This is a genomic window from Pelatocladus sp. BLCC-F211 (genome assembly GCF_041928655.1).
GTDB lineage: Bacteria > Cyanobacteriota > Cyanobacteriia > Cyanobacteriales > Nostocaceae > Pelatocladus.
The window spans coordinates 1-115,343 of record NZ_JBHFLM010000028.1 but is presented as its reverse complement, the minus strand read 5'-3'; the positions used below and the strand labels follow the sequence as shown (position 1 = coordinate 115,343).

The 115,343-nt window shown below is 40.1% G+C and carries 77 protein-coding genes and 2 tRNA genes (1 of these 79 running past the window's edge); 47 read left to right on the top strand and 32 right to left on the bottom strand.

Features of this window, described 5'->3' with window-relative positions:
• The 3 genes from ACE1AT_RS02615 to ACE1AT_RS02605 form a co-directional block, all read right to left on the bottom strand.
• Window positions 1–604, bottom strand: partial view of an N-6 DNA methylase gene (locus ACE1AT_RS02615; protein WP_374865757.1) — the 5' portion only. 590 nt of this gene lie to the left of the window's left edge; 604 of the gene's 1,194 nt are visible here — the first part of the coding sequence; it begins with the start codon at window positions 602–604; its stop codon lies off the left edge, out of view.
• Between the two features lie 10 nt (window positions 605–614).
• Entirely contained in the window at window positions 615–2,996 is a 2,382-nt protein-coding gene (gene hsdR, locus ACE1AT_RS02610) for an EcoAI/FtnUII family type I restriction enzme subunit R (protein ID WP_374865756.1), read from the bottom strand.
• A 195-nt stretch (window positions 2,997–3,191) separates the two neighbouring features.
• Window positions 3,192–3,265, bottom strand: a tRNA-Pro gene (locus ACE1AT_RS02605).
• A gap of 189 nt (window positions 3,266–3,454) precedes the next feature.
• Here ACE1AT_RS02605 and lipA point away from each other — a divergent pair.
• The 4 genes from lipA (at window position 3,455) to ACE1AT_RS02585 (ending at window position 7,977) form a co-directional block, all read left to right on the top strand.
• Window positions 3,455–4,327 carry a lipoyl synthase gene (gene lipA / locus ACE1AT_RS02600; protein ID WP_374865755.1) on the top strand — a complete coding sequence of 291 codons (873 nt, stop codon included), beginning with the start codon at window positions 3,455–3,457 and terminating at the stop codon, window positions 4,325–4,327.
• A gap of 217 nt (window positions 4,328–4,544) precedes the next feature.
• Window positions 4,545–5,468, top strand: coding sequence for an NAD(P)H-dependent glycerol-3-phosphate dehydrogenase (locus ACE1AT_RS02595; protein WP_374865754.1), 924 nt, complete (start codon window positions 4,545–4,547; stop codon window positions 5,466–5,468).
• A 482-nt stretch (window positions 5,469–5,950) separates the two neighbouring features.
• A complete protein-coding gene (sigC, locus tag ACE1AT_RS02590; protein WP_374865753.1) occupies window positions 5,951–7,201 on the top strand; it encodes an RNA polymerase sigma factor SigC in 1,251 nt (416 codons plus the stop codon).
• 320 nt (window positions 7,202–7,521) lie between these two features.
• Window positions 7,522–7,977: a Fur family transcriptional regulator gene (locus tag ACE1AT_RS02585; protein ID WP_026722649.1), complete on the top strand. Its 456-nt coding sequence runs from the start codon at window positions 7,522–7,524 to the stop codon at window positions 7,975–7,977.
• 124 nt (window positions 7,978–8,101) lie between these two features.
• Here the strand turns inward: ACE1AT_RS02585 and ACE1AT_RS02580 are convergent, their stop codons facing one another.
• Both ACE1AT_RS02580 and cobN read right to left on the bottom strand, forming a co-directional pair.
• Entirely contained in the window at window positions 8,102–9,277 is a 1,176-nt protein-coding gene (locus ACE1AT_RS02580) for a peptidoglycan-binding protein (RefSeq protein ID WP_374865752.1), read from the bottom strand.
• Between the two features lie 25 nt (window positions 9,278–9,302).
• Window positions 9,303–13,289: a cobaltochelatase subunit CobN gene (gene cobN / locus ACE1AT_RS02575; RefSeq protein WP_374865751.1), complete on the bottom strand. Its 3,987-nt coding sequence runs from the start codon at window positions 13,287–13,289 to the stop codon at window positions 9,303–9,305.
• Window positions 13,290–13,382: 93 nt separating this feature from the next.
• Between cobN and ACE1AT_RS02570 the strand changes: the two genes are divergently transcribed.
• On the top strand, window positions 13,383–15,443 hold the full coding sequence (locus tag ACE1AT_RS02570; protein ID WP_374865750.1) for an ATP-binding protein: 2,061 nt from the start codon (window positions 13,383–13,385) through the stop codon (window positions 15,441–15,443).
• A 153-nt stretch (window positions 15,444–15,596) separates the two neighbouring features.
• Complete coding sequence (locus ACE1AT_RS02565) at window positions 15,597–15,728, top strand: hypothetical protein (protein ID WP_374865749.1); 132 nt, start codon at window positions 15,597–15,599, stop codon at window positions 15,726–15,728.
• 42 nt (window positions 15,729–15,770) lie between these two features.
• Here ACE1AT_RS02565 and ACE1AT_RS02560 read toward each other — a convergent pair whose 3' ends face one another.
• Together ACE1AT_RS02560 and ACE1AT_RS02555 are read right to left on the bottom strand one after the other, a co-directional pair.
• Window positions 15,771–16,010 carry a hypothetical protein gene (locus tag ACE1AT_RS02560; RefSeq protein ID WP_077166363.1) on the bottom strand — a complete coding sequence of 80 codons (240 nt, stop codon included), beginning with the start codon at window positions 16,008–16,010 and terminating at the stop codon, window positions 15,771–15,773.
• 488 nt (window positions 16,011–16,498) lie between these two features.
• Window positions 16,499–17,092 (bottom strand): DUF1802 family protein, encoded by a 594-nt coding sequence (locus ACE1AT_RS02555; protein ID WP_374865748.1) that lies wholly within the window; start codon window positions 17,090–17,092, stop codon window positions 16,499–16,501.
• A gap of 527 nt (window positions 17,093–17,619) precedes the next feature.
• Between ACE1AT_RS02555 and ACE1AT_RS02550 the strand changes: the two genes are divergently transcribed.
• From ACE1AT_RS02550 to leuD, 3 genes are all read left to right on the top strand, one after another.
• The gene (locus tag ACE1AT_RS02550; protein WP_374865747.1) at window positions 17,620–18,168 is read left to right on the top strand and encodes a L,D-transpeptidase; all 549 of its coding nucleotides are present in this window, start codon (window positions 17,620–17,622) and stop codon (window positions 18,166–18,168) included.
• Between the two features lie 515 nt (window positions 18,169–18,683).
• The gene (gene leuC / locus ACE1AT_RS02545) at window positions 18,684–20,090 is read left to right on the top strand and encodes a 3-isopropylmalate dehydratase large subunit (protein WP_374865759.1); all 1,407 of its coding nucleotides are present in this window, start codon (window positions 18,684–18,686) and stop codon (window positions 20,088–20,090) included.
• 183 nt (window positions 20,091–20,273) lie between these two features.
• Window positions 20,274–20,882 (top strand): 3-isopropylmalate dehydratase small subunit, encoded by a 609-nt coding sequence (gene leuD, locus ACE1AT_RS02540; protein WP_374865746.1) that lies wholly within the window; start codon window positions 20,274–20,276, stop codon window positions 20,880–20,882.
• Between the two features lie 109 nt (window positions 20,883–20,991).
• Here leuD and ACE1AT_RS02535 read toward each other — a convergent pair whose 3' ends face one another.
• Together ACE1AT_RS02535 and ACE1AT_RS02530 are read right to left on the bottom strand one after the other, a co-directional pair.
• Window positions 20,992–21,870 carry a rhodanese-related sulfurtransferase gene (locus ACE1AT_RS02535; protein WP_374865745.1) on the bottom strand — a complete coding sequence of 293 codons (879 nt, stop codon included), beginning with the start codon at window positions 21,868–21,870 and terminating at the stop codon, window positions 20,992–20,994.
• 246 nt (window positions 21,871–22,116) lie between these two features.
• Window positions 22,117–22,614 carry a hypothetical protein gene (locus ACE1AT_RS02530; RefSeq protein ID WP_374865744.1) on the bottom strand — a complete coding sequence of 166 codons (498 nt, stop codon included), beginning with the start codon at window positions 22,612–22,614 and terminating at the stop codon, window positions 22,117–22,119.
• A 466-nt stretch (window positions 22,615–23,080) separates the two neighbouring features.
• On the opposite strand from ACE1AT_RS02530, the gene ACE1AT_RS02525 reads away from it, so the two are divergent.
• Entirely contained in the window at window positions 23,081–23,896 is an 816-nt protein-coding gene (locus ACE1AT_RS02525; protein WP_374865743.1) for a DUF1838 domain-containing protein, read from the top strand.
• A gap of 63 nt (window positions 23,897–23,959) precedes the next feature.
• Here ACE1AT_RS02525 and ACE1AT_RS02520 read toward each other — a convergent pair whose 3' ends face one another.
• The 4 genes from ACE1AT_RS02520 to ACE1AT_RS02505 all read right to left on the bottom strand — a co-directional run bounded on the left by ACE1AT_RS02520 (window position 23,960) and on the right by ACE1AT_RS02505 (window position 28,928).
• Window positions 23,960–24,376, bottom strand: a complete 417-nt coding sequence (locus ACE1AT_RS02520; protein WP_374865742.1) for a hypothetical protein — start codon at window positions 24,374–24,376, stop codon at window positions 23,960–23,962.
• Between the two features lie 207 nt (window positions 24,377–24,583).
• Entirely contained in the window at window positions 24,584–24,853 is a 270-nt protein-coding gene (locus ACE1AT_RS02515; protein WP_374865741.1) for a YciI family protein, read from the bottom strand.
• A 69-nt stretch (window positions 24,854–24,922) separates the two neighbouring features.
• Window positions 24,923–27,358, bottom strand: a complete 2,436-nt coding sequence (gene pheT / locus ACE1AT_RS02510) for a phenylalanine--tRNA ligase subunit beta (protein WP_374865740.1) — start codon at window positions 27,356–27,358, stop codon at window positions 24,923–24,925.
• 178 nt (window positions 27,359–27,536) lie between these two features.
• Window positions 27,537–28,928, bottom strand: coding sequence for a response regulator (locus tag ACE1AT_RS02505; RefSeq protein WP_374865739.1), 1,392 nt, complete (start codon window positions 28,926–28,928; stop codon window positions 27,537–27,539).
• Window positions 28,929–29,530: 602 nt separating this feature from the next.
• Between ACE1AT_RS02505 and ACE1AT_RS02500 the strand changes: the two genes are divergently transcribed.
• The 21 genes from ACE1AT_RS02500 to ACE1AT_RS02400 all read left to right on the top strand — a co-directional run bounded on the left by ACE1AT_RS02500 (window position 29,531) and on the right by ACE1AT_RS02400 (window position 58,185).
• Window positions 29,531–30,205, top strand: a complete 675-nt coding sequence (locus tag ACE1AT_RS02500) for a VWA domain-containing protein (protein ID WP_017312264.1) — start codon at window positions 29,531–29,533, stop codon at window positions 30,203–30,205.
• 51 nt (window positions 30,206–30,256) lie between these two features.
• Entirely contained in the window at window positions 30,257–31,039 is a 783-nt protein-coding gene (locus ACE1AT_RS02495; protein WP_374865738.1) for a PP2C family serine/threonine-protein phosphatase, read from the top strand.
• A gap of 62 nt (window positions 31,040–31,101) precedes the next feature.
• Entirely contained in the window at window positions 31,102–33,282 is a 2,181-nt protein-coding gene (locus ACE1AT_RS02490) for a tetratricopeptide repeat protein (RefSeq protein WP_374865737.1), read from the top strand.
• A gap of 500 nt (window positions 33,283–33,782) precedes the next feature.
• The gene (gene rfbF, locus ACE1AT_RS02485) at window positions 33,783–34,556 is read left to right on the top strand and encodes a glucose-1-phosphate cytidylyltransferase (RefSeq protein ID WP_374865736.1); all 774 of its coding nucleotides are present in this window, start codon (window positions 33,783–33,785) and stop codon (window positions 34,554–34,556) included.
• Window positions 34,557–34,626: 70 nt separating this feature from the next.
• Window positions 34,627–35,838: an L-2-hydroxyglutarate oxidase gene (gene lhgO / locus ACE1AT_RS02480; protein WP_374865734.1), complete on the top strand. Its 1,212-nt coding sequence runs from the start codon at window positions 34,627–34,629 to the stop codon at window positions 35,836–35,838.
• Window positions 35,839–36,100: 262 nt separating this feature from the next.
• Window positions 36,101–37,129, top strand: coding sequence for an NAD-dependent epimerase/dehydratase family protein (locus ACE1AT_RS02475; protein ID WP_374865733.1), 1,029 nt, complete (start codon window positions 36,101–36,103; stop codon window positions 37,127–37,129).
• A gap of 162 nt (window positions 37,130–37,291) precedes the next feature.
• Entirely contained in the window at window positions 37,292–38,266 is a 975-nt protein-coding gene (locus ACE1AT_RS02470; RefSeq protein WP_374865732.1) for a glycosyltransferase family 2 protein, read from the top strand.
• A gap of 286 nt (window positions 38,267–38,552) precedes the next feature.
• On the top strand, window positions 38,553–39,104 hold the full coding sequence (rfbC, locus tag ACE1AT_RS02465) for a dTDP-4-dehydrorhamnose 3,5-epimerase (RefSeq protein ID WP_374865731.1): 552 nt from the start codon (window positions 38,553–38,555) through the stop codon (window positions 39,102–39,104).
• 125 nt (window positions 39,105–39,229) lie between these two features.
• A complete protein-coding gene (locus tag ACE1AT_RS02460; RefSeq protein WP_374865729.1) occupies window positions 39,230–40,543 on the top strand; it encodes an NAD(P)H-dependent oxidoreductase in 1,314 nt (437 codons plus the stop codon).
• Between the two features lie 1,084 nt (window positions 40,544–41,627).
• Window positions 41,628–42,728: a glycosyltransferase gene (locus ACE1AT_RS02455; protein ID WP_374865728.1), complete on the top strand. Its 1,101-nt coding sequence runs from the start codon at window positions 41,628–41,630 to the stop codon at window positions 42,726–42,728.
• 24 nt (window positions 42,729–42,752) lie between these two features.
• Window positions 42,753–44,981: a GumC family protein gene (locus ACE1AT_RS02450; RefSeq protein WP_374865727.1), complete on the top strand. Its 2,229-nt coding sequence runs from the start codon at window positions 42,753–42,755 to the stop codon at window positions 44,979–44,981.
• A 1,005-nt stretch (window positions 44,982–45,986) separates the two neighbouring features.
• On the top strand, window positions 45,987–46,736 hold the full coding sequence (hepC, locus tag ACE1AT_RS02445; protein WP_374865726.1) for a heterocyst development glycosyltransferase HepC: 750 nt from the start codon (window positions 45,987–45,989) through the stop codon (window positions 46,734–46,736).
• Between the two features lie 219 nt (window positions 46,737–46,955).
• Window positions 46,956–48,803, top strand: a complete 1,848-nt coding sequence (gene hepA / locus ACE1AT_RS02440) for a heterocyst formation ABC transporter subunit HepA (RefSeq protein WP_374865725.1) — start codon at window positions 46,956–46,958, stop codon at window positions 48,801–48,803.
• A gap of 148 nt (window positions 48,804–48,951) precedes the next feature.
• Window positions 48,952–49,926, top strand: a complete 975-nt coding sequence (locus ACE1AT_RS02435) for a glycosyltransferase family 2 protein (protein WP_374865724.1) — start codon at window positions 48,952–48,954, stop codon at window positions 49,924–49,926.
• A gap of 145 nt (window positions 49,927–50,071) precedes the next feature.
• Window positions 50,072–51,082: a glycosyltransferase gene (locus ACE1AT_RS02430; RefSeq protein WP_374865723.1), complete on the top strand. Its 1,011-nt coding sequence runs from the start codon at window positions 50,072–50,074 to the stop codon at window positions 51,080–51,082.
• Between the two features lie 22 nt (window positions 51,083–51,104).
• Window positions 51,105–52,079 carry a glycosyltransferase family 2 protein gene (locus tag ACE1AT_RS02425; protein WP_374865722.1) on the top strand — a complete coding sequence of 325 codons (975 nt, stop codon included), beginning with the start codon at window positions 51,105–51,107 and terminating at the stop codon, window positions 52,077–52,079.
• A 152-nt stretch (window positions 52,080–52,231) separates the two neighbouring features.
• Window positions 52,232–53,116 carry a glycosyltransferase family 2 protein gene (locus tag ACE1AT_RS02420; RefSeq protein WP_374865721.1) on the top strand — a complete coding sequence of 295 codons (885 nt, stop codon included), beginning with the start codon at window positions 52,232–52,234 and terminating at the stop codon, window positions 53,114–53,116.
• 37 nt (window positions 53,117–53,153) lie between these two features.
• Window positions 53,154–54,308, top strand: a complete 1,155-nt coding sequence (locus ACE1AT_RS02415; protein ID WP_374865720.1) for a glycosyltransferase family 4 protein — start codon at window positions 53,154–53,156, stop codon at window positions 54,306–54,308.
• Window positions 54,309–54,520: 212 nt separating this feature from the next.
• Window positions 54,521–55,555, top strand: coding sequence for a glycosyltransferase family 2 protein (locus ACE1AT_RS02410; RefSeq protein WP_374865719.1), 1,035 nt, complete (start codon window positions 54,521–54,523; stop codon window positions 55,553–55,555).
• Entirely contained in the window at window positions 55,552–56,520 is a 969-nt protein-coding gene (locus ACE1AT_RS02405; RefSeq protein ID WP_374865718.1) for a glycosyltransferase family 2 protein, read from the top strand. The genes ACE1AT_RS02410 and ACE1AT_RS02405 overlap by 4 nt, the downstream gene beginning before the upstream one ends.
• Before the next feature lie 234 nt (window positions 56,521–56,754).
• Window positions 56,755–58,185 (top strand): O-antigen ligase domain-containing protein, encoded by a 1,431-nt coding sequence (locus tag ACE1AT_RS02400; protein ID WP_374865717.1) that lies wholly within the window; start codon window positions 56,755–56,757, stop codon window positions 58,183–58,185.
• Between the two features lie 346 nt (window positions 58,186–58,531).
• Here ACE1AT_RS02400 and ACE1AT_RS02395 read toward each other — a convergent pair whose 3' ends face one another.
• Window positions 58,532–59,914 (bottom strand): cytochrome P450, encoded by a 1,383-nt coding sequence (locus tag ACE1AT_RS02395; RefSeq protein WP_374865716.1) that lies wholly within the window; start codon window positions 59,912–59,914, stop codon window positions 58,532–58,534.
• Between the two features lie 191 nt (window positions 59,915–60,105).
• The gene (locus ACE1AT_RS02390; protein WP_374865715.1) at window positions 60,106–63,000 is read right to left on the bottom strand and encodes a methyl-accepting chemotaxis protein; all 2,895 of its coding nucleotides are present in this window, start codon (window positions 62,998–63,000) and stop codon (window positions 60,106–60,108) included.
• Window positions 63,001–64,442: 1,442 nt separating this feature from the next.
• On the opposite strand from ACE1AT_RS02390, the gene ACE1AT_RS02385 reads away from it, so the two are divergent.
• Window positions 64,443–67,025 carry a tetratricopeptide repeat protein gene (locus ACE1AT_RS02385; RefSeq protein WP_374865714.1) on the top strand — a complete coding sequence of 861 codons (2,583 nt, stop codon included), beginning with the start codon at window positions 64,443–64,445 and terminating at the stop codon, window positions 67,023–67,025.
• Window positions 67,026–67,032: 7 nt separating this feature from the next.
• Here the strand turns inward: ACE1AT_RS02385 and ACE1AT_RS02380 are convergent, their stop codons facing one another.
• A complete protein-coding gene (locus ACE1AT_RS02380) occupies window positions 67,033–67,560 on the bottom strand; it encodes a COP23 domain-containing protein (RefSeq protein WP_374865713.1) in 528 nt (175 codons plus the stop codon).
• Between the two features lie 137 nt (window positions 67,561–67,697).
• Between ACE1AT_RS02380 and ACE1AT_RS02375 the strand changes: the two genes are divergently transcribed.
• From ACE1AT_RS02375 to ACE1AT_RS02360, 4 genes are all read left to right on the top strand, one after another.
• Complete coding sequence (locus tag ACE1AT_RS02375; protein ID WP_374865712.1) at window positions 67,698–71,846, top strand: filamentous hemagglutinin N-terminal domain-containing protein; 4,149 nt, start codon at window positions 67,698–67,700, stop codon at window positions 71,844–71,846.
• Window positions 71,836–73,635: a ShlB/FhaC/HecB family hemolysin secretion/activation protein gene (locus ACE1AT_RS02370; protein ID WP_374865711.1), complete on the top strand. Its 1,800-nt coding sequence runs from the start codon at window positions 71,836–71,838 to the stop codon at window positions 73,633–73,635. The genes ACE1AT_RS02375 and ACE1AT_RS02370 overlap by 11 nt, the downstream gene beginning before the upstream one ends.
• Before the next feature lie 198 nt (window positions 73,636–73,833).
• On the top strand, window positions 73,834–76,518 hold the full coding sequence (locus tag ACE1AT_RS02365) for a CHAT domain-containing protein (RefSeq protein ID WP_374865710.1): 2,685 nt from the start codon (window positions 73,834–73,836) through the stop codon (window positions 76,516–76,518).
• Window positions 76,519–76,677: 159 nt separating this feature from the next.
• On the top strand, window positions 76,678–78,231 hold the full coding sequence (locus ACE1AT_RS02360; RefSeq protein ID WP_374865709.1) for a glycine betaine ABC transporter substrate-binding protein: 1,554 nt from the start codon (window positions 76,678–76,680) through the stop codon (window positions 78,229–78,231).
• 116 nt (window positions 78,232–78,347) lie between these two features.
• Here the strand turns inward: ACE1AT_RS02360 and ACE1AT_RS02355 are convergent, their stop codons facing one another.
• From ACE1AT_RS02355 to ACE1AT_RS02305, 11 genes are all read right to left on the bottom strand, one after another.
• A complete protein-coding gene (locus tag ACE1AT_RS02355; RefSeq protein WP_374865708.1) occupies window positions 78,348–80,618 on the bottom strand; it encodes a pyridoxal phosphate-dependent decarboxylase family protein in 2,271 nt (756 codons plus the stop codon).
• Between the two features lie 287 nt (window positions 80,619–80,905).
• The gene (locus tag ACE1AT_RS02350; RefSeq protein WP_374865707.1) at window positions 80,906–83,872 is read right to left on the bottom strand and encodes a methyl-accepting chemotaxis protein; all 2,967 of its coding nucleotides are present in this window, start codon (window positions 83,870–83,872) and stop codon (window positions 80,906–80,908) included.
• Between the two features lie 995 nt (window positions 83,873–84,867).
• Complete coding sequence (locus ACE1AT_RS02345; protein WP_374865706.1) at window positions 84,868–87,927, bottom strand: response regulator; 3,060 nt, start codon at window positions 87,925–87,927, stop codon at window positions 84,868–84,870.
• 120 nt (window positions 87,928–88,047) lie between these two features.
• Entirely contained in the window at window positions 88,048–90,897 is a 2,850-nt protein-coding gene (locus tag ACE1AT_RS02340; protein ID WP_374865705.1) for a methyl-accepting chemotaxis protein, read from the bottom strand.
• A 63-nt stretch (window positions 90,898–90,960) separates the two neighbouring features.
• On the bottom strand, window positions 90,961–91,458 hold the full coding sequence (locus tag ACE1AT_RS02335; protein ID WP_374865704.1) for a chemotaxis protein CheW: 498 nt from the start codon (window positions 91,456–91,458) through the stop codon (window positions 90,961–90,963).
• A 6-nt stretch (window positions 91,459–91,464) separates the two neighbouring features.
• Window positions 91,465–91,842: a PleD family two-component system response regulator gene (locus tag ACE1AT_RS02330; protein WP_096677284.1), complete on the bottom strand. Its 378-nt coding sequence runs from the start codon at window positions 91,840–91,842 to the stop codon at window positions 91,465–91,467.
• Window positions 91,843–91,910: 68 nt separating this feature from the next.
• Window positions 91,911–92,987 (bottom strand): response regulator, encoded by a 1,077-nt coding sequence (locus ACE1AT_RS02325; RefSeq protein WP_374865703.1) that lies wholly within the window; start codon window positions 92,985–92,987, stop codon window positions 91,911–91,913.
• A gap of 872 nt (window positions 92,988–93,859) precedes the next feature.
• Window positions 93,860–95,302: an amino acid permease gene (locus tag ACE1AT_RS02320; RefSeq protein WP_374865702.1), complete on the bottom strand. Its 1,443-nt coding sequence runs from the start codon at window positions 95,300–95,302 to the stop codon at window positions 93,860–93,862.
• Window positions 95,303–95,780: 478 nt separating this feature from the next.
• Entirely contained in the window at window positions 95,781–98,879 is a 3,099-nt protein-coding gene (locus ACE1AT_RS02315) for an amino acid adenylation domain-containing protein (protein ID WP_374865701.1), read from the bottom strand.
• 826 nt (window positions 98,880–99,705) lie between these two features.
• Window positions 99,706–100,044 carry an ArsR/SmtB family transcription factor gene (locus ACE1AT_RS02310; protein WP_374865700.1) on the bottom strand — a complete coding sequence of 113 codons (339 nt, stop codon included), beginning with the start codon at window positions 100,042–100,044 and terminating at the stop codon, window positions 99,706–99,708.
• 22 nt (window positions 100,045–100,066) lie between these two features.
• A complete protein-coding gene (locus ACE1AT_RS02305) occupies window positions 100,067–100,237 on the bottom strand; it encodes a hypothetical protein (protein ID WP_374865760.1) in 171 nt (56 codons plus the stop codon).
• On the opposite strand from ACE1AT_RS02305, the gene ACE1AT_RS02300 reads away from it, so the two are divergent.
• Window positions 100,179–100,352 carry a metallothionein gene (locus ACE1AT_RS02300; RefSeq protein WP_071524799.1) on the top strand — a complete coding sequence of 58 codons (174 nt, stop codon included), beginning with the start codon at window positions 100,179–100,181 and terminating at the stop codon, window positions 100,350–100,352. The two genes, ACE1AT_RS02305 and ACE1AT_RS02300, sit on opposite strands and share 59 nt — an antisense overlap.
• A gap of 232 nt (window positions 100,353–100,584) precedes the next feature.
• Here the strand turns inward: ACE1AT_RS02300 and ACE1AT_RS02295 are convergent, their stop codons facing one another.
• Entirely contained in the window at window positions 100,585–101,997 is a 1,413-nt protein-coding gene (locus tag ACE1AT_RS02295; RefSeq protein WP_374865699.1) for a HEAT repeat domain-containing protein, read from the bottom strand.
• A 311-nt stretch (window positions 101,998–102,308) separates the two neighbouring features.
• Window positions 102,309–103,601 carry a chloride channel protein gene (locus ACE1AT_RS02290; protein ID WP_374865698.1) on the bottom strand — a complete coding sequence of 431 codons (1,293 nt, stop codon included), beginning with the start codon at window positions 103,599–103,601 and terminating at the stop codon, window positions 102,309–102,311.
• Window positions 103,602–103,866: 265 nt separating this feature from the next.
• Between ACE1AT_RS02290 and ACE1AT_RS02285 the strand changes: the two genes are divergently transcribed.
• Window positions 103,867–104,802: a histone deacetylase gene (locus tag ACE1AT_RS02285; protein WP_374865697.1), complete on the top strand. Its 936-nt coding sequence runs from the start codon at window positions 103,867–103,869 to the stop codon at window positions 104,800–104,802.
• Between the two features lie 87 nt (window positions 104,803–104,889).
• Here ACE1AT_RS02285 and pyrE read toward each other — a convergent pair whose 3' ends face one another.
• Window positions 104,890–105,519, bottom strand: coding sequence for an orotate phosphoribosyltransferase (gene pyrE / locus ACE1AT_RS02280; RefSeq protein WP_374865696.1), 630 nt, complete (start codon window positions 105,517–105,519; stop codon window positions 104,890–104,892).
• Between the two features lie 226 nt (window positions 105,520–105,745).
• Here pyrE and ACE1AT_RS02275 point away from each other — a divergent pair, with 226 nt between their 5' ends.
• Window positions 105,746–106,201 (top strand): hypothetical protein, encoded by a 456-nt coding sequence (locus ACE1AT_RS02275; RefSeq protein ID WP_374865695.1) that lies wholly within the window; start codon window positions 105,746–105,748, stop codon window positions 106,199–106,201.
• A 79-nt stretch (window positions 106,202–106,280) separates the two neighbouring features.
• Here ACE1AT_RS02275 and ACE1AT_RS02270 read toward each other — a convergent pair.
• Window positions 106,281–106,353, bottom strand: a tRNA-Ile gene (locus ACE1AT_RS02270).
• Window positions 106,354–106,526: 173 nt separating this feature from the next.
• Between ACE1AT_RS02270 and ACE1AT_RS02265 the strand changes: the two genes are divergently transcribed.
• Together ACE1AT_RS02265 and ACE1AT_RS02260 are read left to right on the top strand one after the other, a co-directional pair.
• Window positions 106,527–107,219, top strand: a complete 693-nt coding sequence (locus ACE1AT_RS02265) for a hypothetical protein (protein ID WP_374865694.1) — start codon at window positions 106,527–106,529, stop codon at window positions 107,217–107,219.
• A gap of 131 nt (window positions 107,220–107,350) precedes the next feature.
• Window positions 107,351–108,724: a hemolysin family protein gene (locus ACE1AT_RS02260; RefSeq protein WP_374865693.1), complete on the top strand. Its 1,374-nt coding sequence runs from the start codon at window positions 107,351–107,353 to the stop codon at window positions 108,722–108,724.
• 96 nt (window positions 108,725–108,820) lie between these two features.
• Here ACE1AT_RS02260 and queC read toward each other — a convergent pair whose 3' ends face one another.
• Window positions 108,821–109,504, bottom strand: coding sequence for a 7-cyano-7-deazaguanine synthase QueC (gene queC / locus ACE1AT_RS02255; RefSeq protein WP_374865692.1), 684 nt, complete (start codon window positions 109,502–109,504; stop codon window positions 108,821–108,823).
• A 624-nt stretch (window positions 109,505–110,128) separates the two neighbouring features.
• Here queC and ACE1AT_RS02250 point away from each other — a divergent pair.
• The 6 genes from ACE1AT_RS02250 (at window position 110,129) to ACE1AT_RS02225 (ending at window position 115,240) form a co-directional block, all read left to right on the top strand.
• The gene (locus ACE1AT_RS02250; RefSeq protein WP_374865691.1) at window positions 110,129–111,220 is read left to right on the top strand and encodes a Gfo/Idh/MocA family oxidoreductase; all 1,092 of its coding nucleotides are present in this window, start codon (window positions 110,129–110,131) and stop codon (window positions 111,218–111,220) included.
• Between the two features lie 159 nt (window positions 111,221–111,379).
• The gene (locus tag ACE1AT_RS02245; protein WP_374865690.1) at window positions 111,380–111,994 is read left to right on the top strand and encodes a DedA family protein; all 615 of its coding nucleotides are present in this window, start codon (window positions 111,380–111,382) and stop codon (window positions 111,992–111,994) included.
• A gap of 261 nt (window positions 111,995–112,255) precedes the next feature.
• Complete coding sequence (locus ACE1AT_RS02240) at window positions 112,256–113,404, top strand: ParM/StbA family protein (protein WP_374865689.1); 1,149 nt, start codon at window positions 112,256–112,258, stop codon at window positions 113,402–113,404.
• Window positions 113,405–113,409: 5 nt separating this feature from the next.
• Window positions 113,410–113,919: a plasmid segregation centromere-binding protein ParR gene (locus ACE1AT_RS02235; protein ID WP_374865688.1), complete on the top strand. Its 510-nt coding sequence runs from the start codon at window positions 113,410–113,412 to the stop codon at window positions 113,917–113,919.
• A 298-nt stretch (window positions 113,920–114,217) separates the two neighbouring features.
• Window positions 114,218–114,649, top strand: a complete 432-nt coding sequence (locus tag ACE1AT_RS02230) for a hypothetical protein (RefSeq protein WP_374865758.1) — start codon at window positions 114,218–114,220, stop codon at window positions 114,647–114,649.
• Between the two features lie 411 nt (window positions 114,650–115,060).
• On the top strand, window positions 115,061–115,240 hold the full coding sequence (locus ACE1AT_RS02225; RefSeq protein WP_374865687.1) for a hypothetical protein: 180 nt from the start codon (window positions 115,061–115,063) through the stop codon (window positions 115,238–115,240).
• Window positions 115,241–115,343: the final 103 nt, after the last annotated feature.

Genomic DNA, 115,343 nt, shown 5'->3' with positions numbered 1-115,343 from the left:
CAACGGGACGAGGTGTATAAAATTCTCCCGAATCCCCCGCAGCGTCGCGCATTTCCTTCAGCATGGACTCGTAGAGAGTACTGAGGATATTTATTTCTTCCGATTTATCAAAGTGAATATCGTTAACCTTGTTTAAAACATCCCACAATAGCGTCCCGCTAGTCATGCGGTTATTAACATCCTTGAAAACCTTAGCAATCACATCAGCGCGTTGATTACCCGTTTTGCTTTTCAGGTTTCGCAAATAAGCCAGCAAACCCTCACCCCGTTCCCCATCTGGTAAAATTGCCTCATCATTGTTGATGAAATTTTTCAGGCGATCGCCAGTAAAATTTTCATTAGCAGCCCAATCACGCCAGCGATAAGGGGGTTGAATCGTGGGTTTATAGGAAATTCCCTCTAATTGCGCTTCTACTTCGTGCAGTTTATCAGAATCATCCAACAACTTTAAAAACAAAATCCAAGTCAACTGCGGGAGACGATCTAATTCTCCATTTAACCCCTTATCCGTTCGCATGATGTCACGCGCTGACTTAATCACGCTACCCAGTTTTTGAGCAGTAGTGACGGGTTTATTGGTTTTCTTGGTAGTGCGTTTTGCCATCTATAAATAATTACGCCGAATATAGTAAATTTTGCAGTTGATTTACCGCATCCCTTAATTGCTGAACCCCACCAAATCGTTGAGCAATTTCAGCCACATTCCCATATTTATCAAACTCGCGGTTAGCCTTAAAAGTCGTGGGAATATTAAACTCATCTACCCCCTTTTGTGCATACTTATCCAAAATCATCTCTAAAATCGCCCTTGCATCTTCCCCATACTGCTCAAAGAAATCAGGATTGCGGCTTCGCAACCGTTCAGCCCTTTGCTTGCAAGTCAGCACCGGAGAATCAAAGGCAATATGACATAATAAATCAAAAGGGTCAGCTTCGGGTTGATTGCTAAGTTTTTTCAAATCCTCAAAATCAATCCCCTTATCCGCTAACAAACCAATTATTTCCGAACGCCCTTGCGGGTCAGCCCAACGTTGCTGTACTTCTAGGGTAGAACGATAGAGAACCCGTACTTCCTCTCTGGTGCGTTCGATGATTTGAGATAACCGTAGCTGATTGTCAGCATCCAAATCGTAAATTTGCTCTTCAATTATTTGTTCCGTTCCCCCATCCACATAAAACTTCCGAGGTGGTGTATCTTCATCCTCTGGTAATCCCCAAAAACCTGCTTTTTCATCTTCTTGTTCTTCTGCTTCTGTTTCCTCAACCTCCAAATCTTCCTCGTGTTGCTCAAGAATACGTCCCCCATCATCCATTTCTGACTCGTTAATTAAAGCGGGTTCCCCATCAAAATCTTTGTCTTCAAATAACACCGTACTCTTGGTGTAATCAATGATATTAAAAGACAACTTACCCTTCTCTTCCCGTACACGAGTTCCCCGTCCAATAATCTGTTTAAAATCGGTCATCGAGCGAATAACCCGCGCTAACACGACATTTTTACAAGTAGGAACATCCACTCCAGTTGTCAGCAACTTAGAAGTTACCGCAATAATATGTGTTTCATCCAACACATCTTTAAACTTATATAAATGTCCCTTACCCACATCCCCAGCATCGGAAGTGATGCGAGAAATATAGTCAGGATTATCCTTGGTAATATCTGTGTTGAGGTTACGTAACTCCTTAATCATCGTCTTGACGTGTTCCTCATCCACACAAAAGACAATGGTTTTGGCATAGCGGTCAGTACTTTTGAGAAAATCGGTAATATGTTGGGCGATCGCTTTTGTTCTTGCTTTTCGTACTAACTTTCTTTCAAAATCAGGAGTTTGGTAAACTTCGTCAGGTATTTCCCGTCCGTAGCGATCGACTTCTCCAGTACTTGCTCGCCATCCTTCTTTATCAGAACGGGTTGTAACGCGATAAACTCGATAGGGAGCTAAGAAACCATCCTCAATTCCTTGTTTCAGGGAATAGGTATAAAGCGGATTACCAAAATAGCGATAGGTATCAACATTATCGTCCCGTAGCGGTGTCGCAGTTAACCCTAACTGATAAGCAGGTTCAAAATATTCGAGAATCTGTCGCCAGTTACTTTCATCCCTAGCACTACCTCGGTGACACTCATCTACAATAATCAAGTCAAAATAGTTACGGCTATATTCTTTGTAAAGTCCGGGACGCTTTTTATCTTGTGCGATCGCCTGATAAATTGCAAAATAAATATCTCTTCCCTTCTTCGCTTCCCCTTGAATTTTATAGATTTTCTCCTCATCAAAAGCAGAAAAATCCTTATTCATGGGGTCGTCAACCAACACATTTCGGTCAGCCAAAAACAAAATCCTCGGTGGACGCACTTCCCCAGAAACATTCCACTCCAAACTGGAAAGTTTCCAGCAAATTTGGAAAGCAGTAGTTGTTTTCCCCGTACCCGTCGCCATCGTTAACAATAGGCGATTTTGACCTTTGAGAATCGCGGAAATTGCAGCATTAATTGCATTACGCTGATAGTACCGCAGTTCCTTACCCTGAGTTAGATCAAACGGAGTCAGTAATTTCTCGGCAATATCTGGTCTAATTTGGTTCTCCCCTTCTCCAGTTAACCGTCGCCAAAGTTCGTCAGGACTGGGAAAAGAGTCCATCTCATCAGACTGTTTACCCGTGATCAAGTCGTACTCCACAACACCCGCGCCATTTGTCGAGTAAGCAAACTTTACCTTTAAAATTAGGGCATATTCTATAGCTTGTTCCAACCCCTCATCAGCAGTTTTATACTTCCGCTTCGCCTCAACTACTGCTATGGGAAAATCTCCATTGTAAAGTAGCAAGTAATCCGCAAACTTTCTTTTACCACGGGGTTGACGCTGATTTTTCGGGCGAATTTTCCCATCCGTGAAGTAATACTGCTCGGTATAATCATGGGGTTCATCTTCCCACCCTGCATTCTTTAGTTTTGGTTCAACATACTTCCGGCAAGTATTAACTTCATTACTCATAGGAGAATTGATTAGTTGCCATTTCTCATAGTTTAACTAGCTGCCAGGTATAAATCACGTCTAGACACTAAAAAAATACGGAACTGCCAAATATGGTAAATCGGCAACATTAATTTGTTAAGACGACATTTAAATCGTTAATAACGACACTAAGTGTTCACTACGACAAATAATTAGTTATTCGACAACAATCAATCGGGATGACTGGATTCGAACCAGCGGCCCCTTCGTCCCGAACGAAGTGCGCTACCAAGCTGCGCTACATCCCGGCACTATAATGCCAATATAGATAGAATATTATCACAACCTTGGTTAAATGACAATTAAAGAAAAAAGCCAAGACATCCGTTCACACTAACCTACTCTATCTTGAAGCCGCTCAAAGGACATCTACATCATTCAGCAGAAGCTTGCTAACATTAACTTTGATAACTATATTTAAGTGGTAAAAGTGGATTGTGACTGTAAAACCAGACTGGTTGCGGGTGAAAGCGCCTCAATGGGAGCGTGTCGGTAATGTTAAAGAGATTTTACGGGATTTAGCCCTGAATACGGTTTGTGAGGAAGCGTCCTGTCCGAATATTGGTGAGTGTTTTAATGCTGGAACGGCGACGTTTTTAATCATGGGGCCTGCTTGTACACGTGCTTGTCCTTACTGTGATATTGATTTTGAGAAAAAACCCAAACCTCTCGACCCCACAGAACCCGCACGACTAGCAGAAGCAGTCCGGCGGATGAAACTGAACCATGTAGTCATTACTTCTGTCAATCGAGATGACTTGCCAGATGGAGGTGCATCACAATTTGTCCGTTGTATTGAAGCAATTCGTGCGATTTCATCTCACACTACTATTGAAGTATTAATTCCTGATTTGTGCGGTAATTGGGAAGCACTAGATTTAATTCTCCAAGGTAAACCAGAAGTTCTCAACCATAATACAGAAACAGTTCCGCGTTTATATCGCCGTGTCCGTCCCCAAGGTAATTACGATCGCACTCTAGAATTATTGAAGCGATCGCGTCAACTTGCTCCTGCAATTTACACCAAATCTGGAATTATGGTCGGACTCGGTGAAACAGATACAGAAATTCGCCAAGTCATGGAAGACTTACGTGCAGTCGATTGTGATATCTTGACAATCGGGCAATACCTCCAACCCAGTCAAAAACACTTGCAAGTAAATACATTTATTCATCCAGATCAATTTGCTGCTTGGCAAGCATTTGGAGAAGAAATAGGGTTTTTACAAGTAGTTTCATCACCCTTGACAAGAAGCTCTTATCATGCTGAACAAGTAAGAGAATTGATGGAAAGATATCCACGTGGGTGACGAAGGGACATGGGGGACAAGGAGGACAAGGGAGACAAGGGGGACAAGGGGGACAAAACAATTCAAAAGTCATAGACGCGCAAGCGGCTTCCCGTTCGACAAAGTCGTTCCCGCAGGGTAGGGTAAGTCAAAAGTCAAAAGCCAAAAATTTCTTAATTTTGAATTTTGACTTGTTTCGCCCGTTCCCCAATGACCAATGACTAATGACAATTGACCAATGACAAAATCAGTAGTAATTCTCGGTGGGGGTGCTTGGGGAAGTGCTTTGGCTGTTTTGGTTAAAGCCAATGACCACAAAGTACATGTTTGGTCGCGTCGTAGTTCGCAAACTTTGGCGAAACTCGTAGAGAATGCGGATATCATTGTTTCTGCTGTTTCCATGAAAGGTGTCAGAGATGTGATTTCTCAACTTCAGTCTTTACCCCTTTCTCCAGAGATGATTTTTGTCACAGCTACCAAAGGCTTAGACCTGCAAACTACTTGTACACCGTCGCAAATTTGGCAAGAAGCTTTCCCAAAAAATCCTGTAGTTGTTCTTTCTGGACCAAATTTATCTCAGGAAATTCAACAGGAATTACCAGCTGCAACGGTAGTTGCTAGCAGTGTTATCGATGCTGCTAAGGTTGTACAGTTGGTATTTTCTTCAAACCGTTTCCGAGTTTATACAAATGCTGACCCCTTGGGAGTGGAACTAGGAGGAACACTAAAAAACGTCATGGCGATCGCTGCTGGTGTGTGTGACGGTTTGCAATTGGGAACTAATGCTAAAGCTGCTTTACTCACCCGTGGTTTAACAGAAATGGTTCGCATCGGTGTTCACTGGGGTGCAAAGCAGGAAACATTTTATGGGTTATCTGGTTTAGGTGACTTGCTGGCGACTGGTAACAGTCCCTTGAGTCGCAATTACCAAGTCGGTTATCAACTAGCTTGTGGCAAAACTCTCACAGAAATCCTCACCCACTTACAAGGTACTGCTGAAGGGATTAATACCACCAAAGTTTTGATGCTGCGATCGCACCAGCAAAATATTTCCATACCTATTACCGAACAAGTGTATCGCCTACTCCAAGCCGAAGTGACTCCCCGACAGGCGCTTGAAGAACTAATGTTACGGAATATCAAGCCGGAATATAACGATTGATTTGTTGATAGTTGGTAGAGACACGAGGAACATCGCGTCTGTGCTGGGAATCCCAACAACAAACACCAAACATGAATTACCAAAATTCCCTGACGAAAAAATATCAAATCTTCAGGAAAGTATCTGCATAGCTATGTAGATATGACTATGCCTGTAAAAGAATAAATTTTTCACTGATAGATGTTTATACCTCGTCATAACAGTCACCGTCAAGCTCGACTACAGTTGAAATTGTAACTAGAAGATTGGTGATTTATAGTCTGGCTTTACCTTTGGATAGCTATTGGTTCATAGGTAAAGCCAGGCGAACAGCTGAATTACGGAGATGTAAGAATAAAAACCAGTATGGTTTTTTGGGAAAAAAACCCAAATATTACTCAAAACCGTGTTAGTTCTTCGTAAATCACGGGAACAATAGCAACAGTTGATTAGATTTAGCTGACCGCAATCTATTGTTACCTGGAGCCATTGAGACGACCCTTATGCCAGCAACATCCTTTTACGCAGATGCCGCCTACGAAACCCAACAACCTCCTCAGATGTTTGATCCAGATCTAACTATTGATGAAACTGAATTAGAGGTAGACGATCTCGAAGAGTTGGAGATGGCTTCTCAAGATCCCGCCAGTTATGCTGTTAGTCCTAACCGTCGCAGCACAGACTTAGTACGTCTGTATCTTCAGGAAATTGGTAGAGTTAGACTTTTAGGGCGGGATGAAGAGGTTGCAGAAGCTCAGAAAGTGCAACGCTACTTGCGGATGCGGATAGTTTTGTCTAATGCTGCCAAGCAAGGAGATGAAATACTTGTACCTTATCTTCGGGTGATCGAAGTTCAGGAGCGTTTAGCATCAGAATTAGGACATCGTCCTTCTATAGAAAGGTGGGCGCGTGCTGCTGGTGTAGATGTTTTTGAACTCAAACAAATATTAGGACAGGGGAAACGGCGCTGGGCTGAAATTGCCAAGTTGACTGTGGAAGAATTAGAGAAGATCCAAAGTGATGGACTCCAATCTAAAGAACATATGATCAAGGCAAACCTCCGCCTAGTTGTATCTGTTGCTAAAAAGTATCAAAATCGTGGTCTGGAATTGTTAGATTTAGTCCAAGAAGGAACTTTGGGTTTAGAGCGAGCTGTTGAAAAATTTGACCCCACCAAAGGTTATCGTTTCAGCACGTATGCTTACTGGTGGATTCGTCAGGGGATTACACGGGCGATCGCTACTTCTAGTCGAACAATTCGTCTCCCAGTTCACATCACAGAAAAGCTGAACAAAATCAAAAAAGCTCAACGTAAAATTGCTCAGGAAAAAGGTCGTACTCCAACCTTAGAAGACTTAGCTCAAGAGTTAGAAATGACACCAGTCCAAGTCCGGGAAGTGTTGTTAAGAGTGCCTCGCTCCGTCTCTCTAGAAACGAAAGTTGGTAAAGATAAAGACACAGAATTGGGTGAATTACTAGAAACCGACAGCGTGACGCCAGAGGATATGTTAATGCGAGAATCTTTACAAAGAGACTTGCACCATCTTTTGGCAGATTTAACCACCCGCGAACGAGACGTTATTTTAATGCGGTTTGGGCTAGCAGACGGTCATCCTTACTCGCTAGCAGAAATTGGACGCGCTCTTGACCTATCACGGGAACGAGTACGTCAAATTGAATCTAAAGCACTACAAAAGCTACGCCAACCCAAGCGACGCAACCTGATTCGCGACTATATGGAGTCTCTGAGTTAGTCATGGATCATTGGGCATTGGGCATTGGGCATTGCTTACTCTCCCTGCTCCCTTGTCCCCCTTGTCTCCCTTGTCTCCCCGTTCCCAGAAACTCTCACTAAGTTATGGGAATTTGTTTGCAGTAATGGAACCGCAGCTAAAAGGCTTATTTCGTCAAGAGATTTTCAAGACGGGGATCACGACAGAGTGTGTTACCTATTAATTTCTTATTGTCAACTGCATAACATTTAGTAAATGTTCTCAATAAGATATCATTGTTGCAAATTGCCCTCAAGTTTTGCTATATTCTCAGCTGAAAGGGTTTGTTGAGAAAAATTAGTATGACGGTCTATACAGCTTCTTCACTCAAGGCAGAACTAAATGATCGCGGCTGGCGTTTAACACCCCAGCGAGAAACAATTCTACACATTTTTCAGGATCTTCCGCAAGGTGAACATCTCAGTGCTGAGGATTTGTATCACAGGCTAGAAACCGATGGCGAAGGAATCAGCCTGTCAACAATTTACCGGACGCTCAAGTTGATGGCACGGATGGGAATTTTACGGGAATTGGAGTTAGGAGAGGGTCATAAACATTATGAATTGAACCAGCCCTATCCTCACCATCACCATCACCTCATCTGTATCAGATGCAACACAACGATAGAGTTCAAAAATGACTCTATTTTAAAAATAGGTGCGAAAACTGCTCAAAAAGAAGGTTATCAGCTACTTGATTGCCAGCTGACAATCCATGCTGTTTGTCCTAAGTGTCAACGAGCATTAATGCCTCTGTAATACTTTGAGTAAATTATTGGGTAAGGTGCTGACATCAAAAACGAGAAATCATTTGAACAGTTTTCGATTGACTGTGAGTGGGGATAGGCAGACTGTAAGTATCAATACTGACAACTGAGCGGAGCTAATAGGTTCCGCTTCTCACGTCACTGAGACTAATGCCATAAAACTCTTGAGCTTGTTTGATAGCTCGTTTTGTTTCATCCCCCATCACACCATTCAGGGGTCCCTTGTAGAAACCACGCTCTTGAAGTCGTCTTTGTATTTCCAAAACGTTAAATTCACTCTTAGATTTAGAAGTAGGATTTAGTACAGCGTACAACTTGGCTCGAGTTGTTGGGCCTGCGACTCCGCTTGCTTTTAGGTAATTATCAGCCTGGAAGCGCCGCACAGCATCAGCCGTATAAGGGCCATAGTAGCCATTTGGTTCTCCCTGTAAATATCCAGCTTTGATTAGTTGTGCTTGTAGGACTCTGACAACTTCACCGCGATCGCCTTGGGTAAGGTTATCTGTATTTTTGGCTGTTTTGGGTGTTTCATTGCCATAACCAACACCAACTGGCGGTAATTTCCGCGTTGTTGCTGATCCCACGATGCCATCAACTTTTAAGTTGTAAGCTTTTTGGAACCGCTTCACAGATTCTTCGGTAATTGGGCCAAATATACCCGTAGATTTCCCGTAATAATAGCCTGCTATTCGTAAGCGCTCTTGCAAGATTTTGACTTCTTTTCCTTCGTCACCTTTCTGTAATAGATTGGGATTATGGCGCTTGTTGGTTGTAGTGACATTCACTGTACTAACTTGTTGAGTTTGATAACTCACAGTACTGAGTTTGGGAGTTTGATAATTCAAATTCCGGAGTTTTGATATTTGGCTACTATTTCTAGTAGCTTTTTTAGTAGCTTTTGGCCATTTTTGTAATGTTTGTAAGGTTGTTGGCCCCGCAACACCGTTAACTTGAATACCAGCAGCTTTTTGAAAACGCCGAACGGCGGCTTCTGTATCAAAGTCGTATACCTGTGTAATGGGCGCTTGATAAAGACCTATATTGCTTAACCTTTGTTGCAAGGAACGAACTGAAGGTCCTTGATCACCTCTTTCTAATGCCAAGGCACTGCCAACAGTACTGAGAACAGACAAGGTGAGAACAAGGGGCAGCATATGTTTCCAAGCCTTGCCAGAAAGACATTTCCAATCTGGTGCTGCTGCGTTCTCAAACCAAGAACTCAAGGCAATTAGCTCATCAGTTGGCGATTCCTCGTAGGCAAAAGCTACGTGCAAATACGCAAGATTGTCCATAGATTTCCCTACACTACTTTCTAATTCAAACTAAATTTTGTTCTATCACTGCTTCTGCTTGATGAATTAAGTTTCTCAAATTTTCGAGTATCTGTAAATTTGCATCCTGCCATAAACCACGTTTGTGTGCTTCCAAAAGTCTCTCAGCCATATCACGCAAGGCATACGGGTTTTTACTCTGGATAAATTCACTGACAGTAGGCTCGAATAGATACGCCTGTGCAATTCCCTCATACATATGATCTTCTACGCATTGGGCTGTAGCATCATAGGCAAATAAATAATCTACCGTCGCTGCCATTTCAAATGCACCTTTGTAACCGTGGCGCATGACTCCTGCGATCCATTTCGGATTGACTACGCGAGAACGATATACTCTAGCAATCTCTTCTTTGAGAGTACGGATTCGTGGTTTGGCAGCAATCGAATTATCTCCAAAATACGTTTCGGGATTTGTGCCTTGCATGGAACGTACTGCTGCGGTTAAGCCTCCTTGAAATTGGTAATAATCATCAGAATCAAGTATGTCGTGTTCGCGATTGTCTTGATTTTGTAAGACAATCTGCATTTGTGAGAGACGTTGTTCAAATGCTTCGGGTGCCGAAACGCCACCTAAACCCCCTAATCCTTCTTGAGAACGGGGTGAACTAGTATAGGCGTAGCAACTCCAATTAATGTATGCACGCGCTAAATCTTGATCATCTGTCCAATTTTGTGATTCTATTAACCCTTGCAGTCCAGCACCATAAGCACCTGGTTTAGAACCAAAAACCCGATAACGCGATCGCACCTGCGCTTCTTCTGAACTCAAGCCTGCTTGCATCCAAAAATCTGTTTCTTGGCGAACTTGTGCGGCGAGGGGGTTTAATGATGGAGGTTCATCCAACATTGCTATTGCTGTGACTGCTTGGTCGAATAAGTCTATCAGATTGGGAAAAGCATCCCGGAAAAATCCAGAAATTCTTAATGTTACATCCACACGCGGATGTCCCAACACTGACAACGGCAAAATTTCAAAATCTACAACTCGTCTTGCTGCACCATCCCAAACAGGCTGTACACCCAACAAAGCCAAAGCCTCAGCAATATCATCACCGCCAGTCCGCATGGTCGCTGTTCCCCACAGAGACAAGCCTAGTGTTTTAGGATACTCACCATGCTCTTGGGTGTAGCATTCAATCAAAGTCTCAGCTGCCCTCCTACCTATATCCCAGGCTATTTCTGTAGGTAAAGCCCGAATATCAAAAGTATAAAAATTATTACCTGTTGGCAGAACCTCCGGACGCCCCCGCGTCGGTGCGCCAGCAGGAGCGCTAGGGACATATCTACCATCAAGTCCCCGCAGCAAGTGAGTAATTTCTTGGTGAGTTTTTTGTAAAGCAGGAAAAAGACGCGACTGTATCCAGGTGAGGGCGCTGAAGTGGGGAGATGGGGAAGTGGGGGAAGAGATTAAGTTTTCTACAAGGGTAGCGGCGTAGGTTTCTAAAACTTCGACTGCATCGCCAACGGTGCGACAGGAATGCTGAAATTTCTCTAGAAGAATTTGACGGCTGTGAGGTGAGAGTTGAGTAGCGAAATCTGCTGTCAACGGATCGAAATCTAAGCCTAAATCTTCGGCTATGGCGCGAGTAAAACCGTTATGATGACGATTGGGATGACGAGTGATCGCTACAATTAAATCTCTTAGTTGTCTTCCGGTTGGACACTGCCCAAAAATGTGTAACCCATCGCGAATTTGGGCTTCTTTCAATTCACACAGATAACCATCGATTTTGCCAATTGGTAATTGGTAATTGGTAATTGATAATTGTTTTTCGTTATTACCTATTCCCAAATCAAGGTGAAGATTTTCTTTGAGAATTAATTCTTGGATGCGATCGCAAACTATACTTAAACGCCCTGGATCTAAACTCTCCGCCTCGTAATACTCATCAATTAAATTTTCCAGTTGCTGCAAACCACCATATAATTCTGCACGAGTCAAAGGCGGGGTCAAGTGATCCACAATTACCGCTTGGGCGCGACGTTTTGCCTGGGAACCTTCACCAGGATCATTAACAATAAACGGATACAAATGGGGAAGCGCCCCCAAAGCCACCTCTGGGTAACAACTATTGGATAAAGCCACACTCTTACCCGGTAGCCATTCCAAATTCCCATGTTTACCCACATGCACCACAGCATCCGCACCAAAACATTCCCTCACCCAGTAATAAAAAGCCAAATAAGCATGAGTTGGTTCCAAATCTGGCGCATGATAATTCAAACTAGGGTCAAGATCATAGCCCCGCGCTGGCTGAATACCTATAAAAATATTACCAAGTTGAATACCGGGGATTGGGCATTGGGCATTGGGCATTGGGCATTGGGCATTGGGCATTGGGAAGAGACTTGTTAAATAATTCCCCCCACACTCCCCACACACCCCGCTCCCCGCTCCCTGCTCCCTGCTCCCTTGTCCCCCTTGTCCCCACCGTTCGCCAATACCCTGCTGCACTTCTTGTGGCAAACTAGCAAAATACTCTTGATACTCTTGTTCAGAGACACTTTGCTGCACCGGACGCAACTCCCTACCTTCTGGATCGTTCGTTACCCCAGCAGTAAGAAGTTGGATTAACTCATCACCAGTAGCAGGAATATTTTCTACCTCGTATCTTGCCAACTGTAAAGCCTGAAGGATTTCCACACAACTAGCTGGTGTATCTAATCCTACGCCATTGGCAATACGACCATCACGGGCGGGATAATTTGCCAAAATCAGAGCAATACGCCGTTCTTGGGGTGGTTTAGAACGTAGACGCACCCAGTTAGCTGCTAATTCAGCGACAAATTCTATGCGATCGCTCACTGGTTCGTATACCATCACATCAGTTTCTAACTGGGGATGGCGGGTTTGTACTGTTTTAAAAGATACAGCCCGACTAATGATGCGTCCATCGACTTCTGGTAGTGCCACATTCATCGCAACATCACGGGGGGAAAGTCCTTGAAACTGCGATCGCCACTGTTCCACACCACCACCGCTTAAAATTACTTGTAATACAGGCACATCCAATTTTTGCCACAGTTCTAGTTGGGGTGCTTCTGTATCCAACCGCGCCAAAGAAAAGCTTGTAGTATTTAGTAATACAGATATGGGCTGTGAATCTTTGGGTTGAAAAAATTCGCTCAATTCTTCTTGTACATCAAGTTCACGTAGCGAAGAAACAAACACTGGTACAGGTTCTAAATTCCGTTTTGCCAAAGCTTCGCACAAAGCATCGATGACTTTGGTATTACCAGCCAGATAATGAGCGCGGTAGAAGAGGATGCCGATTTTGGGGATCGGGGAAGGTGGGGCCCCCTCTGGGGATAAGGGGCAACAGGGATCAGGGATCGGGGACAGGGGGGACAGGGGGGACAAGGGGGAATTATTTAACAGGTCTCTTCCCAATGCCCGATGCCCCATGCCCAATGCCCGATGCCATTCATACAACCCGACACGTGGCACAATTTGGGGTGGTGGTGGGTTAAAGGAAGTGGAAAGGCAATGATCGGCGATATATTCTAGGGCATTAGCAATATTCTCTATACCACCTTCATTAAAATAACGCCAAATTTGATTCACATTCTCCAAAGGCAAGGTAGAGTGAGACATAAGATCAGGATCAAGAGCATCATCGCCTGGCATTACAATTAGGGTTATACCATTGCTTTGTGCTATTTCCTGGACTACCTCTAACCCGTAAGCCCAATAGGAACGTCCTCCTAGTAAGCGCAGAATTATTACCTGGGCTGGTTGTAAAACTTGCTCGGCATAAGTATCAATGCTAATTTGATGCTGCAAGTTCAATAGGTTAGCAACTCTAAATTCAGGAAATGTTGTAGGTAACTTGGGGATTGCAGCTGCCAAAGTTTGAATGTCGGTGTCAGCAGCCGTCAGCAATATAAGTGGGGCTGGAGTTTGTTCTAGGAAGCTTACACCTTCTGATTGGGGGTTCCAACCTCCGGGAGTGGCATTAATTCGATGCATATTCCTGTCTGAGGATCTTAAACTGTTTATTAGAACGCGATCAAAAAATCATTAAACAACTGCACCTAGCTTCATTTTCACGAATTTTGGAACATGCTGATTTCCCCTGATTTGAGCTTTTCTCGCACCTTGCCTTTAGATGTATTTAATCAGCTTGGCGAATTGTTAGAGCAAATGGCTCAAGCAGTAGAAGGTGAGTTTGTGGTTCTGACAGAAGCTGTGCTGAAGCGAATTAGTATACCTGAAGAATGGCAGACGCAAAGATTTACAGTTGTCATTTCTAAGGGTTTTAGTGCTTTGATGGTAGGTTTTCCAGAGCAAAGGGGAGATTTTTGGGAACAGTTGGATGTCAAGTTAACATTTAGTTGTGAAGCTATCGCCTCTTTCCTGACAAATATCAGAGATTTATTTGCACACAATTCTCCCCAACACCAGAAAATTGATTCTTTTTGTCAACTGCTTACTCCTAATGATGTCAAACTCCAAAGTCAGTTTACGCTGTTATTGTTAGATTTTTTCCTGCCACAGTCAAATCAGGAAGTAATACAACCACAAGCTTCAACAACTCCTGTTGCTTCTGTGTGTCAGCCAGTGGAGGATGCCCTTAACAAACAACTTGCTCAAGAGCGGCTATTGAATCAGATTACAACTCGGACTCGTCAAAGTCTAGACTTGTCGGTAATTATGGTAACAGCAATTGAGCAGGTGCGAAAGTTTTTAGAATTAGATCGGTTAGTAATTTGCAAGTTAGTTTATCCACAAGTCACACAGCTTTTCAACAGTCGTGAGAATTTGAATACTAATAATAATTTGCCTTCTGGGCTATTTTCCTCAGAGAATTTCTTCAGTGATGTGAGCGACTCAAAGCCGAGACAAGCAAATTATCCATCATTAAACGGTGGAAATTTTTGTTTCGGGATTCCAAATTTTGGTGAAGAAAAAAAACACGCCTCAAATTTTTCCTCTTCACTGAATTTAGGACAATCTTCGAGTTGTGTAATTTATGAATCCCGGATTGACGATACTATTCCTTCTGTATTGAATTATAGAGAAGAATACTGCTTTGTACCTAACTCTCCGTGGTGGGAAAAGTATCGCCAGGGATTTACTGTCGCTGTCGATGATGTCGAAAAAACTTATGCTTTAGAAGAGTGTTTATTGAATGCTTTAAGAACTATTAAAGTCCGCTCAAAGTTTATCGCCCCAATTGTCTTTGAAGATCAACTTTGGGGGCTATTAATTGCTCATCAGTGCAATACACCACATAATTGGAATGAAAGTGAAAAAAGTCTTTTAACTTCTGTTGCGGAACAATTAGCGATCGCAATTCATCAAGCCGAGTTAATGCGATCGCTTACTCAAGAAAAACACACTCTAGAACAAAGAGTAGTTGAACGCACTGTAGCCCTACATGACGCTTTAGTCGCGGCTGAAGCTGCTAGCCGCCTCCGCAGTGAATTTCTTGCTACCATCAGCCATGAACTACTGACTCCTTTGACCTACGTAATTGGTATGTCTGCAACTTTACTACGTTGGTCTTTTGGAGATTTAAATCAACGCCAACGAGAATACCTGCAAACCATTCACGATAGCGGTGAACGTTTGTTAGAAATGATTAATGATATTCTGGATTTATCCCAGATTGAAGCAGGTAAGGCTGTTTTAAATATTACAGAATTTTCTTTGGTAAAAATAGCTGAAAATATAGTTGCATCGTTATTGGAAAAAGCTACCAGCCAGCAAGTAACTTTGAGACTAGAGTTACTTGTCGATCAAAAAGGTGATCGTTTTACTGCTGATGTCAGAAGAGTAGAACAAATTTTGTGGAATCTTTTAAGTAATGCGATCAAATTTACGCCTGAAGCTGGAAATGTGACTTTACGCCTGTGGATGGAAGATGATACGGCTGTATTTCAAGTCGAAGATACTGGTATTGGGATTCCTCAAGAACAGTTACCACTGCTATTTGAAAAGTTTCATCAACTAGATACCCCTTACCGCCGCCGTTACGAAGGTACGGGACTCGGTTTGGCATTAACTAAACAACTTGTAGAACTACATCGGGGGCGAATTGAAGTAGAATCTACTGTTGGTGTTGGTTCAATTTTTACAGTTTGGATACCAGTTCAACCAGAGCCAGTCATTCAATTTTAGATTTTGGATTTTAGATTTGAGATTTGAGATTTTGGATTGGGAGCATCCCAAAAGTTTAAAATCTGCTTTTGGTGCAGACATGCTAGGAATCTGTTTCGCTACACTCCTAGTACTAACCATCTTTCTCTCCCCAATTGGGAACTCCTCACGCAGATGGTAGAAAATTTAATTATTCCCGTGATTTGTGAAGGTGGTATCTTTTATCCTGAGATGGCGTGTCAGCCCATTAATTTCGGAGCATACGCTGTAGTCGTTGGCACTGAATCACGGGGATTGATTATTTAGTCAAAGGGTATAGGAAAAAATTATAAATGTATAAACTACAAATTAAAGCTCTACGGGAGCCTTAGATACAGAAAACTCGTTGGCTAATGCAGTAGGAACTAAAGTCCAACCTGCTTTTAAAAGTTTCTGATAAGTTGCCCAACCTCTAGAACCCCCAGGGATTTTATAATCTGGTACTGCATATTGAGGGAAAGCTGTGTAAGGACGCCATGGTTGATGAGGTGCAGTTTGCAAATGCAAAATCTTAGTCTCATTTTCACCAGAGGTAGATAGCCAGCACATTCTTTGCTGCATAGTAAACTCCTTTGTATTTTTTATATAGTAGATGCATAATGACAGACTTTTGTCAAGTATAACATCACCCCATTGGGGTACTTTTCTGCCTAGTTTTCCAGATGCATATACTCATATAATTTTTTCTTGAGTCTGAGTCAAAATTACGCACCTTCATAAATAGTCAGACAGCAATAAACAACACTTGTGTTCCACTAATGTTAAGTGCTGTAAAATAAAACTGGTGTATCGACAAATACGATTTTTTGTTTATCAAAGTTTTTTAAGCGCAGAGCGCAGGCTACGCCAGCAAAAATTAAATATGAATCCTAATATTATCTAAGATGCTTTAGTTAAAAAATTGAATAAATTCATAAGCGCGGCTGATAAAAAAATTGCCGCTGCTTAAAAATTTTGAGTTGCACTTTTAGAATAACTGGAACTCTGCCAGATAAGAACTTACATCAGCTACGTGTCTGTGTTTTAGTATACGTAGCTTATTCCAAAGCAGGGACATAAAACTTGTCACCAACGATATCACGAATTTCCGCTACTAACTGATAGTAAGTGGAATCTGACAAAGCTGGTTTTGCATTTTGTATGTGAATTGTTTCATCCAAATCAATCCATGACTTACAACCACCATACTCAGGTAGATAAGGGATTTCCCGAACTTGGGATAGATTGTATGTCCGCAGTAGCATAATATATAATGGCTGACGCGCTTTCCACTTCAGGCGATCGCTAATAAAATGCTCGTTCCAAATATGAAAGGGAAGCAAAGCATTGACTATTGATTCATCACAAACTGGAAAAATATCGGTAATTTTTGCCCAGCTACCGATGCGTATTGTCTCTGGATGCCAACCAGATGTCACGGGATAAACAAGATTAGCATACTCAGGCTTCAGTAGAAAAGGTTGTTGATGCTCGTAAGTTGGGTAGAGCAAAATCTCGTCATGAACTACTTGAAAGCGTCCATTCCGTTCGTGAATACCCCCTTTGCGAAGGAGCATGATTGTTTTCCCTGCTTCTAAAGCAGTGACAGTAATTGCCCATTCTTTGAGTGCGTGAAAAGTTGTAGTCACCATAAGCATCTACTTTAACTCTGATTTTATTTGACGCCAAGATTAATACACTATGTCACTACCTGTGGAAATGAATTTTAGAAATATTTATAGAAAAGCACAAAAGACATAGCTGCGACTTGCAGATTCCGATGTTCCCCATATTCAGCAACTTTACCTTGAATCGGAGGATACAAGGTTTGATTTTTTTGATATATGCAACATTAAATCTGTTTTTTTTATCACAACATAATGTAATCTGACACTAACCTTGAGACAGACGCTCAACTAATCAATAGAAATAAATATTAATAATAAAGTTCCATATTTAGTAAATTCTTGTGGTTGACCTAGTTACTTACATATAAGGGACTTCCAATTAAGAAATATAGGCGTTGGAAGGAACAAGGGAGACAAGGAAAAGAAATTGCATTAAATGCAGAAGTTGAATAATCTGTTTTTTGGATTTCTCTCAATAAAGCTTCTAAATTTTTTTGTTAAAACTTCTGTAAATTTCTTCGCGACTAATATTTTTTATTTGGAATAAAAAAATGAGCTTAAACAACAATAAAAGTTTGTGTTCAAAGCTTGCTACTGTTGTTGTGACTGCTAGTATCAGTGTTGTGCTAAATATTGTCACAGAAGTTCCATTTACTAGCACAGCATACTCACAAATTGAAGCAAAATCTTCAGCAGATTCTATAGAACAGCCTATTAACTTAAAGATTATTATTAGCCGACGTCAAGTAATTCTATATCGAGGAAAAACTCAAATCAAATCTTATCCGATTGCAGTTGGTCGTCCAGGTTGGGAAACTCCTAGTGGTAATTTTCAAGTACTCAATATGACAAAAAATCCAGCTTGGATGCATCCTTTTACAGGCGAATCTATCCCAGGGGGAAGTCCTAAAAATCCTCTTGGTCCCTACTGGATTGGATTTTGGACAGATGGTACTAATTGGATTGGTTTTCATGGTACTCCTGATCCTGAATCAGTTGGGAAAGCAGCTTCCCATGGTTGTATTCGTATGTATAACAAGGATGTTCAAGAATTATTTGCTCAGGTCGATATAGGAACACCAATTACTGTAGTCCCATAGATTGGGTAGGTCTTGTTCTCAACAATATATCTACTCCCATTCTCAACAACAAAGTTTGTGGAAAATTGTAGATGCGATCGCAGGAAATTATCTGGATTTTACAACAGCAAACTTTAACATAAATTTTTATCCAGAATATAAGCTCCTGATAACTATTAGTGAAATGTAAGTAGTTATCAGGAGTATTTAATATATCTGGGAATCCGGTTGAATTTAAAAACTTAGTTAGTTGAACCAGGAAATGGAGAACAGAAAGTGTGCTGAGTTTTTTTAAATTCAATACAACTCATATATATTTTTTACGTATTAGTTATAGGGCTAAAATATATTGGACATTATTAACTGACTTCTTTATTGTAGTGATTAAGGCAACAGGCGTAATCCAACTGTAATATAACCTTTCAAGTTCAGAAAGGTAATAAAAACCTTTCGCCATAAGCATTTCGCTTATCGGTGGGTGATTAACTATTTTTGATACCATCTAAAAAATGCGACGGCTTAAAACAGGTTCAAGTATGAGCAAAGGTACACTTTTTGACAAAGTTTGGGATTTACACACTGTTGGTACACTTCCTTCAGGACAGACACAACTATTAATAGGGCTACACCTGATTCATGAAGTTACTAGTCCCCAAGCCTTTGCGATGTTGAGGGAGCGGGGTTTAAAGGTGTTGTTTCCAGAACGGACGATCGCTACAGTAGACCATATTGTACCGACAACCAATCAGGCACGTCCTTTTGCTGATACGCTAGCAGAAGAAATGATGCAGGCGCTAGAGCAGAACTGTCAAGAAAATGGCATTACCTTTCATAATATCGGTTCTGGGAATCAGGGTATTGTGCATGTAATTGCACCAGAACAAGGACTTACCCAGCCAGGAATGACGATCGCCTGTGGAGATAGCCACACTTCAACTCATGGTGCATTTGGTGCGATCGCTTTTGGTATTGGTACTAGCCAAGTCCGCGACGTTCTCGCCTCCCAAACCCTGGCTTTATCTAAACTCAAAGTCCGCAAAATTGAAGTTAACGGTACTCTCAAACCAGGTGTGTACGCCAAAGATGTTATTCTGCATATCATCCGTACTCTTGGTGTAAAAGGTGGTGTGGGATACGCCTACGAATACGCAGGTACTACCTTTGAGCAAATGAACATGGAAGAGCGGATGACCGTTTGTAACATGTCCATAGAAGGTGGGGCGCGTTGTGGTTACATTAATCCAGATCAAATCACTTACGAATACCTTAAGGGTAAAGACTTTGCTCCCAAAGGGGCAGATTGGGAGAAAGCAGTTGCTTGGTGGGAGTCAATCAAGAGTGATGCTGATGCTGAGTATGATGACGTTGTAGTATTTGACGCCACCGAAATTCCTCCCACTGTGACTTGGGGTATTACACCCGGTCAAGGTATTGGCGTTAACCAGTTGGTACCCTCCGCCGAACAATTAGCAGAAGAAGACCGCCAAATTGCCCAAGAAGCTTACATATACATGGATCTAGCTCCTGGTCAACCCATACTCGGTACAAAAGTCGATGTCTGCTTTATCGGTAGCTGTACCAACGGCAGAATTAGCGATTTGCGAGAAGCAGCTAAAGTTGCTCAAGGGCGTCAGGTTGCTGAGGGGGTCAAAGCTTTTGTTGTTCCTGGTTCCGAACGGGTAAAACAACAAGCTGAAGCAGAAGGGCTAGATAAAATCTTTCAAGCCGCAGGTTTTGAATGGCGTCAACCAGGATGTTCAATGTGTTTAGCCATGAACCCCGACAAACTCCAAGGACAGCAACTCAGCGCCTCTTCTTCTAACCGTAACTTCAAAGGTCGCCAGGGTTCTGCTTCTGGTCGTACTTTGTTGATGAGTCCAGCAATGGTAGCAGCGGCGGCGGTGAAAGGTGAAGTTTTCGATGTACGCGAGTTGTTGAATTAGTTCTTAGTGTCTTGGTGTCTTGGTGGTTAATAAAACATCTGTTTGAACCACATAGACGCGCCAGCGGCTACTTACCCTTCGGGAACCCTTTCAGGGAACAGAAGCCACTTCGTGTCTACCCTGCGGGTAGACACAAAGACACAAAGCTTGATTTTTACCCTACTCCTCAATCCAAAATTTCTTATGGTAAGCGAAGTAAAAGCAATTTCCGGACGTGGTATTTCTTTGGTAGGTGATGACATTGATACTGACCGCATCATTCCTGCCCGTTTTTTGCGCTGTGTTACCTTTGATGGCTTGGGTGAGCATGTATTTGCTGATGATCGCGCTGCACTCAAAGGGGAACATGCTTTTGACCAACCGCAGTATCAAGGGGCAAAGGTTTTAGTCGTTAACCGTAACTTTGGTTGTGGTTCTTCACGGGAACATGCACCCCAAGCGATCGCTAAATGGGGTATTCAAGCATTAGTAGGTGAAAGCTTTGCCGAAATCTTTTTTGGCAACTGTGTAGCGATGGGTATTCCTTGCGTTACTGCTGATTCTACTATCATCAAACAACTGCAAGAAATCATCACTGCCAATCCCCAAGCATCTGTGACAGTAAACTTAAAAACCATGCAGGTGCAATGTGGTGATTTTTCTACCCCCATCTCCATTGGAGAAGGTGCGAAAAATATGTTTGTTTCCGGTACCTGGGATGCTTGTGGTCAATTAGTAGCCCACGCAGAGCAAATTCGGGCGACGGCGGCGAAATTACCGTATTTGAGTTGGAATGAAGTTGGCGTTAGCTAAGTGTTTATTGATACTCCCACGGCTATAAGCACGTGGGATTCTTGCTTCATGCGATCGCACTAATTCATATTTTTATTCTACAACGCCGAATTTTGAATTGTTTTGTACCCTATTTTCCCGTTGTGATCTGTCGCTTTTTCTCCTCTAAACCTGCTCTTTTTTCTGGGGTGAGACTATCAAAACAGTAGGGACAACTAATACCTTCTTCATAATGAGGAGAAGTTTTATCAGCTTCCGAAATTGGGTGTCCACAACCAACACACATCTCATAGGAACCAAGTTCTAACCCGTGACTCACAGCTACTCGTTCATCGAAGACAAAACACTCTCCTTCCCAAAGACTTTCCTCTGGAGGAACTTCCTCTAAATACTTGAGAATACCGCCTTTAAGGTGATAAACCTCTTGAAAACCTTGCGAAAGCATAAAAGAAGAAGCTTTTTCACAGCGAATACCACCAGTACAAAATAGTGCTACTTTCTTATACTGAGTAGGGCTAAGGTGCTTGTTTACATATTCTGGAAATTGTCTGAATGACTCAGTGCTAGGATTTTGAGCTTTTTTAAAAGTGCCTATACTGAATTCATAATCGTTGCGAGTGTCAATTAAAACTATTTCTGGATCAGAAATTATCCTATTCCAATCTTTGGGAGCAACATAAGTTCCGACTTTTTCATTGGGGTCAATATTAGGTAGTCCAATAGTGACTATTTCTTTTTTCAGGCGTACCTTCAAACGCTGAAAAGGTGGCTCTTCAGCGATAGACTCTTTATGTTCTAAGTCAGCAAAACGAGAATCAGACCGCAAAAAAGATAATACTGAATCAATACTCTCACGAGAACCTGCGATCGTACCATTTATACCTTCTTGGGCTAGTAAAATAGTTCCCTTGATACCTTGTGCTTGGCAATAAGACAACAAAGATTGCTGTTTTTCAGCGTAATCTAGCAGTTTAACAAACTTATAAAATGTAGCAACAACTAATGTCATATTTGCGTAAATAATTAGTAATTAGTAGTGACTTCTTGTACTTCTATAATTTTGCCAAACTTCCTAATGTAGAAATCAAAAATTGGACAATATCTCGAAGCGATCGCTGTTAGAGAGTTATGAATATTGTTACGTGCATAGAGGGTGTAGCGGCGAATCAACAGACGTCGCCTGAATGAATAGAGAGAGGAATGGCGATAACTGTAAACAGGGCTATTATTTCAGGATTTATAGCACCCTGTTTTTTTATTTTGCTTCCGTAATTTTCAGAGTATAAGGAAAATACTCATCTCTGTTATAGGAACCAATCCAAATTTGATAGGTTCCAGGTAGCCACTCACCAACTATACCAGGATTTTTACCATCAAAATCGTCATTACACCAAGTACCACCTGGACCACTAATAATCAATGTTGTGTCCTCCGGACTATCTACTTGCAGCTTCAAGTAATCGAATTTTTTTCCTAACTCAAGTTGATGGTCTGGTTTTTGATCAACAAATCCTGTACATGCTCCTGTAGACGTTTCTCTTTTAGCGACAACCTGATTTCCTGGTAATGAACCCCCACTCATTCCGCGAACCTGAAAAGGATCTGGAAGAAATTTCGGACTAATACTGACATCACCAAATATGGGTGGTGGTGTTTCGTCAGCAAATGCTACCGTTTTTACTATCGATGCGATCGCAATACTGGCAATGATAAATGAGATTTTTATTCCCAATTTTATTACTTTCCTTGGCATTTTCATTAGATGATTGTCTAAAAGTTTCTCAGTGTTATTGATGACACTAATTTTACATACCAAGTTCCTAAAATGAGGGAAATTGCTCAGGAATAGAAAATGTAGACGACGAATAGCATCTTAATGTTCTGGTTTGTCATAAAAAGTTTTTTACTAGATAAGCATAAGGACATACGACTGTGCGTCCCTACTACATATATTCCCTTACTAATAAATATTATTCACCCCCCAAAAAATAGCCTTTTTAGGCAGTCAAAAGTCTATACTGTCCAGGATTTGGGATTATAGATTCCGAATTCGGAATTCACAATTTCTTATAGACTCTTAACTTTCAGTAGGCATCATCAACTATCATCTCCAATGACAAGACCATACACAAACAACACTACCGTTTTACCCAAAAGTGGGCTACAACAAATCTTTCACTAAAAAAGGTATTGTTTAATTATTAGTCAGGAGCCACAAAATGGTTGCCCAAATTCAAGAATTAGAAGCATCACAGTGGGTGAAAACTCGTTCGTCCCTTGATCCTGCCGAATCAAGCTTTTTAAGCTGGACAGGTAAAATATACGCTTTTGTCCCAGGTGAAAAACGGACACTCTTATTTAAAATGGTCGGCATGAGTGTGAGCCGATGCATTCCTACAGAAGCAGATTGCTGGGATTTTACCTCCAGGGAACTGACTTATTACCTCAACCCTGAAACAGAAGAGATTTTGCATAAATGGGATAATCCTTGGACAGGAGAAACAGTTCCAGTCATGCACGTCGCTAATAACCCAGTACAAGGTCATTTTAAAGGCAAGTTTCCAGCGCAGATAGATGGTGAAAGTGCAACTTTTGTATTTGATATATTTCCTACCTATCCTAACCCCTTAATAGAAGATGCTAAATTAGCTCAATATACTCCTCAATCCACTTATCAAGCAGCAGAGTTATTTAAAATTACAGTTCCCACCACAGATTTATTTAATTTGAAACTACCTTCAGTTTCTCAACTGAGATTAAGTTGGGATAGGATTGGTCAATGGCTACCCTGGATGAAAATGGGCGATCGCTCTGGTTATCTAATCTACAGTGCTTACGGTAGCAAAGTCCAAGGCTTCGATGCATTACCCCAACTGCTCAAAGATGAAATAAATACTCGTGTTCCTCTATACAAAAATGCTCCGAAATCCTTTTTGGATGTCGAAGACATGACTTCTTGGCTTTACTTCCAACAAAATTTTGCTGCTTATCTAGCTGGTGAAAGATTCCCCTTACCAGCCGCAGAAGAAGACTAACATTGCACAATTTAGGGTGGGCGCATGGCTGTGCGCCCTTACTCTAAGCAGCTAATTTCTAAATTACTGCCTTTTTCCATTAGTGAGGACATTAATGGCTCCACCTGCGGCTGCACCATCAACTACATCACCAAGAACATGTCTGGTATTACCACGTAGGATTGTACCAGTTACGGCGCCTGCCGCTGCACCGACTCCCACATCTTGAACCACATTACGCTTCTGACGGTTTTGGTACTGGCGTCGTGTACCATGAACGGCGTTGACAGCAGCACCAGCCGCTGCACCCTTCACAGCGTTGTTTACTACAGAACCACGTCCTCTGATCGCACCAGTCACTACACCGGCACCGGCTCCAATACCGAGGTCTTGTAGTATGTATTCATCAGCAGAAGCAGGTTTAGCAGGAACAAAGCTAGCACCAACTAAACTTGTGGCTAGTAAGCCAGGTAAAAATGCGCGTTTAAAAATCTTGTTCATCGACTTTCCTTCTCAACTAAACATCAGTGATTTAAAAATAGTCAAAGTTGAGATAGTTGTTTTTGACCATACTTTTAGTCTAGGCAATTGCTAGTTTTTTTGCATGAGAAATCTTTCATGATAACCGTACAAAAAAGTGAGGAAATGAAAGATATTAAAATATTACTCCCTCTCTAATGCTTGTACCTTCTGCCATTTGCCTGAGATTTAAAATGCCTGAATCCACTCTTTGATAGAATATCCAGTCCAAATTCCGTTTTGCCAGTAGGGATCATTTTCCACTAATTGGCGTACAGCATCTTCGTTCTCGGTTTCGTAGATACCAAAAACCATTGTTAAATCTTTGGTAGGGCCAATGGTAATTAGGACACCAGATTCTTTTTGTTTTGCTAATCCATCTAAATGGGCTTGGCGGTAGGGAGCGCGTTTTTCGAGGACATTTTCACAGTAAGTCCCCCACATGATGTATTTTGCCATATGTTGTATATTCCCAAGATTTTTAGTAAATAATAGGGGCAAATAGCCTTCGCCCCTACTATTTAATGATTAACTTCTCAAAGCAACACCAAATTTTTCGACCAATGTATCGCGAACTTTTTGATGCACGGGTTCAACTTCAGCATCAGTGAGGGTGCGATCGCTTGCTCGATAAATGAGGCGGAATGCTAAACTCCGTTGTCCTTGGGGTACGTGTTCGCCACGATATTGATCAAACAGTTCTACAGATTCGAGTAAATCTTTACCTGCTTTGGTAATTGCTTTTTCAATTTCGGCAACTGTCACCTTTACAGGTGCAAAGAAGGCAATATCTCTGTCTGTAGCTGGATAGGTAGAATAAGGCTTGAATGTGGGTACGGCAATTTCATCTTGATCTAGTGCATCCAATAGCACATCTAAATCTAATTGAAACACGTAAACTGCTTCTGGTAAGCTTCTTTCGTGTCGCAGTTGGGGATGTAACTGCCCAAAGATACCAAGTCTGTTACCTCTAATCCATAAAGAGGCGGTTCTACCTGGATGTAAACGCTGATCACGACAATCTGGTTGATATTCCACCTCCAAACTCAGACGCTGAAATACACTATCTAAAATACCTTTGGCTTCATACCAAGTCATGGGTTGCTCGCGTCCACTGCTTGTCCACTTGCTAGTTCTGCGATCGCCTCCCAAAATCCCAGCTATGGCGTCTGCTTCTTGCAATCCGGTTTCTTCTTGCCAAAAAATGCGTCCAATTTCAAAACCGTTGAGCGCCCCGTTGCCTTGTTCTAAGTTATACACAAAAGCATCTATTAACCCAGCTATTAAATCTGTGCGTAGGGCTGAATACTCTACAAATAAAGGATTTGCCAGCGCTATTTGTCTATCTTCTCCTGGCTTGACTAAGGAGTAATGCATTAATTCTGTCAAACCTTCTGCTCGCAAACATGCGCGTAATTGACGCATTATTTCCACATCAAAAGGCAGATAACCAGCTTCTGACTTTTCTGGTAAGGTGTCACAGAAACGATTGTAGCCGTAGAGACGAGCAATTTCTTCAACTAAATCAATTTCCCGTTCTAAGTCGCGGTAACGGTAGGGCGGTACTGTCACTGTCCATTTGCGCTCACCAACAGGAGTTAGTTGACATCCCAATGCAGTCAGGGTGCGTTCTACATCTTCAGGTTGTAGTTCTGTTGGTTGCTTACCAGAATCAACAGGCCCCAACACTTGATTCACCCGATCTAATCGTAGTTCTATCGAACGTGTCCAAGTTGATGGTTCGGGGCGAGTATCGGAAATTTCCTGAGTCACAAGATTTCCTTGAGCGAGTTCGGTAATCAGACTCAGGGCGCGGCGTGTGGCTATTTCCAACCCAGCGCTATTTATACCTCGTTCGTATCGAGATGAAGATTCACTTCTTAAACCCACGCTCCGGGAAGAGCGACGAATCGCTACGGAATCAAATAAGGCTGCTTCTAATACTAGGTTTTGTGTACCTGCGTGGACTTCGCTGTCTTCGCCACCCATCACACCAGCCAAAGCAACGGGTTTATCGTTGGCGGTAATCAGTAAGTTTTGGGTGGTGAGGGTACGAGTTTGTCCGTCTAGGGTTTTGAGGGTTTCTCCAGCATTAGCAAAGCGAACACCAATGGCTACTTTTTCGCTTCCGGCGATGGAAACCAGGCGATCGCGATCAAATGCGTGTAATGGCTGTCCCCATTCTAACAATACATAGTTAGTAATATCAACTACATTATTAATTGGTCTGACTCCCGCAGCCCGTAAACGCTGTTGTAACCAATCAGGAGAGTGAGCAATTTTTACCTGTTCAATCACTGTACCAATATAGGCGGGGCAAGCTTGCGTATCAGCTACTTTAATAACTAAATTTCCTGCACCTTGCGAAACTGAAACTTCACTAGGCTCTGGAATAGTTATTTTTGCACCTGTCAGCGCTGCAACTTCCCGCGCTATACCCACCATACTTAAAGCATCAGCACGGTTAGCAGTAGCAGTCACATCGAGAATAACATCATCTAAACCCAGCAAAGGACGCACATCGCTACCCAATTGCAGATTCTCTTGGGTAAAAATATGAATTCCGTCTACATCAGTTGGTAAACCTAGTTCTTTCAAAGAACAAATCATGCCATTGGATGGGACACCACGCAGTTTTGCAGGTTTAATTTTTAAATCGATATTTGGTAGATAAGTACCTACTGTTGCAATAGGCACATAAATATCTGCCCGGACATTAGGAGCGCCGCAGACAATATTGAGAGTTTCTCCTGTTCCGATATCAACTTGACAAACACTTAATTTATCAGCATTGGGATGGGGTTGGCGTTCAAGCACTCTCCCAATCACAACACCATTTGCCCAAGTGCGGCGATCTTCAATATCTTCTACCTCAAACCCTGCCATTGTCAGAGTTTCTGCTAATTCTTCCGGGTTAAGTTTTACCTCGACTAGTTCCCGTAGCCATTTAAGAGAAATACGCATGGAATGTGTGCTTGTGCGAAATCAGAACTGAAATTCAGAATGCAAAGACTATTTTAGAATTAATCGCCTAAGTTCCTCATCCATATTATATTTTTAATCGTATAAAATAAAATTAAATCAATTAAGTATGCGAATTCACAACTATAAAATTTTTGACTCTGGATTCTTGATCAAATTCTTATGTTAAATGCATAAATACCATTTTCAGTAAATCTGCACGCGTAAATGGTTTTGTTAAATATCCCGATGCTCCGACAAATTTGGCTCTAACTTTATCTACAATTCCCTTGCTACCTGTAACCATCACGATTGGTGTCTCTTTAAACATCGAATTATTACGAATGATCCGACATAATTCATAACCATCAATTCCTTCCATATTCAGATCCAATAAAATCAAGTCTGGTTTATGTCTAATCACTGCCATGACTGCTTTGAGTGGATCGCTGATTGTGATTACCGAAAAGTTTTCTTCTTCTAAAAAACGGCTAATTTCTCTCAGAAATGTTGGACTATCATCTATAGAAACAATTTTATATTTTTTGCGGATACTGGTAGGAGCAGGATTAGCTTGTTGCAGATTTGGGTTAATGTTAATGGGATTTGTAAATTCTTGTAATTTTTTTCTTCTCGCCTGAGTAACCTGTGATAAATCGTCAGAAATTGTTTGAGTTTTTGTATTACTATTTTCTACAGAAGATATATCTGCTAATTCTTGTTTTTTTAATAAATTTATCTGATCGGTTTCTGTTATTTGTTCAAAGGTTTTAGGTAATTTATCAAAGGGCGGATCTGGTTCATGCAATAAAATTGCCCCATTTAAGATGTATGGATACAGCGTTTTCAGCACATGGATTTCATCTTGATTCATAATCACTGCGAGATGACGTAGGCTAAAACCTTTCATCCATTCACTGAGATTTTGCTGTATTTCTGGTAAATCTGTTTGTGAACTTAAGGTTTTCACACGCAAATATGGACGCTGATACGGAGATGAAATATGCGGTGCGAAAGACTTCCAATCTTGTAACCTGCCTTGACAACGTTCTAGCAGTTTTCCAACATCAAGTCTACAAATGATTGGCATCCGTTCTGGATTTTCTTTTAATTCATAATTACCTTGTTTGATTAAGATAAACGATTCAATTACTTCTTTTGCCAATTCTTGAAGTAGTACGGCTGCTTGGGTAGGGTTGAGATGTTTTTGACTGACTAACCAGCAAATAGCCTGATATTCATAAGGTCTTTGATCACTAATAGATTCTTCAGAAATTGAATTATGCAGTTCTGTTGACTGAGTATAAGAATCTGGTTCAAATAGTAGACGTAATTGAATACGAATTTCACTACTAAGGGTGGGAATCCGATGACTGAGGCGACGCAAGTGACGTTCTAGTCTATCGAAGGGTTCGATGGAATGGGTAGCAAATGTAATTTTGCCTTGATCAAGAAAAATAGACCAGGTAACTGAGTTACTCAGCGCTTGTAAATGAGTACTATCAGAACAGTTGGATAATTGTCTTAACAAACTTAGAGGACGTAGATTTGTGAATGTGCCGTAATTATTCATTTCCTTGGAGAATTTACGGGAAAATAGCAGTTTGTATGAGCATTCGCATTCTTCGGCGAGTTTTGCATTTTGTTATTTCTAATTTCTTTGCAAAAATATTTTTCTACTTGTCATGTATATCTTACAAGCTATAAAACCTACTCTCAGGAGAGTTGTTAAATTTTGTATAGGTGCTGCAACAAATTTTTGAAGTTTTTGCTTTGACTTGTTCCGTCTTTTGATATAGTTTCCATCAACTAATGATGAGAATGCTAATAATGTTTAATTACTTTTACCTAAAAAACGAATCTTCTACATGAAATCTTTAAAATATCCTACCGGCTTCAGTTACGCAGTTATTGTATTCTATAAATTATATGTATAAGTTATTTTAAATAAGCTTCTACAGTCAATGCAAAGCCTTAGTAACTTCTCTTTTACAGCACTAACTCTTAAGGAATACTTTTGAAACCTTTATGTAATTTGGGTATTGCTAATTGTTTAATAACTAGTAAACTATCTAAAATCCAAAAGCATCTAGGTAGTCTTGCAAACCTAGAAACTATATACTTTTTGAGAGCAAGGAAAATAGTAGTTTTAAGTTTAGTATAACACAAAAAGTTATGACCGATACATTAAGACTTGATGAAGTCGTTGAGTTTGCTGAGAACCCAGAACCACGTTGTCCTTGCGTATTACTACTTGATACGTCTGGCTCAATGCAAGGAATGGCAATCAATGCATTAAATGAAGGATTACTGAGCTTTAGGGATGAATTAATTAAAAATTCCTTGGCTTCCAGAAGAGTAGAGGTAGCAATAGTTACTTTTGATAGTCATATCAACATCGTACAAGACTTCGTGACTGCCGACCAGTTCAATCCGCCCATACTCACAGCGCAGGGGCTAACGAATATGGGTTCTGGTATCCATAAAGCTTTGGACTTAATTCAAGAACGCAAAGCTCAGTATCGCGCTAATGGTATTGCTTACTATCGTCCTTGGGTGTTCATGATTACTGACGGAGAACCGCAAGGTGAAGCAGATAATTTGGTAGATCAGGCCGCAAAACGACTGCAAGCAGATGAAGTAAATAAACGTGTTGCTTTTTTTACGGTAGGTGTGGAAAATGCTAATATGGCACGCTTAAGTCAAATAGCTGTACGTACCCCCTTAAAGCTAACGGGATTAAACTTTGTCGAGCTGTTTGTCTGGTTATCTGCCAGTATGTCAGCGGTTTCTCATTCTAAAGTGGATGAGCAGGTGGCACTACCTCCGATTGGTTGGGGTTCTGTTTGATGTAAGATTGCATATTTTGTACTTACACAGCTGTTGGAATATTTAGAGTTTATGAAAACTTCAACAAAGACACCTCAATGGCGGGTAGTAGCTGCATCAGTATGTGGCACAAGCCATGTTAAAAATAAGCAGCTGTGTCAGGACGCTCACCACTTTGTAATCTTGCCTGAAAATGTCTTGGTGGTGTCAGCAGCAGATGGCGCGGGTTCAGCAATTTTAGGGAAAGTTGGAGCAATGGTTGCAGCAGAAACGGCAGTAGCTAATATTTCTGCTCATCAGAAAGTTTCCCGGCGTGCTTTAATTGATGATGGTTTTGCGCGATCGCTCCTAACTGACGCCATACTAGCCGCCAGAAAAGCAGTAGAAGCAGAAGCTGCTGCTTGTAATAAACAACCCCAAGATTTAGCAAGCACCTTAATTGTTCTAGTCGCCACACCCGAAAATGTAGCAGTAGCTCAGATCGGCGATGGTGTCGCAGTCGCCAAGGATAGTTTGGGCAACTTGATTGCCTTAACTATGCCTGATAATGGTGAATACATGAACGAAACCACTTTTTTGGTTTCTCCCACTGCAATGGAAAAAGTACAAGTAAAGCTGTGGCGTCACCCGGTTGTCAATATTGGTGTTCTCACTGATGGCTTACAATTGCTAGCGATGAATATGGCTGTAAGCGTACCTCACAAACCTTTCTTTTTTCCCTTATTCGATTTTGTCGCCAGTGCTGAGGACAAAATCATCGCCAAAGAGCAACTTGTAAAGTTTTTACGTTCAGATAGGATTACCCAACGTACAGATGATGACTTAACGCTGGTAATAGCAGCATTAACTGATTAACAAAATTAGCAATAGTATTGCTATTTAAAATTACATACACCTTCCCTAACATTAAATATATCATGCAGGTACTACGTTGTCTTCCCAACCAACAAATTTCTCATCTTAACCTCACTGTCAGTTTAGGACGTGGCGGTGAAGCTTGTATTTACACAGTGCCAACTGACGCGAGTGCTGTCGCCAAGGTTTATCACAAACCATCTGAGGTACAGGCACGAAAGCTGGAAGTGATGCTCAATCACCCACCAGAAAACCCAACGGCTAGTCTAGGACACATTTCCATTGCCTGGCCAACAGAACTTTTGCGAGCAGCAGATGGTAGCGATCGCATCGTCGGTTTTTTAATGCCTCGGATTCGGGGAATGCGTCCGATTATCGACTTTTACAACCCCAGAACCCGGCGACAACACTGTCCTTTATTTAGCTATCAATATCTGCTCCGCACCGCTCGCAACTTAGCAGCCGCCTTTGCAGCTTTACACGCTAGTGGCTATTGTGTAGGTGACGTGAATGAGTCCAATATTCTGGTGAGCGACACCGCCTTAGTCACAGTCGTAGACACAGACTCATTCCAAGTACGCGATCCTGACAATGATTTTGTTTATCGTTGTCCGGTCGGGAAACCAGAATTTACTCCCCCAGAACTACAGAATAAAACCTTTGCTAAGTGCGATCGCGCTGTACCCCATGACTTATTCGGTTTAGCAGTACTCATCTTCCAACTATTGATGGAAGGAACTCATCCCTTTTCTGGTATCTTCCAAGGTGCAGGTGAACCACCACCCTACGAAGCACGGATCGCAGCTGGTCATTTTACATATAGTCAAAACCGCAGCGTACCCTACGTACCTACCCCAATCGCTCCTCCTTGGAAAATTCTCCATCCCAGCTTGCAGGAACTATTTTTACGTTGTTTTGAAGATGGTCATAGCAACCCTCTGTTGCGTCCTAGCGCTCAAAGTTGGGTATTAGCCTTAGCAGAAGCGGAAGATGCTTTGGTAAGTTGTAGTACAAACGCACAACACCGTTACAGTAGCCACCTAGAAATTTGCCCTTGGTGCGAACGTAGTCTTCGATTAGGAGGACGCGACCCCTTCCCATCTCCACAGGTAATCGCTACCAGAGAACACCTCAAACCTCGTATTTCCACGAGAAGGCGTTCTACCCAAACTCGCCGTTTTCCACAACCCGCAACTGTTTCCTTCCACCAAAATAGCTATTACACTCCCGTACCCCCACGCCAGGTTAGTGTTTATAGACGTTATAATCGGTCTGGATTGTATTCTGTGATTTTTGCCTTATTTGGTATTGGTACGTTTTTCTATCTGGATTTAACTAAGGATCTGACCAGTAGCTATCTACGTAAAGATTCGTTAGCTCAACAAAGTTTAATTGAATCTCGTGATCATAATCTGAAACTGAGTTTTGCAGATTACTACAAACAAGGTCATGCTGCTTACAAAGTCAAAAATTATGAGCAAGCAATTGAGAACTTTACCTTTGCAATTAAACAACAACCTGAAAACGCTAAAGCCTATGTAAACCGGGGCAATTCTCACTATAATCTCAAAGATTACGACGCCGCGATCGCTGATTACAATCAAGCAATAAAAATCAACCCTAAAGAAGTAAAAGCATACGTCAATCGTGGCAATGTCTATTACATGCAAGCTGAATATAGCACTGACCAAGATAAAAACTATAATTTAGCTCTTGCTGATTTTAATAATGCCCTGCGTTTAAACCCCAATGAAGTAGAAGCTTATATCAGAAGGGGTATTGTCCGCGCTCAAATGGCTAAATATAGCGGTGATTCTCAGGTAGATTATCAGCACGCGATCGCTGATTTTAATGAAGCAATCAATCTTAGTCCATCCAGAGCAGAAGCTCACTATCAGTTAGGTCTTGTCCGCTATCAAATTGCCCAATATAGCAGCAATTTTGACCAAGAATATACTAAAGCCATTGGTGACTTTAGCAGAGCATTAAACATCAATCCGCGATTGTCAAAAGTGTATCTGAAGCGAGGAATTGTTTATCATGAACTTGCCCAATATGGTGGTAACGAATCTCGCACCAATCAGAGTAAAGCAGTAAAAGATTTGCAAATGGCTGCTAAAATTTCTCTTGAGCAAGATGACGAGGAAAGCTATCAACAAGCACTAAGCAGTATTTGCATAGTTGTGGAAAATAAATGTGACACTATATTCCAAAATGCTAGCTTCTCCCAACAATCTCGTTAGGAACCACTTAAAATTTACTATCAAATAGCTGCCGATTTGATTTGGAAAGAGTAAAATTCTTCGACGTCAACGGCAGCTATCCTATAAGCTATTAGTGACTTCCAAATAAAAAAACATCCAATTCGTAGGGGGTGCCAAAATAATTACTAATTCGTAATTCGTAATTAATAAATTAAGGGTACAAGCCTCTCAATTTATTGATGAGAAAAGTAAATTTTATTCCAAATTCAAAGATATTTATTTTCCCCGTTTTATGCTATGTATTTTTTACTTGGATTGTTATTTTATTTAAAAATTTTATTCCTCTGATTGTTGGGATCTTCTCCATTTTTTTACACATACAAGCAGTTAATTTACCTAGTCTTTACACTGTTCTAGAAAAATACGGTTAGATTGTATACTGAGAAAAATAGCAATAAACAGTGTTTTGTCATAGTGTCAAGCGTTCAAATTTGCCTATCTATATAAATTTATCTACCTAAAACTTTAGAGGCTATTGCATGAAAGCAGTGATTTTGGCTGGAGGACTAGGTACACGCATTAGTGAAGAAACCAGTGTGAAACCAAAGCCCATGGTGGAGATTGGTGGTAAGCCTATATTGTGGCACATCATGAAAATTTATTCCGCCCATGGAATTAATGATTTTATTATTTGTTGTGGTTATAAGGGATACGTAATCAAAGAATATTTTGCTAATTATTTCTTGCACATGTCAGATGTGACGTTTGACATGCGCTTTAACCAAATGAATGTACATTTAGGTAATGCTGAACCTTGGCGCGTTACTCTGGTCAATACAGGTGACAATACCATGACTGGTGGTAGATTAAAGCGAGTCAGAGAACATATTGGTAATGAAACTTTTTGCTTTACCTACGGAGATGGTGTCAGCAACGTAAATGTCACCGAACTCATTAAATTCCACAAAGAACAAAAAACTTTAGGAACACTCACTGCTGTGCAACCACCCGGACGATTTGGTGCAATTATCTTGGGAGGTGAACAAACCAAAATCAGTAGTTTTCACGAAAAACCTGAAGGAGATGGCGCTTGGATTAATGGCGGCTTTTTTGTTTTAGAACCAGAAGTCATCAACTTTATTGCTGATGATTCTACTGTCTGGGAAAAAGAGCCATTAGAAAAACTGGCTGGAATGGAACAGTTGTCTGCTTTTAAACATGACGGTTTTTGGCAACCAATGGATACTCTCAGAGATAAAAATTATTTAGAAGATTTATGGAATAAGAACAAAGCGCCTTGGAAAGTATGGTAGGGAATCTCAAAACTATAATTTATGAGAACGAATTCATAATTATTTAGTGGTGACAGGGGCAATAAAACCGATGTACGATTTTGCAATTATAGGTGGAGGTATTGTTGGTCTTTCCACCGGTATGGCCTTAGGGAAAACCTATCCCAATGCGAAGATTTTAGTTCTGGAAAAAGAAAGCCAATGGGCTTTTCATCAAACTGGCAATAATAGTGGTGTAATTCACTCTGGTATTTACTATAAGCCAGGGAGTTTTAAAGCTAAATTCTGCCGTGATGGTTGCCAATCAATGGTAGAATTTTGCCAAGAGCATGGAATTGATTACGAAGTTTGTGGTAAAGTAATAGTTGCTACCGATGAAAGCGAATTACCAGGCTTAGAAAATCTGTATAAGCGTGGTTTAGACAACGGTATTAAAGTCAAAAGAATTACTCCAGAAGAAGTCAAAGAATTTGAACCTCACGTTACCAGTGTCGGTGGAATTTATGTCTACTCGACAGGTATAGCTAATTACAAGCAAGTTTGTCTCAAATATGCCGAGATAATTAGCCAACAAGGCGGGGAATTACGGCTCAACACAAAAGTTGAAAAAATAGTTCCCAGTGGTAATCGTCAGGTATTAGAGACAAATAACGGGACTTTTGAAACTCGGTATGTAATTAACTGTGCTGGTTTACATAGCGATCGCATTGCCAAATTAGGTAAAGTAGATCCCAAAGCAAAAATTGTACCTTTCCGGGGAGAATACTACGAGCTAGTTCCAGAAAAACGCTCTCTCGTCAAAGGTCTGATCTATCCAGTTCCCAATCCTGACTTTCCCTTCTTAGGCGTTCATTTCACCCGGATGATTGATGGTAGTGTTCACGCGGGACCGAACGCAGTTTTGAGTCTGAAACGGGAAGGTTATAAAAAGACTGACTTTGACTTACGTGATTTTGCTGAAGTCATGACCTATCCTGGTTTTTGGAAGCTAGCAGCTAAACACGCAGACGAAGGAATCAAAGAAATAATTCGTTCCTTTAGTAAAGCAGCCTTTACCAAAAGCTTGCAAAAACTAATTCCAGAAGTACAATCAGAAGATTTAATTCCTACCCATGCTGGAGTTCGCGCTCAAGCATTGATGAATGACGGTAAATTGGTGGATGACTTTTTGATTATTCATGGTCAAAATACCGCTCATGTATGCAATGCACCTTCTCCAGCAGCAACTTCTTCGATTGAAATTGGTAAAGCCATAGTTGCTCAAATTCCCCAACCACAGCATCTGCAAACCACAGTCGCCTAATCACAAAATGATTGTTGGCGTGAATAGTCCCGGTTGCTTGAAATGTCAAGCGAGTTTTGAGAGTTTGTAGTCAGCACTCTTAGTGCTGAGAAAATAAGGACAGGACTGAAGTCCTTACTACAAACTTTCTGGACAAACAATGACTGGAGCAGCTATTAACGAACATATTCCCTACTTGCAAAGAAGCGGTAATAGTGTAATTTGACCAATTTATTTGTAAACGAAATCAGAATTAATCTATCAACACAAAGGACTTTTAAAAATGAAGATTCTTGTCACAGGAACAGAAGGTTATCTTGGCTCATTATTACCTCCTTTATTGATTCAAAGAGGTCATGAAGTTATTGGTGTAGATACTGGGTTTTATAAAGTAGGTTGGTTATATAACGGTACTGAATTCACAGCTAAAACCCTCAACAAAGACATTCGTCACATTACTCCAGAAGACTTGCAAGGTGTCGAAGCAGTAGTCCATATGGCGGAACTCTCTAACGATCCAACTGGACAACTAGCACCTAATATTACATATGATATTAATCACAAAGGTTCAGTCCGTCTTGCCAACCTAGCAAAAGAATCAGGGGTACGTAGATTTGTCTACATGTCTTCCTGTAGTGTTTACGGTGTAGCAACTGAAGGAGACGTCACCGAAGAATCTGCTGTTAATCCTCAGACAGCTTACGCAGAATGTAAAACACTAGTAGAACGAGATGTCAAACCACTTGCTGATGATGACTTCTCTCCTACCTTCATGCGAAATGCTACTGCTTTTGGTGCTTCTCCGAGAATGCGCTTTGATATTGTTTTAAATAACTTAGCAGGTTTAGCATGGACTACGAAAGAAATCAAAATGACTAGCGACGGTACACCTTGGCGTCCGTTAGTTCATGCGCTAGACATTTGTAAAGCTATTGTCTGTACCCTTGAAGCTCCTCGCGATATTGTACACAATCAAATTTTTAATGTCGGCGACACCGCCAATAATTATCGAGTTAAAGAAATAGCTGAAATTATTGCGGATGCTTTCCCTGGATGTAAATTAAGTTTTGGCCAACAAGGATCAGACAACCGTAGTTATCGAGTTTCTTTTGAGAAAATCAATACCATCTTACCCGGCTTTAAGTGTGATTGGAACGCACAACTAGGTGCTAAACAATTATTTGATTTATTTACCAAAATTGATATGAGTGAGGAAGTCTTCTTATCTAGAGGTTTTACTCGATTGAAGCAACTAGAATATCTGATTCGTACACAGCAAATTGATAAAGATTTCTTCTGGGCTAAATATTAACTAGATAATTTGATTGGTAAGATAAAATTCTTGCAGATTCAGAATCAATCAGCTTTGATAAATCTGCAATTTTACCAATCTTTTTTTGTATAAATCTCAGACTCGGTGTGTCTCTCAAGCATTGCATAGTAAAGGCTATACCTCATCTGTCAAAAAATAAATATGGATACAGTACTCACAATTGCAATTCCTACTTATAACCGTGGACACCTACTCGATAAGCAATTAGCTTGGTTAGCCAAAGCAATTAATGGTTTTGAATCTGAGTGTGAAATTATCGTTTCTGATAACGGTTCAACAGATAATACCCAAGAGATTATTCAGAAATGGTTGCCGAGTTTTCCAAAAACTAAATTTCATGCCAATCGAAATAGTGAAAATCTTGGTGTGATGAAGAACATTGCTTATTGTATTGAAACAGCAACAAGTAAATATATTTGGACAATCGGCGATGACGATCCTATACAGGAAAGAACACTTGGTTACGTAGTCAAAAACATTAAAGAGCATCCAGAGTTATCATTATTAATTCTTAATTTTTCTTGTCGCCATGAGCCTACTGGTAATTTAATTTATGAACGTTGCTATCAAGTTGAAAATGAACAAGTATGTTCTAACGGGAAGGCTGTTTTTGAGCGTTGTATCCAAGAAAATCACTCTGGTGTTGGCTTTATGACTGCACAAGTCTATAGAACAGATTTGGTACAGCACGCCGTTAGAAAATGGTCAACAGGTGTGAAAAATATGGAGGCGCAAGTATTTTGGACTGCATACTGCGCTGCTCATGGAAGTGTAAAAATCACCAAAGAGACCTATGTGGAAAGTGCCTTCGGTAGTAGTTACTGGATGCGCGAACCAAAAACACTTCTGAAAATGCAATATATTGATTTACCTTTACTTTATGTGAAATTAATGGAGGCAGGATATTCCAATTTATTTTGTCGAAAATTGGTTTTAAAGCATTTTACCAAAAATAACTGGAGAGTTTTCTTTGGAGCTTTGAGAAGATGGCCAGTTCTAGCTGTCACTACAATACTTCCCTATTTAAGTTTAGTCAGCATCTCTGCTGTGGAAGTGGTTATACCTGCTAGAGAAATAGAAATGGCAGTTGTCAATAGAAATGATCGTAAATCATGAATCTATTGCTTAGGATGACAATTCGTACAGAGAGTTTTGTTAAGTTATTTGAATAGCAATAACCACAGCTAGCCCATACAGTCAACGGTTTTCAAACTGTACGAACTTGTCAATTAAATTGTTACATAAACTTACCGAAAAATTCCAGGTACATCACAACATATTTGATGAGATTAAAACGAAGAAACATTAATAAACAAAATAGTATGTCAGTTAATAGCAACTAATTTTCTGACGCAAAAAAAATTTACTTGTCGTCCTAAATATTGATTTAACGAGGTTAGTCATGATTTTCACCAAAACAGAACTCAAAGATGCATACATTATTGATTTAGAAGAAAAGCACGATCATCGTGGTTTTTTTGCTCGTACTTTTTGTGCTAAAGAATTTGAAGCACATGGTTTAAAGCCAACTGTTGCTCAATGCAATCTTTCTTTCAACCATAAAAAAGGAACTTTGCGGGGAATGCATTATCAAGTTCCCCCAGCCGCAGAAACAAAGTTAATTCGTTGTACTCAAGGCGCTATCTATGACGTCATCATTGATATGCGTCCCGAATCTCCCACATTTTTACAACATTTTGGTGTGGAACTAAGCGCTGAAAATCATCGAGCTTTATATGTACCAGAAATGTTTGCCCATGGTTATCAAGCGCTCACCGATGGAGCAGAAGTTACATATCAAGTTGGTGAGTTTTATACTCCAGGTTATGAAAGAGGTCTGCGCTATGATGATCCTTTCTTTAACATCAAATGGCCCTTAGAAGTGACAGAAATTTCTGAAAAAGATTTGAACTGGCCTTTAATGTCAATGATGACTGTTGGTGGTTCCAAATAGAAAAAATTATATCTGGTGTAGATTCAAGGTGGGAGAAAAATAATTTTTTTATCTATCGACCACCGATAGACACAGATAGATTTTCCGTATGTATTTAAAAGATAAAAAACAGGAGTTGTAAGTAAATGATTATTGTTGATCGCGCTTTAGCTGCTCGTGCAGAAGCAGGGAACCCCGTAAAAGTCGGTATGATTGGTGCAGGCTTTATGGGTCGGGGAATTGCGAATCAAATCGCTAACTCTGTTCCTGGTATGGAGTTAGTAGCGATCTCTAACCGCAGTGTTGATGCAGCAAAACGAGCTTATTCAGAAGCAGGGATTGAGAATTTTAAAGTTGCTAACACTGTGACTGAATTAGAAGCTGCGATCGCCAGTGGGGGTTATGCAGTCACCGAAGATGCGATGTTGCTTTGCCGTGCGGAAGGTATTGATGCCTTAATAGAAGTTACCGGCGCTGTGGAGTTTGGCGCTCATGTGATCATGGAAGCGATCGCCCATCGTAAGCACGTGATTATGATGAATGCTGAACTTGATGGGACTATCGGTTCTATTTTGAAAGTGTACGCTGACAAAGCTGGTGTCATTCTCTCCGCTTGCGATGGTGATCAGCCAGGGGTACAAATGAACCTCTACCGCTTTGTGAAAAGTATTGGTTTAACTCCTTTGTTGTGTGGTAATATTAAGGGTTTACAAGATCCGTATCGCAACCCCACCACCCAAGAAGCATTTGCCAAGCGCTGGGGACAAAAAGCGCATATGGTGACTAGTTTTGCTGATGGGACAAAAATTTCCTTCGAGCAGGCGATCGTTGCCAATGGTACAGGTATGAAGGTTGCCAAGCGAGGAATGCTGGGATATAACTTTGATGGTCACGTTGATGAAATGACCAAAATGTATGACGTTGAGCAACTTAAAGAACTCGGCGGTATTGTTGATTATGTAGTTGGTGCCAAACCAGGACCAGGAGTATTTGTCTTTGGTACTCACGACGATCCCAAGCAACAGCATTACCTCAACTTGTACAAATTAGGTGAAGGTCCACTGTATAGCTTCTATACTCCTTACCACCTTTGCCATTTTGAAGTACCATTGTCCGTTGCTCGCGCTGTTCTCTTCCAAGATTATGTGTTGAGTCCCTTAGGCGCTCCCATTGTTGATGTTGTCACCACTGCCAAAATTGACTTGAAAGCAGGAGAAACCTTGGATGGCATTGGCTACTACATGACCTACGGACAGTGTGAGAATTCTAACATAGTCCAAGAGCAAAATATTTTACCAATGGGTTTAGCTGAAGGATGTCGTCTGAAACGAGATATTTCCAAGGATCAAGTTCTTACCTACGATGATGTCGAACTACCAGAGAGTAGACTTTGCGATCAACTCAGAGCAGAACAAAACGCCTATTTCGCTTCTTCTAAAACCTTGACAGCTGTTGGGTAATTAGGTTAATGCCCAATAGGGGTAGCACCAATACTTTTTGATTAGGGAGGAAAGGGATAAATATGCATCCCTTTCCCGTTTATATTTTGCCTTTTCAAAAAATTAACTTATTGTAACAGAATTGATTAGAATTTTTATAACTAGTTTTTTTATATACTCGCATTCTGAATCAAAAAAGTAGTATAATATACTCCTTACATCATTAGTTCTTAAGTATAAATTAGGCAATGGCAACCTAAAAACACTATCTGAATACTGATACTCAAAATGTAGGTTTAGCCAAGTTTGGCTATTTTTAGCCAAAATCATGAATAGGTCTTAATTTATCCTTGGGTTCGGTTCAAGAGAAAAGACTGATCTTATTTGCCGCTTTGCGATCGCAACATTTATGGGCAGTTGAAAACTTTACCACATCTCAAATGCCTGATGAGATTCCTTAGAATTTACATTTTAATGAAATATCTGCAAAAATAATAAAAATTTATAATAAACGTATGTATCCTTAGTGAATACGCTATCCAAGATAGTGTAAATTGGGGTATCTCGTAATTACTTACTTCCAAAAATTAAAGTTTTCGTAAACGAGATCATATAATACTAAACTTTTGCTCTAATTTCAAGGAAAATTTTGATATGAGGGGTTTAAAAACGCTAAAAACACTAATCATTCAATCACTGATGCCAAGTCTTAACAAATTACTACTCAGCTTACTTGACAAATTAGCAATAGACTTATTGCAAAATTTATCGAATTGGTCAATAGGTAACAATACAGGTAAAAACCATCATATATCTTTATTCTGTAGACAAGTAGGATGGATAGATTATTTAGATTCAGACATTAAATCATACAAACCCTTAACAAACCCACACCTTCTTGTTTGTACAATCTGCAACACTTCATCATAAATTTACAAAAATCGGAATTCACAGAGAAGTTTTTGAAAAATAAAAAAATATTTCAGGATTTTCCTGTTTACAGATTGTATTAACGACGTAATCTACAAAATAACTAAGCGTGAGTATGGTATTGAATATGAATTTTTTTATTACTGCCGTTGTATAGAGTTAATTTACAAAGAATATGAAAGTAGCTTTAGTACATGATTACTTAACCCAGCGAGGCGGCGCCGAAAGAGTCTTTGAATTGCTTTGTAAACGCTACCCCCAAGCAGATATATACACCTCTTTGTATGACCCCCAGCAAACAATCGACTTGGGCGAGCGAATTGTCAACACAACTTTTTTGCAAAATATTCCTGGCGCTGCAAAATATTTTCGCCTTATGGCACCTTTTTATTTTCCAGCTTTTCGTGCTTTAGACTTACACGAATATGATTTGATTATTAGCAGTAGCACCAGTTTCGCTAAAGCAGTACGGAAAAACCCTTCAGCCAAGCATATCTGCTTTTGTCATAACATCACTCGTTTTTTATGGGATACAGAAACATATTTACGGGAGTACGGAGATTATAGATATTTTGCTCCTTTAATCGAGCAAGTTTTTCAAGTGATGAGAAAGGTGGATCTTGCATATGCACAGGAACCAGACCTTTACATAGCAAATTCCAGCGTTGTAGCTCGTCGTATTCAAACTACTTACGGTAAAAAAGCTATTGTTATTAATTATCCTATTGATACTAGTAAGTTTGTTTTCGCAAAATCTAAAGAAGATTATTATCTAGCTTCGGCTCGGATGATTAGCTACAAACGTCTTGATATAATAGTGGAAGCTTTTAATTGGCTGGGATGGCGATTATTAATATCAGGGAATGGTCCAGAGCGAGAACGATTACAATCAAAAGCTCTTAGCAATATAGAGTTTTTAGGACACGTCACAGATAGCCAACGTACGCAATTATTCGCTAAAGCTAAGTCTATCATAGTAGCTGCTCTAGAAGACTATGGATTAGTTCCAGTAGAGGCTAATGCTAGTGGAACACCAGTAATCGCCTATGGGGCAGGTGGAGTCTTGGATACTCAAATACCCGGTAAAACTGGAGTATTTTTTAAAAGGCAAACACCTGAATCTCTTCAAGCAGCTCTACTAGAAGCCAAAGAAATTGATTGGGATTACGAAGATATCCGTAATCATGCAGTGGCAAACTTTTCAGAAGAAGCTTTCTTTAGTAAAGTTGAGCAAGTTGTTGATCAAGCTTGTAATTTAAACAGTTCACTAGTTTGACTTGTTAGCTGAGGAATAGTAAACGTGATTCAATCCAGTCTGAGTCCCCATGTAAATCCAGTTAATGAAACAGAACCGGGTTATGGGCAAATTTTTGCGGTTCTCATCCGCAGACTTCCTTGGTTTTTAGTAGTATTTGTTACCTGTATCGCTGGTGCCGCTTTGATCACGAAAAGAACACCACCAACATACAAAAGCTCAATGCAGCTGTTAGTAGAACCTAACTACAAACAAAACACACAAGACACAACAACTGGAGGTAATTTTACGGACTCTAATGTTGTTGTTGATACTGCTACTCAGCTTAATATTATGCAGAGTTCGGCGCTTATTCAAAAAGCAGTTGATAAACTCAAGCCTGAGTACCCAGATATCACAGCTGATCAGATTCAGAGAGCTTTGGTATTAAATCAATTAAGAACAAAAGAAGACAATCTTGCTACCAATATTTTTCAAGCGGATTATACCGATATAGATCCAGATAAAACAGAAAGAGTTCTAAATGCAATCAGACAAGTATATTTGGAATATAACAGACAACAACAAGCCGAGCGTTTAAGAAAAGGTCTAAGAGTTGTTCAGCAACAGTTAAGAGACACTGTAGAAGAAGTAAATAAAGCAGAAGCAAACTTGCAGCGCTTCCGCAGAAATCAAAATTTAATTGACCCAGAAGCGCAAGCAGAATCTCTGGAAGAAAATTTAAACGCTATTCTTCAAGACCGACGCACAACTCGCGCTCAATATGAAGAGGCTAGAGCTCGTTACGCATCTTTGCAACAACAGTTGCAGAGTACTCCACAGAATGCTCTCGTAGAAGCGCGTTTGAGTCAGTCTACTCGTTACCAAGCACTACTTAACGAAATTCAAAAAACGCAATTGGCTTTAGCGCAGGAACGCTTGCGCTTCACCGATCAAGCTCCTAGTGTAATTAAGCTAGTAGAACAACTCCAAAAACAGAAAGAGTTATTGCAACAAGAAGCAGGAAATACTCTGGGAGGACAACAGAGTAATGTCAACGCCTCAGCAGGTAATCTCCTCAACCAAGGACAGAAAAGCGAAATTGACCTAACTCTTGCTGGTCAGTTAGTAGAGACACAAACAAATTTACTAGCTTTGGCAGCTCGTGACCAAAGTTTAGCTAAGAAGGAACAACAAGTACGCGATGAGCTTAAAAGTTTCCCCGCTAAGTTAGCAGAATATAGTCGTCTACAACCGCAAATCCAACTTGGTCGTGAAAGATTGCAAGAACTGCTCAAGGCACAACAACAGTTACAGCAGGAACTTGACAAAGGAGGATTTAACTGGGAGGTAGTGGAACCGCCTCGTAAGGGTATTTTTATGGGTCCCGACCTCAAGCAAAATCTGATGTTGGGTGCAGTTGTTGGGCTGATGTTAGGAGGTGTTGCTGCTTTTATTCGTGATGCATCTGATGATTCTGTTCATACGACTGCTGAATTAGAAAGGCAGACTTCTTTACCTGTATTGGGAAGCACTCCCAAGTTACCACCTGCTAAAACCAGAGAATCAGTCTTCAAATTACCCTTTGGTAAGCCAGAGGTACTTGCACCTTGGACAATTCAAGTTTTGCAATCTCCTCCACGTTGGGAATCGCTGGATCTGATTTATAAGAATATTGAACTTTTAAATTCAGTTTCCACCTTCAAATCTTTGATGGTCACTTCAGCATTACCTGATGAAGGTAAGTCAGGTTTAGCCTTAGGTTTAGCAATGAGTGCTGCTCGTTTACATAAACGAGTGTTACTCATTGATGCTAACCTACGCGCTCCCAATCTGCACAAACAACTCAATCTCCCCAACGAACAAGGACTTTCTACTTTATTGGTGAGTGAGTCTACTCTACCCAATCAGATTAGTATTCCTTCGGCAGGCTCATCCTACATAGATATTTTAACGGCGGGTCCCGCACCAGCTGATCCAGCTAATTTGTTGAGTTCCCCCCGTATGGAAGAATTGATGGCTGCCTTTGAGGAGAATTATGATTTGGTAATTGTAGATGCTCCTCCAGTTCTCGGCTTAGTTGATGCCCTACTCACAGCTTCAGCTTGTCGCAGTGTGATCATGGTAGCTAGCATTGGTAGAGTGACCAGAACTCAACTGGCACAAGCTACAGCTATGCTCAGTAGATTAAATCTAATTGGTGTTGTGGCAAATGGAGTCTCAGACTCTGGCAGCACTTATGTACCTTATGCCAAACAACACTCACTAGCATTGCAAAGAGCAATGGAAGAATAAGCCAGCTAGATCAAAAAAGGTAAAAGTAAGCGCTAATACCATTTTATTAGCGCTTACTTTTTGTTTTATGCAATACAGTTGAGTTAACGTGAGTTCGATAGATTTCATTAGCCTAACATCCCGCCCTCAAATAAATTACTGGCTCATAGCCAAAACCCACTCCAAGTGAGTTAAAGGGCAATACGGTTCAGTTAAGAAGAAATGTAGGTTGGGTTGAGTGCAAGCGAAACCCAACAAAGCCTTGATAATGTTGGGTTACTCTGCGATCAGCCGCGCAGGGCGCGTCTACGTTCCTCAAACGCCAGGTGCTACAACGGGCGGGACCCCCGCAACGCACTGGCTCCCCAACCTACGCTAGTTTTAGTTTTTAGCCTTAACTGAACCGTATTGAGTTAAAGGGCTAATAAATTTTTTACCCATACCGCGAAAATCTTTTTCCGAAGTCAAAAGTTTAAACGATTCTTTGGCTCAAGCCAAATAAACCCTACTTTGATTTAGCTGAAATTATATTTGCTCGTAATAATTAAATTTTTGTGAATTTTCCAATATATGTAAACCGAAAATCATTTTCAGGTATGACAGCAGAGCAAATTCATAGGAACTTAATATTTTTTTGTGAAAAACGCAAGCTCCTTAAAGAGTGAATAAAGAATTTATTTTAACGACCGCTATTTTTACTGAGTCTTATATCCTAGATATTGAAGCACATTAACTCAAAAATTCAAAGTACAAAATGAAAAAATATTAAAATAAAAATCTAAATTCCTAGACTAGCTCTAAAAGATAACAAATATCTTTAAGTTATTATAAATATCATTCTCTTCAAACTGGAATTTAATAAACAAGATGTGTAGATATTTAGACGACAATTTATCAATTTATCTTGTTTACTAAAATCTCCCTCAGATTTGGTTCCAAACAAATAAGCAAATAAGATCAGATTCTTTGGTGTAGAAGCCTTTGATATCAGAGCAGGAATCTACCATACTTATAAGTATAAAACATATGACTACCTCAATAATCTCAGCACTAGACAACAACTACACTACAACTCAGCAACACAAAAGCGATCGCCACCCATACTGTACACTGGTATGGCGGCGGGATCAGTTGTTAGTCAAGCCTCTAGGAAAAGTCAAGCAACCCTATCTGCCTGCATTAGATAATGAGCAATCATTAGCTGAGTGCTTGAAACGTTCTTCAGTGAAGTTAGTTCGTATCGATCCAAAACTAGGCGAAGCGAAGCTAAATTTTTGGGCTAATGCCTGTGAACAAGCATCCAAGCCTATATACTTACGTGTAAACTCCAGCAAAAAGTACCATACACCAGAAAGTACTTTATTGAAAGTTTTAAGAGCAATAACAGATTGGATAGTAGCCTTACTATTGTTGGTAGTCATAAGTCCACTGGCATTTATATTCGCATTGTCAATGCACTTATCTTCCTCTGAACCTGTTTTACAGAGAGAATGGCATGTTGGCGAACGGGGTAAGTTATTTCGGGGATTTAAATTTAGTGCCACGTCAGTGAGTAGAAAAACAGGATTGCACAATCTGCCATTGCTACTAAATGTAGTGCGAGGTGAAATAAGCTTATCAGGGCCCCGTTGCTGGACATTGGCAGAAGCACTGGAGTTAAGCGCTAGGGAACAACAACAGCTAAATCAACTACCTGGAGTTGTGGGTTCATGGCACGTGGAAGAAGCAGAGTCTAATCAGTTGATTCTAGATTCAGCAAATAGCTTCGAGATGTAATATTCACATATTTGCTGGTCTATGTAGAGTAGGATGTTTACATCCTACTCATTACTCACATATGAAACAGGGTCAACGACCCAGGACTAAAGTCGCTGGTGTTCTCTAGCTCAAGGTTTTATGAAAACTATCATATGACCCTGCTTTTTATTTTTGACTTGCTTGATACTTGCTTTATGATATTTTGCTAATACTCCAGAAGTTGTATAGAAAATAACTATGCCCCGAAAAATATCTCTACTTACTCGTAGATTACTGCAAGCTACTGGTTTTTGGAAAAACAACAGCTTCATTTTAAGAGAGTTCAAGAACTTTCGACGGCTGGTAATTGCTGCTTTAGTATTTTCGTTTTTAGCAGCAACTTTTGAGGGTTTCGGTTTAGGCTTTTTACTTGCCTTTTTACAAAGTTTAACAAGCCCAGATGCCGAGCCTGTAAGAACAGGTATTCAATGGTTTGATGTCTCGATTTTAGGGGTTAACACCTCTGCTATTGAACGATTATACAGAATCTCCGCTCTCATTATCTTCACTACTTTTCTACGTATATCTCTTAGCTATACTGCCCAAGTTTTTAACCAGTTTTGTGAAGTTCATTTAGCAGATAGTTTATCGAAACGGATTTTTGAGCAGTTACAAGCTCAAAGCTTAGTTTATTTTGCCAAAAAGCGATCTGGTGAATTAATTGATGTTCTCACCACTGAAATTATCAGGGTCAGGCAAATTTTTGGAGGTTTAGCTTTTCTGACCACTAGAATTTTAACTCTGCTTATTTATTCTTTGTCGCTGTTTGTTTTATCATGGCAGCTAACTATTGTTTCTTTTTTATTATTTAGTCTTGTCGGTGTTATTATTTCAACACTCAATAAACAAATCAGAGAAATTAGTTTTGGTATTTCTATTGCTAACGGAAAATTTACTTCAATAGCTTTAGAATTTCTCAACGGTATCCGCACAGTCCAGGCATGTTCGACTCAAGACTTTGAACGGAAAAGATTTTATCAAGCTAGTGAAAGCGTTGTTCAAGCTTGGAAAAAGAACTTTTTAATTTCTAATATTCCTAAACCTGCTGCGGAAGCTTCATCGACAATGATCATGATTGGCATGATTATTTTTGTTGTTACTAGTGGCTTCATGCAGATTGGCGAATTGTTGACTTTCTTCTTTGTGCTATTTCGGATTATCCCAATGATTCAGGATCTGAATGGCACAACAGCATTTATTAGTAGCCAAGGAGGAGCAATAGATAATATTCAAAATTTACTGAAACCTGATGATAAAGTTTACTTTCAAAATGGCAAAATTGAGTTTCGAGAGTTACAAAGAGCAATTGATGTAGTCTCGGTAGATTTTGGCTACGATCGCGAAAGTTTAGTTTTGCATAACGTCACCCTTTCTATAGAGAAAGGCAAAATGACAGCACTGGTTGGCTCTACGGGTGCTGGAAAATCAACCCTAGCTGATTTGATCCCCCGCTTCCATGATCCCACAGAAGGAAAGGTTTTGGTAGACGGAGTTGATGTCCGAGAATTTGAGATTGATTCTTGGCGGCGAAAAATGGCTGTAGTCAGTCAAGATACATTTATTTTTAACACCTCTATTCGTAATAATATTGCCTACGGGACAACAGGGGTAACTCAAGCACAAATTCAAGAAGCTGCACGTTTAGCAAATGCACTGGAATTTATTGAAGAAATGCCCGAAGGTTTTGATACAGTATTAGGCGATCGCGGTGTACGGTTATCTGGAGGACAACGACAGCGAATTGCTATTGCTAGAGCCTTGTTACGCAATCCCCAAATTCTCATCTTAGATGAAGCCACAAGTGCTTTGGATTCCGTCACCGAGAAGTTGATTCAGGAATCTATTGAAAAACTTTCTATTGGTCGAACAGTGATTGCGATCGCTCACCGTCTTTCGACAATCGCCAAAGCTGATAAAGTCGTTGTGCTAGAACATGGTCGTGTTGTAGAACAAGGCAATTATCAAGATTTGCTAGAACAACGTGGCAAACTCTGGAAATATCATCAGGCGCAATACGAATCTAATCACGGAACTTCTACTAGTTAGTTTTGATCTGCCTCATTAATATATGAGGTTGGAAATCTAAGTTAAGTGTTTATTCTGTAAAATCAGCCTCAATCTTCCTGAACCTAAAAAGGTTGCGGACAATTTAACTAACTTATAAACCTTCAACTCTCAAATTTATACAACCAAAATGTTAGTCTCCGTCATTATTTCCAACTATAACTATGCTCGCTATCTACCTGCGGCAATAGAATCGGTTTTGGCACAGACTTATAAAAACTTTGAAATTATTGTTGTCGATGATGGTTCTCAAGACAACAGTCGTGATGTAATCAGCCAATACCAAGAGCGATCGCCAGATCAAGTCAAAGGTATTTTTCAAGTCAACCAAGGACAAGGTGCTGCATTTAACACTGGATTTGCAGCAGCTAGTGGTGACATCATAGCCTTTTTGGATGCTGATGATGTTTGGAAGCCCAATAAATTACAACGCCTTGTCGAGGTCTTCCAAGACTCAAATACAGTCGGTGTCATGCATTTCTTAGAAAGTATTGATGCCGAAGATAAATTATTAGACAAAAATTATACACGTGGGCGAGTCCCCAACATCGAATTAGCCAAATTAATCCTAGATACAGGGAATTCTTGGTGCTATCCTCCCACTTCTGCCCTAGCTTACCGTCGCAGTGCCTTAACAAAAGTCATGCCAATTGATACAAAAACTTGGCGGTTATGGGCTGATGGTTGTCTGATCTATTGCACTGCATTTTTAGGTAATATTAAATACCTAAAAGAGGTATTGGGTAGTTATCGCTTACATGGTAAAAATTATCACGCTAGTAAGCAAGATCAGACATTCAGTGACAAAGACCACGCAAGTTGGCAAGCTGCAATGGAGATGACTAACCAAGGTGTGAATGCCTTTTTAGAGCGCATAAATTACCCTGCCAGAGTAAATTTGATGCGGAACCTTGACTACCGACGTACTATTTATTACTGGCAAGGTAAATGGAATGCGACAGAAATGCTAGCCATTTGTGGTATAATTTTACGCTATCCTTTTTACAGTCTACAAGAGCGGGTGTACTTTCTGTTTAGATTTATAGTCAAGAGTATAGGCTTTCTAATTCGTCAAAAATCACCGCTAGAAAAAGCTTCAACTTAGTATCAACAAACACATATTTATGGTACAGGTGTAACTACTATCTCAATTATTCACTAAGACATACTTGAATCTCAGATTCATCAGGGACGCTAAAAGTTCGTAGTTGGCTCACATACAACATACTTTATTAAATTCTCATAATTTTATGACCAACGAACCAAATCCCTATCTTCCTGTAGTTCCACCTGTTTCCAAAGATGTACCACGTCCTCTCTGGTCAGTAATGATCCCAACATATAATAGTGGGAACTATCTGCGGGAAACACTAGCTAGCGTGTTAGCAGAAGATCCAGGTAGGGAAGTGATGCAGATCACTGTTGTTGATAATTGTTCTACTAAAGATGACCCAGCAAAAACTATTACCGAATTAGGAAGCGATCGCATTGAATTTCATCGCCAGCCCACAAATGTGGGTATGGTGAACAACTTTCAGACATGTATAGAATTATCTCGTGGTCATTTAGTTCACATCCTCCATGCTGATGATCTTGTCAGACCTGGATTTTACGAACAACTTGGACGTGCTTTCCACAAACACCCAGAAATTGGTGCAGCTTTCTGTCGTACCATTTTCATGAATGAGTATGGTCATTGGATAAAAATTACTGACCTAGAACAACCTGAAAGTGGAATTTTGCCCAGTGAGTGGCTAGAGCAGATTGCTGATGTTTGTCGAATTTCACCACCATCTATAGCAGTACGTCGGGAAGTTTACGAAAAACTAGGTGCATTTGATAGTCGCTGTGGTTTGTGTATTGACTGGGAGATGTGGGTAAGAATCTTTGCTAATTACCCAGTTTGGTTTGAAGCTGAACCTTTAGCGACATGGCGAATGCACTTAGCTTCTAGCACCTCTACCAATCTTGCGGATGGTCATTATGCTAAATCTTTGTATCAGGTGATCAAAAGTTTTGAATTATATCTAGGTGATAGAGTACCCAAGAAAGTTTATCAAAACGCTAAACAAAACTGCGCTTTCTTTGCCCTGGAAACCGCCAGAGATTTACTAAAAATAGGTGATACATCCAGAGCGATCGCTCAAATTCAAGCCGCTCTTACCTACAGCCAATCTTTTCGAGTTGTGCGATCGGCTTCTCGCTTATTCTTATTAAATAGCGCCTTATCTTTATTACGAAAAACCACAACAACTAGTTAATTTATATACATCTTTCCAAGCCATGAATATAAATTCTCAGTCAGATACTCCCTTAGTCAGCATTATTACGCCCACTTACAATCGTCCAGACTACTTAAAACAAGCTTTGACAAGTGCTACTCGCCAAACCTATAAAAATATAGAAATTATTGTTTCTGACAATTGCAGTCCGGAAAACCCCCAAGTGATTGTGGAATCTTTTAATGACCCACGTATTCGTTTCTCACGCAACGAAACCAACTTAGGTATGCTCCCTAACACCATCAAAGCTTTTAAAATGGCACGGGGAAAGTACGTTGCGGCTTTGCTTGATGATGATTTATGGGAAGAAAACTTTTTAGAAAAGCTTGTTCCCCCATTAGAAGCAAATCCGAATTTAGTACTAGCTTTTTGTGATCATTCCGTCATTAATGCCGATGGCACAATTGACGATTATCTGACAGAATACTGTTCTCAATTATTTAAACGGGCAAATTTACCCGAAGGTATTTATCAACCTTTTTACAAAATTGGTTTGGTGGATCAAGCCATAGCTTCTGCAATGGCTGCCGTCATTCGTAATGATGCCATAGATTGGGATAGTATTCCTTCAGAAGTTGGTGGTTCATGGGATGTTTATTTAACTTATTTGTGTTGTCGTACAGGGATGGGAGCTTATTATTGTCCTCAAAAATTAACTAGATATCGTAGGCATGACCAAACGGAAACCGTGCAAAGTGGTAGGCTTAATTACCAAGCAAAAATCCGTAAATCTCAGGCAGATATGTTTTGCTTAGAGAGATTTATGGAAGATGAAAATCTTCAAGAATTTAAAACCTATTTCCAACAGCAATGGGTAAAAGTCAGCACAAGTTTAGGAATTGGCTTAATGCGAGCTGAACAAACTAAACAAGCACGTCCCTATCTTTGGCGTTCCTTACGTCAACAGTTTAATTTACGGACTATAGCTGCTTTAATGTTGAGTTTTACTCCTCCAAAAATAGCCGCTAAGTTTTAACAGACTATAAGAAATATTTAAAGTTAGTAGTTCACCACATAGTATGCGGGGTTTGCAGTCAGCGGCTCTAGCCCTTAACGTAATGATCAAAGAGGACTAAAGTCCTGACTACAAACCCACGTTCCCTATTCTCAATTCAGAGGTAAAAAGAAATGCGAATTTCCGCTTGCATCACAACTAGAAATCGTACAGAATCATTAGATATTTGCTTAAAAGCACTTTGGAATTCTCAAGTAAAACCCCACATGGTTGTCGTTTCTGATGACTCTAGTGATCCTGAAGTACAGCAGGCAAATTACCAAGTTGTTCAGAAATATCCAGGTACAAATTATATCCAAGGGCCTCGTCGTGGTGTTTGCGCTAACCGCAACAATGCAGTGAATGCAATTTCAGAATCGGAAACTGATTTTGTGGCTTTTGTTGATGATGATATTTGTGTGCAGCCAGAATTTTTTAGTGTGGCTATAGAAAGATATTCGCAAATGTCAAACCAGGAAAGAAATCAGACTATTCTTACAGGTACTAGCAAAAACGAATACGCCCACTTTGTACCAGCTAGACTCACTTTCCAAGGACATTTTTCACCTACTGATGATACTCCTCAAACTGTAGTGATTCACGCTACTGTGTTTCCCAGACAATTTTTGACCCAAGAACAATGGGATGAAAATATCTTTTTTGGTTATGAAGATGCTGAACTTGCTCTTAGGGCAATTAAGCGTGGTTACAAGATTTTATATTGCCCAGAATTAAAAGCTGATATCAACCCAGTAAACAGTGTGTTGGCAACTGGCACATCTGATCTGGATATTGGTGGCTTGAATTATTATGACTTAAATATTGAAGCGGCTCGTCTTTACATTGGTATTAAACGCTATAAAGATTTGTTCCCTAACCCTTTAAAATTGATCGCTTTTCTGCTTATATACTTTTTACAAATGTCAAGATACTTATTTAGAAACAAAGCTATCCAAGCTTGGCCGGAAATTATTCGACGTTCTCGGATTCAAAGATTATTATTGCCATCTGGAATTTGAGAATTAAGCAGAAAATTGATTTTAGAGGATAGTGAGCGTGAAACTTTGCATTGTCACCCACAATGTTGTCAAAGGTAATGGTCAGGGTCGAGTAAACTATGAAGTTGCCTGGGAAGCAATTCGTCGGGGTTATGATGTTATTTTGTTAGCCAGCCAAGTGGCTCCAGAGTTACAGCAGCATAGCCAAGTCAGATGGATTAGTATTCCAGTCAAAGGCTGGCCGACAGAAATTCTTCGTAACATGGTTTTCTCTTGGCGGAGTGGTAATTGGCTGCGTCAACACCAAGGTGAGTTTGATGTCATCAAAGCTAATGGCGCAATTACAACAGCACCTGCTGATGTGAATGCAGTGCATTTTGTTCATAGTTCTTGGCTAAAATTCTCTGCTATTGGGGTTACGCCCAAGTCGGTAAAGAATGTACTAAATCCACGGGGAGTTTTATACGATTTTTACCAATGGCTGTATACATCGATGAATGCGCGTTGGGAAAAATCAGCTTTTGAGCAAGCACAGGTAGTTGTAGCTGTATCTGATAAAGTCGGAAAGGATTTATTGGAAATTGGTGTACCACCAGAACGATTGCAAGTAATTTTTAATGGCGTTGATTTGCAAGAGTTTTCACCTGGAGTGAGCGATCGCTCACTGTGGAATCTGCCCCAAAATGTACCGCTGGCGCTGTTTGCGGGGGATATTAGAATTCCACGCAAAAATCTGGATACGGTTTTACATGCCTTAGTGAAAGTGCCAGATTTACATTTAGCAGTTGCGGGAACTACGGAAGGTAGCCCCTATTTACAACTAGCTGCATCCTTGGGGTTAAATGAGCGAGTACATTTTCTGGGACTTTGTGATGATGTGCCGGAGTTAATGAAAGCGGTAGACTTTTTGGTCTTTCCTTCCCGCTATGATCCTTTTGGATTAGTGGTGATTGAGGCTATGGCTTGTGGTTTACCTGTAATTACTGCGGTAACTACCGGCGCAGCAGAATTGGTAAAACCAGAAGCAGGGATTGTGCTGTCAGATCCTAATGATACAGAAGCTTTAGCACAGGCACTATCATCTTTAGCGAGCGATCGCGCCTTACGTAAGCAAATGGGTCAGGCTGCTCGAACTCTTGCTGAACAACATAGTTGGCAATTGATGGCGAAGAGTTATGTGGATGTATTTGAAGAGTTAGTTAAATCATCTTAAAGATCAAAAGAAGTAGCGGGAAATAGCACTACTCAACAGGAAGATTAACTTGATTTCTTCCTAACAAAAAGATATCTATATTTAATAAACCACAAAGAATACAAAAACTCAGGAATTAATAGTTGATTTTTTGAAGTGGTGAGAGGGTAATTAAGTTATTTTCACCCTCTTTAGTTTTAACTTCCACATTCCTATTTTTATGATATTTTCCTATGCCAGAATTACCATCAGTTGCTATCTGTATTCCTACCTATAACCAAGCCCAGTATTTACTAGAATCTGTAGGTACAGCCTGCGCTCAAACTTATCCGAATGTAGAAGTTTGGGTTGCTGATAACGCCAGTACTGACAATACACCAGAGGTGATGGCACAACTATGTCAGCAATTTCCCCAAATTCGTTATCACCGCCATCCAGAAAATTTGAGCATGACCCCTAATTGTAATTGGGTTTTAAGTCAGCCCAATACCGATTATGTCATCCGTCTTGATTCCGATGATGCGATCGCACCTCGTTATGTTGAGACTTTAATCGCTCTGATGCAAAAATATCCTGAAGCTGGTTGGGGTCACGTTGCGACTCAGGAAATTGATGAGCGCGGACAAAAACACAGCATCCGCAGAGTAGTGAGAAAGCATGAGTTTCAAAGTGCGGATGAAGCACTACAAGCCTCAGTTTCAGGTCTGCGGACGGCTTCTAGCATTTTTATATTTAAAAGTCAAGCTTTGCGAGAAGTTGGGTTTTATGGCGACGGTAGCCTCAAGTACAGCGAAGACTATGATTTAGCTGTGAGAATGTCTGATGCTGGTTATGGCAATGTTTATTCAGATCAAATATTAGCCGAGTACCGCGTCTGGACTGACACCAACAAAATACGCCCCAAGCGCAAAGGTGATCAACTGCAAGCTTATATTTGGATTTACAACAAAAGTTTTATCCCTGCTTTTCAAAGAAGAGGTTGGGATACCAAAGTAATTGACAAATTTCGGCAAAAAATGGCGTTGATTCATGCTGCTGCTTGTTTCTCTCCGATTTTCACCGCAGATGAACGAGCAGAACTGATTACTTTATTAAAAGAATTAGGTGATTCACCAGCATTACGGTTACGTCTTTTAGCTTGTTCCTGTGGTTTTGCTCCCATATTTGATTGGCAACTTCATATGACATTAAAGTTAAAAGGTGTAGTTAAAGGCTGGTTAAGTCGGCTCAAGAGTACTTCTAAGCTGAGTGCAGGTGTTAGCTCGTGATCACAATCAGCGTCATGATTCCTACCTACCGTCGTCCTCAAGATTTGGCGCGGTGTCTCAAAGCACTAGAACAACAAACTCGTAAACCTCAGCAAGTTGTGGTAGTAGTGCGTGATACAGATAATGATACCTGGGCATTTCTTAAGAATTATCATCCCACAGTCTTCAAGTTAGAAGCAGCAACGATTACAGTCCCTGGTGTAGTTGCAGCGATGAATGTCGGTTTAGATACAACAACTGGAGATATAATCGCCATTACTGATGATGATGCTGCACCGCACCCAGATTGGTTAGCGCGGATGGAAAGCCACTTTTTGTCTGATAGTCGCATTGGTGGTGTCGGTGGACGGGATTTGGTGTATGTGGGTAATGAACTCATCTACCAAGGTGTGTCAGAAGTGGTAGGGAAATTACAGTGGTATGGACGTGTAATCGGCAACCACCATACTGGTAAGGGTACAGCGCGAGAAGTAGACGTACTCAAAGGCGTGAATATGGCCTATCGTCGTAGTGCGATCGCAGGGTTGCGCTTTGATGAACGTATGCTTGGTACAGGCGCACAAGTACACTTTGAACTGGCATTTAGCTTGAGAGTGCGGAGTCGAGGTTGGAAACTCATCTATGATCCCCTGATCAATGTTGATCATTATCCAGCCCAGCGTTTTGATGAAGACCAGCGCAATAACTTTAACCACCTTGCCTGGAAAAACGCTGTCCACAATGAAACTTTAGCTCTACTAGAATATTTACCACCTCTGAGGATAGTAGTATTCATGCTTTGGGCTACACTGATTGGTACACGCAAAGCTTTTGGTTTGCTACAACTACTGCGATTTTTGCCGAAAGAAAAAACCTTAGCATGGCAAAAATGGTTGGCGTCTATGCAAGGACGCACCCAGGCTTGGCAGACTTGGTTGTCCCGCCAAAACTACATCTCATCAGAGAAAGCCCACCAAGCTTCTTGAAGGCAGTGCCAATGAAAAAATTTGTCGCCAGGGATGAAAAAGGGACAAGGGGGAGGGGGACAACTTCTCAGTTATCAGTTATCAAATTAAACTGGAAACTGTTAACTGCTTCATGCCCAATGCCCAATGCCCAATGACGACCCTAACGAGTTAACTTTCTTTGTGCCAACCCACTTACACCCACTTTCAAGTCACAATTGATCCAAAATCTTAAATTTAAAAATCCAAAATCGAATGACTTATAGGCAGGGTAATTTGACTAGTTACGCAACAACAAGCTCAGAACAACAACAAGCACCTCGTTTGGGTTGGTTAGCAATTGTAGGGCTAGTGCTGGTTGTAGTGGTATCTATTTTCGCTGGTGGTGCAGCCGCTCGCCCAATTTATCTTGTAGGTACTTTAGGTGTAGGGGTTTTCCTCTATCTACGGTATCCCCTTCTTTACATCGGCTTGACTTGGTGGATGTGGTTTCTTACACCCTTGATTACTCGCCTCATAGATTATCGTAGTGGTTTTGATGCCAGCCGCTCTTTATTAGTATCACAGTATTTAGTAACTCTTCTCACCTTACATACTGCTTTAAAAAACCTTCCCCAATCGGCTCGCAAAGGTGGGATGCCCTTTGTACTAGCCTTCTTGGGTGTATTTTATGGCTTTATGATCGGATTTGTGAAAACTACACCCTTCACCGCAGCTAGGGGTATGTTGGATTGGTTAACCCCGATTAGTTTTGGTTTCTTCATATTTATCAATTGGCGAGAATATCCTCAGTATCGTCAAACCATTATCCGTACCTTTGTGTGGGGAGTTTTAGTTACAGGAATTTACGGCGTCATCCAATTCATGATTGCTCCAGAGTGGGATAGATTCTGGCTAGAAAGTATCAAACTCACAAGCTTTGGAGATCCTGAACCTTTTAAATTGCGGATTTGGAGTACGATGGCATCACCTGGCCCTTTTGCCAGCATGATGATGACGGGCTTACTGTTGTTATTCACTACTAGTGAATTTGTGCGTATTCCAGCCGCAGCAGCTGGTTACTTAGCATTTCTGCTGACGATGGTGCGGACTCTGTGGGGATGTTGGGTAGTAGGAACGTTAACCTTGCTGTCTTCTCTCAAACCACAAATCCAAATGCGACTGATGGTGACTGTTCTGATCATGGCCATCTGTGTTGTACCATTGACGACAATGGAGCCATTCGCTGAAGTAATTGCCACCCGCTTAGAAACTTTTACCAATCTCGAAGATGATAACAGTGCTCAGGTTAGGCAAGGAATTTATCGAGATGGTTTAGGTAAGGCGATGACTAACATTTTAGGTAACGGCATCGGCAATACATTCATTGTGAATGAAAAGGGCGTTTTAGAACCGATTGTGATCGATAGTGGGATTTTGGATATGTTTTTCACACTCGGTTGGTTCGGCGCTATCTTTTACCTGGGCGGATTGATTTTGCTGTTGTTTCAAATCTTTCAATTCTCAGAGCCTCGCTTCGATCCTTTTATGGCTGCGGCGCGTGCTATCGGTCTTGCCAATTTTGCTACCCTACCGCTTGGTAGCGGTATGCTAGGAATTTCCGGTATGATTCTCTGGGGATTTATGGGCATTGTCTTGGCAGGACACAAATATTATGTCAAGCAACGAAATCCTGGGATAAACTAACTATTTGTAAATCAGGTTTTGCGACTCGTAAATCAAGTTTTTGAGTTTTAAATTAGCTTCACAAGTCATAAAACAGATTTTTAATACAAAAATCTGGCTGAAATCTTGTAAATCTCTTATTTTCATCAATTTTCACTAGAATGTGTTCCAATACTGCTTCAAGAAGATAAATCTATTGGCATTTAAAACCTGTAGAGACGTTGCACTGCAACGTCTCTACATGACAAAATTATGCCGAAAAATAAACGTATTGAGACTGCTTCTACCCTGCGGGAAACTGACGTAACGGAGCATCGCAGGCGTGTTTTTTTATTTTGGGATACTTCCAACTTCAAAGTCTCAAAATTTACCCAGAAACAGCTTCTGGTGTGGGAGACACAACTTGACGCCGATTTTTGACAACCATTTGAATGGGGCGATTTGGCCCTGTTACTAAACCCCGACGCTTTGGTTTGACATCAAAGTTATCTACTAGCGCCAATTCTAAATTTGAAAGGATTGTCGCCAGTACTAGCTTCATTTCAAATTGAGCAAAAGCGTCACCAATACAGCGCTTTGCACCACCTCCAAATGGTAAAAATTCGTAGGGTGAAAATTGCTTCTCTAAAAACCGTTCTGGTTTAAATTGCTTAGATTGTGGGTATAAATCTTCACGTTGGTGAGTGAGATAAATAGACCCCAAGACTCGTGTACCCGGTTCTAGATCATATCCACACAAAGTTAGAGGTTGTTGTACTACCCGTGGAAAGGTAAGCATTCCTACAGGGTAAATGCGTAAGCTTTCGTTACATACAGCATTTAGGTAGGGCAATTTCAAAATAGTATTAGAGCTAGTATCAGAGCCAGAGCGATCGCCAATGGTATCAAGTTCTTGCAATAGCTTTTCTCGTACTTGTGGGAATTTGTGAATCCAGTATAATACCCAAGTCAAAGCTGTGGCGGTAGTTTCATGACCTGCTGTTAACAAAGTCATTAATTCATCACTTAACTCTGCATCTGTCATCGGTTGACCTGCTTCATCCCGTGCTGCAATCAACAAACTCAGAACATCTGTACGCGATGAGTCAGCTTGTTCTCGACGTGCTTGAATTTCTGCATGTAGAAGTTGGTAAACGCGCGATCGCCGACGTAGGAAGATTCCCCAAGGTGTCAACGGGCCTAAATCTTTTTGCAACACTGGAAAATAAAGCATCAAGGCTCGTAAAGGCGAACTCCCGCCGCGATTGAGCATTAAAGTCAAAAGTTTCTCTAGTTCTTGGGCGTGGGGACTATCATACAACCCAAATACTGCTTGCATGATCACCCGCATAGTGATAACCTGCATAGCAGAATGAACATCAAAATTTTGGCCTATTTGCCACTGACTAATAACTTCCTCTGTAACTTTGCTAATTACCTGAGCGTAGGATCGCATTCTCTCACCGTGAAAAGGAGGCATCAACAACTGACGCTGACGCCGATGCACTTCACCACTCACAGTAATTACAGAATTCTTACCGACAAAAGATTCAAATAACGGATCGCCTGGAGCTGAAAATTCTTTAGTATCGCTAGTCAACATCTGCTGTAGCGCTTGGGGATTGCTTACCATAACTACAGGTTCTGTTAACTGTAATGTAAAGATATCCCCATAACGTTCAGCACAGTCTTCCATATAGGTCATGGGACTGTTGATCCACTGGAATGTCTGTACTAGGGATGGGGTTTTTGGGCCGTTTGGTAGTTTCATAGGCTTTTTTCGCTTGTTGTGTGTCTGCTCTCTAGCACTGCTATCAAGTGTAGTAAATTTAGGTGTGACGGGAGTTTGGTAGATTTAAGTTTGTTTGCAAGCGATCGCATAATTAGGTCGAGATACTCAAACTACTGACAAGGGTCATTATTTGTCCTACCCCAATTCCCCATTCCCTGTTCCCTTTTAAATTACTGAACCTTGAAATTCTCCACAGTTGCTTCCAATTCTTGAGAAATTCCTACGGTTTGCTGCAATGATTGAGAAATATAACGTGATGATTGACTTGTGGTTTGTGAGACTTGGGAAATTTCTGTGATTAATTTGGTTACAGCTTGTGATGTTTCGACTTGAGAAACAGTGGCTTGGGAAATTGATTGTACTAACTCATCAATTTGATGAGAAACTGTGAGAATTTGGTTGAGGGAGGTTTTAGCATTTTCGACGATGCGAGAGCCTTCGACTACCTGGGTAGTTCCTTGTTCCATTGCTTTGACAACTTCGTTGGTTTCCCGTTGAATATTTTCGACAATCTGTTTAATTTCTTGGGTAGCGTCAGAACAGCGTGCTGCTAATTCACCAACTTCTGTTGCAACTACCACAAAACCTCGGCTCCCTTCACCAGCTCTAGCAGCTTCCAGCCCAGCATTGACTGCTAACAAGTTGGTTTGCACAGCAATCTCGTTAATTAAGGAGACTATTCGCGAGATTTGTTCTGAAGAATCGCCAAGGCGTTTGACTTTTTTGGCTGTGTCGTCGATAGTCGATCGCAAGTTAGATATTTTTTGTACCGTCAAATCCATTGCTGTTTCGCTTTTTTGAGCAGTATTAGAAGCTGTATGGGCAATTTCAGCAGCTTTTTGAGCATTAATTGCAACATCTGCAATGGAAAGTGTCATGCGTTCAACACTATCGAGGGTACGGTTAATTTCCACTGCTTGTTTGATGGCTTCATTCGCAAGTTGGCGGATTGCACCTTCGTTTTTACCAAGGGATGCATTCACCTGAATTGCAGAGGTCTTGACTTTGGTGACTATTTCTCTAAGATTCTCAACAATGGTATTGAAGAAGTCTGCAATTGTCCCGATTTCTCCCTGGGTGACTTCTGCATACACCGTCAAATCACCTTTAGATGCTCCTTCAATATCTCGTAGCAGCTTGACAATTTGTCGTTGCAATGCTTCTTTTTGTTGACTCTGCTCGATCGCCAGTAATTCTGCACGAGAACGGGCTTTTTCGGACTGTTCCAACATGTATGCTTGTTCGAGCGCGTAACCAATGGGAATTGCAACCTGCTTAAACAGATTTATTTCTGATTCTTGCCATTGGCGAGGACTAGAACACTGATGAGCGATTAGTAAACCATATAGCTTATTATTGAGCAAAATCGGCGCTACTAAATTCGCTTGCACTTCAAAGGCTGCAAGTTGACTAATGTGACATTTGGTTAAACCTGCTTCGTAAATATTTTCTATAGCTTGGACACGACCTCTTTGATACTTGTCTATGTAATCTTGAGCAAAACAAGGATCTGCAATCTCTGCACCTAAAGCACTTGTCCATTGATCATCAACACACTCAGCGACAATTGTTCCTACCCAATTTTGATCAAAGCGGTAAACAACGACTCGATCTACTTGCATAGCTGCTCGCATGGTTGTTACTGCTACGTTCAAAATTTGTGCAGTGTTGAGCGATCCCCGAATGCGAAAGGTAATGCTATTGACTTGCTTGGCGATCTTGGCTTCATTTTCCTGCTGTTCAGCTTTTTGGGCAATTATTTCTGCCATTTGATTAAAAGCTACACCTAATTGACCGATTTCGTCATTTGTGCGAATCTTGACTCTGACAGAGCGATCGCCATTCGTCAATTTTTGGATGGCGTCTTTGATCTGTTTTATTGATTGAACGGTATTCCGCTTCAATATATATGTCCAAATTCCAATCACAATTAAGGCAAAAACTCCTGCTAAGGTGTATTGCAACCAATTTTGTCTAAGTAAATTTTGCAGTTCAACTGGTTTAGTTACCTGCATCAAAACAGCTACTGACCGATCCTTCGTGCTTACAGAGACATTGCCTTTATTTGTGACAATAGTGATGTTAGGAATTGCTTTGGCTGCGATCGTGTAGGCTTGGTGAGCAATGGCTATTTGGCCAGTGACAATTTCACCTGGACGTAGTGCTGCTTGTGCAAGTATTGATTTCTCTGATAAGTTTAGATTTGATGTCACTTCAGTTAAGCTTGTTCCACTACTTTGATCCAGTGTTGTAGCCAAAACAAATTCCCCTGGTTCTTTGTTTTTATAAACAGCGCTGTAACTTTCATCTCTTGTTAATGCTGAAGTTGATTGCGCGTTAACCTGTTGTTCATCCACAATATCTCCAGCCACTAAAACTCCGATCACTTGATGATTTTGTGGAGATTTGACAGTAGTCAAAGTGTAGCGAATCAAAGCATCTTGGTTTGTTAATTCACTTCTAATTAAAGCTACTTCTGGCTCTAATTTAGACCAATTAACAACAGCGTGAGCTTGAATTAAGCGAGGATGTTTTAACACTCTGCTGACTAAGCCTTGAGGATCAAAAATTTTCCCTTGAATATTGGAGTTGCTATGGGCAATTATCCGTCTGTCTTGACTAACTAGGGTGACATATTCAACATTTAAATTCTCAGCTTCATTTTGAAGAATTTGCCTCAGTCGGCTATGATCATTTTGTTTGTGCTGGTGATTTGATAAGTAAACTTCAGCCGCGTCAATAATAGCAGTATTATTTGACTGACTCTGCAAATTAAATGTGATTTGATTTAATTTGAGATGATAATTCAAATCTGCTAGATTGAGTTCTGACTTTGCCTGTTTAAGTGACTGAGTCTGAAAACTGCGATTAATGATTACAGTCGAGCTAATACCTAAGCCAACAATAAGACTTAATTGAGACAAAATTAAAACTGTCAGATTATTGCTGCTGATTGGAAAACTGACAAATCTCTGCCATAGAGATTTTTGTAATTTTGAAGTAGTTACTTTAGTTTGTGTAGGTCTAAAAATATTGTGGTACTTACTGCGATGAGTTTTAAGCATTGCTCGTGTGTTTCAATTAAACTAAAATATCTCATGTCACTGAAAATAATTTTCATACATCACTCAGTTAAAATGTGATGTTTTCTAATTTCCAAAATTAACGAGTGAAAACATGTTTTATGTTTTCTAATCAACTTCATGAATGCATAAACAGACTCTGTTTGATTCTATGACTATGACTTTGAGCAAACTGAACAAATACAGACGAATGCAACACTAATTACAATCTTTCAGCAAATTAAGCTACATCCTATTTTTAGGATAGAAAACAAGTACCAAATTTTCAATTTGGACGACAAAATTCCTACTAATTCCTCAAACCGAGGTCTAGCCTAAAGGAATTTTTTGCCGAGTCAGAATAATTTAAATATTACTTAAGGGAAACACACTCTAAATCAAAAAGTAGGAACACCCAGTTTTGCTATTTTTTAGCTTGTTAAGCTTTTAACTTTAGCTGAATAATTAATATCATTTTGCATGAATATTGATCTTAAAGTATTTTGGCAATTTTTTACAACTATTTTTATGATTATCTTTCTTCAAAAATTAAATTTGAAGTTTTCACATAGTCAAATATATAACCTATTAAAAATCAGAGTACTAGTCTGTCAATTTAGTTTTGAGCGATTATTTTTCTCCGTGTTATCCTGTCAGCGCCTGCTGGCGTCAAAAATTATCGCTGATTCAATTTTGACAGAGTAGTACTGAGTCTACTAGTAAAATGTAATTAGAAGTAACTAATGTAACTATATTCATACTTATATTTATCCAATTATTAGCCCTAAATTAAAGTTTCGGCTAATAGTCTAAGTTCGCTAATTAAGACAGCGCAAATAACCAAAGGTTTGTAGTCAGGACTTTAGTCCTTTATTGAGGACTAAAGTCCTGACTACAAACTTATTTCAAGAATTTTACGTTACTTAATATAGTTTGATTTCTTTTCACCGACCTACTTAAAGCTGGCTAGAAACCGGTTTTTAAGCTGTTGTAATCGATTTTAGCTTTTAGCCTTTTGCCGAAACTTTAGTTCATGGCTTGATACAAGATATACTTTGCAAGGTCACAATTTGAGCTTTTGTGATGCTGTAGGTGCTTGGTACGGCTTCAAGGCAGAGTAGCATCTAGACTCTACCCTACGGGGAGCCGCTACGCGTCTATGTAACGCTTGCAAATGACAGTTTAAAGTGCAGTACACATCCGTGTATGGATGTTTCGTCAATATTGTTTTGTAGCTTTTCTTATACACGTAAGTATATTTAATATTTACAACATATAGATAGATGCCAGAACTCAAATAGAATGGTTATGAGAAAGTAGCCTACACAAACTGTGTACACTAAAATTAACCAAAAACTTGACTCCTTCTCCTTGGTAAGGAGAGAGGGGTGAAGTTACTTTAAAATCAGGTTGAAAACTCTAAAAACAAACTTGCTCAATTAAGTTTGAACTCAACTAAAGTCACAGGCGATCGCTTCTCAAAACAAACCGAGTTACTGAATCGGGGGTTAGCAGTGCAACAAGAAAACATCCAAGAACTTAGTTCTCATTATCAATCGACTGTGAAATTGAGTTGGGTTCACCAAGATTTAGCGCATTTGCGACCTTTTATTCGCAGCACCATTAAATTATTCAAATTCGGTGAAAAAGCTAGTAACCCGGAAATTTTAGTACAAGAGGTGCTGGCGTGGACAAGCGCTCAACCTTTTCTAACCCAAAAGGTTTGTCAATTGCTGTGTGATTATGAAACTTTTATTGTGGCTGGTGAAGAAGCAGCTGTAGTTGAGCAGTTAATCCAAAATCACTTGATTGCAAATTGGGAAACTCAGGTAGCTGCTGAACATTTACAGACAATTCACGACGGTTTAGTTGCTAATCCAAGATGTAATTCGATCTGGTTGCTGCGATTGTATCAGCAAATTTTGCAGGAAGGAGAATTACTAGCTCACGATAGTCCAGTTCAAACAGAGTTGTTGAACTTAGGATTAGTAATTAAACAAGACAATAAATTAAGAATATCAAACCGCATTTACCTATCTATTTTTAATTTGAATTGGGTCGAACAAGAGTTAGGGCGTTTGCGACCCATGATTCTTAATACTACTAAATTATTTCAATTAGATGAAAAAGCAACTCATCCAGAGATTGTACTTGAACAAGTATTGTTTTGGACAGGTTCTCAGTCTTTTCTCACCCAAAAAGTTTGTCAATTGATCTGTGACTATGAAAATTTTATTGCTGCTGGTAGAGAAGCAGCTGTAGTTGAGCAGTTAGTGCAAACTCGTTTGATTGCAAATTGGGAAAGTCAGATCGCTGCTGAACATTTGCAAGCGATTCAACAAAGTCTAGTCCAAAATCAATTTTGCAATCCTGTACAACTGCTAAGGCTGTATCAGCAAATTTTGCAGCAAGGTGAATTAACGCCTCAAGACAACCCAGTCGAAACAGAGTTATTGAATATAGGATTAGTAGTTAAACAAGATAATAAATTCAAAGTAGCCAACCGGATTTATAAATCTATTTTTAATGTTGATTGGATCAATCAAGAATTAGAGCAATTACAACCTTTGATCCAGAATACAATTAAAATTTTCAATTTACAGGAAAAAGCTATTAACCCAGAAATATTAGTGCAAGAAGTGCTGATGTGGACAGGTTCTCAGCCTTTTCTGACTAAAAAGGTTTGTCAATTGCTGTATGAACATACAAATTTTATCGCTGCTGGAGAAGAAACATCCACAGTTCAGCAGTTGGTGCAAAACCGTTTGATTGCAAATTGGGAAACTCAGATAGCTGCTGAACATTTGCAAAAAATTTCCGACGATTTAGTTGGCAATCAAAAATGTAATCCAATATGGTTATTGAGATTGTATCAACAAATATTGCAACAGGGAGAGTTATCACCTCAAGATGACTTAGTTGAAATAGAGTTATTGAATATAGGATTAGTAGTTAAACAAGACAATAAATTAAAAGTAGCCAATCGGATTTACCAATCTATTTTTAATTTAAGTTGGGTTGAACAACAGTTAGCAAATTTGCTTGAGGTTTCACCTGCAATCAACCCTATGATTAATGCTAAAAAATCATTTTCAGCATTTGCTATGCTTGAAGCCAGAAATTTTATTTCTAATCCCAGAAGCATCATTATTAGAGTTATTTGGTTGTTACTAGCAATAGCTGGATTTAGCGCCCTTTGCTTCAATATTTATAAAAATATAGAGGTAAATATTATTTTCCAAGAAGGTAATGAACTATTTAATCAAGGAGAATATAAAAAGGCGATCGCTAAATATGACAAACTTCTAAACATCGATAGCAACTACTATCAAGCTTGGACTAACCGAGGTTATGCCCTCGCTGGTTTACAAGAATATAACAAGATGTTAGAGTCTTGCTCTACAGCTACGATTATCGAACCAAAAGCTGTCTATGCTTGGAATTGTCAAGGGGAAGCACTATATAACCTGCAACAATACTATGAGGCGATCTCAGCTTTTGATTCAGCCTTGACTCTTGACACCAAAGACCCTGTATTTTGGATTAATAAAACTGAATCATTATTAGCATTAAAACAATTTGATACAGCGCTGGTCACTATTGATGCAGCAATTGAGCTGCTACAAGAAAAGCAAAAACTTAATCGTCAAGGAAATATGACCAGACAATTAGCAATTGCTTTTAGTCATAAAGGTAAGGTGTTATGGCAGAAAAAACAATATAAAGAAGCACTTGCTGCTTTTGATCAGGCTTTAGTCAACGATCCAAAATATTTTACTGCTTTGCGGGGAAGGGGTTTAGCATTCCAAAGTTTGAAGCAGTACAAAGAAGCGATCGCTCAATTTCAAGAAATGCTGACTCAATCTCGGCTCACAGATGCTCAAAAGGCTGAAACTTTATACTACATGGGACTAACTTATTGTCAATCTTCCCAAGCTGATGAAGGGCTTGCTGCTCTCGAAACAGCTCTCAAACTCAAGCCAGATTACCAAGCAGCAGAGCAAGCAAAAATCAAATGTACTCTATAATCCTAAATTATTTCCATGGCCACCACGAAGGCTTGATATCAGTGTACATTTTACCAACCGTCCTAGAATCAGGGGGTTGTGATTGCTTAAAATCACTACCAAGCATCTGGTATAAGGCTTGAGAAGAATTTACCTTTTCATCAAGGGCAAATAATACCTGAGCGCTGTAGTGGTTGCAACCAATACCCCTGCGTTCTACAGCACAAATCACAGGTTGAGCGTTGGATTTGTCGTTAGTCAGGTACTTGGCACGACCTGTTTGATATAGTGCTTGCAAAGTCTTAGCTGTTTTCTCACAGTTTTGCACCGCAGCTTGGGATGAAAAATATTCAGGTAAGAAACTGAGAATTGTTAAATCTTTGACGTTTTTTTGCTCGGAAAAGCTAGCAACCACCGTAGGTGTTGCAGTATCTGTCTTACACGTCACCTTCATGGTATATGCAACTTTGCTGGGTTGAGCAACCACTGCTAAGGCGGGAGATGCGAGTATGGTACTCATTCCCAATGTAGTCACCCAATATAGGCATTTGTTCATAAAGTTGTTTCCTTATATATTGACTAAAAATTTAGTCTTAATATACTATTTTTTAGTTAATTTTACTTAAGTGATACATAAAAAGAGAACTAAAATAAGTTTCAATTATTTTCATCTGTATAATTTTATTTTTAAAGATGGAACAGGTGGCTCAACGTCTTTTATTGACTATAAATACTGTCATTTGCTGTCTATTTGCTAGTAGTTTAGCTCAAGCCCAAATTTCTCCAGATGGAACTTTACCAACCAGCGTCAATCAGGTTAATAATGTTTTTGAAATTACTGGAGGAAGACAAGCTGGTAGCAACCTATTCCATAGCTTTCGAGAGTTTTCCGTGCCTCCTAGCACTGAAGCTTTTTTTAAAAATACTGCCAACACTAATAGTATTGTCAACATCATTAATCGAGTCACAGGTGGTTTAGGTTCTAATATTGATGGATTAATAACAGAAAATTATGGGGCAAATTTAATTTTGATTAATCCCAGTGGGATTAATTTCGGCCCTAACGCCCAACTTAATATAGGCGGTTCTTTTTTGGGAAGTACAGCTAATAGTATTAAATTTGCTGATGGGACAGAGTTTAGTGCTACAAATATTCAAAATTCACCCTTATTAACAATTAGTGTACCAGTTGGTTTGCAATTTGGTCAAAATCCCGCAGCAATCAATGTTCAAGGCCAGGGTCACACTTTATCAGTTGAAAGTCAAATTTTCTCACCTTTTACGAGGAGCGATACTACCGGGCTGAAGGTACAACCTGGGCAAACTTTAGCTTTAGTCGGGGGGGATATCACCTTAGATGGTGGTGTTCTTGTAGCTGAAGGAGGACGGATTGAATTAGGTAGTGTAGGTGGAAATTCTTTCGTTAATCTTACTGCTAATCCTGGTCAAGTTTGGAGTTTGAATTATACAGGAGCGCCTAGTTTTAATAATATTGACATGCGATCGCGCGCCATCACAGATACCAGTGGAGTTGGTAGCGGTTCTATCCAGTTACAAGGTAGAAATATCACACTTCAAGATGGATCAGCCGTATTAATTCAAACCCAAGGGACACAATCAGCAGGAAACATCAACGTTAATGCATCTGAATCTTTGCGATTAATTGGTACCACACCAGATGGGCAAATTTCCACCAATATATTTGCTGAAACCATTGGAGGTGGCAAAAGCGGAGACATCAATATTATTACCCCGCGCTTAGTAGTGCAAGATGGGGCGGTTATCTCTGCTGCTACTTATACTCCTGCTCCTGGTGGTAATGTCAGTATAAATGCTGCTGAATCTGTAGAAGTAAATGGATATTCATCAGTAAATCCCAATCGTTTTAGTGTGATTTCTGCTGCCACCTACGGTGCTGGAAATGCGGGAACACTGACAGTCTCAACCAAACGCGTCACAGCAACAAATGGAGGTAACATTGCATCGATCACAGCTGGAACTGGCTCAGGCGGAAACCTAGTTGTAAATGCATCGGAATTAGTCGAACTGGTTGGTTTCACACCATTTGTCTTTGCACCCAGTCAGATCACAGCTGGAACAGGCGGACCCGGAGCAGCAGGAAATGTAATAATTAATACTAAACGTTTGGTAGTCAAAGATGGAGGTAGAGTAGATGCTTCTACCTTGGCTAGTGGTCCTGCTGGAAGTATTACAATCAACGCCAAAGATGCAATAGAAGTGAGTGGCACAGTACCAGGATCTGTCAATCCCAGTCTGATTGTCTCCTCTGCCAATATCGTTGATCCTACCTTGCAGCAATTATTAAGACTGCCTCCCTATCCTTCTGGGTCTTCTGGAGATGTGACAATTAACACAGGTAAATTGAGCGTTACAGACGGCGCTCTGATTACAGCAAGCAATAATGGGTTTGGAGCCTCTGGAAACATCAGAATAAATGCTCGTTCGATTTTTCTGGATAACGGAGCCAGTATCATATCGGAATTGGGTACAGCAAATGCGATCGGACAGCCTGCTATTTTTTCCCCTACAACTTCGCCAGTTCTCAAGGGTGGGGACATTGCAATTTCAACCCAGCAATTAGATATCCGGGGTGGGGCTAAAATCTCCACTAGCACTTTTAGGAATGCAACAGGCGGGAATATTAATGTCGATGCTCCTGAATCAGTGCAAGTGTTTGGAGTTTCACCGATTAATCCTGCATCGCAGAGCTTGATTAGTGCTTCAACTTTCGGTTCTAGCAATTCGGGAAATGTGACTATTTCAACAGGGCGACTGAGTGTTGTTAACGGGGGATTAATTACCGCCGGCACCTTTGGAACTGGTTCTGGGGGAGATGTAACCGTTAATGCCACTCAATCAGTAGAAGTTACTGGAGTAGAACCATCCCGGTTTTTACCAAGCATCGTCGGAGTTTCAACGTTCAATGGTGGGAATGCTGGCAACTTGAGCATCACTGCACCCAAAGTCGTAGTTCGAGGTGGTGGTAAAATTGATGCTTCCACTTATGCGACTGGTTCAGCAGGAAATGTTACCATCAACGCACCCCAATCTGTAGAGGTGACTGGCACGGCCCCAGGGGGTCGCAATCCCAGTTTGATTGGCTCTGGAGCGATTATTGAGAACGAAACCATTCGACAGATTCTTGGAGTACCTCCTGTCCCCAGTGGAGTTTCTGGAGATTTGATCATTAACACAGGTAAGTTGAGTGTTACTGATGGAGGGTTAGTGACAACGAGTAATCAAGGTTCAGGAATCTCTGGAGACATCAAAATAAATGCTCAATCTGTTGTTCTTGATAATGGTGGTGGCATTACATCAGAATTGGGAGGAAACTCCAGAGGAGGACGGCCTACTTTCTTTTCTCCTTTCACTTTTAGAAGTGACATAGGCGGAGATATTAATATTTCAGCCCAAGAATTAATAGTTAAGAACGGTGCAGCTATTTCAACTGCTACCTTTACGAATGCAGCAGGTGGTAATGTCAATGTGAATGTCTCAGGCTTAGTGCAAGTAGACGGGTTTGCAGCTTTCAATCCTAACGCGCTGAGTTTGATCGGTAGTTCTACGTTTGGTTCTGGACGCTCAGGAGATGTCAATCTCTCCACTGGGAAATTGCAGGTTCTCAATGGGGCGAGGATAGGCGCAGGTACTTTTGGTATTGGCTCTAGTGGAGACAGTATCATTAATGCTACAGAATCGGTACAAGTCATTGGTAAAGAACCAAGTCAATCAGTAGGTAGTTTAATTGGTGTTTCGACGCTGAACATCGGTAATGGTGGTGACTTGACTATTAATACACCAAAACTGATCGTCAAAGATGGCGGTAGAGTTGATTCTTCGACTGCTGCCAGTGGTTCAGCAGGAAATGTTACCATTAATGCCTCTAAATATGTCGAGGTTGATGGTAAATCCAGTCTGATCAGTGCTGGTGCAAATATTGAGAGTGAAATTGCCCGACAACTTTTTAGACTTCCGCCTGTACCGAGTGGTTCATCTGGTGACGTGACAATCAACACACCAAAATTGAGGATCACAAACGAAGGTCAAGTGAACGCGAGAAACCAGGGAACAGGTAATGCGGGCAGTGTCAGAATCAATACCAACTCTACTTTTTTGGATAGTAGAGGTAGCATCACAGCTGCAACCACATCCGGTGAGGGTGGCAACATTTTCTTGCGGACAAATTCTTTAGCCATGCGTCGTGACAGCCAAATATCTGCGGAAGCAGGCGGCACTAGTAACGGTGGTAACATCACGATTACAGGCTTTAGTCCGGCTGATTTTGTAGTGCTATTGGAAGGTAGCAAAATAACTGCTAATGCATTTGAGGGTATGGGAGGAAATATCAGTATTAATACACAAGGTCTGTTTGTGTGTCCAGAATGTCAGATTAGTGCTAGTTCTCAATTAGGAGTAGATGGACAAGTAGAAATCTTGACACCAAATACTAGTACAAATCAGGAAGTTCTTGACTTGCCGCAGGAGATTACTAAGCCGGAAGAAGTGGTGGCACAAGTCTGTCCAGCTGACAAAAAACAGGGGCAGAGTGAGTTGATCCTCACTGGGCGCGGAGGATTGCCACCTCGACCAAGTGAAGCACTCAGTAGTGAAGCATTACTGAGTTTTGAATCTTACCCTAGTCAAGGAGAAAATATTTCTGGTAGAGCGATCGCCACCAAAACCAACCAAACGCAACAGTTACCACCAATCGCCAGAGGTTGGTATGTTAACTCCAAAGGTGCAGTCATCCTGACAGCAGCTACCCCCACACCTACCCCCTACAGTTCTGGATTAAGTTCATCGTCATGTCATGCTAATTAGAAAGAACTCACTGAGACGTAAAGAGGTGGGAACACCGGGACGCAAAGACAGAAAAATACAGGGACACAAATTCTCTTCATCTACCAATCCGATCACCCTACTCCCCTTACTCTCCCTACTCTTCAATACATCTTCTGCTTGGGGACAGCCGATCAATCCGGTGACGCCAACACCAGAACAACCCCAACCTCAGCCTCTACCACCTTTAGAAAAACCACTCCAGGTTCCACCGACAGCACCACCAACCCCTGACGAAATCCAGAATGTACCAGGGACAATTGTTGTGCAAAAATTTGAGTTTGTTGGCAGTACAGTTTTTAGTCAACAAGAGTTACAGCGGGCGACAGCTAATTTTGTCGGTAAGTCGATCACCTTTGCGGAACTGCTGCAAGCTGCAAATCAAATCACTCAACTTTATCTGCAACAGGGGTATATTACATCTGGAGCCTACATACCCAGTCAAGAAATCCTATCGGGGATCGTTAAAATTCAAGTATTAGAAGGTAGCCTAGAAAACATCAAAGTCAACATCGTCAAAGGGCGGTTAAGTCGCAACTATGTGCGCGATCGCATTGCTGTGGCTGGTTATAAACCACTAAACATTAATCGCCTACAGGAATCACTGCAATTGTTACAACTCAATCCTCGGATTGAAAGATTAAATGCCGAACTCACAGCTGGCACCAAACCCGGTACTAATTTATTAGAAGTAACAGTTGTCGGCGCAGATACTTTTAATACCAGCCTGATTTTAAATAACCACCGTAACCCCAGCATCGGCAGTTTTGAACGTGGTATTGACTTCTCAGAAACTAGTTTGTTGGGGTTAGGAGATGAATTTACTTTTGGTTATCGCAACACCGATGGTAGCAACAGGTTTGAGGGCAGTTATAACTTCCCAGTCAATCCCCGCAATGGGACTATTGGGTTCACCTACCGGATCACCAACAACAAAATTATCGAAGCACCTTTCGATGATTTGGATATTAAAGTAGACTCTCGCGAGTATGAATTTACCTTTCGTCAACCAGTAATTCAAAAAGCAACCCCCAAACTCAGCCAAGAACTGGCCCTTGGTTTTGGGTTTGCAAGACGAGAAACCAACTCCTCTATTCTGGGAGTAGACTTTCCCGTTTTCTCTGGTGCAGATAACAATGGAGAAACCCGAATCTCGGAATTAAACTTCACTCAAGAATGGTTACAACGTGGTAGCCAAGCCGTCTTAGCTGTAAATTCTGAAATTAGCCTGGGTATCAATGCTTTTAATGCCACTGTTAATGATGATGAGCCGGATAGTGAGTTTTTAGTCTGGCGGGGACAAATGCTGTATTTGCGCCGCTTGGCACAAGCAACACCTAGATCAACAATCTCTCCTAGCCTGCTGTTACGTTCCAGCATACAACTAGCCAGCGATTCTCTAGTTCCTATTGAACAATTTAGTATCGGCGGCCCCACAACCGTACGCGGCTACCGTCAAGATGCCTTAGTGACAGACAATGGTGTTGTTGCCTCCGTAGAAGCACGAATACCTATCTTCCAAACTCCAGAAGCAAAGGGAGTTTTACAGATTGCACCATTTATTGATTTTGGCATCGGTTGGAACACAGGTAGAAGTAGTCCAGATCCGAATACCTTGGTAGGGTTGGGATGTGGTTTACTCTGGCAGATGGGAGAAAATTTTTCCGCCCGCTTAGACTGGGGTATTCCTTTAGTCGATATTGCAAATTCAGAGGGTAGAACATGGCAAGAAAACGGCGTGTATTTTCAATTGGAATACAAACCGTTTTAATGTTGTTTAAATAAATTTCATTGAAACACCAAGACACTAAGACACTAAGTACAGCTTTGCATTAATTCGTAGGGATTTAAAACGCAGAGGGACGCAGAGTCTTGGTGCTAAATTTTCGCCATGAATTTATGCAATTTTGTACTAAGAAGACTGTGCATCTGTGGTCGATTTCTATAACCCGATTGAGGTGAAAAGCTTATGATTATTAGAAAATACCGTCGTCTAATTATCTTATTGATTTCAGCCCTATTTGGATTACTTTCAACTTTAAGTCTTCCGGCTTGGTCGAATTCTAAATCAAATCAGGCGCTACAACTAGCACAGCAAGGACAACAAAGTTATAACATCGGCAACTTTGATCAAGCGATTCAGCTTTGGCAAGCAGCAGCTCAAGCTTATCAGCAAATGGGCGACAAAGAAGGTGTGACAAAGAGCTTGATTAATCAATCCCAAGCTTTGCAAGAATTAGGATTGTATCCTAAAGCTTGTAAAACTCTACTCCAAGCCTTTGCTGTTGCTAATCCCACATGTAACCCAGCCCAGATAGACAAGTTTCTCACGAATATTACCCAACAGCAAAATTCTCTTTCACTCACTCAGGCTACTGGTTTACGTAGTCTTGGTGAAGTTTTCCGCAGACAAGGGTTGTTAGAACAGTCTCAGAAAGTTTTGCAATTGAGTTTGACAGCGCTAGATAAATCACCCCAATCAAGTGCTGTGTTGTTAAGTTTGGGTAATACCGAACGGACTTTAGGAAATCAAATTCGCGATCGCTGGGATTATGAACAAATTACAGCAATTATTGACCAAAAATCTCAGGACGCAGCCTTAGCACCTGATCAAAAAGCTTTTCAATACTATACACAAGCAGCAGCCGTAACCTCAGCTCCAGCAATTGTCAAAACTCAAGCACAACTGAATCACTACAAACTTTTACTAGAAAATCAAGCTTGGTGGCGAGAACAAACAAATCGCCGTATTGTTTCTTGGTCGAGATTTGGTGAGTCTAAGTTAATCGCACGTGCTAAAGATTTTTTGTCTGAGTTGGAATTAAAACTAAGTCAGGATGTACAAACTTTGCAAAGTCAAATTGAGTCTTCCTTGGCTACTATTACTCCATCTCATGCAACCATTTATGCTCAGATTTACTTTGCTGACACTTTGATTAATACAGAACAAGCAAACAAAGCCAAATCTATTTTGGATACAGCACTTCAACAAGCACGGACTTTAAAAGATCAACGTGCAGAGGCTTATGTTGTAGGCTATCTGGGGAAAGTTTATCAGCAACAAAAAAACTTAAGTGAAGCGATCGCTCTGACTCAACAAGCTCTAATGTTATCTCAATCACGAAATACTACAGGCGATGGGCGAGAAATTACGTATCTTTGGCAATCGCAATTAGGTAGTTTGCTACAAGAAAAAGGAGAAAACAAAAGAGCGATCGCAGCTTACACCGCAGCATATAATACTCTCCAATCCCTACGTACTGATTTAAATGCTAATAATCGAGATGTGCAGTTTAATTTTGTTCAAGAGGTCAAACCAGTTTATACAGAACTAGCGAATTTACTCTTAAAATCAGAACTGAGTGAAAGTGAATTGAGTTCTTTAGTAATTGCAAATCCCAATATTAACCAGTCAAAATATGAGCAAAATCAACCCAAGAATCGTTTAGAATTTGCTCGTCGGGTGATCGAATCTTGGCAATTAGCAGAACTTGATAACTTCTTTCAAGATCCCTGTTCCCAAGAAACAGATGTTGCAGTTCAGATAGACGATATTGATTCTCAAGCAGCTGTTATCTACCCAATTATTTTTCCAGATCGCTTAGAAATTATTCTTTCTTTGCCAGGAAAAACTTTACAACAAGTCACAATTCCTGTGAGTGAAGAGAAAGTTAATAACACTCTGGATCGACTTTATGACTACTTAGATAACGTCACTGTCAATAACTCTGCTCGCAATATTCTATCGACTTCTAACCCAGATCCAGAAGAATTAAAAGAAAATATTCAGGCAATATTACCAATATTCGGACAGCTTTATAATTGGTTAATTCAACCTTTAGAACCACAGTTAAATGCCAAGCAAATCAACAACTTAATTTTTGTACTCAATGGAAGATTACAAAAAGTGCCAATGGCAGCTCTATATAATGGTCAAGAATATTTGATTGAGAAATATGGCATTGCTCTAGTGCCAAGTTTACAACTAATTGATACCAAATTTCTCAAGCGAAAAAACATCAAAGTCTTAGCTGCTGGTGTCAGTAAACAAATTCAAATCCAAGGAGAAATTTTTCCGGCATTAGTAAATGTGCCAAAAGAATTAGATGAAATCAAGCAAGCTTTTCCAACTTCGCAAAAACTTCTCAATCAAGAATTTACTACTACAACAATTCAAAAGAAACTAAAATCTAATTTTCCTGTTGTTCACCTCGCAACTCACGGATTATTTAGTTCTAATCCGCAAAAGAATTTTATCATTACAGGGGATGGTAAAAGTATCAGTATTAATGAGTTGAGTACTTTATTAAAAGAGCAGGAAAATAATTTAGAATTATTAGTGTTAAGTGCTTGTGAAACTGCTACTGGTGATGAAAGAGCGATGTTAGGTTTAGCAGGAACAGCTGTTCGTTCTGGCGCACGCAGTACTCTTGCAACTCTCTGGCCTGTCAGTGATGCTTCCACAGCTCAACTCATGGGTGAATTTTATCAAGAATTGAAAAAACCAGGAGTACAAAAATTAACTGCTTTGAGAACAGCGCAATTATCACAACTGGAATCTATTCGCAGTCAGCCTTTATTTAAGCAATTGAAGTCTTTACCACCTCATCCTTATTTTTGGGCTTCCTACGTTTTAGTAGGAAATTGGCAATAAAACTTTATGAACTAACATTCAGGGTTTGTAGTAAGCACTTTAGTGCTGAAAAAATCAGGACTTAAGCCCTTACTACGAACCATAAATCATGAATTTAAAAATTTGGCGTTGCATAATGGAGAAGTTAAATAGATATACTGAAATATTCAATTCGTATTTATGCAAAGCCAGATAACCCAGTTTTTCAATCAATACTTTCCAGAAATTCTCCTCCGCAGTGGAGAACACTTAGTACTAGTTGCGATCGCCATGACAATTGCGATCGCTATTGGTATTCCTTTAGGTATTTTCATCACTCGCCAACCTAAATTCAGTCAACCCATTCTCAATATAGCGAATGCTATTCAAACTATTCCCAGTTTAGCTATCTTTGGCTTTCTCATTTCTGTGCCATTTATTGGAGGAATTGGTTCAACTCCTGCGATTGTTGCTTTGACTCTGTACGCTTTGCTTCCCTTGATTCGCAATACCTATATTGGTATTACCAACGTTGATCCAGCAATTCGAGAAGCGGGAAAGGGAATGGGAATGACGGATAGACAATTGCTGTTTCAGGTAGAAATTCCCCTCGCTTTAGCTGTAATTTTAGCCGGAGTTAGGGTCGCTACAGTAATTTCTGTGGGAATTGCTACTATTGCTGCAGCGATTGGTGGTGGTGGTTTAGGAGTATTTATTTTTCGAGGGATTTCCACAGTTAATAATCAGCTAATTTTAGCAGGAGCCATACCCGCTGCTTTCATTGCTTTAGGAGCAGATTTCATCTTGGGATGGTTAGAAAAGCAACTGACACAACAAAGAGGAAAAACGGTAAAAGTTAATCGTAAATTTGCCATAGGTTCGAGTATATTAACATCACTTATTTTGGTATTAATTGCCTTTAATTATTGGCAAACACCACCAAAAATTGTGATTGGAGCTAAAAATTTCACTGAACAATTTATTTTAGGAGAATTACTGGCTCAACAAATTGAATCTCATACAAAATACAAGGTTGATAGACGGTTTAATTTAGGTGGAGTTTTAATTTCTCATGAAGCTGTGAGAACAGGACAAATTGCGGGTTATGTAGAATATACGGGAACTATTTTTACAAGTATATTGAAACATAAACCTATTAGTAATCCTCAAGTTATCTATGAAAAAGTCAAACAAGAATATGACCAAAAATTTAAATTAGAAGTTATGCCTTCTTTAGGATTTAATAACACCTTTGCCATGATTATCCGTGGTGAAGATGCTAAACGCTGGCAGATTAAAACCCTTTCCGAAGCTGCTAAATATACACCTCAAATACAAGCAGGATTCGGCTATGAATTTCTGGAACGTGAAGATGGTTATTCTGGTTTAGTTAAGACTTATAGCTTAAAATTTACCAAACCTCCTAAACAAATGGATTTAGGTTTGATGTATCAAGCTTTAAAAGAAAAGAAAGTAGATTTGATAGCTGGTGGTTCAACAGATGGCTTGATTCCTGTTTTGGATTTAGTCATTCTAGCAGATGATAAAAAATATTTTCCACCCTATGAACCTGTCCCTATATTCAATCAGGAAATTCTGAAAAAATATCCAGATTTACGGAAGGCGATTAATCAATTATCTGGGTTAATTTCCAATGAAGAGATGCAAAAAATGAATTATCAAGTCGATAATCAATCTCGTCCTGTTGAACAAGTTGTCCGTGATTTTATTAAATCTAAACCTGAATTGTCATAATCAGAAACCTTGTAGAGACGTTGCACTGCAACGTCTCTACATGCCAAAACAATATCAGACAATCCTATTATGTGCAGTATTGAGTCAAATTCAGGTTAGTTTTGGCAGAAATAAGCTTACTCTATTTCGTCTTTAATATCCTCAATCACCTTCAAAATCGATTCACGAATTAAGCCTTCCAAGACATCAATAAACGAACCTTCAGCTGTTTCAGTTTTCCAGGGATCTTGGACTACGGTACGGATGACAGTAATCGCTTGATCTGGTTCTCCTGTCACACCTAAACGCTGCTTGTAGTGTTCAATAAAATAAGAACCATAAGCTTCAGCGTTGAAATCTGTGGTACTAACAATCATGGGGTAATTGTTAATATCATCCCCTTCATCAATACTCAAGTTCTCATAATACCGTTTATTGAGCAGGTTCGCATTCTTTAAACTGGTATTGAGTTTACCATCAATCTTGAAGTTGAAAGCGTAGATCAAGATGTTTAAATCAGGCCCAAGTTCTTGGAGTGCAGCCATTGCTTGTTCATCTTGCTCAATCTCTTCATTCGTTTTACCATCAACTCTTTGACGAATAAATTCAATTTTTTCTGCTTCTGTATTTCCCGGAATAGAATCTGGAATTAAAGTCAGAGGAACAATAATAAATGGATCTTCCTCTTTAGCCATACACAACAATCGAGCATAGAGTTTATCACCACTAAACAGAGCTTGACCCAAAATCCTACCATAGCCATCTTTAGTGGGTCGAATGATGCGATGGCTCAAATATACAGCTGCTGGAGCTGCACCGGGTTTAGATCCCTCAATTCCATAAATACCAATAGTTGGCTCGGCTTCTCCATGAAAAACATAGGGAGCAACGAAGGTAACTAAATTCCGCATCGCTGAGTTGCGATAGCACAACGCTCCAGCTGGATAGGGGATGTAACCTGATTTATGGGGATCGACGGTGATCGAGTCAGCTTGAGGAAGAGCCATAAATTGCTCCTCTACATAAGCACTCAAGGGAGAAATCGGGGGTGCTGAATCTTTGGGAGAGGGTAAATAAAAGTCTGCGTCGGTACGTAATAGGGTGGCGAAATATCCCCCCCAAGCAGCATCCGCGTGAACGGTAAATTGTAATCCTTTTTGGCTGAATTCTTCTCGTAGTTCCAGAATTTGCTTGAGAGGATCAACGGCGCTTTCTTCGGTGGTTCCGATCACTGCAACGACGGTATAAACAGGGATGTGATTGTCTAGGCAATATTCTAAATCTTCTCGGAGATTATAGCCTTTGAGGCCATCTTGACGAGGTTGAGGTTCAAGAGGCTCAAGTCTCATTCTGCCATGTTCGTCTACTTCCACATCTATCATGTGGGAGGCTCCGATTCCTAAAACGGCTGCTGCTTTCGGGAATGAGTAATGTTTGGTTCCGGGTACGAAAAAGACAGGAGATTCAACTTCTTGTAGATAACGTTTGGAAAATTCTTGTATGCCTAAATCTTGTACAGAATACTTGGATAGGGCGATAGATAAAATGGTAGAGGCTTCACTTTCGTTAACGCCTTGGTTCTCTAACTGCTCAGTGATTTGTGTAGATAAGGCTAGGATATCATCAACCTTGAGATTTAACAGTTGCCAAGTGTCGAGATTGATTAACTGTTGCTCTGTCCAAGTTCCAGAATCTGATGAGTAGGCATTAATCTTAATCTGTGCTGCTACCTTGACCAAATTTTGATCATGTAACAAAGCTTGTTTGATAGAAATGGGATAAAATTTGAGATTTCTGGTTGACCAAATAGCCTCTATGTTAGCAACAGTTCCTCCACAAGTGATATGTCCCCAGGCTCGCAGTTCATCATTTTCATTATCATCTGGCGGAACGTAGTATCCTAGCATTCGGCAAAGATCATCACCTACCTGGATTTCTAACTCTGTGGTGACAGTAGAAGCTTCAAAAGCCACATTATTAGCGTTGTACAACATTCCCGCAAAGTAGCCAATCACCGAAGGAATGGTAGAATCCCAGCCCATGTGTCCTTGATAGCGCAGACTGAAAAACGGAACGGATCTCTTCAGTCTTTCTAATAAGTCGTGATAACCTTCTTCGATGAGAGCGATCGCTTCTTGGTAATCTGGCGATCGCTTGATTTCTTCAGTAATATGACAAGGATCTTCAGGAAAATAACTATTTCTCCACTCAGCCTGAGAGTCGATAGCTTCTAATATCAATCTTTTCAGCAAATCAGCATTTTCGGCTCTTGGACCTAAAAACCACGCTTCTACTGATCTTGAGCCAGTTGTCTTGAGATTGAGGGTGTCTGCTTTTTTAAAAGACTTTTGGATACGGCGCGTTGCTTTTTCAAAAGCTTTGCTGAAAGTCTCTCTGGGAGTTCTCATCAGAACCTTCTCCTTGTAAATGAATATTGACTTAGTCTTAAAGGTTGTCTCTCAAGAAATGTAAACAGAGCAAACTCAGGCGATCGTATCATTCATACGCTGATAATATGATGTTAAGACACCTCAGAGAACCTCAATACAGACCTTCATAATCATTTACAAGAAAACAATTTTTAAGCTGGGAGCAAAATTCCCTTGTAACCGCCAATTTAAATGGGAGAGCATTTTGGATTTCAATCTCAAATCCAAAATCTAAAATCTAAAATATCTTGTCCCCCTTGTCCTTGTTAATTGACCTTCAAACCAACTAGTGTTTCCTGTAACTGGTGGGAAATCTTCACTGTTTTTTGTAGAGACTTAGAAACTTGCATAGATGATTCACTAGTAGATTTTGAAGTATTAACAATTTGCTTCATTAACTCGCTAACTGTTTGTGATGTTTGGACTCCATAGATTGTAGCGGTAGAAATTGACTGCACTAAGGCGTCTATTTGCCGTGAAACATCTAAGATTTGACTCAGACTATGTTTTGCATATTCAACAATTTGTGTTCCCTGCGTAACTTGAGTCACTCCTTCTTGCATCGCTTTGACTACTTCGTTGGTTTCCTGTTGGATGTTTTCAACAATTTCTGCTACTTCTTTGGTTGCTTGTGCTGATCGTGCTGCTAGTTCGCTAACTTCTTCGACCACAACAACAAAACCTTGACTTTCTTCACCCATTCGCGCTGCTTCAATACCTGCGTTGATCGCTAACAAGTTGGTTTGCATGGAAATTTCGTTAATTAATGACACTACACGCGAAATTTCTTGTGTAGATTGTCCCAAATGTTTGACTTTCTTAGCAGTTTTGCCGACAATTTCACGCAAAGTTAAGATATTTTCCACTGTTGTATCCATTGCTTCTCCTGTTTCGGTGGCGGTATTAGCAACGGTGTTAGCAACTTGTACAGCTTGCTGAGTGCTAGACGCTACTGCTTGCATAGCAACAGTCATTTGTTCAACAGCATCCAAAATGCGGCTAATTTCGGTAGTTTGTCCTAGTGCTTGTTGTGTAAGATGGCTGATTGTTGTTTCGTTGCTACCAATCGCCTCGTCTAATTGCACAATTGATACTTTTACTTTGATGATGATATCCCGTAGACTTTCAACAATGGAGTTGAAAAAGTCCGCAACAGTTCCGATTTCGCCTTCATTGACATCAGCACGTACTGTTAAGTCACCTCGAACTACACCTTCAACATCATCTAGTAATTCTAAAACTTGATTTTGTAAAGCTTGTTTATGTTGCTGTTCCTCGCAAGAAGATGTTTTGGTAGTTTGGCGAACTTGTTCTATTTGTTGAGTCAGTTCTGCTTGTTCTAGAGCATAACCAATTTGAACAGCAATTTGTTTAAATAAGTAAATTTCTATATCTCGCCAATAACGTTTATGAGAACACTGATGAATTACTAACAAACCATATAGTTTTCTATTAATAAAAACAGGTGTTAACAAATATGCTTTGACTGCTTGGCTTTCTAATTGGTGCAGGTATGAATGACTAAAATCATTGTCGTAAATATCATGGACTGTTTTTACAGTACCTATTGCTAACTCATCAGAATATTCTTCTCCAAAATAGGGGTTAGAAAGATTTTCTTCTGAATCAGTTAACCAAGAATAATCAACTGATTTAGCAATTATTTTGCCTTGCCAATGGTCATCTAAACTATAAAAGAGTACGCGATCGCAAGCAAGAGCATCTCGTATATCTGATACTGCGGTTTTGATAATTTTTTCACTGCTGAGTACTTCTCGTATGTTGATAGTGATGTGATTGAGTTGCTCTATGAATTTTGCATCGTTTTCTTGACGACGAAACTCTTTTGTGATCGAGTCTGCCATTTTATTGAAACTGACAGCCAGTTGACCAATTTCATCATTTGCGAAAACTTGAGTACGGACATTGCGATCGCCTGCGGCAAATTTTTCGGTGGCTTGCTGCAAATGATAAACTGGTTTGATGATTGAACGTCTTAAGATGAATGTCCAAATAGCAATTAACGAGAAAGCTAACAAAACTAATGTAGTTTGTAATAACCAACTTTGTGTTAATACGTTATTAATAGATTTCTCAGGAGTTCCCTGCAATAAAATCGCTAAGGGTGGTGTGTTATCAACAACTTGAGACCCATCTGCTGTTTCAATATCTCCAATAATTGTGTTAGGCAAAGCCTTGGCTGCTATAATGTAAGGCTGATTTCCCAAAACAACACGTTTGGTAACTATTTGTCCTGTTTTGGCTGCAACTGCTTCAGCTAAGATAGACCTACTTTCTAGAGGTAATTCTATCTGTGATTTAATTTGATTTAAATTATTTGTTTTTTCTTGTAATAGGGAATCTATAAGAGTGAATTCTCCATTTGCTTGATGTAAATAAAGCGCGCTATAGCTTCCTGACAATCCTGGAATTTCTTTTGCGATCGCATTTTGCTCATTTACAACATTACCAATTACTAAAGCACCGATCACTGATTTTGTTTTAAGGTCTTTTATGGGCGTTACTAAATAACGAATTAAAGTATCTTTTTTACCCAAATTATTTGGTAAAGTAACAGCCTCTCGACTGACTTCAGACCAAGTGATAATTCTAGTAGCTTTGATTGATTGAGAATTTAGTAAAACCTCTTTTACTAAATTACTCGGGTTAAAATATTCTCCCTGACGTTCAGCATTAGCGTTAGCAATTATTTTTAAATCTTTACCAACTAAAGTTGCATACTCTACTTTTAAAGTCTGAGTTTTGTTTTTCAGAATTTGTTTAATAACTGATTGCCATTTTTGATCTAAGCTTTTACCAGAGTTATGTAAATTAACTGCTGTTAGTAGAGCAGTATGCTCCGATTGGCTCTGCAAACCAATACTCATTTGATTGAATTTAGCATAATAATTAACATCTTTCAAAGTGAGTTCAGATTTAGTTTGTTCAATCAATTGAGTTGCTAAAGTTTGATGAATAAATAATTTTGTTCCAATCGCTATACCTAAAATAGAAACTAATTCACAGCTAATTAAGGCGATTAAATGTTTACGATTGAGAGTTAGGTTATAAAACCATCTCAATAAATATTTATTGCTTAAAAATAAGGTTTTAATATGTAATTTCCGTGGTTCTGAAACTCTAGAATTATCAATCATTAGCTGAGAAGGTAATAGGGGATATGCCAAACTGGAATTTTTATTTTTATTAGCACCATCAAATCGATAACCCATAAGTAAATTCCCTGTATTAATAACTCAAGTCAAAAATTGAATGGACACAACTCAACATCAAACTTTTCGGTGTACTTCCCTTTTTGCTAGTAGCATAGCTATTACTTCAGAGAATAATCAGGCTAAAAAAGTCTGATTTGATACTGATACTGTCAAATAATGAGTATAAGTTATATCATTCTCTCGAATTTAGACAACAGACAAAAACCCGATAAAATCCTCTGGACATAGAAAATTATTGAGGTAATTACTGGTAATAAAGCAGACACAATATTATAACAACATGTTGTAAATGTTAATAAGAGCGATCCTATACAAATCCTATTATTTTGCCTTGATTGGTCATCCGATTTTAGATTTTGGATTACCCTACGGGTAGACACTCCCTGTCTACTTGCAGAAGTAGCCGCCCATAGTCCAATACGGTTCAGTTAAGGCTAAAAACTAAAACTAGCGTAGGTTGGGGAGCCAGTGCGTTGCGGGGGTCCCAAGAGTTGTAGCACCTGGCGTTTGAGGAACGTAACCCAACATTATCAAGGCTTTGTTGGGTTTCGCTTGCACTCAACCCAACCCAATACGGTTCGGTTAAGAATTTTTCGTCATGATTTTGGGGTTGTGGAGACGCGATAAATCGCGTCTCTACAGGATTTAAACGTCAATCGATTTGTCTTATCCGAACCGTATTGCAACCCAACCTACATTTCTTCTTAACTGAACCGTATTGGCCCATAGTCCCGTTAGGGTAGGGCGTCTATGGATTTTGGATTTGCTCCACAGATAAATCTGCTTGCTCTTTACCCTGCTCAGAATTATTGGTCATTTGTCATTGGTTTTTAACAATTAACAATCAACAACCAACATATTTAAAAGGCTGCATGAAGAGGTAAGATGTAGTATCCTCATGCAGCCTAATGTAAAGATGGAGATATTAAAGTTTTTTCTACCTATCAATTCAGTTGTAGCGTGGAATTATACTTAATTCGCACGAACTGAATTTAGTTTTTATTTGCTCCTGCTAAAGGAAAAATTAATTCTTCCAGTGTTCTCAATAATTCTTGTTCATTGTAAGGTTTTGAGAAATAAGCTTTCGCACCTAATTGCATTGCTAGCTGTCGATGCTTGTCACTACTACGAGAGGTAAGCATGGCAATTGGTATATTCTTAAATTCATTGTTTGATTTAACCCGACCTAAAAAGCCATAACCATCAACCCGTGGCATTTCAATATCACAAATTACAGCCTGAACTTTTAAGCCACTTTGTAACTTTTCTAAAGCATCTTGACCATCTTTGGCTTGTTCTACTAAGAATCCTCCTTTTTCTAAAGTTAAGGCCAAAAAGCGCCGGACGTTAATCGAATCATCAACAATTAAGATAGTCCCTTTTTGGTCTTTTAATGAGTCTGGGTTTTTTTCCTCAGATGGAGTCAGGAATATAGTCTTCAACCTTGCTGATGGTAGTTGATTGGTTCTGGGTGTACGGTCATTAGCAGCAATCCAATATAGTAACTCGCTGACATTGACTAAAGCCACGACTCGACCATCACCAAGAATTGTACAGTTGCTAAAGCCAGCAGGTAGAGGGATATTTCCTTCAACACGGCGAATCGCAACTTCTTGTTCACCCCAGCAACGGTCGATTTGCAGTGCGATTGGTTGATTGTTGCCTTCAATAATTAATATGCTAGCAGCATTGATTGCTGGAGGTGTTTCCAGGTTTGGATTGTCATAGCGGTAGCAATTAAATTCTAAGTAGCGGCTGAGGCGAATCAACGGTAACATGGTTCCTTGCCAGTTGATCATTTCGCTATTTGCCATTGGGAAAACATGCTCATTTTGCAGGAGGAAAATTTCCGAGACTGCATCTGTGGGGAATGCCAATAGCATACGGTTACTTTCTACTAACAGTACACGGGCCACAGAAAGAGTAAATGGCACAGATAAAGTAAAGGTAGTTCCCACTCCCGGCATAGTATCAACTTTGACGTCTCCACGTACGTGTTTCAGGTTGTTGCGAACCACATCCATACCTACACCACGACCGGACAGTGTTGTGACTTGGTCTTTAGTAGTAAACCCTGGTTCAAAAATCAAGGATAATAGTTCTTCATCGCTGGCTTGAGCTAACAGAGTTGCATCTAAGCCCATAGCTAAGGCACGGGTGCGAATTCCCTCTAAGGAAATGCCACGACCATCATCTCTCATGGTGATTATGGTGCGATTACCTTGATGGGTGGCTTTAATTTCAATCGTTCCTTGTTCTGCTTTACCACAAGCGCGACGTGTGGCAGGGTCTTCAATACCGTGGTCAAACGCATTTCGCATCAGGTGCATTAATGGCTCATTCAAAGCCTCTAAGATGCTGCGTTCAATTAAGGTGTTAGCGCCTTCTATTTTTAACTGGACATTTTTGCCAAACTCCACAGATAAATCACGCAAAGCTCTGGGGAAGCGATCAACTATATCAGATAGAGGTCGCATTCTGACTTGTGTAAGCTTTCGCTGTAACTGCTTGGAAGTTTTGTTGAGCTTTCTGGAGATTTGGTCGGTATCGTCTACACTGAGTTGGATGTCAGCTGTGACTTCTTGCACCTGGACGATCGTTTCCATAACTTCTTGTGACAGCAGGTTTAATTCGTTGTAACGATCCATTTCTAGGGAATCAAACCTGCTTTCTATGTCTTGTGTCTGGTAGGTGTAGTCAAATGCAAAGCGATCGCCACCATTTCCCAGCAATGGCAATGATGATACTTCGGCTGAAATCACAGCTTGGGTAGCGATTCGATCATAGGCTGTCCGTAGTTCTTGATTTTCTCTTTCCAGACTTTGGACGCGCTGACTAAGACTGCGAATTAGTTTACGTAGTCTTTCTAGCTGTAAGTTTAGCCCATTGCGTTGAATAATTAATTCTCCGAACAAGTCATTAATTTGTTCGAGCTGCTTGCTAGGTACTCGGACGGTATTTTCTTGAGTTTCACGTTCTTTATTTACACCTACTGGCTCCCGTTTTGGTTCAACAAATTTATAATCTGTAACGGGAATTTCTTTCGCAGTGATCAGATTAGGCTCACTTAGTTCATCAGCAAAAGAGTTACTATCATCAGCAAAAGCTGCTTCTAAGGCTTCAAAGTCTGCGGCAATAATTTCGTCATCCAGCCAATTTTCTGCGGTAACTTCTGCTTGGAGAATCTCATCTTCTACGGTGCTTGCTATTGTTTGCAACTGTGGAGTTATTTCTGGTGTTAGTGATGGATGGGGTGAGAGTTGAATGAAAGTTTGTTCTAAATCAAGCTCTGTGGGTAAACTATCGAGTTGATTCGTGAGTACTAATGCTTGCGATCGCCGCCATGCTGTCAAGGAAGCACGGGCAATTTCTTCCATTTCCTCCGATTGAGCATGATCGACATGATGAGCGATTGATTCGCACAACTGCGTAAATGCTTCTAACTGGAGCATTTCCCCCAAGCCACCTAACTCCGCTGCCATGATCGCAACTTCTTCTTTGAGACAGGCTTGTTGATTCTCTTCCAAGAAAGCCTCTAAGCGTTGTAAGCATCCCTCTACCTCGCTTTCAAAGAGTAATGGTATAATATTTTGCCCATCATCTTCCGGTGAGAGGATAGTGGTAGCGTCTTCTGGAGTCGGATCGCCTAAAAGTTGATGTAGTTCTTCAAAAACAGGGTAACAAAAAGTACTTAACCATTGTTCATCAATAGTATTTCCTTCTGAATGCAAATCGACTATCTGACGCAGCCAATCAACTCCAGATAGTAATAAACTTTGTAATTCTGTATCAATTTCTAAAGAATTTTTACGAGTTTTTAATACTTTAAAAGAATCTTCTAAACGGTGGGCTAAATCTGAAAGGGAGCGAAATCCCATCATTCCTGCACCACCTTTAATGGAATGAGCAGCTCGCAGGGCAGCATTGATTTTGTCTGGAGCTATGCGGTGATTAGTCTCAATTTCGAGTAATATTCCTTCTAGTGTATTCAGATAATCTGTTGCTTCCTCCAGAAACTGCATCTGAATTTCTAATTCTTTGTCCTGTGACATAGTTTTTGTCCTTGGTCAAGAGTCAATAGTCATTTATCATTAGTCATTTATCATTAGTTATTAGTCATTAGTCATTTCTCATAGGCAAATAACCAAGGACAAATGACTAATGACCAATAATTAATTGACCTTGAACGTACCCACACTTTCTTGTAATTGTTGAGAAATCTTCACAGTCTGTTGCAGAGATTCAGAGACTTGTAAGGAAGAATCGCTGGTGCGTTTGGAAATGATCGCGATTTGTTTCATCAATTCGCTGACTACTTGTGATGTTTCCACTCCAGAAGCTGTAGTGGTAGAAATTGACTGCACTAGAGCATCAATTTGCCGTGAAACTTCCAAAATTTGACCGAGACTGCCTTTTGCTTCTTCAACAATGCGTGTACCTTCCACTACTTGAGCGGTTCCTACTTCCATTGCTTGCACTACTTCACTGGTTTCTCGTTGGATGTTCTCAACGATTTGTTCAATTTCTTTAGTTGCGGCGGCTGAACGCGCTGCGAGTTCTCCGACTTCTTCGGCAACAACAGCAAATCCTTGCCCTTCTTCACCTGCTCTTGCTGCTTCAATCCCAGCGTTGATCGCTAGCAAGTTGGTTTGCATGGAAATCTGGTTAATCAATGCGACGACGCGGGAAATCTGTTGTGTCGATTCTCCCAAGCGTTTGACTTTTTTGGCGGTTTCGCCCACAGTTTCTCGGAGGTGGAGAATATTCTGTACTGTCATATCCATTGCTTGACCACTTTTCGCAGCAGTAGCTGAAGCATTTTGAGCAACCGTAGCAGCTTGCTGGGCGCTGTCTGCTACGGCTCGAATAGATGCTGTCATTTGATCAACTGCACTCAGGGTATTGTCAATTTCGGCGGCTTGTGCTAATGCTTCTTCTGCCAGTTGGTGAATTGCGCCGGAGTTTGTGTCAATCGCCTGATTTACTTGGTTAGCAGCGATTTTGACCTGGGTCACGATATCTCGTAAGCTTTCGACAATAGAGTTGAAAAAGTCAGCAACAGTACCTATTTCACCAGCAGTCACATCAGCACGTACTGTCAAGTCGCCGCTAGCTGCACCCTCTACGTTGCTGAGTAATTCCAACAGCTGCATTTGCAGAGCTTCTTTTTGTTGCCGTTCATCTACAGTAGATTTTTCGGCGATGATTTTCGCGCTTTCTAGCTCTTGTAGTAACTTGGCTTGTTCGATCGCGTAGCCGACTTGAGTTGCTAGCTGTTTAAATAAATCAATTTCCGCTTGTTGCCAAATCCGGGGGCTATCGCAGTGATGGGCAATCAATAAGGCTACTAGTTCTTCTTGATGCACAATTGGTGCGATCAAATTTGCTTTGACGGCAAATCTTTCCAGCATTCTGATGTAACATTCAGCATTACTCAGATGGGGGTCTTGATAGATATTTGCGATCGCCCGCACCCGACCATCTTTGTAAGCATTGACATGGCGTTCTCGAAAACAAGGGTCATCTATTTGTACTCCTAACATTTTCGGAAAACTAGTACTGACTGCTTCGGCGACGACATCGCCATCCCATGTTTCGGAATTAAATTTATAAACAATTACTCTGTCTGTTTTGAGTGCTTGCCGAACTTCTCTGACTGTTGTTTTGTAAATGTCTTCTTCTTGCAGGCTTCTGCGTAACCTTAAGGTAATATCTGCAAGTAATTTAGACCGCTCTGCATCTTGTTCTTGCTCTTTGATTGAAGCTTCTAGTTGTGATGCCATTTGGTTAATGTTCGCAACCAAGACTCCGAGTTCGTCTTCTCCTTGGACATACAGACGGGTGTTGAGTTCGCCCCGACCCAGTTTTTCTACTGTTGCCGTTGCTTGCAAAATTGGCTCTGTTGCACGTTTAGCTATCCAGGCTGCGATCGCGGCGACGATGATTGCTGTTAGTCCCGTACCAATAGCGAAAGTCAATAATAATTCTTGTTGAGCAGCAAATGCTGTTGATGTATTAGTTGCTAGCAGTATTTCCCATTTTAAATCTGGCAAACCTTTAAGGGGTTTAATGGGTACGTAGCTTAACAACTGCTGGCGATCGCCATGCACCGGATCTAATCCAACTACAGTTTTTTCTTTAGATTTTTGTAGTGATTTATATACGTCTGGGTAATCTATTTTGATGTTGCTATTTACGTGGTCTGGTTCTGAGGCGATGAAAATCTTGCCAGAGTTATCAAGAAAGAGATATTCCTCCACTGTTTTTGTATAACTTTTTGCCAACTCTTCCAACGGTTTGATCGGCATACGTACTCTAACTATGGCAATTGTATTGCCTGTGCCATTTTCTTTAACAGGTGCAGCAATAAAAATACTTACTTTATTTGTAGTTGGTGATAGTTCTGGTTGACTGATATATGGGCGATCGCTTTGTTGTACATTCTTAAAGAATGTGCGATCTTTGACATTAGGAATAGATTTTGCTTGTGATTGGGCAATCAAATTACCGTTTAAGTCATAGACGGCTATGCTTTCATAGATAGTAGTTCCATCTATGATTTTGGACTCGATAATTTTGTCCAGTATTGCTTGTTTTTCGGAAGGGGAAGTGTTCGCTCTAGTTTGGGAATTAATCAGGATTGGCAAATTAGATATAAACTGAATATCTCCATATCGCTCAATCAGGAAACGGTTTATTTTGTCTCCCAAGTCTTCAGTTTGAGATTGTTGTAATTGAGAAACTTTACGTTCGATTGATTGCTTAGAAATTTGATATGCCAGCACTCCAATCCCCAATACTGGGAGTGTACCAATGGCGATCGCCAGTACTGTGGCTTTTGTACCCAAACTCAGCCGCTTAAAATTAGCCAATATCCGATTCAAGCGAGAATCTGTGTCTGTTTGCCCGTGGTTAGTCAATGTAGGTAGTTGCACTACACTATTTGTGAGTTTTTGAGAAGTAATCGTTGATTTTCGATTTTCAACATCACTACTCTTAGTCGCGTCCGTTTTATTAAACATAAAATAGTTTCCCAGAATAGGTGGAGAATAACCCTAAAAATACCGTAGTTATAGTAGTACACCCTAGTTACCATGCAAAATAGAAGATTGGACAATCGCTTGTGCATCTAACACCAGCAATACTTCTTTCTGTTGCACAACGCATCCACGCAAATACGGAACTAAACTAGAGGCGACTTGTCCAACAGGAGAGCGAATTTCATCTGGCATGAATTTAGTTGTACCTTTGATTTCTTGGACAACTAAGCCTAGAAGCAGTGATTCCACCCGAATCATCACGATATTGAACTGACGAAATCTATAGTCTAAGGATTCTAAATTGAACATCCTTGGCAAATCAACTACCCAAACTATATGACTGCGCCAATTCATCAATCCGAGTATACAGGAGGGCATGTTGGGCATGGAGGTTACGGCCTCCACAGGTGCAACAATTGCCTCTTGCGTATACTTCATCGGCAAAACTGCATGGGCTTGTTTATTGAGTTGAAATCGGAGATAGCCATCTCCAAAGCTAGGATCAATTGATTTTGCAGCGAGTATCATTTTTGAATTTTTCATGATTATTCAAATCGCCACTGATTTAATTGCACGCAACAGTTGTTCGCGGGTATAAGGTTTAGTTAAATAGGCATCAGCACCTTGCCTCATTGCCCACAATCTATCTATTTCTTGATTTTTAGAACTACAAATTACAATTGGTACTTTTTGAGTAACGGGATTTTTTTTGAGAGAACGGCACAATTCAAAACCACTCATTCCTGGCATCACAACATCCGTGACAATGACATCTGGTTGTTGTGAAATAGCTTGTTCTAATCCTTCTTTTGCGCTACTTGTTTTAATCACGTTGTAACCACTTTCTCTAAGGTAGTGGCTCATTAGTTCCAATTCACTGGGAGAATCTTCCACAATTAAAATAGTCCCAAGCAAAGTTAGACTCACTCCTGTATCTCCTAAACAACCAAAGTTTTACTAAATAGAGTTGTCAATTTCATTGTGATCAAACACAATTAATCAAGATGTTTAAACACCATCTTTAACAGGTCAGATTGTGTAAATGGCTTAGTTAAATAGCCTGATGATCTGACCATTTTTGCCTTGGCTCGGTCTATAAATCCTGTTCTGCCCGTCACCATGATTATAGGTGTATTTCTAAAAGCTGAATGCCTACGCAACAACGAACATAGTTCGTAGCCGTCTAGATTTGGCATTTCCACATCTAGTAAAATTAGATCGGGTTTGCTGCGGAGAATTTGCATTAAAGCTTTGACTGGGTCGTTAATCATTACAACTGAAAAGGTGTTTTCATCTAAAAAATTCCTGATAGAATTTAAAACTGTTGGACTATCATCAATACAAGCGACTGTATATAAGCTCCGATTCGCAGGTTGCAAGGGAATCTGGCTATGAAGGATATTATCTGAATTCTCAAAATTATGAGTATCTGTTGTTATTTGTTGCTCCGGTTGAGCTTGAGGTTGCACCCTCCTTTGAGATGGTGTTTTCAACAAAGTTTGAGAATTTTCCTCAGCATTAACTGTTGAATACTGTTCTTGCTTATTTCGTAACTGCTTTTGACAGTGTTCTACTAATAATCGTAAATCTAATCGGCAAAACTTTGGCAGATCATCTAAAGGAGTTTCCCGGTAAAACTCATAGCTACCTTGTTTTAAGGTCAAGAATGATTCCAGCACTTCTTTGGCTAATTCGTCTATTAAAATAGCCGCTTGCGGAGGAGTAATGTAGTCTTGATTCACTAACCAGCAAATAGCCTGGTAATCTGCATGTGGCATCGATTGATTGTCGTTCTTGGTGTCAAACATCAATCGCATTTGCACACGATTTGCACCTAATAAATTTGGAATTTGTTGGCTCAAACGTCGCAATTGATGGTCTAACCGCTCAAACAATTTATCTGAAGAGGAGGCATAAGTAAGTTTTCCTTCTTCTAAATAAATTGTCCAAGAGTTTTTATCTGTAAATACTCGTAAACATCCTGTGGCACGCCTACTAGTTAATTGTGCTAATAAAGACAGAGGATGTAGTTTTTGAAAAAATCTGTAGCTACTTAGAGGACTTGTGCTCATTTTGATTTTACTTGTTGCTCAATTAGATGGGTCTAAGCTATATTTATCAGAGGGTTTAAACAATAAAATTTAATTTTTTGTATTGAGATATACAAGTTTTGTGATTCTGTTGATAGCTAAATTTAAATTGATTAGCTTTATTTATTTGATAATAAAATCACCGTTAAATTAGTAAGTAGGAGTTATTTTACTTACTAATACTGAGATTAACAAACATTCTCCGGCAAAAAGCGAAAAAAATGTAAAGACTGGATTAAACCAGTTACTCTTAAGTAAACATTGTGTAACTGTAGGCGCAATGCATAGTGGTTGAGATTACAAGCTCAAGCTTACTCTTGTTGGTGCTACCACTTAAGCATCATCCCTAAATAAATTTTCGATAAATTTTACACTCCCATAAGTATATATGCTTATTTGTAAACAACAGCCAACAATACCTTTAGTCTTCACTCACTCCAAATTTTCATTGATTTTGGCAGATATTGAGCTAGTTTACTTTATATATTAGTATTATCATTTACAAGGTTTAAAGTATTATTTAATACAATTTTATATAAAACTTAATGTGCTAATTGACTGCGATCGCGTGGTAAAGTTAAAAACGCGGAGGGGATACGTAATAAACTACATTAAAAACTCTACACTGCTTAACAGAAATCTGTACCTTGACAATTGAATCTTGCTGGTTCTACTGCATTGTTCTAGTTTCCTCCTAGCAGTAGGTAAAAGATTCATTGTGTGTATTCAATAACAAATCAACCAACACACAGTTAAACACCCAAGGGTGATGACGCCCACAACAAGGTATGAAAAATCGACCACCGTGCAAGGCGATGCACAGATTGTATAATCCCCAATCCCCAATTTCTTCCCTATTTTTTCAATGCTGCTGCTTCTTCTGGCGCCTGAACAACTAATCGGTTTTTCCTAGATAAAAAGTAGAGAGTTGCTAAAACCATAACAATTACAACGCCCCAAATACCAACTTGGTAAGCAGGTACAGATAAACAGGCTATGAGAGCAAAAATAGCTAGGATTGTCCCAATTATAGCTCCTGCAATACCTAGTGGACTTTCGTAGGGTCTCGGTAATTCAGGGCGACTGAATTTGAGCTTGATGTAACTGAGCATGACCAGAATATAAGATATCAATGCTGCAAGAACAGCCATATTCAAAATCAATGCATCCACTTGATTACTACCTATATCAACAAGCATGACACATATCAGTCCAACTGCTGTACCTAGAAATAATGCCCGGTAAGGTGTCTTATTCTTGCTAGTCACAGAAATCTGGCGCGGTAAATATCCAGCACGAGAAAGCGAGAAAATTATACGCCCATAACCGTATATTTGAGTTGGTAAGCTAGCTCCCAAGCCAAGAGTGAGTGCGATCGCAGTGATAAAATTGCTAGTAGCACCCTTACCAAAGTAAGCTTCTAAGCCTTCTGACAACGGTATATTAGATTGACCAATTGCAAAAGCACCACCCCCTACACCAGAGTTCAGTACCAAAGTTAAAACTGAAAGAACAATCAGGGTAAACATTGCTGATATTAACCCTCTGGGCATATTTTTAGATATGTCCGAGGTTTCTTCGCTCGCTAGTGGCAGTATTTCTATTGCTAGATAGAACCAGATTGCATAGGGTATTGCCGCAAAAACACCTTGCCAACCTTTAGGTAGCCATGTTGCAGATTGTCCGTAATCAGCAGGAACATTGAAGAGCAGTTCTAGCTTAAAAAAATTCGCTGCCAGCATACTCACATAAAATATGCCCAACACCATAATTGCTGTCAGAGTGAGCCAAAAACTCACATACAGGCTCAGTTCCATACTCTGAATGCAAATCGCCATGAAAATAGCATAGAGAATTATCCAAATCAAGTAACTTGGCAGGGGAAATAAGTTGTTAATCAAAGGCTTGAGATAATTACTCATGCTGTAGACAAGTGCAGCAGTAGCAAATACATACTCAACAGCGACAGAAACACCGCAAATATAACCCCAAAAAGGGCCAAAAGCATTGCGAGTGAAAGAGTATAAACCACCTGCATGGGGTAACGCCACTGACAATTCTGCCAAACTATAAACCATGCATAAATACATGATTGCCATCAAAAAAGTCGCAATGGTTAAACCCCAAAAACCACCTGCGATTAAACCATAGTTCCAACCATAGAAATCACCTGAGATGACAGCACCTACACCTAATCCCCATAGCATGAAAGAACCAGCACCTGGTTTTAACTTCCTGCGCCTTAAATAATTTTCAGAAACAATTTCGTAAGAAATAATATTTGTTTTCTTGTGCATCTAAATACCTTAACGAGCAAGAGTGTTGTATTCATCTTTAAATATTTAATACATGTGGTTAGATGCACGCCTAAATTTTTAATTGAACATTAGCAATGTTATTAACACGCAGATTGATGTATGATACCGTTCTACTTCACTCAGAATCACAAATTATACTTGTTGTATATTTAATTTAGTCATTCTGGCATTTACTAACCGCAAGCTGGTATAAATATATTGGAAAATATATGTCTTATTTTTCCATAAAGTAGCTTTTTACTCAACCTAAGTATTGAACTTAGAAAATAAGAATTTTTAAGTAAATCTTCAATCAAGTTATTAAGCGCTTGGACTTTGGACAAAAATGAAGATAGTTAGCGAGTGCCACTCGCTAACTAAAAACTACGCATCAAAAATGACCCCAGTTATTTTTCAAACTGAGTCCAACTGAGTTAAACGCCTAAAGCCTTTATGGTTCTTCAGGACTTATTAATATTCATCTGTGGATCAAGTAAGAAAAGTAGGTATGGAGCAATTTGGAATCAACAGCTGGACAGACTATGTTGGTTCCAGCTAATCCAGCTAATGTATTTCGGCAGTCAAAGGCCTGGGATACCAAAGCAGCTGTCTCTAAATAGCTTGCTTGATTGCCAGAATCCGAATCCGTAAACAAAAACAATACAGGACTCAGAGGATTTTCTTGCTTGGTGGCAAGATTCAGTAACCGTGCTTGCCAGTGTTGATAGTCTGTCCACTGAAGAGAGTAACCACATGCTTGGATTTGATTGACAAACTCATAGAAGGGTAAAGCATCAGGAGTAACTAAGTGAAACACTTTGCCCCAAGATGCTTCTTGTTGAGACAGATGGATAATGGCTTGGCTGACGTAATCTACAGGAGTAAGGCTCATCTGCACATCTAATTCAGGTGCATAGCCTAGCTGAATTAAACCTTTGACAAGTCTGGCTATTAAATCATTGCTTTGAGAAGCACCAGTCTGGCTATGTCCGATAATCGTGCCTAGCCTATAGATGCAGGCTGGAATACCTCTAGCAATGGCTGTCTTCACCAATTTCTCAGCAACCCATTTACTTTGGGCATAACCATCAGAAAGCCCTTTTGGATCAAGAAGATCATCTGTTTCTAAAATCTCTTGCATCCCAGCATAGTAAGGAGATTGGAAGACATCAAGAGTAGAGATGAAATGAACGGGTTTAACTTTGATCTGACTTGCTAATTTGAGGATTTCTTTGGTTCCATGTACATTGGCTGCCCGCAAAGCAGGATAAGGATAAATTAAATTAACAAAAGCTCCATTGTGATAAATCAGGTCAATCGAGTTGGCTAACTCATGGAATTCCTGCTGGGAAAGTCCTAACAAGGGTTGAGATAAATCTCCAACTACTGGAATAACTCTGGTGTCTAGATTTTGATCTGCAAGTAAATACTGTTTGAGGTTTCGGTAGAGTTTTTGCTTTGCTTGTTCAAGGCTAGTAGCTCGCACTAGACAATAAATACTAGCTTGAGTTTTTTGGAGAAGTTCGTGTAGTAAAAAAGCACCCACAAAACCAGTGGCTCCAGTGAGAAATATACGCTGGGGTTCCTGGTGAGACTTCATGAAAGGAACTGCGGGTGTAATAGTGGGATCTAGAACTGCATCTACCTGTAAATCTGCAATACTCACAGTCTTAGGTGTGCAGGTAGAGGTGATATTCTCAGCATTGGCGATCGCCACAGTAATTCCAGCTATGGTTGGCACTTCAAACAAAGACAGTAAAGGCAATTTTAGTTGTAATTCTGTGCGAATTTGAGACAACAACTGAGTGCAAAGTAGAGAATTTCCCCCCAGTTCAAAAAAGTCATCATGCACACCCACTTGCTCAATGCCCAAAATCTCTATCCACATCTGAGCTAATTTTTCTTCTAGTGGGGTGCGGGGAGCAACAAACTTTGTTTCTATATCAGGTCTTTTTTGTTTAAAAATAGCTGGTAGCGCCCGACGATCTACCTTGCCATTCGGTGTCAGAGGCAGAGTTGCAATTGCTACAAAGGCAGCAGGAACCATATATTCAGGTAGCTGCTTGCTTAAAAAAGTGCGTAGTTGCAAAATATCTATGTTTTGTTCCAGCAATTTTTGCATTCCACATTCTGGAACTATGTAAGCGACTAAGCGTTTGTGTCCAGGAACATCTTCTCGCACAATTACTACAGTTTCTCTCACAAGAGGATGTTGGCATAGAACAGCCTCAATTTCTCCTAGTTCGATGCGGTAGCCACGAACTTTGACTTGATGATCTATCCGTCCAATGTACTCAATGTTGCCATCACTGCGATAACGTGCTAAATCTCCAGTGCGATACAAACGAGCTTCTGGATCTTCGCTAAAAAGATCAGGAATAAATTTTGTTTGTGTGAGTTCCGGGCGATTCAGATAACCTCGTGCTAAACCTGCTCCTCCGATGAGTAACTCTCCTGGTTCGCCTGCTGGAACCAACTTGATTGAGCCGTTGTGAAAATTCTGATGTGGTTCTGCTAGATATATTTGCGTATTAGCGATCGCTTGACCAATAGGAACAGGAGTGTTTCCAGGCTCTACCTGATATACTGCTGACCAGACTGTAGTCTCGGTGGGACCATACATATTCCACACGGAAGCACTTCTTTGAAGCAGCTGATTAGCTAAATCACGAGACATAGCTTCACCACCGCAGAGGATTTTTAATTTTGGATTACCTTCCCAACCTGCGGCTAAGAGCATTCGCCAAGTAGCAGGTGTTGCTTGCATAACTGTGGCGTTAGATTGCTCCAAAACCTGTAATAACAGTTCTGCATTTGAGGTTACTTCTTTACTTACCAGTACGACGCAAGCACCAACTATCAATGGTAAGTAGAGTTCCAAAACAGCAATGTCAAAAGAGATCGTGGTGACAGCAACTAAGGTATCTTCATGGCTGAGTCCAGGAACTTCTCTCATAGATTTGAGAAAATTCACAACTCCTCGATGAAGAATTTGTACTCCTTTTGGTTTACCTGTTGAACCCGATGTGTAAATGGTATACGCTAAATCGTCGGCAATAACTTGGCTCGTTGGGTTATCTTCGCAGTACTGAGCAATTTTTTCCCAATCAGTATCCAGACACACTACCTGAGCCTGATGAACTGGTAAATATTCCAGCTGACTTTGTTCAGTCAGTAGTATTGGCAATTGGGAATCTTCTAGCATCAAAGCCAAGCGCTCTTGGGGATAAGCAGGATCGAGAGGTATATATGATCCACCAGCTTTGAGGATGGCTAGCAATCCAATCACCAATAAGGGCGATCGCTTCATGCAAATCCCAACCAATATATCAGGTTTCACATGCAAGCTTTGCAAGTAGTGAGCTAGTTGATTAGCTCGACTGTTCACCTCCTGATAGGTGATTTGTTGCTCCACTCTACAAGAAGTTGTATTCTGCGCGTCTGCAAAAATAACAGCAATGCGATCTGGTGAGATTTCTGCTTGCAGTTCGATTAACTGATGGATGCATTGATTGTTTGGATTGTCTGCTTGAGCATGATCACACTTTCCACGCAACTGCTGTAATTGTGTTGGCATTGGAAGTAACATAATATTTTACTTTTCTCGATAAAAGCTTGTTGCTTCAGTCAGAAATATAGAAAAAGGTTAAGAGATTTCTAAAAAAGAAATTACCAAGCAATCGTCAAATCATAGTAAGACCGCAAACTTTTGCGCCCTCTTCATTGGTATAATTTCTTTCAAGAATTACCTTAATGCAAGCAAATTTTGTAAATTTATTTGAGTATTCAAGTCCTACTAAGTACCTATTTTTGTAGCGGATATAGGCAGGTAAATACTTAAATTTGAAGCAAGAATATTAACAAGAGTTCTTTCTAAATAGGAAACACACATCACAAATTAACCCTTATTTCATTGCTCAAAAATATTAGAGTAGTAATATATGTTATCAAAAGGGTGCTTTTACTTAAAAGTAATGTAACTTTTAGTGTATAATTGGGGTATCAAATTAATACAAATTTAAAAATAATTTTAATCTGTAAATAGTCTGGAAAGCCTATATATTAAGCTTTTTTACAATCAAAAGTCTCAAATTTAAAATGGTATAAAAACTGGTTATTTGAATTTTAGTAAAGCAAATTAACTGGAATTGATAAGTAATGTTTTTTACTATATTAGTGGCAATTATATTTAACTTATGAAAATTTAGTAGAACTATATTGATTACTATATAACTATAAAATAAATTATTTTTCACAAGTGATTTAAAAGAATCATCATATGGTTATATAGCAACTAAACTAATTGACGCTTGAAAAGTAGGAAGTTAGTTTAACCATAGCTACAGTAGTAATCAAATTCAGCTAATTTCAAAGAATAAGTTTTCCTAAAAATAAGTATGCCTTTAATCGTAACTGTTGCATTTATTTACACCTAGAGCCACATTAGCCAGTAATTCATCTGCGAGATCCAAAAGTTGTGCTATGCGTTCATCACTGAGTCGATAGTATACAAAACGCCCTTGCTGTTGACGGACAACCAAATCACAACAGCGCAAACACCCAAGGTGATTAGATACATTAGACTGGCTTAGTCCTGTAACCTCAACAATCTCGTTAACAGTCAGCGGCCCAGAACGCAATGCATTCAGAATAGACATACGCGAGTGATCAGAAAATCCCCGAAACAGTTTGACTTTCAGATCAGTTGCTTGAGTTTTGGTAATTTTTGTTTTAGCTATCATTCAAATGTCTCAAAAAGTTTTACTATAGATACATATCAGCTCTCACTGATATGTTATTTTGATTGAGCAAAGATAGCGATCGCCATCTTTGCCAATTATCAATGATTTCATGAAATAAAGGAGAAGGTAAAGCTATGGCAACCGTAAGCCAAGTCAAATGCGCCTGTGGTTCTTGCCTGTGCGTTGTTTCCATTGAAGATGCCATTATGAAAGATGGTAAGCCTTACTGCTGTGAAGCTTGTGCAAACAGCCATCAAAGTGGTGAAGTCTGCACCCAATGTCAATCTGTTTGTGGCTGTGCATCATAAAATAGACTTCTTACACAAATAGTTTAGAAGATCCCCCTTCCCTTAGTCCGAATACGCTTGGTGATCAGCCCACAATCCTTTGTAGAGACGCGAAATTTCGCGTCTCCACAGATTCGTTTATTCATTCTCTCATTCCTAGTCTGAAGGCAGCATAAGCGTAAATTTCAAAATATGGGATGCTTCTAATGTCATACTTGCTTGATTGCGTTTTCAAACATCCAATTTACAATGATTAGCGCTTCTTTTTTTTCTTAGTTTTTGCTTTACCTTGTGAAATTCCAAAACCACCAAAACCTTTACTTGATGGTTGCTCAAGAGATTCAGTAAGTACAGTATTATCAAGTTCAGATTTGAACTGATTTGCTTCTGTTTCACTATTATTTATATCATTGCTTTGCTTCTGTTCAGTATTTTTATCTTCTAGTTTTTGTAGTTTTTCGACATCAGTGCTAGCATCTTCAAATAGTTGGATATCATGTGAAGTTACAGCTAGATTTTTTTCTACTTCCTCAGTAGTAATTTTGTCAGATTGTTTTTCATCGACAGCAAAATCTTGCGTTTGAGAAATATCTTCTGTTTGTTTTATATTGTCAACAGAAGTATCTTCAAGTTGTAATTCTTCGCTAGCAGTAATCTCTTGCGTTTGAGAAATATCTTCTGTTTGTTTTATATCATCAACAGAAGTATCTTCAGGTTGTAATTCTTCGCTAGCAGTAATCTCTTGCGTTTGAGAAATATCTTCTGTTTGTTTTATATCATCAACAAAATTATCCTCAAGTTGTGCTTTTTCGTTAGCAGCAAGTTCTTGCATTTGAGAAGTATCTTCTGTGTGTGTTACATCGCCAACAGAATTATCCTCAAGTTGTGCTTTTTCGTTAGCAGCAAGTTCTTGCATTTGAGAAATATCTTCTGTTTGTTTTATATCATCAACAGAAAAATTATCTAGTTGGGATACTCCATCTAAACTAATATCTGTAAATAGCGCTATTTCATCCGAATTAATATCCAAAATTTGACAGACATCATCCCAACTACCTGTTATCTCATCTGGTACACTTTGTCCGACAAAAGCACTTTTAATTACTGTTGCTGATTCTACTGCTTGTAATTCAATCAAAGAAGCAACAAGAAAGCCATTAATTTCTTGAGGATTGTGAGCAAATAATTTTAATTGTTGAGTAAGTACAGTAATACATTTTTGACGTGTGTCGGGATGCTGCTTGCAGATTTCTTCTAAACAATGGATAGCGGTAATGCGTGGAAAAATTCCGTGGGATTCGTCAGCTAAATAAGCTTGTAATCTAGGGATAGCGATTTCACCAAACCTGCCATAAACTTTAGGCATTTCTTCGTTTACCCAGTCGCTATCTTCTAGTTCATGAAATAGCTGTATCAATGGTTCTATTGCTACTTCTGCGCCTAATTGTCCTAGCGCACGCCATGCGTGGATTGGTCCCCACATCTCTAGACTTCCAGAATCTGCACCATTAAATCTTTGATCAATTGCCATCCTGATTAAGTCAGGGATATGTTCTGTATCTAGACCTAATTCTGCGGTATAGTTATACTCATTTGTAATTTTATGGCAATCACCCAAAGTTAGTAGTTTTTCTACAGGTGGTTGATAAATGGTGTGATTCTTCATCTGAAACAGTTTTACTCAACAATCAAATAACAGACTATAGCAGAAATTTACCTTGATACTAAATTAAGTTTACAAAGTATTAGATTAGAACTTGGTAAGTAGGTCTGCACAATAAAGTTAAGATGAATAAATACTCTGTTTTCCTACCCTGCCGGAAGGCGAAGCGCCTATGCGTTGAAAAATAAACTCAAATGTTTAGTTAGACTCAATAAAGAATAATTGGTAAGAGTTTTAGCTTTGGTAAGATATTTAGAGCAATTAAAAAAGCGACTTAAATTGCCCAAAAAACTACTTAAATCAGCCGTATAAGTTTACGATGCATCCTGCTGAGACTTAATTTGAGATGTAATTAAAGGAACTTTTGGAGCAAAAAAGAAACCAATTAAACTTGCAAATAAAATTGGTGTTAAGGGAGCAAAATTAGTCAGTTTTGACAGCAATAAAGTTGTGCTGATTGGTGTACGTGTGACTGCGGCGTTGATAGCTGCCATTACACAAATCATTGATAGAGAAGGATTAATTCCAGGAACAAAAACCGCTATTGCTTTACCAAGACAAGCGCCAATAAAAAACAGGGGAATAATAAATCCACCGGGCCATCCACCTGTTACTGTCACACCAATAGCAACCATTTTACCCAAGGCTAAACCCAACAGCAAAACGCCAGAAAAGCTAGTAGTAGCGATGATTGCTAACTGATCATGTCCAAAATAACGAGTTAGCGGTAATGAGTATGATAAGATTCCCAAACCCAGCCCTGCTAAAGTTGTGCGAAGATAAACTGGGCCAGGAATACGGGTAAATAAGCGATCGCATCCGTGAAAAATTCCTATAAATACCCATCCTGCCAAAGCTCCGATCATCCCCAAGAGGATAGCAAACAAAACATCATCAATGCTTTCTAAACTGTACTGGGGTAAATACCAAATCGGTGCAATTCCTAAACGCGTAATTAGCGCAAACACTAGGTAACTAGCACAACTCGAAACAATAGCTGGCATCAGTGCTTGATAGTACTCCACCACATACTGATGATGCAATATCTCTAAAGCAAACACCGCACCACCGAGAGGTGCGCCAAATAAAGCAGTAAAACCTGCTGCCATTCCCGCTAAACTCATATTACGGACATCTTCACCTTGAAGTTTCAGGCGATCGCTAACCCAAGTACCAAAGGAACCTGTTACCTGTACTAGTGGTGCTTCTGGTCCAGCGCTACCACCTGCTGAGATCCCAACTAAAGAAGCAAGAATCATCGCAGGATTTTTGGCAGTATCCAAACGTCCACTGCGAAAATGAATGTTGTCGATAATAACGCCGATTTCTCCGGGCTTACCAAGAAAATGAATTACTAAACCGACTATTAAACCCGCTAATGGCATTACCAGCAACACACCCCAACCAGGTAATTTTTGTAGCGCGTGAGTTAGTAGCTCTAGGATATTCCAATACAAAGCAGCAAATAAGCCACCGACAATCCCTACCAATACCCAACGCAAAACCCAACGGGAAATCATGAAAGGATTACGCCTTGTTAGTCCGAATAGTTGCGAAAATGTCCAACGTTGAGTTTGATCTAATCTTTGACGCTGCTTTGGTTGCACTGTAGTAGTTACCGTAGTGAAAAACGAGATAGGAAATTTTGACTCTTTTTGTGTCAATTGTCATCTACTTGACTAAAGAAATTTTAATTTATCTTGGGTGCCTGTAAAAATAAGCTAAATGTCAAGATTAAACCTAACTCAATTGGTGCAGATGGCTTAATACTCAAGATAGTGTGTATCTTATTTCAGCTAAATCATTGGTTTCACAAAAGACTAGGAAAGATACAATTGCAATGAGTATCCATATGCCAATTTTGCTTGGACTATGTTGTCAGTTATCTACTCGGACGAATTTTTGGATCACAAAACCGGATATCTCCATCCTGAAAAACCAGAACGCTTAAGTGCTATTACTAGCGCTTTAAAAGCTGCAACTTTTGCTTCTCAAATTGAGTGGCGATCGCCTACACCAGTAGTAGATCGTCCTTTAATCTCGCTCATCGAAGAAGCACACAGCCAAATTTATATTAAAACAGTCCAAGAAATAGCCTCTAATGGTGGTGGTTACTTGGATACAGATACAGCAGTGTCCCCGCGCAGTTATGATGTGGCATTACTAGCAGTAAGTGCTTGGCTGGATGGAGTAGATATCGTCCGAGAAACTGGCGAACCCGCTTTTGTGTTGGCACGTCCACCAGGACACCATGCTGAAAGAGAATATGGCATGGGGTTTTGTTTATTTGCTAATGCTGCGATCGCTGCTTTCTATGCTCTGAAACAACTAGATATTAACCGTGTCGCTATTTTAGATTGGGATGTGCATCATGGTAATGGCACCCAAGCAATTGTGGAAACTAACCCTCAAATCGCTTATTGTTCACTCCATCAATATCCTTGCTATCCAGGAACTGGTAAAGCAACAGAAAAAGGTTTTCATAGCAATGTCCTCAATATACCGATACCACCTGGTAACGATATTGGAGTATACCAACCTATTTTTGAAAAAAAGGTTGTACCCTTTCTGTCAGACTTTCAACCAGATTTATTAATAGTTAGTGCCGGTTATGACGCTAATGCTGCTGACCCACTAGCAATGATTAATCTCCAACCCCAAGACTACGGTTTGTTTACTAACTATTGTTTGGGGATCACTCGTCGAATTTTATTTGGATTAGAAGGTGGCTACGATTTGCCAGCACTCTCCCAATCTGTCGTAGCCACTATTAGTCAATGTTTAGAGACTTCCAATTTTAAACTTTAAATGAGACAAGGTTTGAGAGTTTACTCACTGCGATCGCCTAAGTCAACATCATTCAAACTCTTGCTAATGACTATTGTACAGACGCGATTAATCGCGTCTACTAATGACTTTTCGATATCTTTCCTGAATATCCTCAATTGTAAACACTGACTGAAAATTCAACCCTACTGACTGATAAAACTCTGCTCCGCCTTGCTGGCGATCTACCAGGGAAATTACTTGATTAACAGTATAATCTGCTGCTCTGAGACGTTCAACTGCTTTCATGGCAGATTGTCCAGTAGTGACAACATCTTCTAAAACCACTACATTTGCACCTGCTGGCAAATTTGGCCCTTCTATGTACGCCTTTGTTCCGTGGCCTTTGGCTTCTTTGCGAATAATCAGTGCTGGTATAGGGCGATGCTCATAGGCAGACACCACACTCACAGCACTCACAATCGGATCTGCACCCAATGTTAACCCAGCTATCGCCTGAGTATCTTGTGGTAATAGCGATAAAATAATACGACCAATTGCTAAAGCACCTTGGGGATGGAGTGTAACTTGTTTACCATTGATGTAATAAGAACTACGTTGTCCAGAAGAAAGAACAAAATCGCCTTCTTGATATGCAAGTTGGCAAAATAAATCTAGTAACTTGTCACGTAGGCTTGGCAAATCACTATTAACTGCCCAGATGTCAGACGGGATAGGGGTTTGAGCTTGGTAAGTCATTACAAATGAATAAAATTTGTGCTAAACCAATGGTTGAACTTCTCAGTAATTAGGGGTAAAAAATATAACTATGTATTTTCGTTATTGGTTGTTGTTTGTTAACCACTAACAACTACAACTGTACGGGCTAACAGTCGTTACCCCTACTAACCACTAACAGTCGCTACTAGAAGTTCTCAAGATAAGGATAAGTGAAGATTTGCACAAAGATAGAGGAAAGATAAAAATGGCTTTAAAATTCAGAGTTTGGGGTGGATTGTTGGTACTGTTGACTACTGCGATCGCAATTCCGGCTTTAGCTCAAGATGAAGCACAAATATCGAATAATGACTATGTAACACCAAATGAAGCTTTTGAACGAGCTTATTTTCAAAATTCTCCTGATTTCTTTAGTAGTATCACCAGTCAAAGCGACATAAACGATATTTTTGGTCTTGGTTCATTTTCCCGAAAAAGTTTTTCCCGAAATACTTTTCCGGAAAATCAAATAGCCAGAGATAGCGAGTTAGTTCACATTCTCTATCGAGACATTCTTTACCAACAGGTTAGTAATGATCCTTATCTTCGTAGTCCCGATTTACCCAATCCTTACAACACTTCGCTGTTAATGTCTCCAGGCTTGAATGCTAACAAGCTTAAGGTTGGTACTGAGTTTCGGTTTGAACAAATGCCCCCTCGTTAAGGTTCCACTATAAAAAAATTAACAATCAATAGTCTGTTAAAGACTATTGATTGTTTAACTGATGACCAAATACTTGAAGTCCAGGGTGCAGGAGTTGAACCTGCCTAAGGCGAATTATGAGTTCGCTGCCTCAACCGCTCGGCCAACCCTGGTCGTGTCTGATAGATTATAGCATAGTTTTATTAATAGTGTGCGATCGCAACTTGCTTTTTAGGTTTTAACACTAGATAATTTGATCTTGCTATAGTGCAGACTAATATTAATTAAGTCCCTGAAAAACCCAGTTTAAAACAATCCAATATTTTTCTGCCATAGCTTGCTAGCAATGAAACTAAATTCTACTGTAGTTTTAACTTTAACTTTATTAGCTCTGATGTTGGGAGCTGGCTCTGTAAGTGCTTTTTTAGGATTTGATATTGGTAGTAAAGCACTCAAAGGCGTGACTGCACCAGATTCTCGCCCTACCACCAAGTTCGCCAGTGCTAAAACCGGTAACTCCCAACATGGGGGACTGGTGCTTTTAAAAGAAGAAGAAATTCTCAAAACTGTAAAGGCAAGAATAGAGGGCAAAAATAAAACCCCTAAATCAGAACAAGAAGAAGAGGAGACTGTTACCAACAAACAGAATCCACAGGACAAACCCCAGCCAGAAGTTGAAGAAAAACCCCAGCCAGGATTTCCAGTTTCTGCTGAAAGTGAAGGCGTCAGTCTTTCGGTACAATCTGCTCGCTATTCTGGCGGTGCATTGCAACTGCGGGTTAAAATGCAGAACAAAAGCAAAGATTCTGTACGCTTCCTCTACAGTTTTTTAGATGTCTCAGATGATAAAGGACGAACCCTGAGTGCTAGTACAGATGGTTTACCGTCAGAATTACCGAACAACAGCCCGACATATACTGGTACTGTTAGCATTCCCACAGCTTTGCTTGACGATGTCAAAAGCATTTCACTTTCTCTAACAGATTATCCAGCTCAACAACTAAAGTTGGAAGTGTTAGATATTCCTGTAGGAAGGTAGTAGGAGATCGGGGACAAGGGGACAAGGGAACAAGGGGACAAGGAGGACAAGGAAGAATTATTTAACAAATCTCTTCCCAATCCCCAATCCCCAATCCCAAACTTGGGTGTGCATTTTACACGGGCTTTGCAGTGATAGGTTTTCCTAGCTTGAATTGGACTGATGTATGGCTGCGAGTGTTGTCAGTGCTGCTGCTGATTGCCATCAACGCTTTTTTTGTCACAGCAGAATTCTCAATGGTAACAGTACGGCGATCGCGTATTCATCAGTTAGTACAAGCTGGTGATATACAAGCATTATCCGTTGAAGTTCTACAGCGTAGTATAGACTTATTGCTGTCTACAACTCAGCTAGGGATTACTCTCTCAAGTTTGGCGCTGGGGTGGATTGGAGAAAGCACAATTGTTGTGATAGTCAAATCATGGCTACAATCCTGGCCTCTTCCTGGAGGAATAAATATTGCGATCGCTCATTCATTATCAATCCCGATCGCCTTTTTTTTCATTGCCTATTTGCAAATAGTTTTGGGCGAACTGTGTCCCAAATCAGTAGCGATGCTGTACTCAGAACAGCTAGCACGATTTTTAGGGCCTTCTGTGAAAGCTATCGTGCGGTTTTTTAATCCCTTTATTTGGATTCTCAACCAATCAACTCGCTGTTTGTTGCGATTATTTGGCATCCAATATACTGGTCAAAGTTGGAGACCCCCTGTTACTCCTGAAGAATTACAGTTAATTATCTCTACAGAACGTGAATCTACTGGATTAGAAGCGGGAGAACGAGAACTCCTCAAAAATGTTTTTGAGTTTGGAGAAGTAACAGCACAAGCAGTGATGGTTCCTCGTAACAACATAGTAGCTTTACCTCAGGATGCGACTTTGCAGATTTTTCTTGAACAAATGGCAGCTACGGGTTACTCTTATTTCCCAATAATTGGAGAATCGCTAGAAGATATTATTGGTGTCGTTTACTTTCAAGACTTAGCAAAACCATTAGTTGTAAGCAAATTAGTTTTAGAAACACAAATCCAATCTTTGATACGTCCGGTAAGATTTGTGCCAGAACACACCACATTAGGTGAATTATTACCGATGATGCAGCAAGAAAAGCTGGGAATGGTAATAGTAGTGGATGAGTTTGGTGGAACGGTTGGACTGGTCACTATTGAAGATGTAATTGCCCAAATTATTGGTGATATCGGTATTGTAGAAAATCATGATGAATTGCTAATTGAGTTTGTAGATGACCAAACATTCTTAGTGCAAGCGCAAATTAATTTAGAAGAGTTGAACGATGTGTTACATCTCAATTTGCCTTTGCGAAGAGAATATCAAACACTTGCAGGTTTTATGCTATACCAATTACAAAAAATTCCTGCTTTGGGTGAAACTCTCCGTTACCAAAATTTGGAATTAACTGTCACCTCAGTTGATGGACCCCGCTTGCATCAAATTCAAGTACGACGCTTTGAGGAGGACACGAGGACGCGGGGACAAAACAATTAAAAATTAAAAATTGGGAGGAGGGACAAGGGAAACATGGGAGACGCGGGGAATTACAGATGAAATACTCTCCGCGTCACCGTGTCTTCCAAAACCACGTCAAAAAACCGAAGCATAATTCAATGGATCTTTAAGTCCTAATTCAGCAAAAGCAGCAAGACGTAAACGACAAGAATCGCAGACACCACATGCTAGTTCATCACCAGCGTAGCAAGACCAAGTAAGTTCCCAAGGAACTCCCAATTTATTTCCTAATTGGATAATATCAGTTTTTTTTAGCTCAAGCAGAGGTGCAACAATGGTGATCGGCTTGCCTTCGCGTCCTTGTCTTGTTCCTAAACGAAATACTTCCTGCATTGCTTGGATATAATCAGGACGACAATCAGGATATCCAGAGTAATCTAAGGCATTGACGCCAATGTAGACACGTTCGGCGGCGATAGTTTCAGCGTAGGCAAGAGCAAAGCTTAAAAAGATTGTATTCCGTGCAGGTACGTAGGTAACAGGAATATTTTGCGACATTTCTTCCAAAGAACGCTTTTGGGGTAAATCAATAGTGTCGTCTGTAAGTGCTGAACCACCCCACTGACGTAAGTCAAAAGTTACTATTTGATTTTGGACGACACCTGCTTTTTGTGCGATCGCTAATGCTGATTGCAATTCTCTACGATGCCGTTGTTGGTAGTCAAAGGAAACAGCATAACACTCACAACCATCCACGAGTGCTTGATACAGAACAGTCGAAGAGTCTAATCCACCAGACAATAAAATTACAGCTTTCATATTCATGCTTGGGTGTAGGGGCTTAAGGGTATAGGGGTGTAGAGACACAGATAAACTGATTATCTATGCTCATACACCCTTACTCCCTTTAAATCCATCGATGATATCTGAAAATCGTATGCTTTGGGTTTATCGCCTTACATCCCTACACCCTTACTTCTTTAAATCCATCTCTGCTTAACAAACAACAAGAATTGCTGACTTTTTTACTGATTTTAACGCAGATAAATGCTATTCCAATAAAGCCTTTCTAAATCAAAATCTCTCTATAGTTAGTAACTTAACTAACAAAAAATTATTTATTTTTAGTGGGAATAATTAGATAATTATACCGCAAATTGATTTTTGAGTCTCACTAACAAACATATGCTCTTACCATACTTGTTTTTTAAAGTCAAAAATAGTACTAGTTTATTTATTTGTAAAGTTTAGAAATAAACATCAAACTCTACTGAGTATAAAAAACAGACCCAGATGGTGGGAACTCATAACAAACTTTGAAATTCTTCATAAATAGAACCTCTATGTTACCATCTGGATGGTTTTAGACGACTAATCAGTGGCAGTTTAAGTATCAAAGCCGACGATTATTACAGCGTCTCTAAATTGGTGGTTGAGGAGAGAATGAGAGTGCAAGATAGCAGTATGTCAGCAGGAGAACAAAACGGACACGGACACCGCACCCAGCCCCACCCGATCCGCATAGGCGTGATCGGGGTGGGTAATATGGGGCAACATCATACCCGTATCCTAAGTTCCATGAAAGATGTTGAACTGGTTGGGGTTGCAGATATAAATGTCGAACGAGGATTAGAAACCGCCAGTAGATACAAGGTGCGTTTTTTTGAAGATTATTGCGATCTGTTACCCCATGTGGAAGCGGTTTGCATTGCTGTTCCCACGCGCCTACATTACGCTGTGGGAATTTCTTGTCTTTTGGCAGGAATCCACGTCTTGGTAGAAAAACCGATTGCAGCCAGTATTTCCGAAGCCGAATCGCTAGTTAATGCTGCTGCTGAATCCGGTTGTATTCTCCAAGTAGGTCACATTGAGCGCTTCAGCCCAGCCTTTCAAGAATTAAGCAAGGTATTAAAAACTGAAGAAGTGCTGGCCTTAGAAGCCCATCGCATGAGTCCCTACTCAAATCGTGCCAATGACGTCTCAGTTGTTTTGGATTTAATGATCCATGATATTGACTTACTATTAGAATTAGCTGCCTCACCAGTGGTGAAGTTAACAGCTAGTGGCAATCATACCTTAGACTCTGGTTATTTGGATTATGTGACTGCGACCTTAGGATTTGCCAATGGCATTGTTGCCACCTTGACTGCTAGCAAAGTCACTCACCGCAAAATCCGCAGCATTGTCGCCCATTGTAAAAGTTCATATACAGAGGCAGATTTTCTCAAGAATGAAATTTTGATTCATCGTCACACTACACCTAACTCTGTGACAGACTATCGGAAAGTCCTTTACAAGCAAGATGGTGTGATTGAAAAAGTTTATACTAGCAACACTGATAAATTGGGTGCAGAATTGGAACATTTTGTCAACTGTGTGCGGGGTGGGAACCAACCTTCAGTAGGCGGAGAACAAGCACTTAAAGCCTTAAGATTAGCAAGTCTAATTGAGCAAATGGCTATGGAAGAAAGAGTTTGGAACCCATTGGATTGGGAATCTGAATCGAGAGTGCAATCTTTAACACCCACCGTTTAACAAGAGTAGGAGAGTAAAACAGCAACAGAGGGAGAGAAGTAAGAAATTACTTTTTCCCTCTCTTTTAATGTGAGTTGTTGGCGGTTGGTTGCTCAAAACAACGAACAACACACAAAATTTAGCAAAGAGAATTCAATAGCAATTTTAGGAATTGACTCAATGACTGATTGGATCAAAACTACTATCGAATCTATGGGCTATGTGGGAATTGCCCTATTGATGTTCCTGGAAAATCTTTTTCCCCCGATTCCTTCGGAATTGATTATGCCTCTAGCAGGATATACAGCAAACCTACCAGATGCCAAGCTCAACGTTATTGGTGTATTTTTTGCCGGACTTGTAGGTTCTGTGTTAGGCGCACTCATCTGGTACTATCCTGGTAAGTTTCTTGGTGAAAACCGCTTAAAAGTCTGGGCTGATAGATATGGTAAGTGGCTAACCATAAGTAGTAAAGACATCAGTAAATCTAAGCATTGGTTTGATCGGCAGGGTAACAAAGCTGTTCTGATGGGTCGCCTAGTACCAGGAATTCGTACCTTGATTTCTGTACCCGCAGGACTTAGCAATATGCCTTTACCATCTTTTATATTTTATACAACTGTGGGTAGCGCTGCTTGGGTAGGTTTGCTAACATACTCAGGATACATATTGGGTAGTCAATATGAACTTGTAGACAAGTACCTTGCTCCTGTATCAAAAATTGTGCTTGCGGTTATACTTTTAGCATTTCTTGTTTTGGTATTAAAGCGGAAGCACAAACATAGGAGAAGATAAAAACCTTGCCCCGGATTACAATCTACAAAAACAACTGTTTTGGTGTAAAAAGTAGCGTTATTAATGAGAACAAGCTACTTGTGACTTGCTATTTGACTTTGTTTCCGTATAGCCTTAGCAAAATAGCTCACATTCATTAATTCAGTAATTTTTGGCAGGTTTTCACCTAAAAATTGACGCTACCAAAAATTTCTGATACACGCATTTTTGTAAGATGAGCATGGTAACTTTTTTAAGCATAAGTAAGTACTAGGAGCTTTCATGACAGACCAACCTTCCGCAGCTACCCCGATGAATGCTGCTGCCATACCAATGAATAGAGTATCGGCATCTACTCCGATCAATGCTACTCCTACCCCAACTGTTGGTAGCACCACAAGTAAAAAGATTCTCAGTGTTGACTTAGGTAGAACTTCCACAAAAGCTTGTGTGAGCCGCGAACCAGGAAATGTAATATTTGTCTCTGCCAACGTTAAAGAAATGTCAATGGAACAAGTGCGAGGAGGTGTCTTTGAAGCCCGCGCAACAGATCCCTTGATGGATTTGTGGTTGGAGTATCAAGGTAGTGGATATGCTGTAGGTCAACTAGCTGCCGACTTCGGTGCTAATTTGGGCGTAGGTCAATCCAAAGTAGAAGATGCACTTGTCAAAACCTTGGCTTGTGCTGGTTATTTCAAGCTGAAAGATGATATTTCTGTTGTGTTGGGTTTGCCTTACCTTTCCCAAGAACAGTTTGAAAAGGAAAAAGCCCAGTTGGTTAGCCAATTGAGTGGTCCTCACACGATGAAGTTTCGCGGCGAAGATGTATCGCTAAACATCAGTAAGGTTTGGGTAATGCCAGAAGGTTATGGCAGTCTACTATGGTGCGAAGCTCAACCAAAGAAAACCGCAGCAATGCCTGATTTTACTAAGGTATCAGTGGGGATCGTAGATATTGGACATCAAACTATTGACTGTTTGATGATAGACAACTTCCGCTTTGCTAGAGGTGCTTCTAAGAGTGAAGACTTTGGTATGAGCAAGTTTTATGAACTCGTAGCCGCCGAAATTGATGGAGCCGATAGCCAATCTCTGGCTTTAATTGCTGCTGTTAACCGCCCCAAAGGCGATCGCTACTATCGTCCCAGAGGTGCAGGCAAACCCGCCAACCTAGATGATTTTCTTCCCAATTTAATAGAAATGTTTTCGCGTGAAATTTGCAGTCGTGTGTTAGCATGGCTTCCAGAGCGCGTCACTGATGTGATTCTCACTGGTGGCGGTGGGGAGTTCTTCTGGGAGGACGTTCAACGTCTATTAAAAGAAGCAAAAATTAATGCCCACTTAGCATCACCATCTCGACAAGCTAATGCTCTAGGTCAGTTTATTTATTCAGAGGCACAACTATCCGCCAATCGCTCTTCTAGGGCTTAAAAATAATGTTCCAATGGTCAAAAAAGGTGGTTAAATCGGTTACGTTCAACCCAGGGGTGGCTGACGAAAGCTTGTTAGCGCTTATTGAAAGCCAATTGGAGAAAGATCCCAATAAGACTTTCAGCGACCTCTGTAAAGAGGCCCTGTGGCAAGCTTTGTGCGTGCCAGAATCAGTAAGACCAAGCCCACCGTCTACTCCACAACCAGTATCGACAAAAGGAGTAGAACCACAAATAGCTGAACTACAAAGGCAATTGGCTGACCTTGAGGAACGTTTTTTTGCCAAAGAATCTCATCGATTAGAGATGATGGAACGCCACCTGACACAACTCAGTCAACAAGTGGCACAACTGGCAATTATGGTGAATCAAACGCAAGCCATACAGTCGCCATTACCATCAACACCAGTACCAGAAGTAGTAAATCATACTGTTACCACTTCTTATACTGTTCCACCTCCTCAAGATGTTGATCCTGTAATTAGCCGTCTGAGTCAGTATTTGGATGATTTTTAGGAACCCCAGGGTGTGATATTATTGTGCCGCTTTTGACCTCCTTAGTAGAATCTCTATTAAGGAGGTTTAATATTTCAGGTAGTATTGAGCATTTGGGCAAGGAGAACAAAACAATTCACGCCTAAGCTGCGGGAACACCAAGACTGTACAAAATTCAAGCATTCAAAATAAAGAATCTTTTTGACTTTTGATTTGTTAGGCTGTTAACAACCAAGAACTAACAATTGATACTGAGCAAGTTTGGTAAGCTGAGTTGTAGATTAGCTATTAAGGTTCGATATTATTCAAGGTGTATGTTATGCTTTTGCGATCGCTCACGGTTATTTTCTTTTCCTGCCTGCTTGGAGTATTTTCGTGGGTGCTTACTGCTCCTGCGATCGCGCTTACCCAAATTAGGCTATTTGATATCACTTACAAAGACTGTCCAGCAGAAATAGGAAAAGGAGCAGTTACAAGTGGTAATACCATGACAGCTAACTGTTTTCTGGTTACAGGTAAAGCTGAGAACTCAACCTATAAAACAGTCTATGATGCAGATATTTTTGGACGCATATATGATGCCAACAATGACCCAGTAATGCAAAATCGTACCCGTCTTGGCTCAATTCCTGAAGTACCACCAGGGATCAGTGATTTTGAATTAAGAATTTCTGTAGCAGCAAATCAACCTACCCCTCTCAAGCTCAAACAATTTAAAGCCGCGGGGTTTGGCACCCAAGTCCGTAAATAATATACTAGACTTATCTAAAAATTAGGTTTTGACCTTTGCTGTATAAGGCTTTGAAGGTCATTTGCGGAGATGTCTACTGAATTGACTCATCCCACGACTTTTAATGAAAAGCTGAACATATATGTGTATATCCAACACTTCACTTAATTAAACATCTGAGTGCTTGTCACTTTTTATGGATTAATTCTTTTTCGTCCTAGCTATCACTAGGAGCGCTCAACCCTAGTGTTTTCTTTACCACCCTAAGATTATGCAGGAAGATTCAGTATTTCTAAAACTGAAATACTGAATCTTCCTGCTGTAACGGTTTGGAAGTCCCTAGTAGAAAAATCCCAGTTATATAAATAAAAATCTTGTCCCTGGTGGTCAGCCAACCCTTGTCATCTGCTGGTTGTAGAATTTGCAATCATTATGAAACAGCTTATTGGGCATAAAGTTAGGTTTCCAAAAGAAGGTAAGAATGCCAAAACGCCAAAAAAAGAAGATGAGGTAAAAGGAAAAAACAAAAAAGCTGCTATAGTAATCAAGTGCGAAAGGCAAAAAGCAAGAGCCGAGCAAGCGAGTCAGCAAAACAGAAAAAAAGATTTCTGAAATAGTTGACAAAAAGAAAAGAGCTTGCTAACCTAGATAAAGTGTCAAGCAAAAGCAAGACGCCACGAACCTTGAAAATTCAATAGTTTGAAAGCCATAAAAA

Excerpts from the sequence above, each read along its gene's own strand:
- hsdR (WP_374865756.1), bottom strand. The coding sequence starts at position 2,996 with ATGAGTAATGAAGTTAATACTTGCCGGAAGTATGTTGAACCAAAACTA.
- ACE1AT_RS02595 (WP_374865754.1), top strand. The coding sequence starts at position 4,545 with ATGACAAAATCAGTAGTAATTCTCGGTGGGGGTGCTTGGGGAAGTGCT.
- sigC (WP_374865753.1), top strand. The coding sequence starts at position 5,951 with ATGCCAGCAACATCCTTTTACGCAGATGCCGCCTACGAAACCCAACAA.
- ACE1AT_RS02585 (WP_026722649.1), top strand. The coding sequence starts at position 7,522 with ATGACGGTCTATACAGCTTCTTCACTCAAGGCAGAACTAAATGATCGC.
- ACE1AT_RS02580 (WP_374865752.1), bottom strand. The coding sequence starts at position 9,277 with ATGGACAATCTTGCGTATTTGCACGTAGCTTTTGCCTACGAGGAATCG.
- cobN (WP_374865751.1), bottom strand. The coding sequence starts at position 13,289 with ATGCATCGAATTAATGCCACTCCCGGAGGTTGGAACCCCCAATCAGAA.
- ACE1AT_RS02570 (WP_374865750.1), top strand. The coding sequence starts at position 13,383 with ATGCTGATTTCCCCTGATTTGAGCTTTTCTCGCACCTTGCCTTTAGAT.
- ACE1AT_RS02565 (WP_374865749.1), top strand. The coding sequence starts at position 15,597 with ATGGTAGAAAATTTAATTATTCCCGTGATTTGTGAAGGTGGTATCTTT.
- ACE1AT_RS02560 (WP_077166363.1), bottom strand. The coding sequence starts at position 16,010 with ATGTGCTGGCTATCTACCTCTGGTGAAAATGAGACTAAGATTTTGCAT.
- ACE1AT_RS02555 (WP_374865748.1), bottom strand. The coding sequence starts at position 17,092 with ATGGTGACTACAACTTTTCACGCACTCAAAGAATGGGCAATTACTGTC.
- ACE1AT_RS02550 (WP_374865747.1), top strand. The coding sequence starts at position 17,620 with ATGAGCTTAAACAACAATAAAAGTTTGTGTTCAAAGCTTGCTACTGTT.
- leuC (WP_374865759.1), top strand. The coding sequence starts at position 18,684 with ATGAGCAAAGGTACACTTTTTGACAAAGTTTGGGATTTACACACTGTT.
- leuD (WP_374865746.1), top strand. The coding sequence starts at position 20,274 with ATGGTAAGCGAAGTAAAAGCAATTTCCGGACGTGGTATTTCTTTGGTA.
- ACE1AT_RS02535 (WP_374865745.1), bottom strand. The coding sequence starts at position 21,870 with ATGACATTAGTTGTTGCTACATTTTATAAGTTTGTTAAACTGCTAGAT.
- ACE1AT_RS02530 (WP_374865744.1), bottom strand. The coding sequence starts at position 22,614 with ATGCCAAGGAAAGTAATAAAATTGGGAATAAAAATCTCATTTATCATT.
- ACE1AT_RS02525 (WP_374865743.1), top strand. The coding sequence starts at position 23,081 with ATGGTTGCCCAAATTCAAGAATTAGAAGCATCACAGTGGGTGAAAACT.
- ACE1AT_RS02520 (WP_374865742.1), bottom strand. The coding sequence starts at position 24,376 with ATGAACAAGATTTTTAAACGCGCATTTTTACCTGGCTTACTAGCCACA.
- ACE1AT_RS02515 (WP_374865741.1), bottom strand. The coding sequence starts at position 24,853 with ATGGCAAAATACATCATGTGGGGGACTTACTGTGAAAATGTCCTCGAA.
- pheT (WP_374865740.1), bottom strand. The coding sequence starts at position 27,358 with ATGCGTATTTCTCTTAAATGGCTACGGGAACTAGTCGAGGTAAAACTT.
- ACE1AT_RS02505 (WP_374865739.1), bottom strand. The coding sequence starts at position 28,928 with ATGAATAATTACGGCACATTCACAAATCTACGTCCTCTAAGTTTGTTA.
- ACE1AT_RS02500 (WP_017312264.1), top strand. The coding sequence starts at position 29,531 with ATGACCGATACATTAAGACTTGATGAAGTCGTTGAGTTTGCTGAGAAC.
- ACE1AT_RS02495 (WP_374865738.1), top strand. The coding sequence starts at position 30,257 with ATGAAAACTTCAACAAAGACACCTCAATGGCGGGTAGTAGCTGCATCA.
- ACE1AT_RS02490 (WP_374865737.1), top strand. The coding sequence starts at position 31,102 with ATGCAGGTACTACGTTGTCTTCCCAACCAACAAATTTCTCATCTTAAC.
- rfbF (WP_374865736.1), top strand. The coding sequence starts at position 33,783 with ATGAAAGCAGTGATTTTGGCTGGAGGACTAGGTACACGCATTAGTGAA.
- lhgO (WP_374865734.1), top strand. The coding sequence starts at position 34,627 with ATGTACGATTTTGCAATTATAGGTGGAGGTATTGTTGGTCTTTCCACC.
- ACE1AT_RS02475 (WP_374865733.1), top strand. The coding sequence starts at position 36,101 with ATGAAGATTCTTGTCACAGGAACAGAAGGTTATCTTGGCTCATTATTA.
- ACE1AT_RS02470 (WP_374865732.1), top strand. The coding sequence starts at position 37,292 with ATGGATACAGTACTCACAATTGCAATTCCTACTTATAACCGTGGACAC.
- rfbC (WP_374865731.1), top strand. The coding sequence starts at position 38,553 with ATGATTTTCACCAAAACAGAACTCAAAGATGCATACATTATTGATTTA.
- ACE1AT_RS02460 (WP_374865729.1), top strand. The coding sequence starts at position 39,230 with ATGATTATTGTTGATCGCGCTTTAGCTGCTCGTGCAGAAGCAGGGAAC.
- ACE1AT_RS02455 (WP_374865728.1), top strand. The coding sequence starts at position 41,628 with ATGAAAGTAGCTTTAGTACATGATTACTTAACCCAGCGAGGCGGCGCC.
- hepC (WP_374865726.1), top strand. The coding sequence starts at position 45,987 with ATGACTACCTCAATAATCTCAGCACTAGACAACAACTACACTACAACT.
- hepA (WP_374865725.1), top strand. The coding sequence starts at position 46,956 with ATGCCCCGAAAAATATCTCTACTTACTCGTAGATTACTGCAAGCTACT.
- ACE1AT_RS02435 (WP_374865724.1), top strand. The coding sequence starts at position 48,952 with ATGTTAGTCTCCGTCATTATTTCCAACTATAACTATGCTCGCTATCTA.
- ACE1AT_RS02430 (WP_374865723.1), top strand. The coding sequence starts at position 50,072 with ATGACCAACGAACCAAATCCCTATCTTCCTGTAGTTCCACCTGTTTCC.
- ACE1AT_RS02425 (WP_374865722.1), top strand. The coding sequence starts at position 51,105 with ATGAATATAAATTCTCAGTCAGATACTCCCTTAGTCAGCATTATTACG.
- ACE1AT_RS02420 (WP_374865721.1), top strand. The coding sequence starts at position 52,232 with ATGCGAATTTCCGCTTGCATCACAACTAGAAATCGTACAGAATCATTA.
- ACE1AT_RS02410 (WP_374865719.1), top strand. The coding sequence starts at position 54,521 with ATGCCAGAATTACCATCAGTTGCTATCTGTATTCCTACCTATAACCAA.
- ACE1AT_RS02400 (WP_374865717.1), top strand. The coding sequence starts at position 56,755 with ATGACTTATAGGCAGGGTAATTTGACTAGTTACGCAACAACAAGCTCA.
- ACE1AT_RS02395 (WP_374865716.1), bottom strand. The coding sequence starts at position 59,914 with ATGAAACTACCAAACGGCCCAAAAACCCCATCCCTAGTACAGACATTC.
- ACE1AT_RS02390 (WP_374865715.1), bottom strand. The coding sequence starts at position 63,000 with ATGCTTAAAACTCATCGCAGTAAGTACCACAATATTTTTAGACCTACA.
- ACE1AT_RS02380 (WP_374865713.1), bottom strand. The coding sequence starts at position 67,560 with ATGAACAAATGCCTATATTGGGTGACTACATTGGGAATGAGTACCATA.
- ACE1AT_RS02375 (WP_374865712.1), top strand. The coding sequence starts at position 67,698 with ATGGAACAGGTGGCTCAACGTCTTTTATTGACTATAAATACTGTCATT.
- ACE1AT_RS02370 (WP_374865711.1), top strand. The coding sequence starts at position 71,836 with ATGCTAATTAGAAAGAACTCACTGAGACGTAAAGAGGTGGGAACACCG.
- ACE1AT_RS02365 (WP_374865710.1), top strand. The coding sequence starts at position 73,834 with ATGATTATTAGAAAATACCGTCGTCTAATTATCTTATTGATTTCAGCC.
- ACE1AT_RS02360 (WP_374865709.1), top strand. The coding sequence starts at position 76,678 with ATGCAAAGCCAGATAACCCAGTTTTTCAATCAATACTTTCCAGAAATT.
- ACE1AT_RS02355 (WP_374865708.1), bottom strand. The coding sequence starts at position 80,618 with ATGAGAACTCCCAGAGAGACTTTCAGCAAAGCTTTTGAAAAAGCAACG.
- ACE1AT_RS02350 (WP_374865707.1), bottom strand. The coding sequence starts at position 83,872 with ATGGGTTATCGATTTGATGGTGCTAATAAAAATAAAAATTCCAGTTTG.
- ACE1AT_RS02345 (WP_374865706.1), bottom strand. The coding sequence starts at position 87,927 with ATGTCACAGGACAAAGAATTAGAAATTCAGATGCAGTTTCTGGAGGAA.
- ACE1AT_RS02340 (WP_374865705.1), bottom strand. The coding sequence starts at position 90,897 with ATGTTTAATAAAACGGACGCGACTAAGAGTAGTGATGTTGAAAATCGA.
- ACE1AT_RS02335 (WP_374865704.1), bottom strand. The coding sequence starts at position 91,458 with ATGAAAAATTCAAAAATGATACTCGCTGCAAAATCAATTGATCCTAGC.
- ACE1AT_RS02325 (WP_374865703.1), bottom strand. The coding sequence starts at position 92,987 with ATGAGCACAAGTCCTCTAAGTAGCTACAGATTTTTTCAAAAACTACAT.
- ACE1AT_RS02320 (WP_374865702.1), bottom strand. The coding sequence starts at position 95,302 with ATGCACAAGAAAACAAATATTATTTCTTACGAAATTGTTTCTGAAAAT.
- ACE1AT_RS02315 (WP_374865701.1), bottom strand. The coding sequence starts at position 98,879 with ATGCCAACACAATTACAGCAGTTGCGTGGAAAGTGTGATCATGCTCAA.
- ACE1AT_RS02310 (WP_374865700.1), bottom strand. The coding sequence starts at position 100,044 with ATGATAGCTAAAACAAAAATTACCAAAACTCAAGCAACTGATCTGAAA.
- ACE1AT_RS02300 (WP_071524799.1), top strand. The coding sequence starts at position 100,179 with ATGGCAACCGTAAGCCAAGTCAAATGCGCCTGTGGTTCTTGCCTGTGC.
- ACE1AT_RS02305 (WP_374865760.1), bottom strand. The coding sequence starts at position 100,237 with ATGGAAACAACGCACAGGCAAGAACCACAGGCGCATTTGACTTGGCTT.
- ACE1AT_RS02295 (WP_374865699.1), bottom strand. The coding sequence starts at position 101,997 with ATGAAGAATCACACCATTTATCAACCACCTGTAGAAAAACTACTAACT.
- ACE1AT_RS02285 (WP_374865697.1), top strand. The coding sequence starts at position 103,867 with ATGTTGTCAGTTATCTACTCGGACGAATTTTTGGATCACAAAACCGGA.
- pyrE (WP_374865696.1), bottom strand. The coding sequence starts at position 105,519 with ATGACTTACCAAGCTCAAACCCCTATCCCGTCTGACATCTGGGCAGTT.
- ACE1AT_RS02275 (WP_374865695.1), top strand. The coding sequence starts at position 105,746 with ATGGCTTTAAAATTCAGAGTTTGGGGTGGATTGTTGGTACTGTTGACT.
- ACE1AT_RS02265 (WP_374865694.1), top strand. The coding sequence starts at position 106,527 with ATGAAACTAAATTCTACTGTAGTTTTAACTTTAACTTTATTAGCTCTG.
- queC (WP_374865692.1), bottom strand. The coding sequence starts at position 109,504 with ATGAAAGCTGTAATTTTATTGTCTGGTGGATTAGACTCTTCGACTGTT.
- ACE1AT_RS02250 (WP_374865691.1), top strand. The coding sequence starts at position 110,129 with ATGAGAGTGCAAGATAGCAGTATGTCAGCAGGAGAACAAAACGGACAC.
- ACE1AT_RS02245 (WP_374865690.1), top strand. The coding sequence starts at position 111,380 with ATGACTGATTGGATCAAAACTACTATCGAATCTATGGGCTATGTGGGA.
- ACE1AT_RS02240 (WP_374865689.1), top strand. The coding sequence starts at position 112,256 with ATGACAGACCAACCTTCCGCAGCTACCCCGATGAATGCTGCTGCCATA.
- ACE1AT_RS02235 (WP_374865688.1), top strand. The coding sequence starts at position 113,410 with ATGTTCCAATGGTCAAAAAAGGTGGTTAAATCGGTTACGTTCAACCCA.
- ACE1AT_RS02230 (WP_374865758.1), top strand. The coding sequence starts at position 114,218 with ATGCTTTTGCGATCGCTCACGGTTATTTTCTTTTCCTGCCTGCTTGGA.
- ACE1AT_RS02225 (WP_374865687.1), top strand. The coding sequence starts at position 115,061 with ATGAAACAGCTTATTGGGCATAAAGTTAGGTTTCCAAAAGAAGGTAAG.